The following is a 115343-nucleotide window of genomic DNA, read 5'->3' as shown; positions in this document are numbered from 1 at the left end:
AGCGGTATATGGTCTTAGTGAGGTAAACCGGGAAATGATTAAACATGCAAGATTACTGGCAAATCCGGGGTGTTATACAACCTGTTCCATTCTAACTGCGTATCCGCTGGCAAAAGAAGGAGTAATCGATATGAGTACATTGATTATCGATGCAAAATCAGGCACTTCTGGAGCTGGAAGAGGCGCAAAGCTTCCGAATCTCTACTGTGAGGTTAACGAAAATATTAAGGCATATGGAGTGGCATCTCACAGACATACGCCGGAGATTGAAGAACAGCTTGGGATTGCAGCAGGGGAGCCGGTGACGTTAAACTTTACGCCTCACTTAATCCCGATGAACAGAGGGATTCTGGCAACGGAATATGCGACGTTAAAAAAACAGGTCACTTACGAGGAAGTCAAAGCCATTTATGACCAGTATTATCAGAAGGAAACGTTCGTCAGGGTACTGGAAAAGGGTGTTTTCCCGGAGACCAAATGGGTAGAAGGAAGCAACTATGTAGATATTAATTTCCAGATTGATCCAAGAACCAATCGGATTATTATGATGGGAGCCATTGATAATCTAGTAAAGGGGGCAGCAGGTCAGGCGGTTCAGAATATGAATCTGATGTTTGGATTTTCAGAGAATGAGGGATTGAATATGGTTCCTATGTTCCCATAAAAGGAGGGGAGGACGCAGATGGTAAGACAAATGAAAATCGAAGATTATGACCAGGTGTATGCATTATGGAGGAAAATTCGTGGATTTGGAATCCGGAGTGTGGATGATTCCAAAGAGGGCGTAGCAAGATTCTTAAGAAGAAATCCAGATACCAGTGTGGTAGCTGTGGAGGAGGATCAGATTGTAGGAGCAATTCTATGCGGGCACGATGGGCGAAGAGGCTGTCTTTACCATGTATGCGTGGATCCTGACTGGAGGATGCGCGGCATTGGAAAGGCGATGGTGGTTTATGCAATGGAAGCGCTGAAGAAGGAAGAGATCAATAAGGTGTCTCTCATTGCATTTACACAGAATGATATTGGAAATGCATTCTGGAAGGAAATCGGCTGGACGAAGCGCGAGGATTTGAATTATTATGATTTTACTTTAAATGAAGAAAATATTACGGCATTTATTCAATAATCAAAGATTAGAAAAAAGGATGGGATGAATATGAAACAGATCGCAGGTGGCGTAACAGCAGCAAAAGGATATGAAGCGGCAAGTACCGCAGCAGGAATCAAATACCAGAACCGTACCGACATGGCAATGATTTACAGTCAGGTTCCATGTGTGGCAGCGGGAACCTTTACGACCAATGTAGTAAAGGCTGCTCCGGTTAAGTGGGATCAGCAGGTAGTAAAGAGCGGGGCAAAAGTTCAAGCTGTCATTGTAAACTCAGGAATTGCCAATGCATGTACTGGATCAGAAGGCTTTGGGTATTGTAAGGATACAGCGGATGCGGCAGCTGCGGCGCTTGGTATCTCGGCGGCTGGAGTACTGGTTGGATCTACGGGAGTCATCGGAAAGCAGATTCCGATTGAAAAGCTGACAGCAGGTGTTGCAGAACTGGCAAAGAAAAAGCAGGCTACGTTAGAAAGTGGACAGGAAGCAGCAAAGGCCATTATGACAACGGATACGAAAGAAAAGGAATTGGCCGTAGAAATTGAGGTTGCAGGAAAGACAGTGACCATCGGAGGGATGGCAAAAGGATCTGGTATGATCCATCCGAATATGTGCACCATGCTTGCTTTTATTACAACGGATGCGGTGATTTCTAAAGAGACACTTCAGAAGGCATTGAGCGAAGATGTGGATGATACATATAACATGATTTCTGTGGATGGAGATACTTCTACGAATGATACCGTGCTTCTTTTGGCAAATGGGATGGCAGAAAATGAGGAAATCATTTATGGAAGTGAAGCGTACGAAACGTTCAAAGAGGCGCTTCATGTGATCAACGAGTATCTGGCGAAAAAAATTGCAGGAGACGGAGAAGGTGCAACTGCGTTGTTTGAAGTAAAAGCAGTGGGATGTGAGAGTAAGGAACAGGCAAAAATTCTGGCTAAATCTATCGTATGTTCCAATTTGACCAAGACGGCGATTGCCGGACATGATGCCAACTGGGGACGGATCTTGTGCGCGATGGGATATTCTGGAGCGCAGTTTGATCCGGAGCAGGTAGATCTTTTCTTTGAAAGTGCAGCCGGTAAGATCCAAATTATTGAAAACGGAACAGCAGTCAACTATAGTGAGGCGGAAGCAACGAAAATATTATCCGAGCCGGAAGTGACGGCCATTGCCGATGTGAAGATGGGAGAGGAGACGGCAACAGCATGGGGATGTGATCTGACCCATGGATATATCGAGATTAATGCAGATTACAGAAGCTAGGTGAGAAAAGTTCAGGAAAGAAGGAGTGACAGGAAGATGGATCAGAATATGCAGAAATATCTGGATAAGGCAGAAGTGCTGATTGAAGCACTTCCTTATATCCAAAGGTTTAACCGGAAGATTATTGTAGTAAAGTACGGCGGAAGCGCTATGGTAGATGAGAATCTAAAAGAGCAGGTAATCAAGGATGTAACCCTTCTAAAGCTAGTAGGATTTAAACCGATTATTGTCCATGGCGGAGGGAAAGAAATCAGTCGCTGGGTTAGCAAGGTGGGTATGGAGCCGAACTTTGTCAATGGACTTCGTGTTACCGATGCAGAGACTATGGAACTGGCAGAAATGGTGCTTGGAAAGGTCAATAAGGAATTGGTTCAGCTGGTGGAAAGTCTAGGCGTTCGAGCGATTGGAATCAGCGGAAAAGACGGAAAGCTTTTGACGGTGGATAAAAAATATGCAGACGGAGAAGATATTGGATTTGTAGGAGAGATTAAGAAAGTAAATATCCAGATTCTATATGATCTGCTGGAGAAGGACTTTCTTCCAATTATTTGTCCGGTGGGTCTTGATGACGATTACAATACGTATAATATTAATGCAGACGATGCAGCATGCGCTATCGCAAGGGCGATGAGGGCGGAAAAGCTTGCGTTTCTGACGGATATCGAAGGGGTGTATAAAGATCCAAAAGATCCGGCTACCTTGATTTCTGAACTGACGGTATCGGATGCAAGAAAACTGATGGATGAGGGCTATATTGGCGGTGGAATGCTTCCGAAGCTTCACAACTGTATCGATGCGATTGAAAACGGGGTGTCCAGAGTTCATATTTTGGACGGTCGGATTCCGCATTGTCTGCTTCTTGAGATTTTTACCAATAAAGGAATTGGAACGGCGATCTTAAATGACGGGGCACAGCAATTTTATTATGGAGAGTAAGAACATGAATCAATATATGGAAGAAACGAATGGTGGGCTGGTTCACACTTATAACCGGTTTCCGGTAGTACTGGATCATGGAGAGGGGGTATATCTCTATGACACAGATGGGAAAAAGTATCTGGATTTTGCGGCAGGAATTGCAGTGTCCGGTCTTGGGTACAGCAATGAAGAGTGGAAAGAAGCTCTGAAAGAGCAGATTGATCATCTGGTTCATACCTCGAATCTGTATTACAATACTACCTGTGGAAAAGCAGCCGGACTTTTAAAGAAGGCCAGCCGGATGGATCGGGTATTTTTTACCAACAGTGGGACAGAAGCCATAGAAGGAGCGCTGAAAGCGGCGAGAAAATATGCATGGGCAAAAGGGACGGGAAGATATGAATTTATTGCTATGACAAATTCTTTTCACGGACGAAGCATGGGAGCATTGTCGGTGACGGAACATGAAGCGTATCGGACCCCTTTTGAGCCATTGATTCCGGGTGTGAAATTTGCTGTGTTTAATGATCTTGACAGCGTAAAAAAACTGGTGACAGAGAAGACTTGTGCGATCATTCTGGAGCCAATACAGGGCGAGGGAGGAATCAATTTAGCCACGCCTGAATTTATGGAAGGAATCCGTGCATTGTGCGATGCGGAAGGAATCTTAATGATCTGTGACGAGATTCAGTGTGGGATGGCAAGAACCGGCGCCATGTTTGCATGGCAGAAATATGGTGTAAAGCCGGATATTCTGGCGATGGCAAAAGCGATTGGAAGTGGTGTTCCGGTAGGAGCCTTTGCTATGACGGAAGAAGTGGCGGAGTATTCGCTAAAGCCGGGAGATCATGGAACGACTTATGGGGGGAACCCTTTGGTGTGTGCGTCTGTTGCCAAGACACTGGAAATCTATGAACGGGAGCAGATGACGGAGCATGTGAAAGAGGTAGGTGCGTATTTAACAGAAAAATTAGATGCGCTGGTGCAGGAATCTGACAGGGTTTTGGAACGCCGGGGAACAGGCCTGATTCAGGGAATCCGGCTGAATGGACCGGTAGGAGATGTGATTCAGGAAGCATTAAAAGAAGGATTACTGATTATTAGCGCGAGAAGCGATGTGATTCGGATGGTTCCGCCGCTTGTGATTAAGAACAGGCATATCGATGAAATGATTCGGATTTTACAAAAGGTACTGTAGACATAAAAGTCCAATCATTGGATATACTATCTACAAGAATGTAGGAGGTATGATCTGATGATTGGATTTTTGATTGCTTTGCTTTCCGGAGCTTTGATGAGTGTACAGGGAGTGTTTAATACACAGGTGACGAAGACGACGGGAATGTGGGTCAGTAATGGATGGGTACAGTTTAGCGCGTTTCTTTTGTGTCTGGCGGCGTGGCTGGTTGCCGGAAGAGATTCGATATTGACGCTTACGAAGGTGGAACCGAAATACGTGCTGCTGGGAGGCGTCATTGGCGCAGGTATTACCTGGACTGTGATTAAGAGTATGGAGCAGTTAGGACCTGCAAAAGCGGCGCTTCTTATTGTGATTTCTCAATTGATAGTGGCTTATTTGATTGAACTATTTGGGCTGTTTGGTGTGGATAAAGAGCCTTTGGAATGGCGGAAGGTGATCGGTATGGTGATTGCCCTGATTGGAGTTGCAATTTTTCAATGGAAATAGTACAATACTTTTACTAGGCATAAACAGGGTGTTTGCAGTTCCGACAGACTGTAAAGGAGTAAGATTATGCGTAGGAAAAGTAAGAAATATTATATGATAATGTCCGTGGCAGTATTGACCGTTTGTGGAATGTTTTTCTTTGGTTGTGCCGGAGAATCCGACAAGAGAGAAAGCATAACGCCGATTGAGGTTTCGGAGGAACAGAAAGATACGGAAGAAAAGAAGGCAGAAAAAGAGAAGGCAGAAGAAGAGATCGAAAATCAGGGAAAAGAAAGCGTTGTCTATGTACATGTATGTGGACAGGTCAATGTCCCTGGAGTCTATGAGCTGCCGGAAGGAAGCCGGATTTATGAAGCGGTTGCGGCAGCAGGAGGCATGACAAATCAGGCGGCAGGGGAGCGTTTAAATCAGGCGGCGGCAGTCGAAGATGGGCAGCAGATCTATGTGCTGTCAAAGGAAGAGGCTGCCAAGGATGCAGAGTCTGCAGGGGGAGAAGCTGGTGTTTTGGATGCGTCTATACCGGGAATGCCTCAGGCAGAAGACGGTAAGGTGAACTTAAATACAGCGACGGCAGAGGAACTAATGACGCTAAGTGGAATCGGAGAGGCAAAAGCGGAAGCCATTCTTCGCTATCGGGAAGAACACGGAGGATTTCAGAAAGTAGAAGAACTGATGGAAGTAGAAGGCATCAAAGAGGGCGTATTTCATAAGATTAAAGAACAGGTAAAGATATGATTGGTAAGGGAGATAGAAAATGAGCAGACGAGTATTGGTGGTCGATGATGAAAAGCTGATTGTGAAAGGAATCCGGTACAGCTTAGAGCAGGACGGCATGGATGTGGACTGTGCTTATGACGGCGAGGAAGCGCTGAAGCTTGCGAAAGAAAATGCATACGATATCATTCTTCTTGACATTATGCTTCCGAAGCACGATGGATTTGAAGTGTGCCAGATGATCCGGGAGTTCTCGGATGTGCCGATCATTATGCTGACGGCAAAGGGCGATGATATGGACAAGATTCTTGGTCTGGAGTACGGAGCAGATGACTACATAACCAAACCGTTTAACATTCTGGAAGTGAAGGCGCGGATCAAAGCGATTATGCGTCGAGTGACCAAACAGGCGCAGGGACAGACGGAGGATAAGATTCTAAATAAGGGAGAGATGAAGATCGATTGTGAGAGCCGCAGAGTCTTTATTGCAGATCGGGAAATCAATCTGACGGCGAAGGAATTTGATCTTTTGGAACTTTTGGCCATGAATCCCAACAAGGTTTACAGTCGTGAGAATCTGCTGAATATCGTCTGGGGATATGAGTATCCGGGGGACGCCAGAACGGTAGACGTTCATATCCGGCGTCTGCGCGAAAAAGTAGAGACAAATCCGAGCGATCCAAAGTATGTATACACAAAGTGGGGAGTTGGTTATTATTTCAGGGGTTAGAAAGTATTTTAAGCGGAGCGAATTTAAGAGCCTCCGCTTTCGGATTATATTTCTGGTAATTCTTGCGGGGATTATTCCGGGAGTGATTCTAAAAGCGGTGGTATTGAAAAGTTATGAGAACAGGGCAGTGGATGTACGAACTGCCGATATACAGAATCAATGTACAATTCTTTGCAACCAGCTGAGTCATTCCGGTTACTTGGCGGGAACTGCATCCGAGATGATACGGGCAGAGCTTGTCCAGTTATCCAATATCTATAATGGCAGAGTGATGCTGATCGATCAGAATTATCAGGTGATAGAAGATACCTATGATATGGACCTTGGGAAAACCATCGTGTCTGGCGATGTCATCCGTTGTTTTCAGGGGAAAGGAACCAGTCGGTATGACCGGGAGAATCGCTATATTGAAGTGATGGCGCCGATTTTAAATCCAGTACAAGAAGAGCCGGCAGGTGTGATGCTGGTTAGTATTTCTACAGATATTATAGAAGACAGTCTTGCAGTATTGGAGGACAAGGCGGATACAGTGTTGATCCTGATGGGGATTATGGTGTTGATTCTGGCTTGTGTGTCAGGGTTGGTGATGGTGAAGCCGTTTAAGCGTATCACTAGTTCCATTGCAGCGGTGACGGAAGGGTATGACGATAATTATCTGCATGAAAACGCATATACGGAAACCGTACTCTTATCAGATGCATTCAATAAAATGTTGGAAAGAATGAAAGCATTGGATGACTCAAGAAACGAATTTGTGTCGAATGTATCACATGAGTTAAAAACGCCACTAACATCTATGAAGGTTTTATCAGATTCTCTTTTGACACAGCCAGATGCTCCGGCAGAGCTTTATAAAGAATTCATGGGAGATCTTTCAGAAGAAATCGAAAGAGAAAATAAGATAATCAACGATCTTTTGTCATTGGTGAAGATGGACAAAACTGCCAATACGCCTAATGTTGCGATGGAAAACATGAACGAACTGGTAGAAAAGATTTTAAAGCGTCTTCGTCCGATTGCGTCTATGCAAAATATTGAGGTGGTATTTGAGAGCTTTCGCCCTGTGAATGCAGAGGTGGATGAAGTGAAAATATCGCTGGCAATTACGAATCTGGTGGAAAATGCAATCAAATATAATAAAGAAGGCGGCTGGGTACATGTATCGCTTAATGCGGATCATAAATACTGTTATATTGAAGTGGCTGATTCCGGAATGGGAATTCCGGAGGAGTCGGTGGAACATATCTTTGAGAGATTTTACCGGGTGGACAAGTCTCATTCCAGGGAAATTGGCGGAACGGGGCTTGGACTTGCCATTGCAAGAGGCGCGGTGGTGATGCACAGGGGAGCGATTAAGGTTTATAGTCAGTTGGGAGAAGGAACCACATTTACGATCCGGATTCCACTAACCTATGTAAGATGACGGGAGGCGATAGCGTGAGCAGAAAGACAGGCAGGATGGTGTTTTGTACGGTATTTATTATGCTGATGCTGGCAGCCTGTGGAAGAGGCAAGGAGCCAGGCGGAAGCGGAACCTATCTCTATTATGTCAGTGCAGATGGGACAACGCTGGTAGAAAAGCCATATGAACTTCGAGGTGATACACCCGAAGAAGAGATGGAAAATTATTTGAAGAAGATGAAAAAAGAGCCGGAGTCTATCGATTATAAGAGTGCAGTTCCAGCCGATTTGAAGATTCAGAAAGCAGAGTTTCAAAATGGACGGATTACTATAGATTTTGATGCAGATTACACCAAACTTGATTCTTCTCAGGAGCTGCTTCTTCGTGCAGCGCTTGTGCGGGGACTTGGGCAGATTGCAGGAGTGACAGGAGTGGAAATTCTGGTGGCGGGAGAGCCGCTTAAAGATCGTGGAGGAGAGCCAGTTGGCGCCATGCGTCCGGAAGACTTTATTCAGAATATCGGAAGCTCCCTTCACTCCTATCAGATGGGTGATCTAACGCTTTATTTTGCAAATGAAAAGGGAGATAAGCTGGTGAGAGAAGAGGTCAGTGTCCGCTATAACAGTAATATGTCGATTGAGAAGGTGATTGTGGAGCAGTTGATCAAAGGACCGGCATCCGAAGGGGCTTATCCACTTCTTTCGGAGGAGACGAATGTACTGGGAGTCTCTGTTAAAGATCACATTTGCTATGTCAATCTGGATGAAGATTTTCTGAACAATACTTGTCCGGTAGATCCCAGACTTACCATTTATGCAATTGTAAATTCGATTGTAGGTGCAGGAAATGTAAGTGAAGTGCAGATCTCTGTGAAAGGGGAGACGGATCTGAAGTATATGAGCAGCATTGATTTAAGCAAGCCTCTTTCTGGTGATCTGACACTGGTGGAGGGCAATGAATGAAAAACAGACCTCTTTGCAGCGTGTGTCTGATTCTTCTTCTTGCAGCAGTGATCCGGGTAGTCGTCGGAGGGGAGCGCCTAGTTTTAGAGCTTCGCCCCTCCGCTTTAGAATGTCTGGTGAGGGACAAAGAAGCGATTACCGTGAGGGGGCGGCTTATCCGGATCGAAGAAAAAAGCAATGGTCAGATGCTGACGCTGATAGATAATTCTATAAAATCTAAAAAAGCCTCTTTTCAGGAGAAGGCGATTCTTATTTATCTTGATTCTAAAAATTCAGAAGAGATTTCAATCAAACATAATTCATCAGAGGAAATTCCATCGAAAGAATTACATCTTGGCAATCAGCTAGAGGTGAAAGGAGAAGTATCTTTCTATCAAAATGCAAGAAATCCGGGTAATTTTGATCAAAAGCGATATTATCAAACGCAGAATATTCATGGTATGGTCTGGGGGAAATCCTGTTCTATTGTCTCCGATGACAGATGGAGACTTAGAGATTCCCTTTTTCATTTCAGGACTCTGTGGAAAAAGAAGATGGAAGTTATGATGGGGGAAAAGGATGGAGCGACGCTTGCGGCGATGATATTGGGGGAGAAGAGTGGAATGGATCCGGAGCAAAAAGAACTGTACCAGATAAATGGAATCGGTCATATTCTCGCTGTTTCTGGTCTCCATCTGTCCTTGATCGGGATTGGGATGTACCGGATTCTTCGCAGTCTGACAGGTTCTTATCAGATAGGAGGGGTAGCGGGAATTCTATTTTTGTTCGGTTACATTTTGATGATAGGTCCGACGGTGTCGGCGGTTCGGGCGCTTGTGATGTTTTTGTTTCGGGTAGGAGCGGATATCACCGGAAGGCATTATGACTCGGTCACTGCATTGGTGGTGTCGGCGGTGTGTGTTCTCTACTGGCGTCCGCTGTATCTGTATGATGGAGGATTCTGGCTGTCCTTTGGAGCCGTCTTTGCTGTGGTATTTGTGCTCCCGGTTTTGGAGAAATTTTTTCTCACTGACAGGAGAGTGTTTGTGAAAGGTTTTTTAGCAAGTGCTGGAATTCAGATCGTCCTTCTTCCGATTCAGCTTTCCTGTTTCTTTGAGCTTCCTGTCTATGCGGTTTTGCTGAACCTGTATGTGATCCCTCTGATGTCGGTTCTTTTGGTAGTTGGGATTTTTGGAAGTGTGTTTGCATTTTTGGGAACGGTGGTATTTCCGGCTGCAAAGCTGTGCTTTGGAATCAGCAGTGGCATTTTGGAGCTTTATGAAGAAAGCTGCAGACTGGCGCTTGGGTTTCCTGGAGCACGGGTGATAGCCGGGCAGCCACCCGGATGGAAAATTATAGCATACTATGTAGTTTTGTTTGCTGCTTTAGGGTGGATGAAAAGAAAGAATCTGCAAAGCGATAAGAGAAAACCACGAAAAAAAGAACGGAAACAAGAAGACTTTAAAGCGAAGAGCATAGGGTGTGTACGGAGGATGATTGGCGGGCTGTCTTTGTTTCTATTAGCTGCATTTTTATTGTTCCCAGAAAAAACTCAGGGTTTCTGTGTTACTTTTTTGGATGTGGGTCAGGGAGACGGTATTTTCCTTCGAGGACCGGATGGGACTACCTATCTGGCAGACGGCGGAAGCAGTGACGTGAAGCAGGTAGGAAAATACCGGATTGAGCCATTTTTAAAGGCGCAGGGATGCGGCAAGCTTGATTATGTGTTTGTATCCCATGGAGATCAGGATCATTTGAATGGCATTTCAGAATTAATTGAGAGGAGGCGGATTGGCGTGAAGATTGGCACGCTGGTTCTTCCCGTGCGGGAAGTGTGGGACGAAGCGCTTCTGAATCTGGCATGGCAGGCGCAAAAGGCGGGAATTACAGTTGCAGAGATGAAACCGGGACAAAAAGTTACAGAAGGCGAGCTGGAAATTGTCTGCATTCAGCCGGAGAAAGAGAGACGTCTGGAGCAGGGGAATGCTGCGTCGATGGTTCTTGCAGTTACATACGGAGAATTTGACCTTCTGCTTACAGGAGATGTGGAGAAAGAAGGAGAGGAACTTCTGACGGAGCAGATGAAAAGATTCTATGGGAATAAGACGCTGGATGTGTTGAAGGCAGCGCACCATGGATCCGGAAATTCTTCGGCGAAAGAATTCCTGGAAACAGTATCGCCCAAATATGCAGTGATCTCTGCCGGAGTAAAAAACCGTTATGGACATCCGCATAAGGAGGCGCTTCGAAGATTAAAGGAAAGCGGCAGTATTATTTACAGTACACAGACGGGCGGCGCTATCAGCGTTTGGTCAGACGGGAAAAGAATGTGTTTTTATTATCCGGGCAAAGGTGTTGAATTTACGTGAATTTTTCCGTATACTTTTAAGAAGAATTAGGATGTGGTGAAAAGTTTGGAAGAAGGAAGGTTGAAAGGAATGACTTATGAAGAAATGTTGAAGAATGCAAAAACTTGTATGGGGCCGTACTGCAAAGCCTGTCCGGTATGCAATGGAAAAGCCTGTACAAATCAGATGCCGGGACCGGGAGCTAAGGGAACTGGTACAGTGGCGGTTCGCAATTACGATAAATGGCAGGAAATACGCGTGAATATGGATACAATCTGCGAGAATCGTCCGGTGGATACGACACTGGAATTGTTCGGAAGAAGCTTTCGGTATCCGATTTTTGCGGCTCCGATCGGGGCGTTAAAGCTTCATTATGGAGATAAATATGACGATCAGGCCTACAATGATATTCTGGTGTCCGCCTGTGCGGATGCAGGGATTGCAGCCTTTACGGGAGATGGAACGAATCCGGATGTAATGATGGCAGCTACCAATGCGATCAAAGTAAAGGATGGGCAGGGAATTCCAACGGTGAAACCGTGGGATATAAACACGCTGAAAGAAAAACTGGCGCTGATACAAGCTTCCGGCTCCTTTGCGGTAGCTATGGATATTGATGCAGCAGGCCTTCCGTTTTTGCAGAATTTAACGCCGCCGGCTGGAAGCAAATCGGTAGAAGAGCTAACAGAGATTGTAAAGGCAGCAGGAGTGCCGTTCATTGTGAAGGGGATTATGACGCCAGCGGGAGCAAGAAAAGCAAAGAGTGCGGGAGCTTCTGCGATTGTAGTGTCTAATCACGGCGGCCGCGTATTGGATCAATGTCCGGCGACGGCAGAAGTATTGGAGGAGATTGTAAAGGCAGCAGGCCATGAAATGAAGATTCTGGTGGATGGTGGAATCCGTTCCGGTGTGGATATCTTTAAGGCACTGGCGCTTGGTGCAGACGGTGTATTGATTGGAAGACCTTATGTGACGGCTGTATATGGCGGTGGAGCAGAAGGCGTGGAAGTTTATACCAGGAAGCTGGCAGCAGAGCTTCGGGATACGATGGCGATGTGCGGAGCGCATTCGCTGGCAGAGATTTCTCACGATATGGTCAGAGTTTAAGGAAAAGAAGAAAAAACGGTAGGGATGACACAGATATGAAAAGTTTAAATGAAGATATTAAGACCGGACAGTGGAAGCCGGTCTATCTTCTCTGCGGAGAGGAAGCTTATCTGAAAAAACAGTATAAAGATCGGATTACCAAGGCGATTCTTCCAGAAGGAGATACGGTGAATTATGCGTATTATGAAGGAAAAGGGATCAATCCGGGTGAACTGATTGACCTGGCAGAAACCATGCCGTTTTTTGCAGAGCGGCGTCTGATTGTGGTGGAAAATTCCGGATTTTTTAAAAATGCTTCTCCGGAGCTTGCGGAGTATATCAAAACCATGCCGGAAACTGCTTGCTTTCTCTTTGTTGAGCAGGAAGTAGACAAGCGGGGAAAGATGTATAAAGCGGTAAAAAGTAAAGGCCGGATTACGGAGATGGGGCGTCAGGATGAGAAGACGCTTCTTTACTGGCTTGCCTCCCAGGTAAAACGGGAAGGAAGGCAGATCAAGGAGTCTACAGCCAAGTATCTGCTGGCTAAGACAGGAACAGATATGGAGAATCTTGAGAAAGAATTGGAGAAGCTGTTTTCCTATACTATGGGACAGACGGAGATTACCGTAGAGGATGTAGAGGAGATCTGTACCAGCCAGGTGACAAATCAGATTTTTGTCATGGTGGAAGCGGTTGCAGAGAAGAAGCAGAAGAAGGCATTGGAACTTTACTATGATCTGTTGTCGTTAAAGGAGCCGCCTATGCGGATCCTCTATTTGTTGACAAGGCAGTTTCGGCTGCTTCTTCAGGTGAAAGATTTGTTGGAAAAAGGTCAGACGAAGGCTCAGATTGCAAGTACGGCAGGAATTCATCCTTTCGTGGCGGGAAAATATATGCAGCAATGCAAGAGCTTTTCTAAAAAGGAGCTAAGAAGCATTATGGAAGAGGCGGCAGAGACAGAGCATATGGTGAAAACAGGCCGCCTAAGCGACCGGATGAGTGTGGAACTTTTCATTGTAAAATATAGTTCTGTGTGATATATTGTACGAGTAAAAGATTAAAATTATTAGCTAAGGGGAAGAAGTAAGTGGCAGGAATAGATCAGAGTAAAATTCGTAATTTTTGTATTATTGCACATATTGACCACGGCAAATCCACACTGGCGGACCGGATTATTGAGATGACGGGATTGTTAACCAGTCGGGAAATGCAGTCGCAGGTATTGGATAATATGGAACTGGAACGGGAGCGGGGAATTACCATTAAAGCGCAAACCGTTCGTATTGTATATCGGGCAAAAGATGGAGAAGAGTATATCTTCAATCTGATTGATACGCCTGGACATGTGGATTTTAATTATGAAGTGTCTCGAAGTCTTGCGGCCTGTGACGGAGCCATCCTGGTGGTGGATGCGGCGCAGGGAGTGGAAGCACAGACGCTGGCAAATGTTTATTTGGCTCTGGATCACGATTTGGATGTGATGCCGGTGATTAATAAAGTAGATCTTCCAAGTGCAGATCCGGACCGTGTAATTGAAGAAATTGAAGATGTGATTGGAATTGAGGCGGTGGATGCACCGCAGATTTCCGCAAAGACAGGGTTAAATGTCGATCAGGTGCTGGAGCAGATCGTGGAGAAGATCCCAGCTCCGACAGGAGACAAAGAGGCTCCGTTGAAAGCGTTGATTTTTGATTCACTTTATGATTCTTATAAAGGTGTCATTGTGTTTTGCCGAATTAAGGAAGGAACGGTGAAAAAGGGTACGCCAATCCTGATGATGGCAACAGGAGCAAAGGCGGAAGTTGTAGAAGTTGGTTATTTTGGAGCCGGTCAGTTTATTCCTTGTGAGGAGTTATCTGCAGGTATGGTTGGTTATATTACAGCGAGCCTTAAGAATGTTAAGGATACGCGGGTGGGTGATACCATTACCAATGCACAGCAGCCTTGTAAAGAACCGCTTCCGGGATACAAGAAAGTTAATCCGATGGTGTACTGCGGAATGTATCCGGCAGACGGGGCAAAGTATCCGGACTTAAGAGATGCATTGGAAAAACTGCAGTTAAACGATGCGTCACTTCAGTTTGAGCCGGAGACCTCCATTGCACTGGGATTCGGATTTAGATGTGGGTTCCTGGGGCTTCTTCATCTGGAAATTATTCAGGAACGTCTGGAGAGAGAATACAATCTGGATTTGGTGACAACAGCGCCGGGAGTTATTTATAAGGTGCATAAGACCAATGGAGAGGTCATAGAGCTGACCAATCCATCTAATCTTCCAGATCCGTCTGAGATTGAATACATGGAAGAACCGATGGTAAAGGCGGAGATTATGGTAACATCAGAATTTATCGGCGCCATTATGGATCTTTGTCAGGAGCGAAGAGGTGTCTATGAAGGAATGGAATATATTGAGGAGACCCGTGCGGTGCTTCGCTATCATCTTCCACTGAATGAAATTATCTATGATTTCTTTGATGCACTGAAATCTCGGTCCAGAGGATACGCTTCCTTTGATTATGAGATGGACGGTTATGTACAGTCAGAATTGGTGAAGCTTGATATCCTGATCAATAAAGAAGAGGTGGATGCGCTGTCCTTTATTGTGCATGAGGGAACAGCATACGAGCGCGGACGTAAGATGTGTGAGAAACTGAAAGAAGAGATTCCAAGACAGCTCTTTGAGATTCCGATTCAGGCAGCAATCGGAAGTAAGATTATCGCCAGAGAGACGGTAAAGGCAATGAGAAAGGATGTCCTTGCCAAGTGTTACGGCGGTGATATCAGCCGTAAGAGAAAGCTTTTAGAGAAGCAGAAAGAAGGAAAGAAGCGGATGAGACAGGTCGGCAATGTCGAGATTCCGCAGAAGGCATTTATGAGCGTTTTGAAGCTGGATGATAAATAATGAAACCATTAGAATTGTATTTGCATATACCATTTTGTATACAAAAGTGTAATTATTGCGATTTCCTTTCGGCTCCCTCCTGTGCGGGGGAGCGAAAGGTCTATGTAGAAAGCCTTTGTCAGAAGATCCGTTCCTATAAAGATCTGGCAAAGGCTTATCATGTTGTCAGTATTTTTGTAGGAGGCGGGACGCCGTCACTGCTTCTTTCCAAACAGATAGAGCAGATTTTTGAAGCGGTAAGAGAGACTTTTGTTATTGATTCAGATGCGGAAATCAGCCTGGAGGCAAATCCGGGGACGGTAACAGAAGAGAAATTACAGGCCTATCGAAACTGCGGTATTAACCGTTTAAGTATTGGATTACAGTCGGCAAAAGATCGAGAATTAAAGCGACTGGGGAGAATTCATACATATGAAGAGTTCCTTTGGACTTACGAATTAGCCAGGAAGGCAGGCTTTTTGAATATCAATGTGGATTTGATGTCTGGAATCCCGCTGCAGACGCTGGCAGATTGGGAGGAGACGCTTCATGAAGTGGCGCGTCTTAAACCGGAGCATATCTCGGCCTACAGTCTGATTGTGGAAGAGGGAACGCCATTCTATGAACGGTATGGAAATGGAAAGCATCTGGAGGAACTCCCAGATGAGGAGATGGAACGAAAGATGTATTATCGGACGCGGGAAATCCTGGAATCTTATGGTTATCACCGCTATGAGATCTCTAATTATGCCCGTCTGGGGTATGAGTGCCGGCATAACCTAGGTTATTGGAATCGGACAGAGTATCTGGGAATAGGAACTGGAGCAGCCTCTCTGATACGAGAGGAGCGCTGGAATGAGGGAGAGATTCCGGAAAAATTAGATAGAAAAGCGCAGATGGAAGAGACCATGTTTTTGGGGCTTCGGACGATGAAGGGGGTTTCCAAGGCAGAGTTTGCAAAGACATATCAGCGGACTATGGAGTCTGTGTACGGGAAGGTGTTGGAAGAAATGCAGAAAAAAGGTCTCCTTTTGGTAGGGGAAGACCAGGTTTGCCTGACCGATGCGGGCATCGATGTCAGCAACTATGTGATGAGCGAATTTCTCCTGTAAGCGAATGATTTCTAGCGCTTTTTAGTATAGAAAAGATTCTTATAATTTGAGGAGGATTCCTGCGACAGCTCCGGCAAGGATCCACACGATAGGATGAAGTTTTTGCAGCCGTTTCCACTGCAGAAGCAGAACGAACAGAATACAGAGCATAATACTGGTCAGATCTGGAAGGGTCTGGCCATTTTCTGTGGTGGTGACCATGGTGATTTGAAGCAGCTCCCAGACGGCGTATCCTATCAGGGCGGCGACTGTTGGGCGGATTCCGTAAAAAACAGCCTGTACCGTTTGGTTTTCACTGAAATTTTCCAGGAATTTTGCGATTAGTATAATAATGATCAGCGCCGGAGCGGTAAGTGCAAGAGTAGCAATCAGTGCACCGGGAATTCCGGCGGCATGGTATCCGGCGAAGGTGGCCATATTGACACCTAGAGGACCGGGGGTACTTTCGCTGATGGCTGCCATATCAGCTACCTGAGCAATAGTAAACCAGTCGTGTTTTCCAGCTAAATCCATCAGAAAGGGCAGAGTTGCCATTCCGCCGCCGATAGAAAAGAGTCCGATTTTAAAGAATTCGTATGCCAATGTGAAATAAATCATGGGGTATGCCTCCTTTTGAAGTGTTGTCCGATGATACCGCATCCTCCGGCAAGAAGGATAATAATGGCTGTGGGAAGGGGCGTAAAGCAGGCAAGAAGGAAAGAGCTTAGAAAGAGCACGCCGCCTAACTTATCAACGATTCCTTTTTTGGCCAGACGAAAGACGGTATTTAACATCAACGCACAGACGACAATCCGAATCCCGGAAAGAGCGTGAATGACAAGGGGGAGTTGTAAAAAATTCTGAAGAACAGATGCGATTAAGCAGATAATCAGAATGGAAGGAGAGATAACTCCAAGGGTTCCGGCAATGCTGCCGCCAATTCCTGCCTGCCGATAACCGACATAGGTGGCAGTGTTGACGGCGATTACGCCTGGGGTACATTGTCCGATGGCATACATGTCCATAATTTCTTCTTCTGTACACCATTTTCTCTGTTCGACCACTTCCTTCTGTAAAAGAGGAAGCATGGCGAGGCCTCCGCCAAAGAGCAGACTTCCGATTTTAAAAAAGCTGACATAGAGTTCAGAAAATTTTCTAAATTTCATAAGAGTTCTCCTGTTTACAAGAGTGTAGACATGACCAGTGCGTAAATTTCCTGGTTTTTCATTGTCCAATTGTTTACAATGGTTTCTGCCTCTGCTTCTGTAGGTACGGTGACGGTCAGATCAATCAGCGAGCTGTCCTGTTCAATGACCTGGCAGCGTACGGCATATTCGGTGTTTGGCGTACGGTAGTAATCGGCTTTCACAGCAACCTCATTTTTTAATTCGTAGCGTTTTTCCTTCAGAAAGGTATCGATATCCTGCTGAATTGCCGGAGAGATATCATTTTTGAAGAAATGGATGGTCTCTGCGCCTTCCTCCGTCAGATGATAGAAGGTTCGGCTGTGAGTTGCTTCTTCCCGGATAAATCCAGATTCCAGAAGCTCAGAGATTGCTTGCTGAAGTTTAAAATAAGTAGTGTATCCTTCATCCAGTATAAACTCTGAAATCTGGGAATTTGTCAGAGGGAAGTCCACTTTACTCAGCATATAGAGTATGATTAATTTATAAAGTTTAAATGAATTGGCCATTCTTACAAATCCTTTCCTTGCCAGATGTCATGGCGTTTGAAATAAGCCTGCATCTGGTTGAGTACCTGACGTTTGTTCCCGGTCCAAAGGGGAGCAATCAGGAGTTGTTTGGGGCCGTCACCGGTTAATCGGTGGACGACGATGTCAGGACGCAGATGCGTCAGTTGCTCCGCCAGTATAGAAAAATAAGTTTCCATATCTGGAAGAGGAAACGGGTGTCTCTCATAATAGTCTGCAAGATCAGTATCTTTCAGTATATGGAGAAGCTGAAACTTGATGCCCTGGATATCCTGGGTATTTAAATAATTGACTGTTTGAAGCATTTGCTTTCGGCTTTCTCCCGGCAGTCCGAGAATGGTATGAACGATGACTGTAATTCCGGCATTTCTAAGATCGTGGATAGCGCGTTCAAAAACAGGCAGATCGTAGCCTCTTCGGATAAAACGAGCGGTATCTTCGTGGATGGTCTGCAGTCCTAATTCAACCCAGATGGGTTTGAGTGCCGCAAGCTCCTTTAAAAGACTGATAACGTCAGGACTTAGACAGTCCGGGCGGGTAGCAATGGACAGAATCCGAATATTCGGATTCTGGATTGCTTCGGTGAAAATTTGTCTCAGGTACGCAGCAGGGGCGTAAGTATTCGTATACGCCTGAAAATAGGCAATATAGGAGTTGCCGGTATATTTGCGGGCTGCCTGCTGCTTTCCGGTTTCAATCTGCTCTGTGATGGAAAGCGTTTTGGAGGCGGCGAAGTCGCCGGAACCGCCCTTACTGCAAAAGATGCAGCCACGGGTACCAAGCGTACCATCGCGGTTGGGGCAGGTCATGCCGCCATCCAAAGAGATCTTATACAGTTTCTCTCCATAGGTTTTTCTTAGATGGTAGTTAAGAGAATGATATCTTTTTTCGTCCCAATAGACTGCCATATTAGATACGTTCCTTTACTGCCTGACTGACTACGTCAGCAACACGAGGGTCAAAGGCTTCCGGAAGAATATGTTCTTCATTTAAGTCGTCTTCCGGTACAAGGTCTGCGATGGCCTGCGCTGTTGCAAGCTTCATCTCTTCTGTGATCTGGGAAGCTCGTCCTTCCAGTGCACCTTTGAAGATGCCAGGGAAGGCAACGACATTATTGACCTGATTTGGAAAGTCGGAGCGTCCGGTTCCGACAATTCTGGCGCCTGCGGCCTTGGCAAGATCCGGCATGATTTCCGGAACCGGGTTTGCCATAGCAAAGAGGATGGCATCCTGATTCATGGAAGCAACCATCTCTGAAGTGACGATGCCGGGGGCAGATACACCGACGAAGATGTCGGCGCCTACGAGTGCATCGGCGAGCGTTCCTGTTCGTCCTTCCAGATTGGTGACCTCAGCCATTTTCTGCTGCATCCAATTCAGGTTCGGAGAAGCCTTGCTGATGATGCCATTGATATCACACATGGTGATTTCTTTAAAGCCGTAGGTTAAGAGCAGTTTTGTAATGGCAATTCCGGCGCTTCCAGCTCCGTTGACTACAACTTTGGAAGTCTCTTTTGATTTGCCGGTGACCTTCAATGCATTGATAATACCGGCAAGAACGACGATGGCTGTTCCGTGTTGGTCATCATGGAAGACAGGGATATTAAGGAGTTCTTTTAAGCGTTCTTCAATCTCAAAGCAGCGGGGCGCGCTGATATCTTCCAAATTAATACCGCCAAATGCCGGGGCGATATTAACCACTGTTTGGATAATTTCTTCGGTATCCTGTGTGTCAAGACAGATAGGAACCGCGTTGACCCCGCCGAATTCTTTGAATAGAACGGCCTTTCCTTCCATGACAGGCATTGCGGCAAGGGCGCCGATATTGCCAAGACCAAGAACTGCGCTTCCATCGGATATGACGGCCACGGTATTGGCTTTCATAGTGTAAGTGTAGGCTGCTTCTTTGTCCTTTGCAATGACTTTACATGGCTCGGCAACGCCTGGTGTATAGGCGATTGCAAGATCCTCGCGGGAGTGGACGTGTGATTTGGCTGTTGTTTCAATCTTTCCATTCCACTCTTCATGCATCTTGAGTGCTTTTTCATTTGTTGTCATAGGAATACCACCTTCTTTTATCAAATTTTGAATTGTTACCTTATTAAATGTGAAACGAATCACTGTTTATAATCATACCATTCATAGAGATGCAAATCAATAAAGTTTCGATTAAAAAAAGGACTGTTGCAAAAGAACAGCCCTTTTTATGGAAAATTAAATAGCATGCAATGTTTAATTTTTGGTTCAATGCCGTTAGGCGTGCATTGTGCGAACAACTGCAAAATGCTCTTTTTCATGGCGGCTCTTTTCTGTGCTTTCATTGCAGATCAGAGCTGTTCTGATTTCATGAATTCTTTCTCCAATGATATATGCAAGAAACCCTGCGAATGCAATAGATACAATAACTAATACGCTTGACATTTGTATTCCCTCCAAAACATGTTAAACTTTTAACTTTTATTTTTACGTTAAATATTGTATCATTAGAAGAAATTTGTGTAAATTGACAATTTGACAAAAAAATAACAAGAATTTCATTGGTCTTTCAAAAGATTGCATAATGTGATAGAATGGTGAAAGATGGATCTTGATATAATAAGGAGTGCGGAAAATGGGAAAGTTATATGATGTTACCGCTATGGGCGAAATGCTGATTGATTTTACACAAAATGGACAAAGCGGGCAGGGGAATCAGCTGTTTGAAGCATGTCCGGGAGGAGCGCCATGTAATGTGCTTGCAATGCTGAATAAATTAGGAAGAAAGACCGCTTTTATCGGCAAGGTTGGAGATGACCAGTTTGGGCGCCTTTTGAAAAGAACCATTGAGGATTTAGGCGTGGAGAGCAGAGGACTTATACTGGATCAGGATATTCATACTACGCTGGCATTCGTACATACACTTTCGGATGGAGACCGGGAATTTTCTTTTTATAGGAAGCCGGGAGCAGATATGATGCTGATGAAAGAAGAGGTGGATTATGATTTGATCCGCCAGTCCAAAATCTTTCATTTTGGAACGCTTTCCATGACGGACGAGCCGGCAAGAACAGCGACAGAGAAGGCGCTTGAGACGGCAAGGGAGGAAGGGTGCCTGATTACCTTTGATCCCAATCTTCGGCCTCCGCTTTGGTCTTCCATGGAGGATGCGAAAAAGCAGATGGAATTTGGATTTGGATATTGTGATATATTAAAAATTTCGGATAATGAGATCCAGTTTGTGTCGGGGATGGAAGACTATGACGATGGAATCCGCTATCTGCAGAAGAAGTATCAGATTCCTTTGATCTTCCTGACGATGGGAAAGGAAGGAAGCCGTGCCTATTATCGGAATCTGCGGGTTGAAAGACCGGGATTTTCCGTAAAGACTGTTGAGACGACGGGAGCCGGCGATACGTTCTTTGGGTGTGCTATCCATGGAGTTTTAGAATATGGTCTTGATAAGCTTGATGAGCAGAAATTGGGACAGATTCTGACTTACGCAAATGGTGGAGCAGCATTGATTACCACGAAAAAAGGAGCTATTCGCTCCATGCCGGAACCGGAAGATATTATGAAATTATTAGGGGAACAGTAGGATTATGAGATTACGCAGAATGCTGGCCGTATGGGCGGCAAAACTTACAGAAAAAATAAGCGTCCACATTTTTCACCGACAGGGAGTAACGTGGGCAGGAAAGATTGCACTTCAGATCTGTCCGTCTATTTTGAAAGAGTTGGCGGGACAGGTAAAAAAAGATATTTATATTGTGTGTGGAACGAATGGAAAGACGACGACAAACAATATGCTTTGCGCGGCGCTTCAAAAAGAAGGGTATCGGGTTGTCTGCAATCACACGGGCTCTAATATGTTAAATGGAGTCGTGGCAGCGTTTGTTCTTAGCGCAGGAATTGGAGGAAATTTAAAGGCGGATTATGCTTGTATTGAGGTTGATGAGGCGTCTACAAGAAGGGTGTTTCCGCACTTTAAGCCGGATTATATGGTGCTGACCAATCTCTTCCGTGACCAGCTTGACCGGTATGGAGAGATTGATATTACCATGAATATTTTAAAAGAAGTGATGCAGTCAGCGCCGAAGATGAAAGTGATTGTCAATGGCGATGATGCTCTGTCGGCATATCTTGCTATGGAGAGCGGCAATGAATTTATCACTTATGGAATCAGTGAGAAGGTGATTGATGATAAGGATTCACGCGAGATTCGGGAAGGAAGATTCTGCAAACAATGTGGAGAGCCGCTTATGTATCACTTTTATCATTACAGCCAGCTGGGAGACTATGAATGTACAGGATGTGACTTTAAAAGACCAAAGATTCAGTACGATGCCTCCGAAATTGAGGTGGGGGATCATCTTTCTTTTACAGTGGAAGGCCGGAGAATCCGTGCAAATTACAGAGGATTCTATAATGTATATAATATTCTTGCGGCTTATGCGGCTGCCAGAACAGGAGGGCTTGAGCTGACAGGATTTAATGAGATGCTTGCAGCTTTTAATCCGGAGAACGGACGGATGGAACAGTTCCAGATTCAGGATACGAAAATCATGCTGAATCTTGCCAAGAATCCGGCGGGATTTAATCAGAATATTTCTGCGGTGATGCAGGACGAAAAAGAGAAGGATATTATAATTGTGATCAATGATAATGCGCAGGACGGAATTGATGTGTCCTGGCTGTGGGATGTGGATTTTGATCGTTTTAAGGATGCGAATATCCATTCTGTTACCGTCAGCGGAATCCGCTGCTATGATATGGGACTTCGCTTGAAATATGTGGAAATTCCATCTAAAGTGGAAACGGATGTGGAAACGGCGATTCGTGAATGTGTGAAGAATGGATGCGGCAATTTGTATTTGCTGGTTAACTATACGGCATTGTTTTCAACCAGAAATGTATTGAAGAAGATGGAGGCAGAGAAGTAATGGGACGGACAGATAGGAAAATTACGATTGGGCATCTCTATCCGGATCTTTTGAACCTGTATGGAGACAGGGGGAATATTGCCTGCATGGAACAGCGCTGCAGATGGCGTGGAATTGATGCAGAGACGATCGAATTTAATACCGGAGATGTCATTGATTTCTCCAAGCTTGATATTGTGCTGCTTGGAGGAGGTTCTGACCGGGAGCAGGCTATCGTATGTAAGAATCTTCTGGAGATTAGAGAGGATTTTCAGCAGTATGTGGAAGACGGAGGCGTCGTGATTGCTGTGTGCGGCGGATATCAGCTGCTGGGGAAATATTATAAGACAGAAGAGGGTATGATTGAAGGGCTGAACCTTGTTGATATTTATACAGAACAGGGGAACGGACGCTTGATTGACAACATTATTTTAAAGAGTGATTTGGCCAAGATGCCGGTAGTGGGATTTGAGAATCACGGAGGACGAACCTTCTTAAATGGAAATCAGCCGTTTGGCAAGGTCCTTTATGGACATGGAAACGATGGAAAGAGCGGATACGAGGGAGTGGTTTACAAGAATGTAATCGGGACTTATCTGCATGGACCGCTGCTTCCGAAAAATCCGCAGATTTGTGATTATCTGATTCAGAAAGCGCTAGAGAGAAAGTATGGTCCGGTAACGCTAGAAGAACTTGACGACAGTCAGGAACAGGCGGCAAATGAAAGTATCTGCCGAAGATATTTGAAAGAATAAACAGTTAGTGTTTTTCGTTGTCGCGAAGCTGTAAAAGGTAGAGATATTCCTTGAGATCTTTTCTGGAGCGGGCGGACAGTTTGTGATAACTGTCGAGAAGGTTCTGATCTTCAAAAGGAAGAATGCAGGAGGGATGGAGCGTAACGTTGATTTCTTCACCTTCGTCCAAAAGGTAATCTACGGAAACCTGAAACAAAGAGGCAAGCGTTGTCAGTTTTTCGTGAGAGGGCTGACGGTTCTTTGTTTCATAACCTGCAATGGTGGAGCGCGCCACATTCATATACTTAGCCACAGATTCCTGTGTCATATCGTGTTCAAGTCGTAATGATTTCAATTTCTGTGCAAAAGACATGAATGTTACCTCCCTGAATTAGTATTTTGGTATATTTTACCAACTTAGATGATAAAGAACATAAAAAGTGTCGAATATCAACAAAATGTTGCGACTAGGTTCCTTGCCGGAACAAAATGGAACATTGTCGTGAAAACAAAAGGACTAGAAAAAGAAATGAGGGGGGGGAAAACAATGAGACAGGAACGGTTTAAGATGGAGAGGGAAGGGCTGGTCACAGAAGGGCAAGAAGTGGAAATCAGTGAGAGAAGTGCAGTGACCGGACAGTATACTTACCTGGTAGAACCATCTATTGCGATGTCTGGAATTTATCGGACCAGCGAGCGAATCAAGGCAAGAACGGGGATTATTCGTCGGATTGAAAAGACGGAGAAAGGGTTTTATCTGGTGGTTGAGGTGACGGAGTAAGAGACAGATAGTTTTTCGTTGACACTGTGTCAAAAAGCACCTATAATTTGGAATGAAACAAAACGAGCAGTTCAAGTATGAAGCGTTGAGAGGAATGACATAAATGATAGTAGCAAAAAATGATGAAGCAAAGAGAAGTAAGTTGTGGAGAATTACCTTTTTGGTATCTACAGCGTTGATTATTCTGATTGCTGTCTATATCCTGACTAAGATGTTTACCACGAACCCATTGGAGGGGAACTGGATCGGAGAAGACGGAAGATATAATCTGAAGGTAAAGAGTAAGGGGACTGTGGTGGTGACAATACCGGAGATCGCAGAGGAAACCAGTGTGGAGGTTGTACTTCCTTATTCTATCGATAAGGAAAACAAGACGGTGACGATCAAGATGGATGAGGAAGAACTTAATCGTCTGGCGGAAAAATCAGACGGTCAGTATACAACGGAAACACTTCAGAATGCACTTGCCCCGATTGTAACTTCTTTTGACTACAGTGTGGAGCAGGAACGGCTGACTCTGGTAGAACGAGAGTACGGGGAACAGTTGACATTTATACAAGAGTAATATAGGCAGACCCTCTATTGTCACACCAGGCTGTCCGGGCAGGGTGACGGATAGAGGGGCTTTTTTTAAGAGAAAGGATGTAAGGAAATGATGCGAAGAGACGAGACGAAACAGATACAGATTGGCAGTGTAACGATTGGTGGAGGAAATCCGGTGGCAATCCAGTCTATGACGAATACGAAGACGGAGGATGTGCAGGCGACAGTGGCGCAGATTTTGGCACTTGAAAAGGCTGGATGCGAGATCATCCGCTGTGCTGTCCCTACGATGGAGGCAGCGGAGGCGCTTCGTGAGATTAAGAAAGAAATTCATATTCCGCTGGTGGCCGATATTCATTTTGATTATCGGCTGGCAATTGCGGCGATTGAGAACGGGGCGGACAAGATTCGGATAAACCCCGGAAACATTGGAAGCAGAGACAGAATCCAGGCCGTAGTCGATAAGGCTAAGGAATATCAGGTTCCGATTCGTGTCGGTGTAAACAGTGGGTCTCTAGAGAAGGAATTAGTGGAAAAATATGGCAAAGTGACGGCGGAAGGGCTGGTAGAAAGTGCCCTTGATAAGGTACGCCTGATTGAAGAGATGGGCTATGATAAGCTGGTAGTCAGTATCAAGTCTTCCGATGTACTGATGTGTGTCAGGGCGCATGAGCTGATTGCAGATGTGTGTCCATATCCTCTGCATGTGGGAATCACCGAGTCCGGGACAGTGACGGCAGGAAATATTAAGTCTTCCATAGGTTTGGGGCTGATTTTGCATCAGGGAATCGGAGATACCATCCGGGTATCTTTAACGGGGGATCCGGTGGAGGAAATTCGTTCTGCGAAATTGATCTTAAAGACGCTGGGACTTCGGAAAGGTGGAATTGAAGTGGTATCCTGCCCGACTTGCGGACGAACGAAGATAGATCTTATCGGTTTGGCAAATCAGGTGGAACAGATGGTAGAGGATATTCCGCTGGATATTAAGGTGGCAGTAATGGGCTGTGTGGTGAACGGCCCGGGAGAGGCAAAGGAAGCCGATATTGGAATCGCCGGAGGAATCGGAGAAGGCCTTCTGATTAAGAAGGGTGAGATTGTGAAGAAGGTAAAAGAAGAAGAATTATTAGAAACACTTAGGCAGGAGTTGTTGCACTGGAATGAGTAAACCGTTTTTTGAAGTATTTCCAACATTAAAAATGAATGAAGAACTTAGGATGCTGTTGGAGAGCGTGGAGGTCTTAAAGGTTGCGACCAATTCATCCCGGGAGTTTATCCGGGTGCATTTGCGAAGCAGACACTTGATTCAGAAAAAAGAGATTTATGATCTAGAAAAAAGAATCAAGGATCAGATGTTTGCGAGAAGTCTGATTCGGATTGAAGTACAGGATCAGTATGAACTGTCGGAGCAGTATACGCCAGAGAACCTGATGGAACTTTATTGGGATAGTTTCCTTTTAGAGCTGGATGACCGCAGTGTCGTAGAGCGAAATATGCTGCAGAGCGGAACCTATGAGTTCGAGGAGGAAAATATTCTCTGCCTGACACTGACCGATACCATTGTGGCCAGAGGGAAGAAGGAGTCTTTGGTAGGGTATTTGACGGACGTGTTTCAAAACCGGTTCGGACGTCCTGTTGAAATTCGCGTCAAGTATCAGGAAGCGAAGGAGAGCAGTCTGAAGCATAATGAGGTAAGGCTTCAGCAAGAAATAGACGCTATTTGTGAACATGCAGCTTCTGTGCAGGAAGAAAAGGCTAGAAAGCAGGAAGAAAAAGAAGCAAAGCAGGAGAAAAAAGAGGCGGCAAAGGGAGGAGCGAAAGCGGCGGTATCCGGGGAAACAAACGGCAAAAAGGCATTTTATGGAAGAGGAAAACGAGACGGATATGGCTTTGGAAAACGAAGTTCTGATGATCCAAATCTGGTGTATGGACGAGACTTTGAAGAGGAAGCGATTGAACTTCGTCAGGTAGTGACAGAGATGGGCGAGATTACCATCCGTGGAAAGGTAATCAGTTTCGATACCCGTGAGATTCGAAATGAGAAGACAATCGTTATGTATGCAGTGACAGACTTTACGGATACCATCATGGTGAAAATGTTCGTGCGTAACGACCAGCTTGCGGATATCCTTGCGGATGTGAAGAAGGGGGCATTCCTTAAAATCAAAGGAGTGACTACCCTTGATAAATTTGACGGGGAGCTGACGATTGGTTCTGTCACGGGAATTAAAAAGATTAGTGATTTTACGGAATCCAGAAATGATACGTCGCCGGAGAAGAGAGTGGAGCTTCACTGTCATACAAAGATGAGTGATATGGACGGCGTTTCCGAGGTGCAGAATCTGGTGAGAAGAGCCCATGACTGGGGACATAAGGCGATTGCCATCACGGATCATGGAGTGGTTCAGTCCTTCCCGGATGCCAATCATTATATTGAAGGCCTTGATAAGGACGATCCGTTCAAGGTGATTTACGGAGTAGAAGGGTATCTGGTAGACGATCTGACTGACGTGGCAGTGAATGAGAAGGGGCAGATGCTGGATGATACCTATGTGGTTTTCGATTTAGAGACGACAGGTTTTAGTCCGATTAAAGATAAAATTATTGAAATCGGAGCGGTGAAAGTGGAGCGGGGCAAGATTACAGAGCGCTTTAGTACTTTTGTCAATCCGAAGGTTCCGATACCGTTCCAGATCACACAGCTGACCAGTATTACTGATCAGATGGTGATGGATGCGCCGGATATTGAGACGGTACTTCCTAAGTTTCTTGCCTTTGTAGGCGATGCGGTTTTGGTGGCTCATAATGCATCCTTCGATGTGGGATTTATTGAACAAAATTGTCGGTATCAGGATAGGATACCTGATTTCACATCGGTGGATACGGTTGCGATGGCACGGATTTTATTGCCGACACTTTCAAAGTTCAAACTGAACGTGGTGGCAAATGCGCTGCATATTTCTCTGGAGAATCATCATCGGGCGGTGGACGATGCAGGAGCAACAGCAGAGATTTTTGTGAAGTTTGTAGAGATGCTTCGTGATCGGAATGTGGACAGCCTGCGCAAGTTAAATCAGTTTGGAGCTCACAATGCAAATGCAGTGCGTAAGCTTCCGACTTATCATGTCATTATTCTTGCCTGCAATGAGGTAGGAAGGGTGAATCTCTATACGTTGATTTCCAAGTCCCATTTGGAATATTACGCGCGTCGTCCCAGGATTCCAAAGAGTGAATTGTCCAAATACCGGGAAGGGCTTTTAGTGGGAAGTGCCTGTGAGGCAGGAGAACTCTATCAGGCGCTGTTAAATGAAAAGTCGGATGAGCGGGTTGCCAAAATTGTAAACTTCTATGATTATCTGGAGATTCAGCCCGTGGGAAACAACCGGTTTATGATTGCCAGCGATCGTGTGGGAAATGTGAACAGTGAGGAAGATATTCGAAATCTGAATCGGAAGATTGTACAGCTGGGAGAAAAATTCGGAAAGCCGGTAGTGGGTACCTGTGACGTACATTTTATGGATCCGGAGGACGAAGTGTACCGTCGGATTATTATGGCAGGAAAAGGATTTGGAGACGCGGATGATCAGGCGCCTCTTTACTTCCGGACGACGGAGGAGATGCTGGAGGAATTTGAGTATTTGGGATCTGCAAAGGCGAGAGAGATTGTAATTGATAACCCCAATCGAATTGCAGATATGGTGGAAAAGATTACGCCGATTCGGCCGGATAAATGCCCGCCGGTGATTCCGGATTCGGACAAACAGTTAAGAGAGATCTGTTATAATAAGGCGCATTCCATGTATGGAGAGAATTTACCGGAGGTGGTAACAGAGCGGTTGGAGCGAGAGCTGAATTCGATTATTTCCAATGGGTTCGCCGTAATGTATATCATTGCCCAAAAGCTGGTGTGGAAGTCCAATGAGGATGGGTATCTGGTTGGTTCCCGAGGTTCTGTCGGATCTTCCTTTGTCGCGACTATGGCGGGAATTACAGAGGTAAATCCGCTGAGCCCGCATTATTATTGTAAAAAATGTCATTACAGTGATTTTGAATCGGATGAGGTAAGAGCTTATGCAGGCGGCTGCGGATGGGATATGCCGGATAAGGCATGTCCGGTCTGTGGGGAACCTTTGGTGAAAGACGGATTTGACATTCCGTTTGAGACATTCCTGGGATTTAAAGGAAATAAGGAGCCGGATATCGACTTGAATTTCTCTGGAGATTATCAGAGTAATGCACATAAATATACGGAGGTTATTTTTGGAGCCGGTCAGACTTACCGTGCCGGAACCATTGGAACACTGGCGGATAAGACGGCATTTGGATATGTAAAGAACTATTATGAGGAGCGCGGACAGGGAAAACGAAACTGTGAAATTGACCGGATTGTACAAGGATGTACTGGAATTAGAAGAAGTACCGGTCAGCATCCTGGAGGAATTATCGTACTTCCGCTGGGAGAAGAAATTAATTCGTTTACACCTGTGCAGCATCCGGCTAATGATACGCAGACGGACATTATTACAACTCACTTTGATTACCATTCCATTGATCATAACCTGCTGAAGCTGGATATTCTGGGGCATGATGATCCGACCATGATTAAGACGCTGGAAGAATACATTAGTTCTCCTGCTATGGATAATGAGTATAATGAGACGGATCATAAGTTCGTGGCAACGGATATTCCGCTGGATGATCAGGATGTAATGGCGTTGTTTCATGGGACGGAAGTCCTGGGAATCAAGCCGGACGATATTGGAGGATGTCCGGTAGGATGTCTGGGAATCCCGGAATTTGGTACGGATTTTGTTATTCAGATGGTTGTGGATACAAAACCGCAAACCTTGTCAGATCTAATACGTATTTCGGGTCTTTCTCATGGAACAGACGTATGGCTTAATAATGCCCAGGAACTGATCCGAAGCGGGAAGGCCACCATTTCTACAGCGATTTGTACGCGAGATGATATTATGACATATTTGATTAATAAAGGACTGGACAGTGAGGAATCCTTTACCATTATGGAGCGTGTCCGAAAGGGAACGGTGGCGAAGGGAAAATGTAAAGAGTGGCCGGAATTTAAGAAGGATATGGCAGAACATGATGTGCCGGACTGGTACATTTGGTCTTGCGAAAAGATCAAGTACATGTTCCCCAAAGCCCACGCAGCAGCTTATGTTATGATGGCGTATCGGATTGCTTACTGTAAAATTAATTATCCGCTTGCTTATTACGGAGCTTATTTTGGGATTCGTGCGGATGCATTTTCTTATGAAATTATGTGTCAGGGCAAGGAGAAGTTACAGTACTATATCGATGATTATAATCGAAGATCAGCGACCTTAAGTAAGAAGGAACAGGACACAATGAAGGATATGCATATTGTTCAGGAGATGTATGCCAGAGGATATGAATTCCTGCCGATTGATATCTACCGTGCAAAGGCAACCAAGTTCCAGATTATTGACGGAAAGTTGATGCCTCCTTTTTCCAGTATTGATGGTATGGGAGAAAAGGCGGCGGAAGCAGTGGAAGAGGCAGCCAAAGATGGTCCATATTTATCCCGAGATGATTTTAGGCAGCGAACGAAAGCAAGTAAGACGGTGATTGACTATATGGGGGATCTGGGACTTTTGGGAGATCTTCCGGAGTCCAATCAGTTATCGTTGTTTGATTTTTGATTATTACATATACGTTTGGCAGTTTGTGATACTGGATTATCCGCGTGATGCCGCTTTTCCTATCTTTTCAAAAAAGCATTTCAAAAAACTCAAGCATCTTTTTCAAAGCGGCTTGAGTTTTTTGAAATTTTATCTTATACTTAGCCTATCAAAGAATTCTATTTTGATGATTCTGATATCATTTATGACGATTCGGTCAGAGAATACCAAAGGATTAAAAGTTGTAAACAGAATATCGTGGGAAAGCAGTTGTATATTTGCAGGAGTATCCTTATAATAGGGGTATAAGTTTATCTTTGTGCAAGTAATTTATCTTTCCTACAAAGGAAGGAGTGCAAAGATGAAAAACAATGACAACACATTTATTATGTCACCTAAAGTGGATTTTTGTTTCAAGGAACTTCTAGCAGATGAAGATGTGAGACGAGGATTTGTAGCGGCGGTTTTGGATATAAAGCCGGATCGCATCAAGAGAACAGAGTTGTTGCCGACCTATTTACGAAAACAGCATAAGAAGGATAAGCTGGGGATCCTGGATGTAAGAGTCGTGCTAGAAGATGGTTCTCAGATAGATATCGAGATGCAGGTAATTGCCTATGATTATTGGGTAGAACGCTCTTTATTTTATCTCTGCAAGATGTTTGCTGATCAAATCCATGAGGGAGAAGATTATCATGAGTTGAAGAAGTGTATTCATATAGGGATATTAAATTTCACACTGTTTGATGACAGGGAATATTATTCTAGATTCCATATCTGGGAAGATAAGAGAAAAATATTGTATACCGATAAGATGGAAATTCATGTATTAGAGCTTCCAAAACTTAAAAAGTATCAATATTCGGAGACGGAACTTCTTAGATGGGCACGTTTCTTTAACGCAGAGAGCAGGGAGGAAATGAAAATGGCTGTTCAGGGAGATGAATATAGGGAAAAGGCATATAATCGATTGGTGAATTTAAGTGCAGATGAAGAAAAACGTCTGGAGTATGAGGAAAGACAGAAAGCGATTCGCGATTATAATCATATGATTAATAGCGGTTGGCGCATGGGACATGCAAAAGGGTTTGCGGAAGGACGAGAAGAAGGGCGAGAAAAAGGACGAGAGGAAGGACGAGAAGAAGGACGAGAAGAAGGACGAGAAGAAGGACGAGAAGAGGGAATTGCAGAGGGATGGAGAGAAGGTGGAATACAGGCATATATAGAAGCGTTGCAGGAAATAGAGATGATGAAAGAAGAGGTTCAAGATAAGGTTACACAGAAATTCAGGTTGTCTACAGAAGAGGTTCTGAGATATATGGATAAGTATTGGAAGGAATAGCTATGGGAAAAAAATCGCAGATTACATACTGGTGCCATGAGATTATCCGAGCGCAGGCGGCAAGAGGCGGTATTTATATTGATGCCACTATGGGCAAAGGAAATGATACGCTGCTGCTCTGTGAGCTTGCAGGAGATGCAGGGAAAGTCATAGCTTTTGATATACAAAAAATGGCACTGGAAGAAACAGAAAAATTACTAAAGAAAGAAAATAAAGTAGAACAGATGGGGGAGCGTGTTCGACTTATTCAAGCTAGCCATCAGTATATGGATCAGTATGTTAATCCGGAAAGTGTGGATGTGATTTGCTTTAATTTTGGTTATCTTCCGGGCGGCGATCATAGAATTTCCACAAAGGCAGATACCAGTATAGAGGCAATTGGAAAAGGTTTGGAACTTCTGAAGCCGGGAGGGATGATGAGCCTTTGTATTTACAGTGGAGGAGATACGGGGTTTGAGGAGAAGGAACGAATCCTTGCCTATTTGAAAACGCTTCATCCAAGGAAGTATACGGTGATTTGCAATTACTATTTCAACAGGGAGAATCATCCACCGATTCCGGTTTTTATTTTTAAGTCGTAGTTGACTTTTCTTAAAACTTTCGTTATACTCAATAAATCGTAACTTGTAGTCATTGATAATGGATGCAAAGGAGGTAAGACCATGGAAGGTAATTCGGCGCGAAGTTGGAATTACAAAGTGAGAAACGGATATGGTAACGACATGAGTCTGCCTTCGTTGGATCGATATGCAGGGAGTTTCTGCCCTGCTTAAGAAGTGACGCAAGAAGTGCAGAATATCAGCTGCCTGTCCGTGAGAGAAACAAGAGGATAGGCAGTATTTTTATGCCCTTTTTTAGATCTGAAAAGAGAATGGGAAGAGAAATGCTGCCGCCAAAAACAGGAGGGTATGCATATGAAAAGAAATTGTTTACTGAAATTATTGACGGAGAAAAGATATCTGGAACTGAAAGAATTGATGGCGGAATACAATTCTGTGGATTTGGCAGATTTATTAATGGAATTGGAAGATCAGGAACTCGCCATGGTATTTCGTATGATTGATAAGGATAAAGCGGCGGAAGTGTTTGCCTACATGGACGATGATCAGCAACAGGCTCTTCTTGGTTCCTTTACCAATCAGGAAGTAGGGCATATTCTAGATGCTATGTATACCGATGATGCCGTTGATCTTTTGGAAGATATGCCGGCCAATGTGGTGAATCGTCTCCTCGATCAGGTGAGTAAAGATACGCGCTCAGATATCAATCGGCTCTTAAAGTATCCAGAAGACAGTGCGGGAAGCATTATGACGGTGGAGTATATTGATGTTACACCACAAATGACGGTACAGCAAGTACTGGATAAGATTCGGCGGGTAGGGATTCACAGTGAGACCGTTTACACCTGCTATGTGGTGGAAAAAAGAAAATTAAAAGGAATCATTACTGCAGAAGCATTGATGACACATGATGGAGATTTGCTGGTAGAAGAGCTAATGGAAGAAAAATATGTCTTTATCCGGACAACAGACGATCGGGAAGAGGCAGCAAATCTGTTCCGCAAATATGGACTGATTGCAATTCCGGTTGTAGATCAGGAAGGATATATTGTTGGGATTGTAACCTTTGATGATGCGATGGATGTTTTGACGGAAGAGACGACGGAGGATATCCATAAGATGGCGGCGATTTCTTCCAGTGAAGACTCTTATTTGAAGACATCCGTTTTCGGCCATGCCAGACAGCGGATTATGTGGCTGTTGATTTTGATGTTCTCAGCAACGGTAACGGGAGCGATTATTACAAAGTATGAAAATGCATTTACGGCGATTCCGCTTTTGGTATCATTTATTCCAATGTTGATGGATACAGGAGGAAACTGTGGTTCCCAAAGTTCCACTCTGATTATCCGTGGTCTTGCGGTAGATGAACTTCATTTTTCGGATTTCTTTACTATTATATGGAAGGAATTCCGTGTGGCGCTTGTGGTAGGAGCAGCCCTTGCCATGGCAAATGGACTTAGAATTTATCTGGTTTATCGAAATTTCGCCATGGCAATGGTAATTGCTACGTCATTAGTTGTAACTATTGTGATTGCAAAACTGGTGGGCTGCATTCTGCCGATCCTAGCAAAGCAGTTGCACATGGATCCTGCAATTATGGCATCTCCGCTCATTACTACAATTGTAGATACTTGTTCCATTGTCATCTATTTTCAGATTGCAACGTTGGTATTTCATTTGTAGCAGGCACTGTTAAATAATTTTTAATGCCGGGAGACATACTTTGTCCGTTATCTATTTCGCCATTCGGTAGATGTTGGCAATATCTTCTGTGTCCAGTTTGCGGACGATACCGATGGTTCGAGTGCACCCGAAACTACATTTGTCGGCCAGTGTCATGATCTGCTCTTCGGAAAGATCAATTCCCAGATCATGGATGCTGGTCGGCATGCCGACACTGTGAAAATACGCTTCCATCGCTTCGATTCCGGCGAGGGCATTCTGCGTTGGATCATCAGTTGGAGTAAGCATCAGCACATTTGCGGCAAGTTTGGCGAAGCGGTCGATACGGTCGTGGAAGACGTATCTTGCCCAGCTTCCCCACACGGCCGCCAGTCCGGCTCCATGAGCGACGTCGAACATTCCGCCTAGTTCGTGCTCCAGCTGATGGGAAGCCCAGTCCCCTCCGTCAGTTCCGCAGCCGGTCAGTCCGTTGTGGGATAAACTTCCGGCCCACATTACTTCTGCGCGGGCTTCATAATTATTCGGATCTGTTTTTAAAATTTTTGCATTTTTCATAACGGTGCGAAGCAGCGTCTCGCTGATTCCATCCGTCATTTCCATATTTCCGCTTTGATTCAAATATCGTTCCAGTGTATGCATCATAATGTCGACACATCCACTTTGTGTCTGGTAGTCCGGCAGTGTATAAGTCAGTTCCGGATTCATAATGGCAAACTTGCAACGGGAAAGGTTGTTACTGTATCCGCGTTTCAGCCAGCCATTTTCATTTGTGATTACAGAGGAATTACTCATCTCACTTCCGGCAGCAGCAATTGTAAGGATGGCGCCGATCGGAAGACAGGCAGAAGCTGTTCTTTTTTTCTCATAAAAATCCCAGACGTCTCCATCGTTAGCAACTCCATAACCGATAGCCTTAGCGGAATCGATTACGCTGCCTCCGCCGACGGCCAGAATAAAGTCTGCCTGTTCCCGGCGGCAAAGGTTTATTCCTTCATGGACTTTGGAAAGACGGGGATTTGGAACGACGCCGCCAAGGGTGATGTAAGCAATTCCGGCTTCCGTAAGGGAAGCACATACCCGGTCAAGAAGTCCGCTTTTTGTGACACTTCCGCCGCCGTAGTGGATCAAAACCTTCTTTGCACCAAATGTTTTTATCAGTGTGCCGATCTCCTGCTCCGCATTTTTTCCAAAGATGACTTTGGTAGGAGTGAAATATTCAAAATTTTCAAAACTCTTCATATAAGAATCCTTCCTTTCTATCTGCAGTGTGTCAGTTCCTTCTGCTTGATAAGTGTATTTTAACCGATTTTGATTATTTTTTCAAATTAATGCTTTAAATCGCGAAAGTAATGTGCTATACTAGACGATAACAGAAAACGTCTCTGGAGTGAAGGAGGAAACGATATGATTTGGGCGAAGGAAGAAACCCTGTCAAGGGCTGAGATAGAAAGAATTCAGCTGGAACGATTGAAAGAAACGGTGCATTACATCTATGAGAGGGTGGAGCCTTATCGCCGAAAGATGGATGCGGTCGGGGTGACACCAGATGAAATTCAGAGTCTTGATGATTTGAAAAAACTTCCGTTTACATATAAAGCAGATTTTAGAGAGCATTATCCGATGGGATTATTTGCAGTAGATAAAAAAGAAATGGTTCGGTTTCATGCAAGTTCCGGAACGACAGGAAAGCCGACGGTGGTGGGATACACCAGGAAGGATTTGGATGTCTGGCTGAATAATGTGGCGAGAATTGCCTGCATGGGAGGAGCGACACCGGATGATGTGGCGCAGATTGCATTTGGATACGGAACATTTACCGGAGCGCTGGGACTCCACGGTGGACTGGAGAAACTGGGGGCAGCAGTCATCCCTATGTCATCAGGAAATACCAAAAAGCAGATTATGTTTATGCAAGATATGGAGACGACCCTTTTGGTGGCAACGCCGTCTTATGCGCTACATCTAGGAGAGGAGATTCGGGCCAGAGGACTTGACCCGGCGAAGGATCTACATGTACGTATCGGACTGTTTGGCGGAGAAGGGATGACAGAACCGATGCGAGAAGAGATGCATAAGGTATGGGGCGATGACTTTTTGTGTACGCAGAACTACGGAATGAGCGAGCTTTGCGGACCGGGAGTTGCCGGAGAGTGTGAAGAGTTATGTGGAATGCATATTAATGAAGACTGGTTTATACCAGAAGTTATTGATCCGAAGACGGGAGAAGTACTTCCGCCGGGAGAAAAAGGAGAGTTGGTTGTAACTTGTCTTGGGAAGGAAGCGCTTCCTTTGATCCGTTATCGGACGGGAGATTTGACGAGACTCTTTTATGAACCATGTAAGTGTGGAAGAACAACTGTACGGATGGAGAATCTTTCTGGCCGTGCAGACGATATGCTGGTCATCCGCGGGGTGAATGTATTCCCAACCCAGATTGAGGAAGTGCTGCTTCAGATTCCGGAGATTGGTCCGCATTATGAGATTTTAGTAGAACGCAAGAATCGGCTGGATGTGATGACAATCACTGTAGAGCTGGTAGACGACAGACTGCTGGACAGCTATGCGAAATTAAGTGAATTGGAACAGCGGATTAAGAAAGGATTGAAAGCACAGCTTGGACTTGCGACACAGCTGAAGCTGGTAGCGCCATATTCGCTGCAGCGTTTTGAAGGAAAAGCCAAAAGAGTGACAGATTTACGAAAGGATGGATTATAAAATGTCGGATGCAAAGAAAGTGATTATGCTGGGGAACGAAGCTATTGCCAGAGGAGCTTACGAAGCGGGGGTGAAAGTCTCTGCTGCTTATCCGGGAACCCCAAGTACAGAAATCAGTGAAAGTTTGGTGCAGTACAAAGAGGATGTGTACTGCGAGTGGTCGCCAAATGAAAAAGTCGCGACAGAAGTAGCCATTGGAGCATCTGTGGCAGGCGTACGTGCCATGTCTTGCATGAAGCACGTGGGATTTAATGTGGCGGCCGATCCGGCGTACACGGTATCTTACATGGGAGTAAATGGAGGGCTTGTCATTGTAGTGGCAGATGATCCGGGACTTTACAGCTCTCAGAATGAGCAGGATACCAGAATGGTGGCAAGGGCAGCGCAGCTGCCGGTGATCGAACCGTCAGACAGCGCAGAAGCAAAGGAATTTGTAAAAGCAGCATTTGAATTAAGCGAACAGTTTGACCGTCCTTTTGTATTTCGTACAACCACTCGTCTTTCCCATTCACAGGGATTGGTGGAATTGGGAGAACGGGTAAAAATAGAAGATAAACCTTATGAGAAAAATATACGCAAGACCGTGATGATGCCAGGCAATGCAAAGTTCCGCCATGTGGAAATTGAACAGAGAAACCTGGAACTTGCAGAGGCGGCAAATACCCTTCCAATCAATCGAGTGGAAATGAACGATACAAAAATTGGAGTTATTACGAGTGGAATTCCATACCAGTATGTGAAAGAAGCTCTTCCGAATGCATCTGTATTGAAGCTTGGATTGGTAAATCCGCTTCCGAGAAAACTGATCGAGGAATTTGCAGCAAAAGTAGAGAGCCTTTACATTGTAGAAGAACTGGATCCGGTGATTGAAGAACAGGTGAAATCCTGGGGAATTAAAGCGATTGGAAAAGAGATCTTTACCGTGCAGGGAGAGTACAGTGCGAACCTTCTTCGAGAAAGAATTCTAGGAGAAGAACTGGAAATTGACACGCCGGCACAGGTGTCTGTAAGACCGCCGATCTTATGTCCGGGATGTCCGCACAGAAGTGTATACCACGTAGTGAAAAAGTTGGGACTTCATGTGGCAGGAGATATCGGATGTTATACACTTGGTGCAGTAGCTCCGTTAAGTGTTGTGGATACGACTATTTGTATGGGGGCAAGTATTTCAAGCCTTCATGGAATGGAAAAGGCGAAGGGAAGAGATTATATCAAAAACTGGGTGGCAGCGATTGGTGATTCTACATTCCTGCATACTGGTGTGAATTCTCTGATGAATATGGTATACAATCATGCGACGGGAACGGTACTGATTTTGGATAACTCGACAACCGGAATGACCGGTCACCAGGATCATGCGGCAACCGGAAAGACCTTACAGGGCGATCCGACAAATGCAGTTGATATCCCGACGCTTTGTCGGGCAGTAGGCGTGAAGCATGTAGTAGAAGTCAATGCTTTTGATCTTGAAACATTGGAAAGAACGCTTCGGGAAGAGGTGGCAAGAGATGAGGTGTCCGTAATTATTACCAAGACACCATGTGTGCTTCTGACCAAAGGAAAGAAACCGCTCTACGTTGCGCATGAAGATAAATGTAAAAAATGCGGCATGTGTATGAAACCAGGATGTCCGGCTATGGCAAAAAATCCAGACGGAACCATTCGGATTGATGATACCATGTGTACAGGATGCGGCCTTTGTAAGGATTTGTGCAAATTTGATGCGATAGAATTGGTAAAGGAAGGTGACAGATAATGGCAGGGAAAAATATTATGATTGTAGGCGTAGGCGGCCAGGGAACTCTTCTGACCAGCAGAATCCTGGGCGGGCTTGCCATTGAAAATGGATACGATGTCAAACTTTCTGAAGTTCATGGAATGGCTCAGAGAGGTGGAAGTGTTGTCACTTTTGTCCGTTACGGTGAACATGTGGCGGAGCCGATTGTGGAAGAAGGTCAGGCGGATGTACTGATTGCATTTGAAAGACTAGAGGCTCTTCGGTATGCGCATTTCCTGAAAAAAGATGGCGCGCTTGTGATTAACGACTGGCGAATCGATCCGATGCCGGTAACCATTGGGGTTGCCGAGTATCCGGAGCAGATCATTGAGGAGCTGAGTAAAAATCACCAGGTTTATGCAATTAATGCAACGGAAGAGTCCAAGAAGCTTGGAAACCCGAAGGTATTTAACTTGATTGTGCTTGGAGTTGCAGCGCAGCATATGGACTTTACGAAGGAACAGTGGTATGAGGTGATTGAAAAAACGGTTCCGCCGAAGACGGTTGAGATCAATAAACGGGCATTTGACGCGGGATATCAGATGTTAGGAGGAGGAATATGATCAGGCAGTTATCTGTGTTTGTGGAAAATAAGCCGGGAAGCTTGATGGACGTAACATCCAGACTGACGGAAGCGCATGTAAATATTCGTGCAGTTGCATCATTTGATACACCGGAATTTGGCATTCTTCGTCTGGTGGTGGATCAGCCGGAGGTGGGGAAGGAGTATCTGACCCACCAGGGATTTGTGGTTCGGGTCCATGAAGTCATGGGCGTAGAGCTAGTGGATGAAAAAGGGAATCTGAATCATATGCTTCAGATTCTTGCAGAAGGCCAGGTAAACATTAATTATATTTATTCATTCGTAATCCGGGACGGAAGAGCACCGGTTATGGTGTTCAGTGCGGATGATTATGATAAAGCAGCAGATATACTGAATGCTGCCAGTGTAAAGATTGTAGAAGAAAAGGATTTGTAGAGGAGTTGAGTAGAGATGGCGAAAGTGGCGCGGGAAGACTGGAAGGAAAGAATTCGTGACCCGAAGATTGAATGTATGAGCAGAGATGAGATGAGTACGCTTCAGAGTGAGCGCCTTGTCAGACAGGTGAAAAATGTCTATGAGAATGTGGAGTTTTACCGAAAAAAAATGGACGTATTGGGGTTGGAACCAGGAGATATCAAAGGAATCGAGGATATCGGGAAACTTCCATTTACAACCAAAGAAGATTTAAGGGATCATTATCCGTTTGGACTGCTTGCAGTGCCGCAGGAAAAGATTGTGCGTGTTCAGGGAACGTCCGGAACGACAGGAAAACTGACCCTTGCATCCTATACACAAAAGGATGTAGATGTTTGGGGAGAATGTGTGGCAAGAGCATTGACCATGGCGGGGCTGACATCAGAAGATCGGATTCATGTGTGCTATGGTTACGGATTGTTTACCGGAGGAATGGGACTGGATCTTGGTGCCCGGGCATTGGGGGCTATGGCGATTCCAATGTCTGCCGGCAACACGAAGCGGCAGTTGATGTGTATGGAAGATTTTGGAGCAACCGCGTTTGCATGTACGCCGTCTTATGCGATGTATCTGGCAGAAGCTATCCAGGAGGAAGGAATTCTAGATCGCCTTCAAATTAAGGCAAGTATTAATGGGGCGGAACCGTGGACAGAAGAGATGCGTTTGAAACTGGAACGGATGTTGGATATTAATAGTTTTGATATCTATGGTCTCTGTGAGGTTACAGGTCCCGGCGTGGCAATGGATTGTATTCATCACAAGGGCTTGCACGTATATGAAGATTATTTCTATCCGGAGGTATTAAATCCGGCGGATCAATCTGCTTGCGCGGATGGTGAGACTGGAGAATTGGTATTTACGACGCTGGCGAAGGAAGGAATGCCGCTTCTTCGTTATAGAACCAAGGATTTGACCAGCATTGATCACAGCGTTTGTGAATGTGGAAGAACACTTCCAAGAATCCAGAAGTTTACGGGCCGCACGGATGATATGAAGGTGATTCGTGGTGTGAATGTATTCCCGACACAAGTAGAGTCTGCGCTTCTGTCTATGGGAGGAGGCGTGGCACCTCATTATCTGATGATCGTTGATCGTGAAAATAACCTGGACGTTCTGACTGTCATGGTGGAAGTAGATGAACGATATTTCTCTGATGAAATGCGTAAGCTGGATGAACTGAAGAACAGAGTCGGTGCCGTTCTTAAACAGGCGCTTGGTGTTGCTGTAAGAGTGAAACTGGTAGAGCCAAAGACGATTCAGAGAAGTGAAGGCAAAGCAAAACGTGTAATTGACAATCGGCAACTGTAGAAAAGGAGGAAGAAAGAATGGGTATGAGCAATACAATTTCACAGCTGTCTGTATTTCTGGAAAATCGAGAAGGGCGTTTAGATGAGGTGTTGAATGTTCTGGCAGAGAACGAGGTAAATATTGTAGCGCTGAGTCTTGCGGATACTTCGGATTACGGAATGCTCCGCATGATCGTATCAGAGCCGCATAAGGGGCGTGCAGCGCTGAAAGAGGCGGGAATTACTGCGATGTTGACCGATGTAGTTGCTCTTCGTGTTCCGCATGCGACGGGTTCGTTAAGCAAAGCGATGCACCTGATCGTGGAAGGAGAAGTGAATGTAGAATATATGTATGCATTTGCAAATGGAGCGGATGCTGCGGCGGTATTAAAGAGCGACGATCCGGCACGGGTGATCGATATTTTAAAGGGTAGCGGTTTTGACGTGTACAGTGCAGATGAAGCATATCGGGCAAACTGCTAAGTGAAAGCTACATAAGGAATATTTGGATATAAATACGAAAGCAGTATGGATGAAATGGATGTATGGCAGAGAAGCTGTGCATCCATTTTTCATAATGATTGAAATCTCTTTAGATTCCATGTAAAATAGAAACAGTTGTTTTTTAGGGGAAGAGCACGATGTGGAAAAAAGAATGCGGGCAGTTTTGCCGGGAAATACATTATAAACGAAAAGAAGAAGGAATCGAGATTACCGGATGTTTTGGTGAAGACGGTCAGATTGTGCTGCCAGATGAGATAGAGGGGCTTCCGGTAATTTCTATAGCACCCTATGCTTTTGCTGAGGCGAAGACAGATCAGGATGATTTGATTTGGAGAAATAAAGAGGTGCCGGACATTAAGGTGGACAGACATGCGCAAGAGAAGGCGGAAAGGATCTGTGCGGAACAGGTAGAATCTGTATGGCTTCCGAAAGGCGTGACGGAAATTGGCAGATATGCATTCTATCGATGCAGGAATTTAAAGACATTGATTCTTTCGGATAGCCTTTTGGAGATTGGCGGAGGAGCGTTTACCGGATGTCGTTTAGAAGCGGTGGAAATACACTTCTTTCAAGGGGAGAAAAGCTGTCTTCGATCGATTGTGGATGAGATTCGCTTTGCCGTCAGGGCGAGATTGTTCTATGAAGGTGAGGAAGCGCGTGTGTTGTTTCCGGAGCATTATGAAGAGGCAGTGGAAAATACGCCGGCAAGACTTCTGGTAACCCATCATCACGGTGCAGGTGGTTATTACCGCCAGTGTTTCTATGACCGGGAATTGGATTATAAAAAATACGATGAATTGCTGTATCGAACCAGAGCGGAAGAAGAACTTGAGACGGCGGTGGAACTGGTTATGAATCGGTTGTGCTATCCATATCGTTTGGAACCAGCCGCGAAAGACAGGTATAAGACCTTTTTGCAGGAGTGCCTAAAAGAGGCGGCCGGTATTTTGGCAGAGCAGGAAAATCAGGATGGGCTTATGTTTTTGGAGAGGGAGGGCCTGTGGACTTTAGAGGCGTTGGAGGTGGCGATGGAAAGAGCTGCGCAGTCAAAGAAGACGGAAGTCCTAAGTCTTCTGATGGATATGCGGTATCGCTGTTTCCCGAAAAAACAGAAAACATTTGAACTATAAATCTTGCGGAAACTTGGATGGAACCAGGAAAGAGACAGGAGTAAAGCCAGATGAATGAGGAACGAACGACTACAGAAAAATTGGATATGGTGAGCAGAAAGATTCTGTTATCTGCGAGAGGCGAGCTTTATATGAAGATGCGTTTCCTTGATGTAGCGTTATCCTCCCTTTGTCCTGTGCTGGATGAGGGAGCAGACGGGATGGGGACGGATGGAAGGTTTCTTTACTATCATCCGCAGTATTTGGGAGGACTGTATCGAGAAGACAGATATCTAGTGAATCGAATTTATCTGCATTTGGTACTGCATGGCATTTTTCGGCATATGGCGCGGCGAAATGGCAGAGATAAGAGGTTTTATGATCTTGCCTGTGATATGGCAGCAGAATCTATAGTAGACAGTATTCATCACCGCTGTGTGATGCGGGGATCTTCCCTTTTGCGGAGAGAGACCTATCGCAGACTTCGCAGAGAGATGAAGGTTTTAACTGCGGAAAAGATTTACGCGGTACTAAGCAGATGGGAGCTGTCCGAATCTCAGATTACTGCATTAGAGGCAGAATTTCGAGTGGATGACCACAATTATTGGCCGGAAGATGATGATCAGGAGAAGAAGCAGGAGATCGAAAATCAATGGCAGCATATCAGTGAGCAAATGGAAAGTGATATGGAAACATTTTCCAGCGAGATGTCTTCGGCATCGGGCGATCTGAAGGAACAGGTAAAGGTAGAAAACAGGGAGCGGTATGATTATCGGGAGTTTTTGAAGAAGTTTGCAGTGCTAAGAGAAGAGATGGAAGTGGATCCAGATTCGTTTGATTATACTTTTTATAGTTATGGGCTTTCTATTTACGGAAATATGCCGCTGATTGAGCCGCAGGAATGGAAGGAAGTCAAGAAGGTGGAAGAGTTTGTGATTGTGATTGACACCTCCATGTCCTGTTCGGGAATACTTGTAAAAAAGTTCCTGGAAGAAACTTATGGAATATTAAGTGAAACAAATAGTTTCTTCCGAAAGATTAATATTCATATTATTCAATGTGATGATCAAGTTCAGACGGATCAGAAGATTACCAGTGAAGAGGAATTGAGAACCTATATGGAACATTTGGAACTTAGGGGGGAGGGCGGAACCGATTTTCGGCCGGCGTTTGCATACGTGGAAGAATTGCGGATGCAGCACGCATTTGATAGCTTGCGGGGATTGATTTATTTTACGGATGGACGTGGAATTTATCCGGAGAAGATGCCGCCTTATGCGACAGCATTCGTATTTTTGGAAGAAGATTATGAAGATGTAGATGTTCCGGGATGGGCGATGAAGCTGATCCTGGAGAAGGAAACATTGGAAGAAGAGATTAAAGGAGAACATGCATGGATATAAAAAGAGCGAAACAGGAGATTCAAAATTCAATCGAAGCGTATCTTCAGAAGGATGAGACCGGAGAGTATCTGATTCCGGCAATCCGACAGAGGCCAATTCTATTAATGGGACCTCCGGGGATTGGAAAAACACAGATTATGGAACAGATTGCCAGAGAGTGCAAGATTGCACTGGTATCCTATACGATTACGCATCATACCAGACAGAGTGCGGTGGGACTTCCGTTCATCAAAGAGAAGGAATATGGAAATAAGACGTATTCGGTCACCGAATATACTATGAGTGAGATTATCTCATCGGTCTATGAGAAGATGGAACAGACAGGGCTGAAAGAAGGGGTTCTGTTTATTGATGAGATCAATTGTGTATCCGAAACATTGGCGCCAACCATGCTGCAGTTTTTGCAGTGTAAGACCTTTGGTAATCAGAAAGTGCCGGAAGGCTGGGTGATTGTGGCGGCTGGAAATCCGCCGGAGTACAATCGGTCGGTTCGGGAATTCGATGTGGTTACGCTGGATCGGATTAAAAAGATTGATGTGGAAGAGAATTATGAAGTTTGGAAAGAATATGCTAGGCAGGCCGAGATTTATCCGGCAATTCTTTCTTATCTGGAGATCAGAAGAGAACATTTCTATCGGATTGAGACAACCGTGGATGGGAAAGCATTCGTAACTGCCAGAGGCTGGGAGGATCTTTCAGAGCTTCTCTATGCCTATGAGCGCCTTGGCAAAAAGGCAGACCGGGAAGTGGTGCATCAGTATTTGCAGCACTGGAAGGTTGCAAAAGAATTTGCGAACTATCTGGAACTATATGCCAAGTATCAGAAAGATTATGGATTGGAAAAAATTGTTGCAGGTATCTATAGTAAGGAGACGTTGGAGCAGCTTCGTTATGCAGCATTTGATGAACGGTTGAGCGTAGTGAATATGCTGTTGGGAAGATTGATGAGCAGTTTTCGGGACTATGCATTGGAAGATCGGTATGTGACAATGGTATATGAACACCTCAAAGTTTATAAAGAAACAAAAGAGTTCGAATCAACGCTGCGTTCTGCTAGAGAGAATTATGAGAAGCTTCGACAGGCAGAGCAGCTGACACGGTTGGAGGATCGTCTTTACCGCCGGATGCTGGAGACGCTGGAAGGATATGGATTGAAAGTGGAGAAAGAGCATCTGGAAGGCGAGGAAGCATTTGACAGAGTGAAAGAATTGTTTGCAGAAGCAGTGGCTTGTCGGGAGCTTATTTACAACAGAACGAAAGAAGCGCTGGAACATGCCTTTGATTTTATGGAAGATGCATTTGGAGACAGCCAGGAGATGGTAGCTTTTGTGACAGAACTGAATACCAGTGTATACAGCGTTCGGTTCCTGAAAGATTACGATTGTGATAAATATTATAAATATAATAAAAGGCTTCTGTTTGATGAGCGTCAGCAGGAGATTTTAACGGAGCTTGATGAAGTGGAAGAAGACTTGAATACAGCTTTGAAATGTTAAGCTGACAGAGTGGAGAGACGAAGGAGGAAGGGACATGGGACTGATCGAATTGGTTTTGATTGCGGTGGGGCTTTCTATGGATGCTTTTGCAGTAGCTGTCTGTAAAGGTCTCTCCATGAAGCGCTGTACTTGGGGAAAGGCAGGGCTGGTGGGAGCTTATTTTGGAGGGTTTCAGGCGCTGATGCCGCTGATTGGCTATGTGTTGGGTGTTCAGTTTAAAGAAGTGATCACCTCTGTGGATCATTGGATTGCATTCATTTTGTTGGCCCTTATTGGAGGAAATATGATTCGGGAATCCGAAGGCGCCTGTGAAGATTACGAGGATGAGGATGAGTCGCTGGATGTGCGTACGATGTTGGGGTTGGCAGTGGCAACCAGTATCGATGCTCTTGCGGTAGGTGTTACCTTTGCGTTTCTTACCGTTGATATTGTACCGGCAGTGGTATTTATTGGGGGAATTACATTTACTTTATCTGTTGCAGGTGTTAAAATAGGCAATATATTCGGAGGGAAATATGAGAAAAAAGCGGAATTTGCCGGCGGTTTGATTTTAATTTTGATGGGCGGAAAAATTCTGCTGGAGCATTTGGGAATTCTCTGAAATGACAGAGGCAAAAAGGATACCGTGTTGAAAATAGTAAATAAAATAGAAACAGGAGGAAAGTCATATGAAATGGAATCAATATCGTCTGAAGACGACTACAGAGGCGGAGGATATCGTAAGCAGTATGTTGATGGATCTGGGCATTGAAGGGGTTCAGATTGAAGATAAGGTTCCGCTTACCAAGGAAGACAAGGAGCAGATGTTTGTGGATATTCTGCCGGAAATTGCAGAAGATGACGGAACTGCTTATCTGACTTTTTATCTGGAAGAGGAAGAAGATGCCGCGTCCATTTTGATGAATATAAGAAAAGAGCTGGAAGAAATGAGAAGCTATTTGGAGGTAGGTGAGTGTACCATCGAGGAATCCCAGACAGAAGATGTGGACTGGGTGAACAATTGGAAACAGTATTTCCACCAGTTCTATATCGATGACATTCTGGTAATTCCATCCTGGGAACAGGTAGAAGAAAAAGACAGCGATAAGCTGGTGATTCATATTGATCCGGGGACTGCGTTTGGAACGGGAATGCATGAGACGACGCAGCTCTGCATCCGACAGCTGAAGAAATATGTGAAACCGGATACGCAGATTTTGGATGTGGGATGCGGAAGTGGAATTTTGGGGATGCTGGCGCTTAAATTTGGTGCGGCTCATTCTGTAGGAACAGATCTTGATCCATGTGCGATCGATGCGACCCATGAGAATATGGAAGTCAATGGAATTGGCAGGGATCAGTATGAGGTGATGATTGGAAATATTATTGATGATCCGGCGGTGCAAGATGCGGTTGGATATGAGAAGTATGATATTGTAGCGGCGAATATTTTGGCGGATGTGCTGGTGCCTCTGACACCGGTGATTATCGGACAGCTGAAACACGGCGGAATCTATATCACCAGCGGAATTATTGATGATAAGGAACAGACGGTGGTTGATGCAGTAAAGGCGGCAGGGCTTGAAGTGTTAGAAGTCAACCATCAGGGAGAGTGGGTGTCGGTAACGGCAAGAAAAAATTAATGGAAAGATAAAGGAGCAGGCGAAGATGCAGCATTTTTTTGTGACACCGTCGCAGGTGGAAGGTGACTCTATTCGAATAGAGGGCGCTGATGTGAATCATATGAAGAATGTGCTTCGGATGAAGGTTGGAGAAGCTGTGATGATCAGTGATGGAAATAACCTGAAGTACCGTTGCAGGATTGCGGGTTATGAGGAAGAGTGTGCCGTTTTAAGGGTGGAAGAAGAGATGCTTGTTGATACGGAACTCCCTTCTAAAATTTACCTGTTTCAGGGACTTCCCAAGCAGGATAAGATGGAACTGATTGTGCAAAAAGCGGTGGAACTTGGTGTGTGTCAGGTGATTCCGGTTGCTATGAAGCGGTCAGTGGTAAAGCTGGACGAGAAAAAAGCTAAGAAAAAGGCGGAACGTTGGCAGCAGATTGCAGAAAGTGCGGCGAAGCAGGCTGGAAGAGGCTGTATTCCGGAAGTTCAGCCTGTAATCAGCTATCGGGAAGCTCTTTCTAAAGCGGCAGAACTTAATGTATTGCTTCTGCCTTATGAACTGGCGGAAGGAATGAAGACTACCAAAGAGGTGATTAGGAAGATCCTGCCAGGGCAGTCGATTGGGATTTTTATCGGTCCGGAGGGCGGATTTGAACGGGAAGAAGTGGAGCAGGCAATGGAGGCAGGCGCACAAGTAATTACCCTGGGCAAGAGGATTCTTCGGACGGAGACGGCAGGGCTTACTGTACTGTCGATCCTGATGTTCCATCTGGAAGCAGAGTAACATATTCTGATAATAAGAAGAAAATAAAACAGGAAGTGAAACGTATGAAAGAAGTATATCTGGATAACTCCGCTACTACACAGGCCTACGCCTGCGTAGGGGATATTGTACGAAAGGTTATGTGTGAAGACTACGGTAATCCGTCCTCTATGCACGCGAAGGGAGTAGCGGCAGAAAACTATGTAAAAGAAGCGAAGGAGACGTTGGCGAAGATTTGGAAGGTACAGGAAAAGGAGATCTTTTTCACCTCAGGAGGAACAGAAAGCGATAATTTGGCGTTGATTGGAGCGGCGAGAGCAAATCATCGTGCGGGAAAGCATCTGATTACTTCCTCTATTGAACATCCGGCTATTTTGAATACGATGCGATATCTGGAAGAAGAGGAAGGATTTCGGGTTACCTATTTGCCGGTAGATCCCTATGGACGGATTGAGCTGGAGGCTCTGAAAGAGGCGTTGTGTGAGGAAACGATCCTGGTTTCCATTATGTATGTAAACAACGAGGTGGGATCCGTGCAGCCAATCCAGGAAGCAGCCAGCATTGTAAAGGCTTATAATAAAAATATTCTGTTCCATGTGGATGCTGTGCAGGGATTTGGAAAATACCATATTTATCCAAAGCGGTTGAAGGTGGATATGTGTTCGATCAGTGGTCACAAGATTCATGGGCCGAAAGGAATTGGAGCGTTGTATATTGATGAACACGTGAAGATTAAGCCGATAGTCTTTGGTGGAGAGCAACAGAAGAATATTCGCTCCGGTACGGAGAATGTTCCCGGGATTGCCGGACTTGGGGTGGCGGCGAAGACGGTCTATGAAAATCTGGACGAAAAAGTAGCGCAGATGCGTCGGTTGAAAGAACGATTTATTGAAGGTATTACAAAGATTCCGGACACAGTGATCCATGGCCTTTTTGATGAGACGTCGGCACCGCACATCATCAGCGTGGGATTTGCAGACATAAGGAGTGAAGTGCTTCTGCATGCGCTGGAGGAAAAGGGAATCTATGTATCTTCCGGATCCGCATGTTCGTCCAATCATCCGCAGATCAGCGGGGTGCTGAAGGGGATCGGAGCGAAGCGGGAATTTTTGGATGCAACACTTCGATTCAGCATGTCGGAATTTACCACGCCGGAAGAGATTGACTATACCCTGGATACACTATATAATATAGTACCGATGCTACGGAAATATACCAGACATTAGGAGAAGATAGAGAATGAGATTTCATACATTTTTATTGAAGTACGGAGAGATAGGAATTAAGGGTAAAAATCGGTATCTGTTTGAAGATGCCCTCGTCAGACAGATCCGGTTTGCCCTTCGTGATGTGGATGGAGACTTCCATGTACACAAATCCCAGGCGAGAATCTATGTGGATTGTGAGGGAGAGTATGATTATGAGGATACCGTGGAACATTTGAAGCGAGTATTCGGAATTGTTGGTATCTGCCCGGTTGTCCGTATGGAAGATCGCGGGTTTGAAGAACTGAAAAAGGACGTAGTTGCTTATATGGATGAGATGTATCCAGATAAAAAATTGACCTTTAAAGTAGAAGCGAGACGAGCGAGAAAATCTTATCCAAAGACATCTATGGAGATTAATTGTGATTTGGGAGAGGTGATTTTAGAAGCGTTCCCTGAGACGAAGGTGGATGTACATCACCCGGAAGTTATGCTGAATGTGGAGATTCGTCACGAGATTTATGTATATTCGCAGATTATTCCAGGAGCGGGTGGAATGCCTGTAGGAACCAATGGATCTGCCATGCTTCTTTTGTCCGGCGGAATTGACAGCCCGGTGGCAGGATATATGATTTCTAAGCGTGGAGTTGGCCTGGAAGCTACCTATTTCCATGCTCCGCCGTATACCAGTGAACGAGCAAAGCAGAAAGTGGTAGATCTGGCGAAGCTGGTATCAAAGTATTCAGGTCCGATCAAACTGCATGTGGTGAACTTTACGGATATTCAGTTGTATATCTATGATCAGTGTCCGCATGATGAATTGACTATTATTATGCGGCGGTATATGATGCGGATTGCGGAGCATTTTGCTAAGAAAGACGGATGTCTGGGGCTGATTACAGGAGAGAGTATTGGACAGGTGGCAAGCCAGACCATGCAAAGCCTTGCGGCAACGAACGATGTGTGTACTATGCCGGTATATCGTCCGGTGATTGGATTTGACAAGCAGGACATTGTAGATATAGCGCAGAAGATCAATACCTTTGAGACGTCTATCCAGCCGTTTGAAGATTGTTGTACGATCTTTGTAGCCAAGCATCCGGTGACCAAACCAAATGTGGATGTGATCAGACGTTCAGAAGAAAAGTTGGAAGAAAAAATTGAGGAACTGATGAGAGAGGCAATTGATTCCGTTGAAATTATTGAAGTAAAATAAAAAGAGGGCTGTTGCAAAACATGACACGTTCCAGTGTTTTGTAACAGCCCTGATCGTTTTTATATGAGACAATCGATTTATTCACAGATATATGGTTTTAAAATCTCCAGAATGGAATCGATATCTGAATTGTCAACATGGATGTTCAGTTCAATCGGCTTAGAAAGATCCAGGCTGAAAATTCCCATAATGGATTTTGCGTCGATGACGTATCTTCCGGATACCAGATCAAAGTCATAGTCGAATTTGGTGATATCGTTTACAAAGGATTTTACCTTGTCGATAGAATTTAAAGAAATCTGTATTGTTTTCATTGGGTCGTACCTCCTTGATAATTCATGTGCTAACATTATCTTAAAAGTATGGCGGATAAAAGTCAAGGAATAAATTGTCAAAGAGGCATTAAGAAATACAAAAAAAGATGGAAAACTGTAGAGAAAGAAGAGGAATCAAGCGATGAAGAGAGCAGCGTTACATAATCTTGGATGTAAAGTAAATGCATATGAGACAGAGGCAATGCAGGAATTGCTGGAACAGGAGGGATATGAAATCGTTCCGTTTCACGAGGATGCAGATGTCTATATTATTAATACCTGTACAGTGACGAATATGGCGGATCGCAAATCCAGACAGATGCTGCACCGGGCAAAGAAGAAGAACCCAGATGCGGTAGTGGTTGCATGCGGTTGTTATGTCCAGGCAAAACAAGACGAGATAGATGAGAGCATTGATATTGTAGTTGGAAACAATCGGAAGAAGAATATCGTAGAGATCCTGGCAGAATATGAAGCTTCAAAAGAAAAACAGACGGTGCAGAAAGAAGTGATCGATATCAATCATACAGATGAGTATGAGGAACTCCATCTGACGAAGACCGCGGAACATACCAGGGCTTATATTAAAGTGCAGGATGGTTGTAATCAGTTTTGCTCTTATTGTATTATTCCGTTCGCAAGAGGACGCGTCAGAAGCAGAAGCTATGACAGTGTGATTGCGGAAGTGAAAAAACTTGCGGAAGGCGGATATAAGGAAGTGGTTTTGACTGGGATTCATTTAAGTTCCTACGGAGTGGACACCGGTGAAAACTTACTGTCTCTGATTCAGGGGGTTCACGAAGTGTCTGGTATTGAGAGAATCCGGCTGGGAAGTCTGGAGCCTCGAATTATCACGGAGGAATTTGTACAGGCGATTGCGAAGCTTCCGAAAATGTGCCCTCATTTTCATTTATCTTTGCAAAGTGGCTGCGATGAGACGCTAAGGAGGATGAACCGCCGCTATACAGCAGAGGAATACATGGATGGCTGCAAACTGCTTCGGAAATACTTTGACCATCCGGCATTGACGACGGATGTTATTGTGGGATTTCCTGGGGAAACGCAAGAAGAGTTTGCAGCGTCAAAGGCATTTGTAGATCAAGTGGATTTCTATGAGACGCATGTGTTTAAGTATTCCAGGCGGCAGGGGACGAAGGCGGCTGCGATGGAAAATCAGATACCGGAGACGGAGAAAACCAGAAGAAGCAACGAACTTCTTGAGCTTAACAAGAAGAAGCAGAAGGAATACGAGGAACGTCTGATTGGAACAACCCAGGAGGTGCTGATGGAAGAGGCTGTGCAGATTGACGGAGAAACCTGGCAGGTGGGACATACAAAGGAGTATGTCAAAATTGGACGAAAAACCGAAGAAAATCTCACGAATCAGTTGGTAAATGTAGAAATTGAGAGCCATTTGCAAATAATACATTGAATTTTGAATGCTAATCAGTTAAAATAGAAGAGAAATATGATTGGAGGACGTGAGTAAATGAAAGATTTAAGCAGCACTCAGTTTTTTCAGGTAGAAAGCGGTCCGCAGATTCAGGCAAAAGATATTCTGGAGATCGTGTACAAAGCGTTGAGTGAAAAGGGATACAATCCTGTAAATCAGATTGTCGGCTATATTATGTCGGGAGATCCGACGTATATTACAAGCCATAACGGAGCAAGAAGTCTGATTATGAAGATGGAGCGGGATGAATTGGTAGAAGAGATGCTCAAGACGTATATCGAGCATCATAACTGGGTATAATAATGATGAGGATTATGGGACTGGACTACGGTTCAAAGACGGTAGGCGTAGCAGTCAGTGATCCCCTCGGGATCACGGCTCAGGCAGTAGAGACCATCTGCAGGAAGGAAGAGAACAAGCTGCGCAAAACCTGTGCTCGGATCGAAGCGTTAATTGAAGAGTACCAGGTGGAGCGAATTGTCCTCGGCCTTCCCAAACATATGAATAATGATATTGGAAATCGGGCGGAACAATCTATAGAATTCGGGAAGATGCTTACCAGACGGACCGGCCTTGAGGTCGTGATGTGGGATGAGCGTCTGACTACGGTGGAAGCGGAACGGACGTTAATCGAGAATAAAGTAAGACGTGAGGATCGCAAAAAATATATAGATAAAATTGCGGCTGTTTTTATATTACAGGGATATCTGGATTCGATTTCGAGGTGATAAGTATGGAAAAAATTAAGTTTATGTCTGAGGAACTTCAGGAGGAAGTGGAGTTCTTTGTGCTGGAGCAGACGAGAGTAAGTGGAGTGTCTTACATTCTGGTAACAGATTCGGAAGACGATGACGCAGAATGTCTGATTCTGAAAGATACGTCCGGAGAAGGAGAGGCGGACAGCCTTTATGAGATTGTGGGAGATGATGTGGAGCTTGCAGCAGTCTCAAAAGTGTTTGAAGAACTTCTGGAAGATGTTGAGATTGAAAGGTAGAGTGGGATGTCTATCAGTAAAGAAGAATTTAAAGAGATGCTGAAAGAAAAAGGCTTAAAAGTGACCAACCAGCGGTTACTGGTATTAGAAGTACTCGCAGATCAGCGCGATAGGCACATGACTGCAGAGGATATCTATGAATTAGTGAAGGAAGACTACCCGGAAATCGGGCTGGCTACCATATATCGGACATTGCAGTTGTTGTTAGAAATGCAATTGGTGGATCGGATTAATCTGGATGATGGATGTATTCGTTATGAGATTGGGGAATTCTGTGACGGAGAGAATAAGCATCATCATCACCACTTAATATGCAGAACCTGTGGAAAGGTGCTTCCTTTCAAGGATGACCTTTTGGACGAGTTGGAGGCGCATATCGAGGAGGCAATGGGATTTCATGTGTTAGACCACGAATTAAAATTTTATGGACAATGCAAAGAATGCCGTGAAAAGAAAAAGTAGTACGGAAAAGAGACACATGGAGGTGTTAATTTGAAAAGAGAAAACAATGGAAAATTGCGTATCATTCCACTTGGAGGTTTGGAAAAGATTGGAATGAACATTACTGCCTTTGAATACGAAGACAGTATTATTGTGGTGGACTGTGGTCTGGCGTTCCCGGAAGATGATATGCTGGGAATTGACCTTGTGATTCCGGATGTTACCTATTTGAAGGATAATATTCAGAAAGTAAAGGGATTTGTCATTACCCACGGGCATGAGGATCACATCGGAGCGTTGTCTTATGTGTTGCGGGAGATGAATCTTCCGATTTATGCGACAAAGCTTACTATGGGAATTATTGAGCGAAAGCTGTCTGAGCATAATTTGCTTCGCAGCACCAGAAGAAAAGTAGTAAAGCACGGACAGTCTATCAATTTGGGACAGTTTAGAATCGAGTTTATTAAGACGAACCATAGTATCCAGGATGCGGCAGCGCTGGCAATCTATTCCCCGGCCGGTATTGTTGTTCATACGGGAGACTTTAAGGTCGATTATACGCCGGTGTTCGGTGATGCTATCGATCTGCAGAGATTTGCGGAGATCGGAAAGAAAGGGGTACTGGCGCTGATGTCTGACAGTACCAATGCAGAGCGCAAAGGATTTACACAATCGGAGCGTACGGTAGGAATTACCTTTGATCATATTTTTGCAGAGCATCAGAATACAAGAATTATTATTGCTACATTTGCGTCGAACGTAGACCGTGTGCAGCAGATTATCAACTCTGCATGCAAGTATGGCCGAAAGGTTGTGGTAGAAGGCCGCAGCATGGTAAATATTATTCAGGTTGCGCAGGAGTTGGGTTATCTGAATGTGCCGGATAAGACCTTGATTGAACTGGATCAGATGAAGAATTATCCGCCGGAGAAGATGGTTCTGATTACGACAGGAAGCCAGGGAGAATCCATGGCGGCATTGTCGAGAATGGCGGCGGACGTGCATAAGAAGATTACGATTATGCCGGGAGATACTGTTATTTTCAGTTCTAACCCGATTCCGGGAAATGAAAAATCGGTTTCCCGTGTGATTAATGAACTCTCATCTAAGGGAGCAAATGTGATCTTCCAGGATGCTCATGTCTCAGGACATGCCTGTCAGGAAGAGTTAAAACTGATCTATTCTCTTGTGAAACCGAAATATGCTGTTCCGGTGCACGGAGAATACCGTCACTTAAAGGCGAATGCAGGAATTGCAACCAGTCTTGGAATACCGAAGGATAATGTGTTCATCCTTCAGTCGGGAGACGTACTTGAGTTAAGTAATGAAGAGGCAAAGGTGGTAGACAAAGTACACACCGGAGCGATTTTGGTAGATGGACTTGGTGTTGGAGATGTTGGAAACATTGTGTTAAGAGATCGTCAGCATCTGGCAGAGGATGGAATTTTGATCGTGGTGCTTACCCTAGAAAAGGGAAGCAACCAGCTTTTGGCAGGACCAGACATTGTATCTCGTGGATTCGTGTATGTGCGGGAGTCTGAAGGTCTGATGGAAGAGGCGAGAAAGATCGTGACTGATGCAGTAGAGGATTGCCTGATGCACCAGAGAAATGCGGACTGGAGCAAGATTAAAATGGTCATCCGTGACACGATGAATGAATTTATTTGGAAACGGACGAAAAGACGTCCGATGATTTTACCGATTATTATGGATGTATAAGATGGGGACGTAACCCTTTCCTTAGGGGTTACGTCCTAACTTATTCATTGGTGGATGAAAAGAAAAAGGAAGTTGCTCAAATGATAGTTGATGAGAGAATGATCACCTATATCCATTCGTTGGAGACGGCGGAACGTTCGGTGATTGAGGAGATTGAACAGGAGGCACTTGAGACCTTTGTGCCGATTATCCGGAAAGAGACTCAGAGTTTTCTAAAGGTGCTTCTTGCAATGAAGCAGCCTATGCAGGTATTGGAAGTCGGAACAGCAATTGGCTTTTCGGCGATTCTGATGAGTGAATACCTGCCGCAGGGAAGTCATATTACGACAATTGAAAAATATGAAAAACGGATTCCTATTGCCCGGGAGAACTTTAAACGGGCAGGAAGGGAAGATCAGATCACCCTGGTGGAAGGAGATGCGTTGGAGGTAATGCGCTCCCTTACTGGTCCGTATGACTTTATTTTTATGGATGCAGCAAAAGGCCAGTATATCCATTATATGCCGGAAGCTATTCGGCTTCTTGCTCCGGGCGGAGTGCTGATGTCGGATAATGTGCTGCAGGATGGAGATATTATTGAGTCTCGATTTGCCGTAGAGCGGAGAAATCGGACGATTCACAGCCGTATGCGGGAGTATTTATACGAATTAAAGCATGATGAACGTCTGCAGACATCAATTCTTCCACTGGGAGACGGTGTGGCGCTAAGTGTCAGAAAATAGAAGAGAAAGAATACAGGAATCAAAAGAAGGAGAAAAAGAGATGGAACAGAAACGTCCGGAATTGCTGATCCCGGCAAGCAGCCTGGAAGTGTTGAAGACAGCAGTTGTTTTCGGTGCAGATGCCGTATATATTGGAGGCGAATCATTTGGGCTGCGCGCGAAGGCAAAGAATTTTTCGATGGAAGATATGAAGGAGGGAATCCGGTTCGCCCATGAGCATGGGGCGAAGGTTCATGTGACGGTCAATATTCTGGCTCATAACGAGGATCTTGATGGTGTGGAAACCTACTTAAAAGAATTAAAGGAAATTGGTCCGGATGCATTGATTATCGCAGATCCAGCCATCTTCCAGATGGCGAAGGAGATTTGTCCGGAGATTGAGAGACATGTGAGTACACAGGCCAATAACACAAACTACGGAACCTTCAATTTCTGGTGGAATCAAGGGGCAAAAAGAGTGGTGACAGCCAGAGAGCTGTCTTTAAAAGAGATTAAAGAAATTCGGGAGCGTATTCCGGCAGAGATGGAGATCGAAAGCTTTATTCATGGCGCTATGTGTATTTCCTACTCCGGAAGATGCCTGTTAAGTAACTTTTTCACGGGAAGAGATGCGAATCAGGGAGCCTGTACGCATCCTTGTCGCTGGAAATATGCGGTTGTTGAGGAGACGAGACCTGGCGAGTATATGCCGGTTTATGAAAATGAGCGCGGAACCTATATTTTCAATTCCAAGGATCTGTGTATGATTGAGCATATTCCAGAAATGATCGAGGCCGGAATTGATAGCTTTAAGATCGAAGGGCGAATGAAGACAGCGCTTTATGTAGCGACAGTAGCAAGAACCTATCGGAAAGCCATTGACGATTATCTGGAGGATCCGAAGAAGTATGAGGCAAATATGCCTTGGTATTTGGATCAGATTTCCAACTGTACTTATCGGCAGTTTACAACCGGATTCTACTTTGGAAAGCCGGGAGATGAAAGTCAGATCTATGACAGTAATACTTATGTCAAAGAGTACACATATTTGGGAATTGTCGGAGAGAAGAAGGACGGAATGTGCCGAATCGAGCAGAGAAATAAATTTTCTGTCGGAGAAGAAATTGAGATTATGAAGCCAGATGGAGGAAACGAAAAGACGATAGTCAGACGGATCGTAGACGAAGATGGCTGTGAGCAGGAAAGCGCTCCGCACCCCAAACAAGTTCTGTATGTAGAGCTTGATAAGGAGGCTGATGTTTACGATATTCTGCGTCGGGAAGAGAAGATGCCAGAATCTTAAGCTTTTGAGAAACTGGTTCCGAATCAGCTTTGATTTGCAAGAAAATTGTTTGGAAAAGCACACATATCGCAGCGGGAACATAGACTATACCAAATGCGATATGAGGTGCTTTTTTTGAAATCATTTCCCCAACCCCTCACTGCATCGGAAGAAAGAGCATATCTGCAAAAATATACGGAGGGTGATCTGGAAGCAAAACACATTCTGATTGAACGCAATCTGCGCCTTGTGGCTCATATCGTAAAGAAATACCAGTCTTGCGAGGAAGACAGTGAAGATCTGCTGTCTATAGGAACCATCGGGCTTATGAAGGCGGTGGTAACCTTTAATCCGGAGAAATGTGTTCGTCTTGGAACTTATGCTGCAAGGTGCATAGAGAATGAACTTTTGATGTATTTTCGGGCCAAAAAGAAGACATCGAAGGAAGTATCCCTATATGAACCTATCGGAACGGATCGGGAAGGGAACGAAATTCAGCTTTTCGATATTATTGAGGCGAAGGAGGACGATGTCTGTCGAAAGGTGGAGTTCAAAGATCAGGTAAAAATGCTGTATGAGAAGGTGGAGACAGAGCTGTCAGGAAGAGAACGACTGGTATTGAAAATGCGGTATGGACTGTATCATGGGGAAGAGTACACACAGCGGGAGATCGCCCGGCAGTTAGGGATCTCCCGCTCTTATGTGTCGAGAATTGAGAAGAGCGCAGTGGAGAAGCTGCGTAGATATTTCTAAGCCCTGTGCGGGTTTGCGCAATTTGGGACGGAGGTTTTTTCAAAAAACCTCCGTCCCAAATTGATTCTGGAAGTTTCGTTTGGTCTAAAAACTGTTGACAGGAAGATAAGATTGAGCTACGATAAAATTATCATTTTAAGAAATAGCCCGATCGGGTTCTTTTTAAATCAATTCTTATTTATTTTGGCTGATTCAGCCGATTATCACATTGGAAATGTAAGCGAAAAATGAACAGAGAAAGAGGTGTGTGTATGGCATTTGGTATGGTAATGTCTGCAGCTGTTCAGGGACTTCATGTTGAGATGATTCATGTGGAGGCGGATGTAAGCAATGGACTGCCGATGTTTCATATGGTGGGGTATCTGTCTTCGGAAGTGAAGGAAGCATCTGAACGAGTTCGGACGGCGATCCGTAATACAGGGATACAGATTCCAGCCAGAAAGGTGGTAGTGAATCTGGCTCCGGCTACGATGCGAAAGAAAGGATCTTCTTTTGATCTGCCCATTGCATTGGCGGTATTGGCAGCGCTTGATTTGATTCCTGGACAGGCATTGGAAGGAACAGCGGTTGTAGGAGAATTGGGTTTGGACGGACGTGTTCAGAAAGTTTCCGGAGTGCTGCCTGTTGCGGCTGCTGTAAAAGAGGCGGGGATCAGACGGTTGATTCTTCCGGTGGAAAATATGGCGGAGGGTGCGTTGACAGAAGGAATTGAGGTGTTGGGGGCAGAGACTCTAGAGCAGATTTGCGGCTATCTAAATGGGAAAGAACAGTTGTTTTTTTCGAGAAAAGAGGGAAAGCCAGAAGAAAAAGAACGGTTTCCTATTGATTTTCAGGAGATTCGAGGTCAAGAGATGGTTCGAAGGGCGGCGGAAGTAGCAGTGGCAGGAGGTCACAATCTTTTGATGGTGGGGCCGCCCGGGAGTGGAAAGTCTATGATTGCCAGACGAATTCCTACTATTTTGCCTCCGCTTAGCAGGGGAGAAAGTATGGAGATTACCAAGATTTACAGCGTTCTTGGGCTTGTGGATCAAGAGCATCCGCTGAAAACAGAGAGACCGTTTCGGGAAGTGCATCATACGGTGTCAAGAGCGGCATTAATTGGAGGCGGTATGATACCGGTACCAGGAGAAATCAGTTTGGCACACGGTGGGGTATTGTTCCTGGACGAATTGGCAGAATTCCCAAAACCAGTATTAGAGTCGCTTAGACAGCCGTTGGAAGAGAAAAGAATCCGCCTGTCACGAAGACATGGAAATTATGAGTTTCCAGCAGATTTTATGCTGGTTGCAGCCATGAATCCATGTGCCTGCGGGAACTACCCGGATCCGGAGAGATGCCGCTGTCTTCCGCATCAGATTCAGCAGTATCTAGGGAAGGTCAGTCAGCCATTTTTAGACCGGATGGATCTCTGCGTAGAGGTTTCCAGAGTTTCCTATGATTCACTGTGTATGAAGTCGGAATCATTTCAAATTCCAGAAAACTCAGAGACTATTCGAGAGCGGATCTGCAGAGCCAGGGAGATTCAAAGTTCCAGATATCAGGGCGAAACAGGAATTGGATCGGGAAATGGATTCCATCTTACGAATGCATCGATGGGGATTCGGCAGTTGGAGCATTTTTGCAGGCTTGGAAAGGAGGAAGAACGCCTGATGCAGCAGGCATATGCAACATTACACTTGACGGCCCGTACTTATCACAAGGTTTTGAAGGTTGCCAGGACCATTGCGGATCTAGAGGAAAGTGAGGTGGTGCGGGAACCACATCTAATGGAAGCGATTGGCTATCGCGGATTGGATAAGAAGTATTGGAGTCGATGATAGAAAGAGATAGAAAAGTTGTGAGGATGGAAAATGGATGAGAAAACAAGAATATATGAATATTGGCTGGCAGGGATTTCTTCGTTGTCGGATCGGAAAAAGATATGGCTTCAGACAGAATACAAGAGTGCAGAAGCGGTATATTATATAGAAGAAACAGAGCTGTGTCGTTTGGACATACTGACGGAAAAAGATAGGAAGGTACTTCGGGACAGGAGAAGAGAAACCAGGAAGAATATGAAAGAAACTGGGGAAAAGCTTGTACAAGAAGGAATTTGGTTTCTTACTTGTTTTGACGAAAGATACCCTAAAAGGCTGAAGAAGATAGAAGACCCTCCGTATGCGTTATATGGAAAGGGAAGGCTTCCTGATGAAGAAAGCTTATCGGCAGCGATTGTAGGTGCGAGAGGATGTACAGTGTACGGGGAGCGGTTGGCGCTGGAGTATGGGAAAATCCTGGCGCAAAATGGCGTGGCAGTGATCAGCGGGCTGGCACGGGGAATTGACGGAGCTGGTCAGAGAGGGGCCTTAAATGGCGGCGGATATACCTGTGGAGTATTAGGATGTGGCGTAGATATCTGTTATCCAAGGGAGCATATTGGACTGTATATGGATATTCAGAAAGCAGGAGGGCTTGTATCAGAATTTCCACCTGGGAGGAAGCCTTTTTCGTCAAATTTTCCAAGAAGAAATCGAATTATCAGTGGACTGGCAGATGTGGTGCTGGTGATGGAGGCTCGAAAAAAGAGCGGATCGCTGATTACTGCAGATCTTGCTTTGGAACAGGGAAAGGATGTGTATGCACTTCCGGGTCCAGTGAACAGTCCGTTAAGTGAGGGGTGTAATCTGTTGATTCGGCAGGGAGCAGGGATTCTTTTGAGTCCGGAAGACCTGCTGAAAGAACTGGGGATTCAAAATAAACGATTGGGAAAAAAATCTGACAAAAATGAAATAATGCTTGAAAGTCCCGAAAATATAGTGTATAGTTGTCTCGGCTTGTATCCAGAAGGAATGGATCAGCTGGCAGCAGAAACGGGTCTTGCGATCCCGGAGCTGTTAAGGACACTGGTATCACTTCAGATGAAGGGTCTTGTGACGGAAGTGTCCCGGAATTATTATGTGAAAACTTGCTGTGACTGATGGCGGTATTCACAAAAGAGTTACAGGTATTGGAGGAAATAATTATATGGCACGCTATCTCGTCATAGTGGAGTCACCTGCAAAGGTGAAGACAATTAAGAAATTCCTCGGAAGCAGCTATGTGGTGACTGCATCCAACGGTCACGTCAGGGATCTTCCGAAGAGTCAGCTTGGAATTGATGTAGAACATGATTTTGAACCGAAATATATTACCATTCGAGGAAAGGGAGAACTGCTTGCGGGACTTCGGAAAGAAGTAAAGAAGGCAGACAAGATCTATCTTGCAACTGACCCGGACCGAGAAGGAGAGGCGATTTCCTGGCATTTGTGTAAAGCGTTGAAACTGGAGGATAAAAAAGTTTATCGGATCAGTTTTAATGAGATTACTAAGAATGCAGTGAAGGCGTCTTTGAAGAATCCGCGTGAAATTGATATGGATCTGGTAGATGCGCAGCAGGCAAGACGTGTGCTGGATAGGATTGTGGGTTACAAGATTAGTCCTCTTCTGTGGGCAAAAGTAAAGAGAGGATTAAGTGCCGGTCGTGTGCAGTCGGTGGCACTTCGGATTATTGCAGACAGAGAAGAAGAAATCAATGCATTTATACCAGAAGAATATTGGTCTTTGGATGTGAATCTGAAAGTAGAAGGGGAGCGTAAGCTTTTAAATGCCAAATTTTATGGAACTGAAAAAGAAAAGGTGGTTATTAGTTCTAAAGAGCAGCTGGATCAGATTTTGAAGGAAGTAGAAAATGCAGAGTATTCAGTGGCAGACATCAAAAAAGGAGAGCGCGTGAAAAAGGCGCCACTTCCATTTACCACCAGTACTTTGCAGCAGGAGGCGTCTAAGGCGCTGAACTTTGCGACGGCAAAGACGATGCGGATTGCGCAACAGTTATATGAGGGTGTGGATATCAAAGGAAGCGGAACCGTCGGTTTGATCACGTATCTGCGTACCGATTCTACCCGTGTTTCTGATGAGGCAGAGATAAGTGTACGTGATTATATTGGAAAAGCATATGGAGAAGAATTTGTAGCGGCGGGCGAGAGTAGAAGTGGAAGCGGCAAGAAGATTATTCAAGATGCTCACGAGGCGATCCGTCCGACAGATGTGACGCGAACACCGGCATCGGTAAAGGATTCCCTTTCCAGAGATCAGTTCCGCCTGTATCAGCTGGTATGGAAGCGTTTTTTGGCAAGCCGGATGCAGCCGGCCAGATATGAGACGACATCCGTAAAGATTGCGGCTGGTTCCTACCGGTTTACAGTAGCAGCTTCCAAGATTATATTTGAAGGCTTCCGAACGGTTTATGTGGAGGCGGGAGAAGAGAAGGAATCTGGAAATGTTCTGTTAAAGGGATTGGATATGGATTCCAAACTCACCAAAGAAAGTTTTGATTCCAAGCAGCATTTTACACAACCGCCGGCGCATTATACGGAGGCGGCACTTGTCAAGACTTTGGAGGAACTGGGGATTGGACGTCCAAGTACGTATGCTCCGACGATTTCCACCATTATCGCAAGACGATATGTGGCAAAAGAAAATAAAAACCTTTATTTGACGGAAATCGGCGAAGTGGTAAACAATATTATGAAACAGTCCTTCCCGAGTATTGTAGATGTGAATTTTACCGCAAATATGGAAAGCCTTTTGGATGGTGTGGCCGAGGGTCAGGTAAAGTGGAAGACGATTATTGAGAACTTTTATCCAGATTTGATGCAGGCAGTAGAGATGGCGGAAAAAGAGCTGGAAGAAGTTAAGATTGAAGACGAGGTGACTGATGTCATCTGTGATCAATGTGGACGCAATATGGTGATCAAGTACGGACCCCATGGAAAGTTCCTGGCCTGTCCGGGATTTCCGGAGTGCAGAAATACCAAGCCATATCTGGAGAAGATCGGAGTGGCTTGTCCGGTATGTGGCAAAGACGTGGTGGTTCGCAAGACGAAGAAGGGTAGAAAGTACTATGGATGCGAAGATAATCCGGAATGTGAATTTATGTCCTGGCAGAAGCCATCTGTTAAGAAGTGTCCAAAATGTGGAAGTTACATGGTAGAAAAAGGAAATAAGCTGCTGTGTTCAGATGAACAGTGCGGTTATGTAGAAAATAAATAAAAGAGAAAGAATATTTTGAAAATTCATTGAATGTTGATGAATTATATGTTAATATAACATTCAAGAATGGAGGAATTTCAATGAGCGTGCAATTATTAGACAAAACAAGAAAAATCAACAAATTACTGCACAATAACAATTCCAGCAAGGTTGTGTTCAATGATATCTGCGAGGTGCTGACAGAGATTTTGAACTCTAATGTGCTGGTGGTTAGTAAGAAAGGAAAAGTGCTTGGCGGCAGCAAGTGCAGCGATGTGCCGTACATTACAGAGTTAATTGAGCGGGAAGTGGGAAAACATATTGATGAGATGCTGAATGAGCGTCTTCTTAGTATTCTCTCCACAAAAGAAAATGTCAATCTTGAAACACTCGGATTTTCAGCGGATGCAGTGCGGGGATATCAGGCCATTATTACGCCGATTGATATTGCGGGAGAACGTCTTGGAACCCTGTTCCTTTATAAATCCGGAGAGATGTATGAGATTGATGATATTATCTTAAGCGAGTACGGAACGACGGTTGTCGGTTTGGAAATGCTTCGCTCCGTTAATGAAGAAAGTGCAGAGGAGACAAGAAAAGAGCATATTGTTCAGTCTGCAATTAGTACTTTGTCCTATTCGGAATTGGAAGCAATCATCCATATTTTTGATGAGTTGGATGGAACAGAGGGAATTCTGGTGGCAAGTAAGATCGCAGACAGGGTAGGAATTACAAGGTCTGTGATTGTAAATGCACTGCGTAAATTTGAAAGTGCTGGCGTAATTGAGTCCCGTTCTTCTGGTATGAAGGGAACTTATATTAAGGTCGTAAACGATTACGTGTTTACCGAACTGGAGCATATTAAGGCAGAACGCATAAAGTAAAGAGCGCAGAGAAGGAAAGATGGCTATGTATGAAGAGTGCCAGGCAGAAGTCCGGATGCAGCGGATGATTCTGAAAGATGGCTATTATGATGAAACGACCTATTATTGTAGTGTAATCACGTATAATCCAGAGGAAGAAGACATATATTTATTGTCAGGGGAGGCAAAGCTTCCGGTATTTTCTCTGGACGGGATCTATGAATGCAGGATTCATACACAGGAAGGAGAGGTTTCCTGTGTGGGAGTTATTGAAGAACGGTATTGGAACAAATTGGGCAATGTCATAAGAGTTCATGTCAAAAATGGATTTTATAAAAATCTTGTAAACTAAATAGAAAGTCTGTTGACAAAATACAGAGAGAGTGCTATTTTATATCTAGAATCTTTTAGCACTCTCTTTTTGTGAGTGCTAATAATCCAGAGGTTATTATTTAAGGAGGAATAAATATGAAATTAGTACCATTGGGAGACAGAGTCGTATTGAAACAGTTAGTAGCAGAAGAGACTACAAAATCCGGAATTGTAATTCCTGGACAGTCCAAAGAAAAACCGCAGCAGGCAGAAGTAGTAGCTGTTGGCCCAGGTGGAACAGTTGATGGCAAAGAAGTAAAGATGAACGTGACAGAAGGCCAGACCGTTATTTATTCTAAATATGCAGGAACGACCGTTGAAATTGAAGACGAAGAATACATTATCGTAAAACAGGATGATATCTTGGCAGTATGCGAATAGAAGAAAGATTTCGGGAAAAGAGTAGCAGATTGGATAGAATATAGTTAGGAGGCAGATTATCATGGCAAAAGAAATTAAATATGGGGCAGAGGCAAGAAGTGCGTTGGAAGCTGGAGTCAATCAGCTTGCAGATACAGTAAGAGTAACGCTTGGACCAAAGGGACGTAATGTGGTTCTTGATAAATCTTTCGGAGCTCCTTTGATCACCAATGATGGTGTGACAATTGCAAAAGAAATTGAGTTGGAAGATGCATTTGAAAATATGGGTGCTCAGCTGATCAAAGAAGTGGCATCTAAGACCAACGATGTGGCAGGTGACGGAACAACAACCGCAACAGTTTTGGCACAGTCTATGGTACATGAAGGAATGAAGAACCTAGCAGCAGGAGCGAATCCGATCATTCTTCGCAAGGGTATGAGAAAGGCAACAGAAAAAGCAGTAGAGGCAATTGCGGGAATGTCCAGTAAAGTAAATGGAAAAGATCAGATCGCAAAGGTTGCTGCAATTTCAGCAGGAGACGTAGAAGTTGGAGAAATGGTTGCAGATGCAATGGAAAAAGTATCTAACGACGGTGTTATTACAATTGAAGAGTCCAAGACGATGAAGACGGAACTGGATCTGGTAGAAGGTATGCAGTTTGACCGCGGATATGTATCTGCATATATGGCTACTGACATGGATAAGATGGAAGCGGTTTTGGATGATCCATACATTTTGATTACAGATAAGAAAATTTCCAATATTCAGGAAATTCTGCCTCTGTTAGAGCAGGTAGTACAGTCAGGTGCAAAACTTCTGATCATTGCAGAGGATGTCGAGGGAGAGGCGCTGACTACTCTGATCGTGAATAAACTGCGCGGAACATTTAATGTAGTGGCTGTAAAAGCTCCTGGATACGGTGACAGAAGAAAAGAAATGCTGAAAGATATCGCAATTTTAACAGGTGGTCAGGTAGTATCTGATGAATTGGGAATGGATTTAAAAGAGACAACACTGGATCAGCTTGGACGTGCAAAATCTGTGAAGGTTCAGAAAGAAAATACGGTCATTGTAGACGGTATGGGAGACAAGAAAGAGATTTCTGACCGTGTAGCTCAGATTAAAGCACAGATTGAGGAGACAACATCTGATTTTGACAGAGAAAAATTACAGGAAAGACTTGCAAAATTAGCAGGTGGTGTTGCTGTGATTCGTGTAGGAGCAGCTACAGAGACTGAGATGAAAGAAGCAAAACTTCGTATGGAAGATGCGCTGAATGCGACAAGAGCAGCAGTAGAGGAAGGAATCATCGCCGGAGGCGGATCTGCTTATATTCATGTTGCAAAAGAGGTTGCAAAACTGGCAGAGACACTGGATGGAGATGAGAAGACAGGTGCGAAGGTTGTATTAAAAGCACTGGAAGCTCCGCTGTTCCACATTGCTGCAAATGCAGGACTGGAAGGCTCCGTTATTATTAACAAAGTAAAAGAATCTCCAGTGGGAACCGGATTTGATGCCTTGACGGAGAACTATGTAGACATGGTAGAATATGGTATCCTGGATCCTGCAAAGGTAACAAGAAGTGCATTGCAGAACGCAACAAGTGTAGCATCTACACTGTTGACAACAGAGTCTGTTGTTGCAAACATTAAAGAAGATGCACCGGCTATGCCGGCAGGTGGAGCAGGAATGGGAATGATGTAATAGAGCATTTGAGTTGATCCTGCAGATACAATTCTAAAGAATTTGAAAACTCCTCGAAAGAGGAGTTTTCTTTTAGTTGAAATGTGGTATAATGAGAATCACATTGGTATGAAAGAATTGCGGAGGAAAAGGAAATGAGCGACTATTATACAGAACAATTGGTGAAAAAGAAAGCAGATGCAAAGGATCGGATGATAAAGATCGGACTGATTCTTCTGACGCTTCTTTCAATTGTGATCGTATTCTTCTTCCCATTGGGGATTATTCTGCCGGTTCTGGTGATTATTTTGGATGTTTTTTTGTTCCGAAGAATGAATGTAGAATATGAATATCTCTATGTAAATGGAGAGTTGGATATCGATATTATTCTGAATAAAGCGAAAAGAAAGCGCAAGTTTTCGGCGGCCATCAATGATGTGGAATTGCTGGCGCCTGCAGGGGCATCGGAGCTTGGACAGTACCAGAATGTAAAGGTCAAAGACTTTAGCTCTGGAAATAAGCAGGCGAGACGCTATGTATTGGTGGTGACGAATAAAGGAGAAATGACGAAAGTAATTTTTGAACCGAATGATACCATTATAGAAGGATATTCTATGATGGCGCCGAGAAAGGTGATTCGTCGGTAAGAATGCAGATTTTGGAAAAGAGATTTTAGAAAAATCAATAAATTGGTTGACAAAACGTAGAGAGATTGGTTATTATAGCTCTTAAATCATTAACTAAAGAAACGAAAGAGAGGATTAGAATCATGGGAAAGATCATTGGAGAAGGAATTACATTTGATGATGTGCTGCTGATACCGGCATATTCAGAAGTGATCCCAAACCAAGTGGATTTATCAACACATTTGACGAAGAAGATTAGACTGAACATACCGATGATGAGTGCTGGTATGGATACGGTAACCGAGCATCGCATGGCGATTGCAATGGCACGCCAGGGAGGAATCGGTATCATTCATAAGAATATGTCGATTGAGCAGCAGGCAGAAGAGGTAGATAAGGTAAAGCGTTCGGAAAATGGTGTAATTACCGATCCATTTTATCTGTCACCGGAACATACACTGGCAGATGCCAATGACTTGATGGCAAAATACCGTATTTCAGGAGTCCCGATCACAGAGGGAAGAAAGTTAGTCGGTATTATTACCAACCGTGATTTGAAGTTTGAAGAAGATTTCTCTAAGAAGATAAAAGAATCCATGACGTCTGAAGGGCTGATTACGGCTCCGGAGGGAATTACACTGGAGGAAGCAAAGAAAATTCTTGCAAAGGCTAGAAAGGAAAAGCTTCCGATCGTAGATAAGGACTTTAATTTAACGGGTCTGATTACCATTAAAGATATTGAGAAACAGATCAAGTATCCACTGTCTGCCAAGGATAGTCAGGGTCGTCTTCTTTGTGGAGCTGCAATTGGAATTACAGCAAATTGCCTGGAAAGAGCACAGGAACTTGTGAATGCAAAGGTTGACGTTGTGGTTATGGATTCTGCACATGGACATTCTGCCAACGTTTTGAGAACCGTAGAGATGGTGAAGAATAAATTCCCGGATCTTCAGGTCATTGCAGGAAATGTGGCAACTGGAGAGGCGGCAGAGGCATTGATTAAAGCCGGTGTTGACGCTGTGAAAGTAGGTATCGGCCCAGGATCTATCTGTACGACCCGTGTAGTTGCAGGAATCGGTGTTCCACAGGTTACGGCTGTTATGAACTGTTATGAAGTAGCTGACAAGTATGGAATTCCGATTATTGCAGATGGAGGAATCAAATACTCAGGAGATATGACGAAGGCAATTGCAGCCGGTGCTAACGTATGTATGATGGGAAGCATTTTTGCTGGCTGTGATGAGAGCCCGGGAACTTTTGAACTGTACCAGGGAAGAAAGTATAAAGTTTACCGTGGTATGGGATCTATTGCAGCAATGGAGAACGGAAGCAAAGACCGTTACTTCCAGTCCGATGCGAAGAAACTGGTTCCGGAAGGTGTAGAAGGACGTGTTGCATATAAAGGAACGGTAGAGGATACGGTATTCCAGCTGATGGGAGGACTTCGTTCCGGTATGGGTTACTGTGGTACTCCAACCATCGAGGATCTGAAGAAGAGTGGACAGTTTGTGAAGATCTCGGCAGCATCTTTGAAGGAGAGTCATCCGCATGATATTCATATTACCAAAGAGGCTCCGAACTATAGTGTAGACGAATAAGAGATTTGTGATATGTCATCTGTTTGGCGGCAGTTTGTGCCGCTGAGCCGATGGCATATTTTTCCCCTTCTTTTTCTATGGACATTCAGAGAAAAGAACGGTATCATAAGGGAAGATATGAGGAAACTGGTGAGAGGAGAAAAGGGAAATGCAGAAATTTGGAATTTTAAAAAATGGGGAAGAGGCACATCTTTATTCCTTAAAAAATCAGAATGGGATGGAAATCAAAGTGTCGGATTTCGGAGCGACTTTGGTGCAAGTGTTGATTCCTGCGAGTGGCGGTCGGATGATAGACGTAGTGGCAGGGTATGATGATGTAACCGGATATGAGAAGGGGGAAGCATCGATCGGAGCGACTGTAGGCCGCGTGGCCAATCGGATTGGCGGCGCCTCCTTTGATATTGAGGGAAAGACATATTTACTGACAGCAAATGACGGAAAGAATACTCTGCATGGGGGCAGAGATTTCTATCCGAAGCGGTTGTGGAAAATGGTGGAGGCAGATGAAAGTCATGTGACATTTGAGCTGTTCAGTCCCGACGGAGATCAGGGATTCCCTGGCAACTTTACCGTGTCAGTGACCTATACCTTGACAGAGGAAAATGGTGTGAAGATTCATTACCATGGAGTCTCAGATCAGGATACTTTGGTGAATATGATTAATCATAGTTACTTTAACCTGGCAGGACATGAATCAGGAAGCGTTCTGTCTCAGGAAGCTTGGGTGGATGCAAAGACTTATACTAGAGCGGATGAAGAGTCAATTCCTACGGGTGAGTTTGTATCCGTAGAAGGGACTCCGATGGATTTCAGAACCCGCAAAGTTATTGGACGGGATATTGAAGCGGATTATGAAGCTTTGATTCTGGGAAAAGGATATGATCATAACTATGTATTGAATGGAAGCGGTTTTCGTAAAGTGGCAGGAATGTACGCGAAAGAGACAGGGATCGGAATGGAGGTTTATACAGATCTTCCGGGCGTTCATCTGTATACAGCAAATTATTTGGAAAATGAGCCGGGAAAAGGAGGAGTAGTGTATCAGATCCGGGATTTCCTATGCTTTGAGACGCAGTATTTCCCGGATGCTGTTCATAAAGAGCAGTTTGAAGGGCCGATTGTGAAAGCAAATGAGGCATACGATACAACGACCGAATATCGTTTCTATACAGAGTAGATTACTTAGGAAAAATTTGTAAGATAACATACAGAATTTAGAAAATCATAAGGAACTATTCATAAAAACCTTCGTCCGGCATGCTAAGATAGAAAGGAAGAAATGCCGAAGGGCTGTGGATAGGAGATAAGTACGAATGAAAAAGAAATACAGGCGGAAGCTAAGCACAGCGCAGAAGAAGAGAAAGATGCAGCGGAATATCCGAATGGGAATGCTTCTTCTCCTGTTGATATTGGTTGTTTTGGGAGTGGGAAAACTGGCGAAGAAGATCTGGTTTTCAGATCAGTATCAAGAGCGAAGCGGAGATGCGGTGGATGCGGTACGTCCGGATATTGATGTAGAGCTTTTGACGGTGAATCCCTATTCCAGACCTGGGACGAAGGTAAATAAGATTACAGGAATTGTTGTGCATTATACTGCGAATCCAGGAGCTACAGCTATGGATAACCGTAATTATTTTGAAGGGCTCAAAGACAGTCATACGACGAGTGTAAGCAGCAATTTTATTGTTGGATTGGAAGGGGAAATTATTCAATGCGTACCTACCTGGGAGATGGCATATGCGTCCAACAGCCGGAACATGGATACGGTATCCATTGAGTGCTGTCATCCGGATGAGGCTGGGAAATTTAATGAAGAGACCTATGAATCTGTGGTAGATCTATGTGCATGGCTCTGCCTGAAGTTTGACTTAGATCAGGAGGATGTAATTCGTCATTATGATGTAACAGGAAAGAATTGTCCGAAGTATTTTGTAGAGGACGAAGAGGCATGGAAGACGTTTAAAGAAAAGATAGGGGCGCGGCTGGAAGAGTACCGAAGGAAGATGTAGGCTTCTGGAATAAAGAGTAAAATAAGAGCCACAGTTCTTGTGTTTACAAGTACTGTGGCTCTTTAAGATATATTTTACAGATATCCCAAACGCTCCAAAGTATTCAATACCAAATGGCGTCCGGCATCTGTGCCGTCGATGATGCGTCTTGCACGAACAGAGTCGCCGATGTTGATCACTTCGGTGTTCTCGCCTTCAAATCCTTGTTCGATGGCTTCCCAAATAGGTGTGTGTGCTTTCATGCCCAGGCATACAAAACCATAATCAAATGGAAGTTCCTCTTCCTTTCCATCGTATTTAACTAGGAAGGAATGTGGATTTACTTTCATAAGAGCTGTATTTACCATCTGGGTTACGTGATGCTTGCTCATACATTCTTTCATGCTGGCGGTAGATGAAGCATCCAGTCCGTTTCCGATGATTGGCATCATTTCAATGATGGTAGTTTCAGCTCCGCGTGGTGCAAAGAATTCGACTACGTCAAGACCTACGGCACCTCCGCCGACAACAACAACCTTTTTACCGGTGAGATCTTCCGGATAGTTATCAAGATTGTCAATCATATCCATAATGGAGTATACAGATGCATCTGCGCTAGCAAGATTCTCGTGAAGTCCTTCAATTGGAGGAAGGAGAGGAACGGAACCTGTGGCATTGACAACGAGATCCGGCTGGTAAGCCTTAATGTCTTCTACTGTTGCGTCTACACCTGTTTTAATCGTCAAGTTAGAAAGCTTAGATGCACGATGTTTTAAGTAGGTAGGAAAGTCTGCCAGTCTCTTCTTTGCAGGAATCTTGGAAATCTCAACGGAAAGTCCGCCGATTTCGTCTTTTTTCTCCAAAAGGGTTACCTGACATCCAACTTCAGCAGCAGTACATGCAGCTTCAAGACCGGCAGTTCCGGCTCCGACGACAACCACGCTGCAAGGGTTTGCAACCTGCTTCTTCTTGTAAGATTCGCCTTCTGTCAGATCCGGGTTGATGGTACAGCGAAGCGGTTTGTTTCCGCCGATTCGGTTGCCGACACATCCTATGTTGCAGGAGATACATTTGCGGATATCGCAGACGTCTCCGTATTTTGCTTTGTTGCACCAGTCAGGATCTGCGATAAGACCACGTCCAAGACCGATAAGATCGGCATCTCCCCGTGCAATAATATCGTCGGCAATCTTTGGATCACGGATGTTTCCGATTGCAATGGTTGGTTTATTGAATTTGTCACGAACTGCTTTTGCCATATAGGATCTCCAGCCGTCTTCCAGGTAGTTGGCGTCAATCTGATACTGAATGGTTGGATTTAATCCGGCAGAGGTATCGAATAAATCAACTTCATCATTTAAATATTCCAAATATTCCAGACAGTCCTCTACGGTATTTCCGCCTTCTACCAGTTCGTCAACGCTAAGACGCAGAGAAATAGGAACTCTTGGACCAATTGCTTTTCTTACTTCATCAATGATCATGCGGCAGAATCGTGCACGGTTTTTAGCACATCCGCCAAATTCGTCGGTGCGGTCGTTCATGGTTGGGGACAGGAACTGGCTGATCAGATAAGAGTGTCCGGCATGAATTTCGATTAAATCAAATCCGGCATTTACAGCACGTCTGGCAGCGGCAGCATAGTCCTTTGCAATGCTTTCCAGTTCTTCTTTAGAAAGAGGGCGAGGAGTCTCTCCGCCTGGCTTGGATGGAAGGGTAGAAGCAGATACCGGCTGCATTCCGATTCTGGAACTCATGGCAGAGGCTCCGGCGTGGTTGATCTGTACACCGATGCATGCGCCCTGTCTGTGACAGGCTTCTGTCAGGTTGAACATGCGCGGAATGTAGCAGTCTTTGTCCAGACGAAGCTGCGTTGTTCCATTGGAACCCTCTGGATATTTTACACAGATATTTTCAACAATGATTAATCCTGTGCCGCCGCGTGCACGCAGTTCATAATACTTAATATGTTCGTCACTTAATTCTCCGTTATGTCCTGCAAAATCGCTTCCCATAGGCATCATTGCCACACGGTTTCTCATGGTCATTCCTCTCAGCGTCAGTGGCTGAAAGATATGTGGATAATTGTTTTTCATTTTGATTTCCTCCATACGATTTCCTAATGGTTACTTGAAGTATACGTTTATTATAAAATATTGTTAAATATAAAACAAATGCATGTTTTTGGTCGAGACAATAGAATTTGTCTATGGATTGTGGTATACTTGGTAAAAATATACAAGGAGGATGAAACATGAACCTGAATCAGCTGCAATACTTTGTAACACTTGCACATATTGAACATTACACCAGGGCGGCGGAAAAACTGACGATTACACAGCCAAGCTTAAGTCATGCAATTTCATCACTGGAGCAGGAGTTGGGAACCCGGCTTTTTGAACGGCAGGGACGCAATGTTGTACTGACTAAGTATGGCAGAATGTTTATGCAGTATGCAGAAGAAGCTCTTGCTATTCTGGATACTGGCGTGCGGAAGACGAAGGCCATGACGAGTCTGAGCGGGGGAAGGATTGATATCGGTTATATTTATACTCAAGGAGCAGAATTTGTGCCGGGGTTGGTTGCGAATTTTTTGAAGGATTATCCACAGATGGAGGTGGAATTCGGTTTTTACAATGGCGTGACCCAGGAGGTAATAAAGGGACTTCGGGAAGAAAAATACGATTTGGTATTCTGTTCTATGGTGGAAGGGCAGAAAGATCTTGATTTTCTTCCGGTATCGAAGGAAACTTTGGTAGCGATTACTCCGTTAGATCATCCTCTGGCTCAAAAGGATTCCGTAACGATTGCGGAACTGGCAGAGTATCCGCAGATCTTTTTCAACAAGGGAAGCGGGTTAAGATCTATGGTGGATCGACTTTTTAAGGTGGCTAGGAAGAAACCGCGGATCAGCTATATGGTAGATGAAGACAGTGCGCTTGCCGGAATGGTGGCGCAGGGTCTGGGAGTCGGGATTGTGCCGGATGTGCCGGCAATACGTAGTATGCCGGTGGTGCGTCTTACGCTTAAGGATCTTCAGTTTAGCAGGCTGGTTTACATGGTAACGCAGAAGGATAAGTATCTTTCGCCGGTTGCCAGAACCTTCATTGATTATGTGAAAGAGCGATATGAAATTCTTGCGGAGGACCTGGAATCTTGATATAATAATCAGTAATTGTAAATTGACATAACAAGGCAGACAGGAGAGACAAGGATGAATGATCTAGAGATGTACAGGGAGCAGCTTGCATTGTGTGATGATAAGATTATCGATGCGCTGGTGGAAAGAAACGCGATTGTAGAGAAGATTATGGCGTATAAGGAAGAATATGGTATGCCGATTCTCCAGCCGCAGCAGGAAGCCAAGCAGAAGATGAGACTGGAAGAGAAGCTTGAAGACAACAAGTATAAAGAAGAGATTTACGATGTGTTCCGCAGAATCCTTCGTAACAGTAAAAAAATCCAGGCGAGAAAGCTGTTTGATTATAATATTGTGCTGATTGGTTTTATGGGAGCCGGAAAAACGACAATTTCCGATTACTTAAGCACCATGTTTGCCATGAAGGTGGTTGAGATGGATCAGTTGATTGCAGAACGGGAAGAAATGAGTATCCCGGATATTTTTGCAACCTACGGAGAAGAATATTTTCGTGATCTGGAGACCGGACTTCTGGTGGAAATGCAGTCTAACAAGAATACGGTGATCTCCTGTGGCGGAGGAGCGGCCCTTCGCGAGCGAAACGTAGAAGAAATGAAGAAAAACGGACGAGTTGTTCTGCTGACGGCGAGTCCTCAGACAATCTACGAGCGAGTGAAAGACAGTGATGACAGACCGGTTTTGAATGGGCGCAAGAATGTAAAAGGCATTTCTGAACTGATGGAGCAGCGCAGGGAGAAATACGAAGCTGCCGCAGATATTGTCATCAATACAGATAACAAGACGGTGCTGCAGATATGTGAGGAACTGGTGCAGCGGATTATAGAGATGGAAGAGTAGAGAGATGTTTGATAAGTTTTTTCCTGATAAATATGTAGCATCTACATATGTGATTGATTTTGAAGAGTTATATAAGAAAGGATACCGAGGGGTGATTTTTGATATCGACAACACTTTGGTGCCCCATGGCGCTCCGGCGGACGAGCGTGCAAAGAAGCTGTTTGCAAAGCTTAAGAGTCTGGGATTTCACTGTTGCTTGATTTCCAACAATCAAGAACCGAGAGTGAAAATGTTCAATCAGGACATTCAGGTGGATTATGTGTACAATGCCCATAAGCCGTCTACAAAGAATTATAAGAAAGCAATGGAAATGATGGGAACAAACCAGAAGAATACATTGTTTATCGGAGATCAGCTGTTCACGGATGTATGGGGAGCAAAACGAACCGGAATTGCCAATATTCTGGTAAAGCCGATTCATCCTAAGGAAGAGATCCAGATTGTACTGAAACGGTATCTGGAAAAAATTGTGCTATACTTTTATAAGAGAAGCCTGAAACAGTAAAAAAGGGTTGAAAAAAGGCATAATTTATTATAAAATGATAAAAGCGAACGTAAACGTAGAAGTGTCCTGTGGGGCATGATTAAGGAGGATAATAGAATGGCAACAAAATCAGCAGGTGAATTTAGAAATGGCATGACGCTTGAGATTGATGGCAAAGTATGCCAGGTTATGGAATTCATGCATGTAAAACCGGGAAAAGGAGCAGCTTTTGTCCGCGTGAAATTAAAAGATATCATCAACGGTGGTGTGGTAGAGACAACCTTCCGTCCGACAGAGTCTTTCCAGGAAGCGTTTATTGAGAGAAAGAAGATGCAGTATCTTTACAACGATGGAGATCTGTTCTACTTCATGGACAACGAGACTTTTGATCAGATCGCTGTCAGCAAGGAAGATGTGGGCGATTCCCTGAAGTTTGTAAAAGAGAATCAGGAAGTCAGCGTAAGCTTGTATCAGGAGAAACCATTTGCGATTGAGCCACCGCTTACTGTAGAGCTTCTCGTTACAGAAACAGAGCCTGGATTTAAGGGCAATACCGCTCAGGGAGCAACAAAGCCGGCAATCGTAGAGACTGGCGCTCAGGTAGCAGTTCCTCTGTTCGTTGAGCAGGATGAGATGATCAAGATCGATACTCGTACAGGAGAGTATTTATCCAGAGTATAGGATGCTAATTTTAAGAAAAAGGCCTTGCAATTTCTGCAGGGCTTTTTTATAATTGAAATACCATAATTCATTGTTCATATCAATTGATTCAATGGCAGTTTCTGCCGCTATTTTCAGAAGTGTAACAAGGACATATTTTCCACGATGCTGCTTTGGGGAAAGGAGTATTATGACATATTACCAGTTTATCCGTGCAGTAGAGGGAAAAGTAAAGGAAGGAGTGAAGGAGAACATTACCGTACAGTTGTATACGGCGGTGAAAAATAATGGGATTAAGAAGTATGGTCTTACCATTATGGAGAAGGGGATCAATATTTCCCCGACCATCTATCTAGAGGAGTATTATCAGCAGTTTTGTGATGGGGACAGTGTAGAGGAGATCACAGAGGAAATTCTGAGTCTGTATCAAAGGATTCGTTTTCGTCATTCCTGGGATGGGAGTTTAGTTGAAGAGTATGCAAAAGTAAAAGAAAAGATAGTTTATCGTTTGATTAACCGACAGGCGAACCGGGAGCTTTTGGAGGGAGTGCCGCATCAGAATTTTTTAGATTTGGCAGTGATTTATCAGGTTCTGTTAGAAGTCAGTTTTTATGGAACGGCATCTATGCTGATCAGCGATGAGCATTTGAAGATGTGGAACGTGAAGGAAGCTGAGATTTTTGCACGGGCTACTTGGAACACCAGGAGAATTCTGCCGGAAGATTGTCAGCCATTAAGTGAGATGGCAGGCGGATGGGGGATGGAGATTCCAAGAGGGGAGGATATCTTCTATGTACTGACGAATCGGTATCGGAATTTCGGAGCAGCTTGCCTTTTATACGAGGGCTGCCTGGAAAGAATCGGGGAAAAGCTGGGAGAGAATTATTATGTACTCCCAAGCAGTGTGCATGAAGTGATTATTCTGCCGGAGAGTAAGTCGGTTTCAAAAAGGGATTTAACAGCGCTTGTTCGGGAAGTGAATGATACGCAGCTGGAGGAAGAGGAAATTCTATCGGATCGTGTTTATTATTATGATCGGGAGTATAAGCTGCTGCGGATTTAGAGAGTCCTTATAGAATCCGTTTTGAGTATTTTTCAGGTATGATGGTATAAAAAGTAAGGGAAATGATGAAATGTGAAAAAATGTCGAAATCATTTCCTTTACTTTATGAGAAAAATGTGTTAGTATAACAAAGGTAATTTCATATTGTTATTGATTATGCACCCGTAGCTCAGGGGATAGAGCACCGCCCTCCGGAGGCGGGAGCGGCGGTTCGAATCCGCCCGGGTGTGTACTTTTTTAACTTTTTTTCGTTGCAGAAGGGAGTCTTTATGGAAGGAGAACGTAAGGACTGCATATCTCCCGTAAAGAAGTATCTGTTTATAAAAGTGGTCGTGATAGCGCTGCTTTTGGTACTGACGGCGGAGATGGGCAGACAAGCTCTGACCAAAGAAGAGACGAAAAAGGTACAGAAGACGAATTCTCAACAGATGAAGGTGGAGAATCTGGGATATCAGACGATGGAGGAGAATCCCCTTTCCATGGGAAAATATCCGGAGGTTTCCGGCGCAGTAGAAGAATATTTTGAAAAAGCAGCCGGAGAAAGCAAGTTTGTGGAGGCTTATGAAGGAATAGAAAGCCATATCAAGCTTGGAAGATACAAGGATACGTATGTCGTGTTTGTGAGATACGATATGAAGATTAAAGATATATATACAAAGGTTCCGGGACTTGGTACACTGTATGTGGACAAGAAAAAAGACGGCAGTTACCGGGTCGGCACAGAGGTAAAGGAAGCAGAGATTAGAACCTGTATTGAGGAACTTGCACAGCACACGGATGTGCAGCAGCTCTTTGCCGATACACAAAGTGCTTATCATGCGGCGGTGCAGTCGGATGCGCTGCTACAGGAAGCTCTTGTGGATTTGAAAAATGCTTATGAAGATTCAACTGGAAGCTAGGTAGCGGTTTCCCGGAAAAAACAGACCTTGTATATGAGGTCTGTTCTTTTTTAGCCTGGCAACTTAGCTGGGTAACGTAATAAAGTAAAGGAGGAGAGAAGGATGGCAGGGTATAAACAGGCCTTTCGAAAGGCGTTCCCTTATACCATTCCGGTATTGACCGGATATTTATTTATTGGAATTGCATTTGGAGTTATGTTTGCGGAAAAAGGATATTCATTTTTGTGGGCAATGCTGATGAGCCTGATGGTTTATGCAGGGTCAGGGCAGTATTTGGCAGTGAATTTTTTTGTGCCGGGAGTTTCTTTTCTAAATGTGATTGCTATGACACTGATGGTGAATATCCGACATATTTTTTATGGGATTTCTCTGTTGGAGCGGTTCCATCAGATGGGAAAAAAGCGTTGGTATATGATCTTTGGGCTGACAGATGAGACGTATTCCTTGCTATGTACAACGAAGGTTCCAAAAGGAGTAGAGGAAGAAAAGTTTTTGTTCGCGATCTCACTTATGAATCAGTCCTACTGGATTATAGGTTCTGCCATCGGTGGGATTGCAGGGGCACTTATTCCGTTTAATTCGGAAGGAATTGAATTTGCGATGACTGCGCTGTTCGTCGTTATTTTTGTGGAACAGTGGATGGAGGAAAAGAATCGGATTCCAGAACTTCTTGGAGTGGCTGCAGCGTTTGTATGCCTGCAAATTTTCGGAGTAGATGGATTTGTGCTGCCGTCTATGATTTTAATTACCTTGGTATTGCTTCTTGGAAGAAAGAAATTAGAGACAGGAATGGAGGGAGAGTTATGCCGTTAAGTGCAGGAATATCGTTTTTCATTATTCTGCTGGTTGCCCTTGCAACTTTTGGAACTCGCGTGATTCCATTTCTGGTTTTCCCACGAGGGAAAGAAATTCCGCCGGTAGTTCAGTATCTGGGAAAAGTACTGACACCTGCGGTGATCGGAATGCTGGTGGTCTATTGCCTAAAGGAGACACCCGTGCTTTCTGGCTCCCATGGGCTTCCGGAGCTGATTGCTGTGGTGGTTACGGCAGGGCTTCATGTATGGAAGCGGAATAATCTCCTTAGTATCGGAGTGGGAACGGTGCTGTATATGGTGTTGGTGCAGACCATTTTTTGAAAAAGAAGAAAAAGAAAAATACCGTCGGCCGGTATGGTTTACCAGTTTGGTTTACCTCGGCAGACGGTATTTTTAGATGTTGAGAATATGCGGATATCGTTTTAAGCAAGGTCAATTTTTTTGTTCATCAGAACATAGGTCAGAATATATAGAATGATTCCGACGATCAGTGCAAGCAGTGTAGAAAGACCTAGTACGCCAGCCATGTAAGCTACAAAGTTGAAAGGTTCCCCTGCGGCCGATCTCATGTAAATGAGATCTTTAGAAGTGGACAGGCCGAGCACTGCCAGACTGATAAAGCTTAAAATAGATACGATGGTCGAGATCGCAAAATAGGATACAACAGCTCCCAGTATCCGATGCCCGCTAAATAACTGTCCCAGTACAACAGAAGCATAGATGGTAATACAGCTGCTGAAGGCGCATATGATGCTAAATATAAGAAGAAACAACAGAATCTTCGGAAATGTTAAATCGGCATAGCGTCCGATAAATCCAAATTCTGTGAGAATCTCGGCTCTATGTGCATGATAGACATCCATGACAAATGGCGTAGCCACTACGATATAGATGGACAGCCCCATCAGAATCATATCGAGTGTGCCCCAGATGGTTCCAGAAATCGTCTTGGACAACAGGTGTGCACCTTTTGTTGCCGGAAGGGTATGGGTTAAATATCCTTCGTCCGAATACAGGTTTTTGTAGAAACGAACAGCAATGACGATAAAGGTTCCAAAGTTTGCAGCTGTAATAACCAGAATGTAAAGCAGAAAAGAGAGTCCCAAAATAGTTCCTTCTGCTGTATTGTCTGCAAAGATTCTTCCGGTCAGGAAGATGCGGATTCCAAGTGCTGATAACAGCAGAAATGTGTGCAGCACAATCAGGAATCGGTTCAATGATTTCATGTCGTATTTCAATAATTTGCCTAACATCTGAACACCTCCCGGAATAAACTATCTACAGATTTACCATGCTGGGTACGGATTTCATCCACAGTCTGGTTGAGAACGACCTGCCCCTGACGGATGAATACGACTCGGTCCAGAATATTCTCAATATCCTGAATCAGGTGGGTGGACAGCAGGATAGTTGCTTCTTCATTATAATTATTCAAAATGGTATGAAGGATGTAGTCGCGTGCTGCCGGATCAACTCCGCCGATTGGTTCGTCTAAGATATAAAGTTTTGCATCTCGGCTCATAATCAGGATGAGCTGAACCTTTTCTTTGGTTCCTTTGGATAAGGATTTCAGCCTCGCATTGGGATTGATTTCCAAATCCTGAAGCATCTGGTATGCCCGTTCTGTTACAAAGTTTTCATAGAAATCTGCATAGTATGCAATGACATCCTTTACCTTCATAGAGAGATCCAGACAAGTGCGCTCGGGCAGATAGGAAATCAGTTTTTTGGTTGCTACGCCTGGCTCCATGCCATCGATCAGGATGGTTCCCTGGGTTGGGTGGAGGCAGTCGTTAATCAGTTTAATCAGAGTTGTCTTTCCGCTTCCGTTTGGTCCAAGAAGACCGACAATCTGTCCTTTTTCCAATGCAAGGTTCAGATTATTCAGGGCATAAAAACTGGAAGAATAGCGTTTGGAAAGCCCCTGACACTCTAAAATCGGCTTCATGTTAGTGTTCCCCCTTTATTGCATTTTGGATCAGTTCTAAGGTCTCTTCTTCAGGGAAGCCCAGCTGTTTCATCTTTTCAATAAATTCCCGTATGTGACTGGCTGCGAGATCACTTTTTAGCTGTTTCAGCATTTCTTTGTCCTCCGTAATATAACGCCCGCTGGTTCGCTGTGAATGAAGAAGGCCGTTTCGCTCCAGCTCAGAGAGCGCTTTTTGCATCGTGTTGGGATTTACAGCAGCTTCCATTGCAAGGTCTCTGACGGATGGAAGTTTATCACCGGCCTGGTAGACGCCAGCTACGATATCCTGCTGGATCCGCTCCATCAGTTGAAGATAGATTGGGCGGTCATTATCAAGATCCCATGGCATACGATCACCTCGTTTCCTGACTAAATTTGTATTATTTATATAGTACAATAAAACATGAGGGGGGGATTGTCAAGAGGAATTAGAAAAAAAGAACATCCACTGTAAAAAATATACAGTGGATGCAAAAGTCAGGCACTTATTGCTTCACAAATTTGGATTTTGGCTGTTTGCAGATTGGGCAGGTATAACTGTCAGGAAGCTCTTCGAAAGGCGCCTCTTCATCGTATACGTAGCCGCAGATGCTGCACACCCAGGAGGTTTTAGAAGGGATAGTATTTTCTGATTCTTCTTCCGGCAGATAGGTCGGTGCATTTTTCGGACTCTTTCCTTTGATGACCCTGTGGTAGTAAGCGTAGGTCATGGAAGGAGAGGCACTTTGGATATCTCCGTCTATGACTTCTCCTAAGAATACCGTGTGTGTAGAGGTTTCCATTTTGTCGATGACTTTACAGATGATATAGCCGCAGGAGTCTGTAAGGACAGGAAGTCCTTCTTTCGTCTCAAAAAGAATGTTCTCAAATTTATTTACGTCTCTTCCGGACTGGAAACCGAATTGTCCAATCAGAGAAGGATCTGACGTCTCAGACAGAATGGAAATGGCAAATTTCCCGGTTTTTTCAATGCAGGAATTGGTAAAGTTGTCGTGGTTCATGCTAAGCGCAAGAGTTGCCGGAGAGGAAGTGATCTGCATCACACTGTTGGCTGTGCAGCCGGTAGGGCGTTCCCCGTCGAGGGAAGAGATAATGTAGACGCCGTAGGATAAATTGTGAAAAACTTTTGTGTTCATAGGAGCCCTCCTTACTTTATTTTCGTAAATTTTTCAAAAGCCTTTATCGTCACGGTACCATGAACCGGAAAAAATTGCAAGGAGAGTTTGAATATTAGGTTGTTGCGTACAAGGCATTATGGTAAAATACTTAATTAAGGATTCTGAACTTAAAGTAAGGAACTGGAGTGCAAGGAGGATATAAAAGATGAAAAAAATAATAGATTTCATTACAGAGGAGTTAAGAAATGCCTTTGAAGAAGCGGGATATGATCCGGCTTATGCAAAGGTGACCTTATCGAATCGTCCTGATTTGTGTGAGTATCAGTGTAATGGAGCAATGGCAGGGGCAAAGGTTTATAAGAAGGCTCCGATTATGATCGCGAATGATGTGGTGGAGAAGCTTCAGAACTCAGAGCGTTTGGACGAGGTGACGGCTGTCAATCCTGGATTTATCAACATTCGGGTGAAGAAAACATTTGCAGCCGACTATTTGAATCAGATGGGGGCAGATGGAGAACTTGGAGTAACCAAAACAGAAGATCCGAAGATGATCGTTGTTGATTATGGCGGACCAAATGTGGCAAAGCCGCTTCATGTTGGTCATTTGCGTTCTGCAATTATTGGAGAGAGTATTAAGAGAATTGCCAGAAAAATGGGACATACTGTTCTGGGAGATATTCATTTGGGAGACTGGGGATATCAGATGGGACTGATCATTACCGAACTTGGAAAGCGCAAACCAGAACTGCCTTATTATGACGAAACGTTTGAAGGAGAATATCCAAAGGAGGCTCCATTTACCATTGGAGAATTAGAGGAAATTTATCCAACTGCCAGCGGTAAGGCCAAGGAGGATGAAGCTTACCGTGAGGAAGCACTTCATGCTACCTATCTGCTGCAGAATGGTCATCGCGGATATACGGCAATTTGGAATCACATTATGAATGTTTCTGTAGCCGACTTAAAGAAGAATTATCAGAATTTGAATGTGGAATTCGATCTGTGGAAGGGAGAAGCAGATGCGCAGGCCTACATTCCGGATATGATTGAGCGTCTGAAAAAAGAGGGGTATGCGCATGTGGATGACGGTGCGCTTGTGATTGATGTGCAGGAGGAGACGGACACGAAAGAGATTCCGCCGTGCATGATTCAGAAGTCTGACGGAGCTTCCCTCTATGGAACTACCGATTTGGCGACTCTGGTACAGCGAGTAGGAGATTATCATCCGGATCAGGTGATCTATGTGGTAGACAAAAGACAGGAACTTCATTTTGTTCAGGTATTCCGTGCGGCGAAGAAGACGAAGATTGTGCCGGAGGATACAGAGCTTAAGTTTTTGGGCTTTGGAACGATGAACGGAAAGGATGGAAAGCCGTTTAAGACCAGAGAGGGCGGCGTGATGCGTCTGGAGAATCTGATCGCAGAGATTGTGGAAGAGATGAAGAAGAAAATTTCTGAAAACCGTACAGTAGAGGAATCAGAAGCGCAGCAGACGGCGAAGATTGTGGGAATGTCTGCGATCAAGTACGGAGATCTTTCCAACCAGGCGTCTAAGGATTATATCTTTGACGTGGATCGTTTCACCTCCTTTGAGGGAAATACAGGTCCGTATATTCTGTATACGATCGTGCGGATCAAGTCTATCTTAAATAAATATATGGCAGAAGGTCAGAAGACGGACGGTCTTGTGATCAGAGAGGCCGCAGGAGACAGCGAGAAGGCGTTAATGCTGGAGGCGGCAAAATATAACGAAGTGATTGAAAATGCATATGCAGAGCTGGCGCCGCATAAAATTTGTGCATACATCTATGATTTGGCAAATGCATTCAATCGTTTTTATCATGAGACGAAGATTTTGTCAGAAGAGGATGAAAACAGAAAGAAGAGTTATATTGCGCTGCTGGTGCTGACACGTAAGATTCTGGAATCCTGTATTGATATGTTGGGATTTGAAGCTCCGGAGAGGATGTAGGAATGACGGAAAAAGTATTTTATCAGGATAGTCATAAGGTTTCCTGTGAGGCGGAGGTTTTAGCCTGTGAACCCAAAGGAACACAGTATTTGATTGCTCTTGACCGGACGGTGTTCTTCCCGGAAGGCGGCGGCCAGTATGCAGATACCGGCTGGATCGGAGAGGTGAGAGTCACGGATGCCCATGAGAAGGAGGGCGTGATTTGGCATACGGCAGAGGCGGCTGTTCCGGTAGGAACAAAGGTGACAGCAAGAATTGACTGGGAAGAGCGGTTCGAGAAAATGCAGCAGCATACAGGAGAACATATTGTATCCGGTCTGGTACATGAAAGATTTGGATATCATAATGTGGGATTCCATCTAGGAAGCGATTACTGTACCATGGATTTTGACGGTCCGATCTCAAGGGAAGCATTAAAAGAGATTGAGTGGGAGGCTAACTGTGCAGTGTGGCAGAACATTCCGGTGGAGACGTCCTACCCGTCGAAAGAAGAACTGGAGACACTTCATTATCGCAGCAAGATTGAGATTGAAGGTCAGGTACGAATTATTACGGTGCCGGGATATGATGTATGTGCGTGCTGTGCGCCTCACGTAAATACTACCGGAGAGATCGGAATGGTGAAGCTGGTTCAGATGATTCATTATAAGGGCGGAGAGCGGATTACGATGCTCTGCGGCGCCAGAGCACTTCGGGACTACGACCGTAAAGATGAGAATATTAAGAAGATTTCCTCTCTTTTGTGCGTCAAGGAGTACGAGGTGGCAGAAGGAACGAAGAAGCTGAAAGAAGAGCAGACACAGTGGAAAGGGAAAGTGTCACAGCTGAGCCAGAAATTAGTGGCATATCAGGCGCAGGAGATTCCGGTAGAAGAGGGAATTACTGCCGTATTTGATTCAGAGCTTACGGGAAACTCACCGCGGGAACTGATGAACGTTCTGCTTCAGAAAGGCGCGGAGGCGGCGGCTGTATTTGCAGGAAACGATGTGGACGGTTACCGATATGTGATCGGAAGTAAGACGAAGGATGTACGCGCGCTGTGCAGACGTCTGAATGAAGTGTTTTCCGGAAGAGGCGGAGGAAAGCCAGAGATGGTGCAGGGCTCCCTTTTGGGAACACAAGAGAAGATACGGATAGAACTGGAAAAAGGAATTTAAGAGAAATTTAGGAAAAGATTTAAGGAGAGACTTTGTGTCTGTGATTTCTTGAAATAGACAATATTTCATCACACTTTTAACACATTTTCAGGGTAGACTACCATACATAGAGTGAAGAAAAAGAAGGAGACGCAGAGAAAGGAGTCTTTCATATGGAAAATCAATATACCTACTATGAATATCAACAGAATCAAAATGGGGAGCAGCCAGGCGGAGAGAATTTACATACACCTCCGAAGAAGCCTAAGAAAACTACGCCGAAATGGATGAAGACGGTGGGGCTTGCAGTAGTATTTGGTGTGGTTGCAAGCTTTGTGTTCCAGGCGGGAAATATACTTGGAGATCATTTCCTTGGGGATCTGACAGGAAGGAATCAGACGGCAAAAGCAACGGCAACGGTGAACGAAGCACAGCTGACTAAATCTTCCGACAGCACGGTGACATCAGATGTGGCGGAGATTACGAAAAATGTAATGCCGTCCGTTGTGTCCATTACCAATATGAGTGTGCAGCAGGTGCAGAACTTCTTTGGAGGCGTGCAGGAGCAGCAAAGTGAAAGTGCTGGATCTGGAATTATTATCGGACAGAATGATAAGGAGCTTTTGATTGCGACGAACAATCATGTGGTGGAAGGAAATGATACGCTGACGGTTTCTTTTATTGATGAAAAAAGTGTGGAGGCCAATATTAAAGGAACGGATGCAAACCGGGATCTGGCAGTGGTTGCTGTATCACTTGATCATATCAGCAAGGCAACTATGGATGAGATCGCGGTAGCGACGCTGGGGGACTCCAGTCAGCTTCAGGTAGGAGAACCGGCCATTGCAATCGGCAATGCACTGGGATATGGACAGTCTGTGACAACGGGAATCATTTCTGCAACTAACCGGACACTGGATGGGATTGACGGAAAGTTGATTCAGACGGATGCAGCCATTAATCCGGGAAACAGCGGCGGAGCGCTTTTAAATGCCAAAGGAGAAGTGATCGGAATCAATACCGCTAAAGTGGCAACAGATGCGGTAGAGGGAATGGGATATGCGATCCCGATTTCTGACGCAGGAGATATTATCAACAATCTGATGAACCAGGAGACAAAGACGAAAGTAGCCGAAAAAGATCGAGGATACATCGGAATTTCCGGTGTAGATGTGACGCCAGACAGTGCGAAAATGTACAATATGCCGACAGGTGTTTATATTTCAGAGGTTCAGAAGAATGGAGGGGCTGATGAAGCAGGATTGACCAAGGGAATGGTGATTACTGGAATTAACGGTTCTTCTGTGGATGGAATGACTGCACTTCAGGAACAGCTACAGTACTATGAAAAGGGAGAAACGGTGACACTGACAGTTCAGACTCCGACCAAAGAGGGTGAATATGAGGAAAGTCAGGTAGAAGTCACACTTGGAAGCAGAGCTAAGTAGTGCTATAATACAAGTTAAGAGGGAACCATGAAAAACAGACCATCCGGGGATGCCGTCAGATATGCAGTACCCAGAAGGTCTGTTTTTGGATTTATGGAAGATTAACGGAGGTGGTAAGAATGTTTTCATTTGAAGAATTGATGAAAGAAGATCCTCAGATTGCAGAAGCGATTGAGGCGGAGGTGAAGCGGCAGAATTCCCATATTGAGCTGATTGCGTCTGAGAACTGGGTAAGTCATGCGGTTATGGCTGCTATGGGAAGCCCACTGACGAACAAGTATGCGGAAGGATACCCGGGAAAACGATATTACGGTGGATGTCAGTGTGTAGATGTGGTGGAAGATCTGGCAAGAGAGCGGGCAAAAAAGCTGTTTGGCTGTGATTACGTCAATGTTCAGCCGCATTCTGGAGCACAGGCAAATATGGCTGCATTTTTCGCAATGCTTCAGCCGGGGGATAAGATATTGGGAATGAATCTGGATCATGGCGGTCATTTGACCCATGGATCTCCGGTCAATTTGTCCGGAACGTATTTCCGTACTTCGTTCTATGGAGTGAATGAGGCCGGTGTGATTGATTATGATCATGTCAGGGAGATTGCGATTCAGGAGAAACCTAAGCTGATTATTGCGGGAGCAAGCGCATATGCTAGAACCATTGACTTTTCAAAATTCAGGGAGATTGCCGATGAGGTGGGCGCTTACCTGATGGTTGATATGGCGCATATTGCAGGTCTGGTGGCGGCTGGACTTCATCCAAGTCCGATTCCGTATGCAGATGTTACAACGACCACGACGCACAAGACATTGCGTGGTCCAAGAGGAGGCATGATTTTGTGGAATCAGGCGGCTGCGGAGAAATTTAATTTTGATAAAGCGATTTTCCCGGGAACGCAAGGTGGACCTCTAGAGCACGTGATTGCGGCGAAAGCGGTCTGCTTTGGAGAGGCGTTAAAACCAGAGTTCAAGGAATATCAGCAGAAGATTCTAGATAATGCACAGGCTCTGTGTAAGGGACTTTTAAATCGTGGAGTAAAGATTGTCTCCGGAGGAACGGATAACCATCTGATGCTGGTAGATTTAAGCGGAGAAGCCGTGACGGGAAAAGAGCTGGAGAAGCGGCTGGACGAAGCGCATATTACCTGCAATAAGAATACGATTCCAAATGATCCGAGATCTCCATTTGTCACCAGCGGCGTGCGTCTGGGAACCCCGGCAGTAACGACCAGGGGGATGAATGAAGCGGACATGGATCAGATTGCAGAGGCAATTGCGCTTGCAATTCAAGGGGAAGAGAATGTACCAAAGGTAAGGCAGATGGTAGAAGCTTTGACATCGAGGTATCCGCTTTCATAGCATTTATTTTATTTGAAGAAGAAAAAGATGACATCAAAATGTGGTGTCATCTTTTTTGTGGTATTGACAGGCGATAAAACTATTGATACTATATACCCATAAGGGGTATATTGGTGGAAGGAGGACAAGAATGGTTACAAGACAATATCAGATATCGGGTATGAGTTGTGCAGCCTGCTCCAGTGCGGTGGAACGAGTGACGCGGAAGCTGGAAAGTGTGACGCAGAGCAGTGTCAATCTGACAACCGGGCTTTTAACGATTACCTTTGACGAAAAGATTCTAACAGACGAAGCGATTATCAAAAAGGTGGAACGAGCCGGATTCGGGGCGGAACTCCATGTGGATAAGACGAAGCAGGAACAAAAAGAGGAGCAGGAACTGTTAGATCAGGAGGTGCAAAAAACCAAGCACCATATGATTGCCAACGTTATTCTGGCGATTCCACTTCTCTATATTTCCATGGGGCATATGGTCCCGTGGCCGATGCCTCTGCCGAGGTTTTTGGATATGCACTACAATCCGCTTCATTTTGCATTGGCCCAGATGGTGTTGACGCTGGTGATTCTGATCAATGGAAGAAAGTTCTATCTGGTAGGGTTTAAGAGTCTGCTGAAGGGACATCCCAATATGGATTCTCTGGTGGCAGTGGGAACGGGAAGTGCACTGATCTACAGTTTGGTTATGACCGTTGGAATTCCGAATCATCCAGATCATGTACATCAGCTCTATTATGAGTCGGCTGCCATTGTGGTAACTCTGGTTATGGTGGGAAAATATCTAGAGGGACGCAGTAAAAACAAGACTTCTGAGGCGATTAGAAAGCTGATGGAACTGGCGCCGGACACGGCAGTTCTTTTGGTTGACGGAGAACAAAGAGAGGTGCCGGTTGGAAGCGTCAAAATCGGAGATTGGCTGCTGGTGAAACCGGGTAGCAAGGTACCTTTAGACGGTGTCGTTGTGGAAGGGCACACCAGTGTAGATGAGTCTATGCTGACAGGTGAGAGTATTCCGGTGGAAAAAGAGCCTGGAGCACAGGTGATTGGAGGAAGTGTCAATTATCAGGGAGCGGTTACAGTTCAGGTGAGTCATGTAGGTTCTGATACAACTCTTGCAAAGATCGTAAAGATGATGGAGGACGCGCAAGGGAAGAAAGCGCCAATCTCCAAATTGGCAGATACGGTGGCGGGGTACTTTGTGCCGGCGGTGATGTGCATTGCCGTAGCGGCAGCAATTATATGGGCGCTTTTGGGACATGATTTGGCCTTTGTATTGACGATTTTTGTATCGGTATTGGTGATTGCGTGTCCTTGTGCCCTAGGGCTTGCTACACCGACAGCGATTATGGTAGGAACCGGACTGGGTGCAGGCAACGGAATTCTGATTAAGAGTGGGGAAGCGCTGGAAATTGCCCATAAAGTGGATGCGGTTGTGCTGGATAAGACGGGGACGATTACGACAGGAAAACCAGCGGTGATGGAGCGGATTTCCCATATAATGGATGTGGATGAAATGCTTCAAATTGCAGCATCCTGTGAACAAGTGTCGGAGCATCCGCTGGGACAGGCCATTGTGGAAGCAGCAAAAGAAAAGGGAATGGAACTTTATAAAGTTGAAGATTTCCAGAGCCTGACCGGAAAAGGAATTCGGGCGAAGATTGCCGGGAAGCAGTATGATATCGGCAATCGACGTCTGCTTGAGGAAATGGGGATTGTGCTTGGCGAATACGAAGAAGAAGCCAAAGCGATTGCCGGGAAAGGACAGACGCCGATGTATCTGGCGGAAGAGCAGAAGATACTGGGAATCATTAGTGTGGCAGATCCGATTAAAGATACAAGCAAAGAAGCAGTTCAGAAGATCCGAGATCTTGGGATTCAGGTATATATGCTCACAGGAGATAACCGTCTGACAGCAGAATATATTGGAGGCCAGGTGGGAGTAGATAAAGTGATTTCGGAAGTCCTTCCAAAGGATAAGGCATCTGTTGTGGAATGCTTGCAAAAGGAAGGTCGAAGGGTTATGATGGTAGGCGATGGCATCAATGATGCCCCGGCATTGGTTCAGGCAGATGTGGGAGCTGCCATTGGAAGCGGCAGTGATATTGCAATTGATTCCGGAGATCTGGTACTGATGAAATCCGATCTGAATGATGTTTATAAAGCGATTGCATTAAGCCATGCGACCATACGGAATATCAAACAAAATTTATTCTGGGCATTTTTCTATAACAGCCTTGGGATTCCATTGGCAGCAGGCGCATTGTATGCGATAAACGGAACACTTCTAAATCCAATCTTTGCGGGGCTTGCTATGTCTCTTAGCTCTGTGACGGTAGTTGGCAATGCACTTCGGCTTCGGAAGCTTAAGCTATAGAGAAATGATTTTGGTTTTCAGGATAGGAAAATGCCGGGAAAGAAGGAGGTCTCTTGATGGAAGAGCAGAAATGTCATGCCGATGAAGCAGGCACAAAGGGGTGTTGTACTGACAGGATCAAACATCGGGACGGCAAAGAGTATAAGGATCTGATCAATCGTCTGAACCGGATTGAGGGTCAGGTTCGCGGGGTGAAGAAGATGGTGGAAGAAGAACGTTACTGTGTGGATATCTTAACGCAGGTGACGGCAGTACAGGCGGCGCTTAATGCATTTAATAAAAAACTTCTTGCCAATCATATTCATACCTGTGTTGTGGATGATATCAAAGAAGGAAATCTTCAGGCAGTAGAGGAACTGTGTGACACGATTCAAAAATTAATGAAATAGGAGGAAATGAAAATGACAGTAATTAAAGTACCTGATATGCATTGTGAGAAATGTGTGGAAAGAATTCAGAATCTTTTACAGGAAGAAGGATTGAATTTTCAGGTGAGCCTGGAACAGAAAACGGTTACAATTGACGGCTGTGAAACCTGCGTTAAAACGGCGTTGGAAGCACTGGATGATCTTGGGTTTACACCAGAAATCGGCTAGGCGGAAGATGGAGAGAAATGACGGGTGCCCGAAGGTCTATCAGAAGGCACGAAAGACGAGAAAGAAGATCGGGGCAGCGCTGGTAGAGATGCTGGAATACAAACCGCTGGATAAGATTACCGTACAGGAACTTTGTGATCAGGCAGAAATTCACAGGAGTACGTTTTATAAACATTTCAGCAGTATTTTCGATGTGGTGGCATACATTACAAAGGAAATTACAGAAGCATTGATGTACCAGGCGGAGTCGGCTGCAGATGGAGATATCTACTTTGACTTTATTACGGACTTCTATCTGCGGTACCGGAAAGCGCTTCGCAATCTTTACCGAACACGTTACAGAGAAATGATGGTCAGCCAGATGAGTGAGATTATGGAGAGGTATTATCAGAAGCTTCTAAAAGAGTTAAGACGAGAGATAGAAGAAGATGTTCCGCTGGAATGGCTGGCAAAATATCATGCCGGAGGGATGATTACTGTGGGAAGCATTCTGTTGGATGAGAAGTACGATGATGAGGAATGCCGAAAGAAGTTAGCTGCTTTTTACCGCTATATTCTGATAAGAAAATAAAAATAGACAATTATACAATAAATGCATAAAAATACCCATATATTATATGTTTGTTGATTTCAATCTGATTACAACCTGATTTAAAATAGATGAAATAGAGATGAGGGAGAGGCAGATCTTAAGAAGAAATAACAAAGAACAAAAAGAGGTAGCGGTATGGGGAAAATCAGAATTATTACAGACACAGCGTCAGATATGACGACGGTACAGGCAGAGGAACTTGGAGTTATCAGAGTTCCGTTGTCAATCCGGTTTGGAGACGATGAGATGCCGATGGATACAGAGGAAGATTTCTCGGAATTTTTCCAGAGGATGGAAGAAGAGAAGGAACTGCCAACAACTGGACAGCCGTCGCCAGAGCTGTATATAGAAGAGTATGAAAAAGCGAAGGAAGCACAGGAAGATGTTTTGGTGCTTGCGTTGTCCGGCGGTTTAAGCGGTACGGTAAATGCAGCACGTCTTGCAAAAGATATTTGTGGTTATGAGAACGTATGGGTGGTGGATACCAGACAGGCGATTATTACACAGAGGATGCTGGTGGAGCATGCAGTTTCCTTACGAAAGAAAGGAATGTCTGCAGCAGAGATTGCGGCAGATATCGAATCGGTGAAAGATCGGCTGGTAGTCTGTGGAGTATTGGATACACTGACCAATTTAAGAAAAGGAGGACGGATTCCGCCAACCTTTGATGTGATTGGAAATGCCCTGAAGATTAAGCCGGTGATTGAGCTAAAAGACGGTGAGCTGGTGAAGATTGGAATCGCACGGGGAGCGCGTAAGGCGAAGGAGTTCCTGTGGAAAGAGTATGATGCCTGCGAGATCGATACGGATTGGCCGGTTTATACCGGATATACGTATGATAAAGAGAATGGAGAGATGTTCCGAAAAGAGACGCAGGAGAGGTATCATCTAAAAGAGTGTAAGATGGTAGCCGTAGGCGGGGTTATCGGGACCCATGTGGGAAAGAACTGTCTGGCGCTTGCATTTGTAAGAAAATAAGAAATAGCAAAGACCATGGAGAAAGGATTTTCCGAAACTCCATGGTCTTTTTCTGCTTGATAGACAGGAACGAAATAGTGTAAGATGGTGTCAGACATCATGTAACATGGACTGACGAAGGAAGGATCTGTATAGTATTATGAAATTTTTTCATTTGTCTGATTTGCATATCGGCAAGCAGCTTCATCATTACAATTTAAAAGAGGATCAAGAAGCAATTCTGCGTGAGGTGGTCTCATACGCGGAAAAAGAGCGTCCGGACGCCATTCTGATTGCCGGGGACATTTATGATAAGCCTGTGCCTTCTGCAGAGGCGGTAGCAGTCTTTGATGCATTTTTAACTCAGCTGTCAGAACTTCGTCCGGTGATCCCGGTACTTTTGATCAGCGGAAACCACGATTCTGCGCAGCGTCTTGACTATGCGTCTGGAATTTTAAGCCGTTATCAGATTCATGTGGCGGGGACGCTTCCGAAAAGAGAAGAAGAAATGTTGAAAAAGGTTACATTTTCGGACTCATATGGAGAGGTGGATGTCTATCTGCTTCCATTTTTGAAACCGTCTTATGTGCGGCAGCTGTTTTTGGAGAATCCCCCGGAATCTTACAAAGAGGCAGTAGAAAGAATGCTAAAGAGAGAGAAGATTTATGATCAGAATCGAAGAAATGTATTGGTTTCCCATCAATTTTACACGGGTGCAGGAGCATCCCCGGAAGGCTGTGACTCCGAAACGGTTACGGTAGGGGGCCTTGACAATGTGGATACTCGTGTGGTGGAGCAGTTTGACTATGTGGCTCTTGGACATCTTCACAGTCCGCAAAATGTAGGTAACGAAAGGATTCGTTACTGTGGAACCTTGTTGAAGTATTCGGTCAGTGAGGCGGAACACCAAAAGAGTATCACCGTTGTGACTTTGGGAGAGAAGGGAACGCTTCCGCAGGTGGAGTATCTTCCCCTTCATCCCCTCCGGGATGTGAAGAAGAAGCGCGGGACGCTGGAGGAAATTTTAAGAGAAGCAAAAGAGGAAGAACGAGGGGACTATATCAGTATCACATTAACCGATGAACAGGAACCTTATCAGCCAAAGGAACAGCTGCGGCAGGCATATGAGCGGATTTTGGAAGTGAAGATCGATAATACCCGGACTAGAAACCAGTTGTCCGAGGAGGAAGAGCTTCCCATTCAGACAGATCCGTTGTCGGTGTTTGCTGATTTTTATCAGGAGATGCAGGGACGTCCAATGAACGAAGAGGAATGGGAGATTATGAAGGGGATCTATGACCTGGCATCAGGAGAAGATGAGACGAAGGAGAGTGGAAGATGAGACCGGTAAGGCTTGAAATGTCGGCATTTGGATCTTATGCCGGGAAAGTGGAAATTGATTTTACACAGGTGAAGCAAGGTCTCTTTTTAGTGACAGGAGATACTGGCGCCGGAAAGACGACGATCTTTGATGCCATTACCTATGCGCTTTATGATCAGACCAGTGGCGGACGGCGGGATGGTAATATGATGCGAAGCCAATATGCACAAAAGGAGACGGACACATACGTGAAATATACCTTTTCCAGCAGCGGAAAATGCTATACCATACGCAGGAATCCGGAATATTTACGCCTGGGAAAACGGCGCGGTAAAGACGGATCCTTGCGTTATGTAAAGGAGGCGCCAGGGGTAGAGCTGATGCTTCCGGACGGCAGTGTTTATCAGGGAAAGAAGCGGGAGACAGATGCCAAAATTGCAGAGATTATGGGAATGGATGTGGATCAGTTTACACAGATTGCCATGATTGCCCAGGGAGATTTCCTGAAGCTTCTGCATGCGGAATCAAAAGAACGAAAAGCTATTTTTTCCAGAATTTTTCAGACCCGCCTGTATGCGGATGTGCAGGAGAATCTGAAGCGTTCGGCATCGGAGCTTTACAGCAGACTGGAGAACAACTTAAAAAGTGCGGGCGCACAGCTAAACCGTGTGGAGTATCTTGAATTATTGGAAGAAGAGGAAGAAAAGCGAAAGCGGTGGGAGGAATTACGAGAGTTGGAGGTGCTTCCCTATGAAGAGGTGCTGGAGAACTTAGAGTGGATGATTCAGCGCGGCAGACAGTGGGAGCTGAAGAAAGAGGAAGAGCAAAAAAGCCTGCAGGAGCAGTTGTATACATTGAATGGAACCAAAAAGGAGGCAGAGTCGATTCAGAAGCTTTGGGATTCTCTGAACAAGGTAAGAGAAAAACAGCAGGCGTTGGAAGAAGAAAGAGAAGCGGTTCAAAAAATAGAGAAGCGGTTATTGCTTGGAAAACAGGCGGAGCCGGTTCAAAGGCAAGAACTTTTGTATCGGCAGACAGAGAAAAGAGTGAAGGAACAAGAACAGCTGATTCGGAAGACAAAAGAGCAGTTAGAAGAAGAACGGCGGCTTCTTAAGGAGCGGATGCTTCAAAAAGAACAGGCTCGCATTTTCCGGGAAGAGGCGGAAGAAAGATGGATAGCTAACGGACCGAAACTTATGGATGCGATGGAGCGATATAGCCATATCGAAGAACTGGAAGCGGAGCTTAAGAAGAGGAAAAGCCAGAAAGAAACGCTTTGGAATCGACAGCGAGGATGGAAAGAAGAGGTACAAAGGGACAGAAAAGTGCAGCAGGAATGCCGGGAGAAGATGGATCTTTGTGCAGGCAGTAAGGAACGGCTTTTCAGTCTAAAGACACAGAAGAAAACGCTGGAAGAAGAGGAACGAAAGCTGGCAGAGCTGACAGAAAGAAAGAGCCAATTGGAGCGTCAGGAAGGAGAGATTCGTAAGGTTCAGGAGAAGGCGGTACATGACCGTCAGGCATACTTAAGTGCGCATGAGCGGTATGAGTTTTTTGCGCAGAATTTTTTGAAAGCGCAGGCAGGAATTCTTGCAAGGCAATTGGTGGAAGGAGAGGCTTGCCCTGTCTGTGGATCCAAAGTGCATCCGAACCCGTGTCAGATGGAAGGAGATACCCTTTCGCAGGAAGAAGTAAATCAGGCACGGAAGAGGAGGGATGAACTGGAACAGTTAAGAGACCAGTCGGAAGAGGCGTTTCGGACGAAAGCGGCGGATTACCGGGCAAGGTGGGAGGCGTTTGCGAAGGAGTGCGGGAAGCTTGGAATTGTCTGGGAGGAAGAAAAACGCACGGCAGAAAATAGCTGGGAACGGATCGGGCAGGCAGTTTTTCTAGCAGTGGATGGATGTGAACAGAGACTGAAGAAGTGTCAGCTGGAAATTGGACAGGCAGAAGAACAGCAAAGGCAGTATGAGAAAGCAAAAATGGCGGAACAGGAGCTTTCTGAGAGAATTCAAAAACTGGAACAGCATCTTTTGGAGGAAGAAGAGCCTTACCGGGAAGCAGAACGTAAGGTACAGATCTTAGAGGGAACGCTGCAGGCGGGAAGAGAAGCCCTTCCTTATGCGGCGAAGCAGGAGGCAGCCCGGCGTCTTCAGGAATTGAAGACTGAAAAAGCAGATGCCAGGCGTCGAATGCAGGAAGCGGAGGAACAGGAGCAGAAAAAAGCGTCTTTGGTACAGGAGCTGGAAGGTCGGATACAGGAGGCGGATCGGATGATAAAGAAGTGGTCTGCTGAGTGGGAGGAAGAGAAGAGAGCTTATGTCTTAAGTCTTGCCAGTCAGGGATTTGCGACGGAGGAAGCATACCAGAAAGCGCTTCTCTCAGAAGCAAAACAAGGAGAATTAGAAGAAAAGATAAAGGCCTATCGGGCAAGGGTTCATGAAGCTTCCGGGATGGAGCAGACACTCACCGCTGAGCTTGCCGGGCGGGCTCCTATGGATTTAAATGCCCTGGAGGTGCGTATATCTGAGACGGCTCAAAATCTTGAAACGGTACGAGAGCATCAGATGAAACTCCATGGAATGAATGCGAAGAATCAGGAAGTCTTGACCTATCTGATGGAGGCGTCGCAGAAGCAGGGGCAGCTTGAAAAACAGTATGCCGTAATCGGTAATCTGAGCCGGACGGCAAATGGTACTTTAAGCGGCAGTGTGAAGCTGGATCTGGAGACTTATGTACAGCGGCAGCATTTTCGGCAGATTATTCATGCAGCCAATCGGCGTCTGACAGAGATGAACGGCGGCGAATTCCTGCTGCGGTGCAGAAGTGTGGAGGATCTTAGCGGCAGAGGACAGACGGGACTTGATCTGGATATCTACCATGTGGCAAGTGACACGACCAGAGATGTCAAGACCCTGTCAGGAGGCGAGTCCTTTATGGCGTCCTTGTCTATGGCACTTGGATTGGCGGATATTGTACAGCGGACGGCGGGAGCTATTCATTTGGAAACCATGTTCGTGGACGAAGGCTTTGGATCGCTGGATGATCAGGCAAGAGAACAAGCCATTCGCGTGTTAAACAACCTTGCCGGTGGAAATCGATTGGTGGGGATTATTTCTCATGTCAATGAATTGAAGGAGCAGATTGACTGTAAGTTAGTTGTAACCAGGTCGGATCAGGGAAGTTTGGTTCACTGGGAAGAAGTGTAGAATGAATAGAGTAGTAGAAAGGAAACGATTATGAAATATGATTATCTGATCGTTGGTGCAGGGCTGTTTGGAGCGGTGTTCGCCCAACAGGCAAAACAGGCGGGAAAAACAGTTCTTGTGATCGATAAACGAAGCCACCTTGGCGGAAATGTGTATACAGAAGAGGTAGAAGGAATTCAGGTGCACCGATATGGCGCGCACATTTTCCATACCTCCGACCGGAAGATCTGGGAATATGTGCAGCAGTTTGCAGTGTTTAACCGCTACACCAACAGTCCGGTGGCAAGATACAAGGATGAGGTTTATAACCTTCCATTTAACATGAATACTTTTTATCAGATGTGGGGGGTTAAGACCCCTGAGGAAGCCAAAGAGAAGCTTAAGAGTCAGATCCGGGAAGCAGCCGTGTGCGAGCCTAAGAACCTGGAGGAGCAGGCTCTTTCACTGGTGGGAAAAGATATTTATGAAAAGTTGATTCGGGGATATACAGAGAAGCAGTGGGGGAAACGGGCGAAGGAACTTCCAAGCTTTATTATTCGGAGGCTTCCGGTTCGATACACCTATGATAATAATTATTTTAATGACAGCTATCAGGGAATCCCGGTGGGGGGATATACCCGGATGGTGGAACGGATGCTAGACGGAGTGGAGATCCGGTTGAATACGGATTATTTTCAGGCGAGAGAAGAGCTTGACAGACTGGCAGACCGGGTGGTATTTACCGGAATGATTGATGCATATTACGGAGAGTGTTATGGGAAGTTGGACTATAGAAGTCTTCGCTTTGAGACAGAAGTGATGGATACCCCTAACTATCAGGGAAATGCAGTGGTGAATTATACGGAGTATGAGGTTCCCTATACGCGGATCATTGAGCATAAGCATTTTGAATTTGGAACACAGCCAAAGACGGTGATCACCAGAGAGTATCCGGCGGACTGGACGGGGAAAGAGGAACCTTATTATCCGATCAATGACGAGAGGAATAATCGCTTATATGAGAAATATAAAGCACTTGCAGATCAGGAAGATCGGGTGATTTTTGGCGGGCGTCTGGGAATGTATCGTTATTATGATATGCACCAGGTGATTGCGGAAGCGCTGGAAAGTGCCAGAAAGGAGTTTTCCTGATTTCTAATATAGTTTCTAATATACAAGAGAAAAAAGACAGCAGGGGGATGAAGACGAAAATGAAGGAAGAAAAAAAGGAAGAACAACAGATACGAAAAGAGCAGCCAGGTAGAAGGATAAAGGGGCAGAGAATCCGGGATCGTCTGGCGATCCCGGTTCACGAAACGTTCCGTGTGGCGGCGCTTCTTGCTTTGGTGGGCGGATTCTTAGATGCCTATACATATTTGATGCGAGGAGGGGTATTTGCAAATGCCCAGACGGGAAATATGGTACTGCTTGGTCTGAAAATTGCAGAGGGGAATATAGAGAAGGCGGTCTATTATCTGATCCCGATTGCAGCATTTGCGCTGGGCGTATTTGTGACAGAGGTGATAAAAAAGTATGGAGCTATGCGGGAAATGGGGAGGCTGGAGCACTGGATTATCGCGATTGAGATGATTTTGATTCTGATTGTTGGATTCGTTCCACAAAGTGTACCTGACGCAGCGGTAAACATTACCATTTCATTTGTGTGCTCACTGCAGGTGAACAGTTTCCGAACGATGAAAAGTCTGCCCTATGCAACAACCATGTGCACAGGAAACTTGCGTTCCGGAACGGAAAAATTATTCCGTTTTTTGATTAATAAAGAAGACAAAGCAGGGATCCAAGCGGCTCACTACTTTGGAATCATAGGGATTTTTATCGTAGGAGCTATTCTTGGAGCCCTGCTTTGTGGAATCTTTGGAGTATATAGTGTCTGGATTTGCTGCCTGTTACTGCTGATCGTCTTTCTGACAATACGAAAGGCATAAAGCAGTATTAAAGGGCAGCATCCTTCTCATATTTGGCTTCAAAGGTTGCCTGTATGGATAACTTTTTGAATTGTTTCATATCTACGGATCCGACCATCACGGAGGTGTGTGCCTGACAGCCCTTCAGCTTTGGCAGCTGATTCAGCGCAAGCTGAGCGGTTTCATTAGTAGCGGCGCTGACAGAGAGGGCAATCAAGACCTCATCGGTGTGAAGGCGCGGGTTCTTGCTTCCCAGATACTGGGTCTTTAATTTCTGAATTGGCTCGATTGCTTCCGGGGAGATGACATGGCATTCGTGCGGGATTTCTGCCAGTTCCTTCAATGCGTTCAGAAGGAGAGCGGCAGATGCGCCCAGCAGATTGCTGGTCTTTCCGGTGACAATCCGACCATCGTGAAGCTGAAGTGCAGCGGCTGGCGCTCCAGTTTCTTTTTCTCTGTTTAATGCGGCGTCTACAACCGGGCGGTCGTGAACGGTAACGCCAACTTGATTCATCAGCATCTCAATCTTATCCACTTCAGCATCCGAACATGCGCCGATTAAGAGTCTGCGAAGAGAATCGTAATAGCGGCGGATAATCTCTTGACAGGATGCTTCTATACATGCATCATTGTCGCAGATGCAGTTGCCGGCCATATTTACCCCCATATCTGTTGGTGACTTGTAGGGACTCTCACCGTAAATGCGCTGGAACATTGCGTTTAATACAGGGAAGATTTCTACGTCGCGGTTATAGTTGACGGTTGTCTTTCCGTAAGCTTCCAAGTGGAACGGATCGATCATGTTGACGTCGTTTAAGTCGGCAGTTGCCGCTTCATAAGCTAAGTTGACCGGGTGCTTCAATGGGATATTCCAGATTGGGAAAGTCTCGAATTTGGCATATCCAGCGCTGATTCCGCGCTTGTGCTCATGGTAGAGCTGGGAAAGGCATACGGCCATTTTTCCGCTTCCCGGACCAGGTGCGGTTATTACAACCAGAGGGCGGGAGGTTTCGATATAGTCATTTTTTCCATAACCGTCTTCGCTGACAATCAGCGGAACATTGGATGGATATCCAGGGATCACATAGTGGCGGTATACCCGGATTCCGAGTTTTTCCAGACGGTTTTTAAACAGTGTTGCGGACTCCTGTCCGCTGTATTTGGTAATTACGACACTGCCTACATACAGGCCGTGTTCGCGGTAAACATCCATCAGGCGGAGGACATCAGAATCATACGTGATGCCAAGGTCGCCGCGGATCTTATTCTTTTCAATATCTTCGGCGCTGATTACAATGATAATCTCAGCTTGGTCTGCCAGTTGCTTAAGCATCCGAAGCTTGCTGTCCGGCTGGAATCCAGGAAGGACACGGGATGCATGATAGTCGTCAAATAGCTTTCCGCCAAATTCCAGGTACAGTTTGTTATCAAACTGATTGATACGCTCCCGGATGTGGGAAGATTGCATTTGAAGATATTTTTCGTTGTCAAATCCTTTTTTCATATGTACTCCTCTTGTTTGAATTAGGTTAATCGTCTTTATGGTAGTATAAACACTATCCTCTCAAGTATACTACAGGATATAGGTTGTTTACAATCTTTTCATAATGTTTTTATTGATTTCCAGAAAAGGGGTTCGTATAATGATAAGGTATCCTCTATATATAAGAAGATATAAGAGGAGGTACAGGAGGAGTAAGATGGACAATCAAAATAATAAGAACAAGCCGAATCCAAATAATAAAAATAATAAGCAGGGCTTTTCATTTGTGATTCTGGTTGCTGTAATTACCAGTATTCTGGTGTTAGCACTGTATCAATTCCAGGGCAGCGGAGCAGAAAAGGAAATCAGTTATGATAAATTCCTGCGTTTGGTAAAGACAGGACATGTAGAAGAAGTTGAAATTGAAAATGATAAAATCCTGATTAAGACAAAAGAAATGAAGGATAAAGATGGAAAGGAACAGCCATCCAGGAAATATTATACCGGTGTAGTGAATGATGAGAAGCTGCCGGAGACTCTGAACAGAGCTGGAGTAAAATACAGCCAGGAGATTCCTGATACAACATCGGCTGTGATCTGGCAGTTAGTTGCCACCTTCCTTCCGATTGCGCTTTTGGTGGGAATGATCGTATGGATGACGAGAAAGATGTCCAAAGGCGGAGGCATGATGGGCGTTGGAAAGAGTAATGCCAAGATGTATGTGGAAAAATCGACAGGCGTAACATTTAAGGACGTAGCAGGTCAGGACGAGGCAAAAGAATCGCTGCAGGAAGTAGTGGATTTCCTGCATAATCCGGGCAAATATACGAGCGTTGGAGCGAAACTTCCAAAAGGTGCGCTTTTGGTGGGGCCTCCGGGAACTGGTAAGACGCTTCTTGCCAAGGCGGTTGCAGGAGAGGCGAAGGTGCCGTTCTTCTCTTTAAGTGGTTCGGCATTCGTAGAGATGTATGTTGGAGTCGGAGCATCCAGAGTGCGTGATCTGTTCAAGCAGGCACAGCAGATGGCTCCATGTATTATCTTTATTGACGAGATCGATGCCATTGGAAAAAGCAGGGACAATCAGATGGGAAGCAATGATGAGAGGGAACAGACTTTGAATCAGCTTCTGGCAGAGATGGATGGATTTGAAAGCAATAAGGGACTGGTTCTTCTGGCAGCGACCAACCGTCCGGAAATTCTGGATCCTGCGCTTTTGCGTCCGGGACGATTTGACCGAAGAATTGTAGTGGAAAAGCCGGATCTGAAGGGAAGAGTTGATGTCTTAAAGGTGCACTCAAAAGACGTGCGTATGGATGAGACGGTTGATCTGGAGGCGATCGCACTGGCAACTTCCGGAGCGGTAGGATCTGATCTTGCCAATATGATCAATGAAGCTGCTATTAATGCGGTAAAACACGGAAGAAAGGCAGTTTCACAGGCCGATCTTTTTGAAGCCGTGGAAGTGGTTCTGGTTGGAAAAGAGAAGAAGGACCGTATTATGAGTCAGGAGGAGAGAAGAATCGTCTCCTACCATGAAGTGGGACATGCGCTGGTGAGCGCTCTTCAGAAGGATGCAGAGCCGGTACAGAAGATTACGATTGTTCCAAGAACCATGGGGGCTCTTGGTTATGTAATGCAGACACCGGAGGAAGAAAAGTTCCTGAATACCAAGAAGGAGCTGCAGGCAATGCTGGTTGGTATGCTGGCAGGACGTGCGGCAGAAGAAGTTGTATTTGATACGGTGACGACCGGGGCGGCCAATGACATTGAGAAGGCGACCAGTGTTGCCCGTGCAATGATTACACAGTACGGTATGAGTGAGAAGTTTGGCTTGATTGGCCTGGAATCAATTCAGAACCGATACCTGGACGGAAGACCGGTCAGCAACTGTGGACAGGAGACTGCTTCAGAGATCGATCAGGAAGTTATGGTAATGCTAAAAGCCGCATATGAAGAAGCAAAACGGATGTTGAGGGAACACCGGACATCATTGGATAAAATTGCGGCATTTCTGATTGAGAAAGAAACCATTACCGGAAAGGAATTTATGGAAATCTTCCATGAGGTGGAAGGAATTACACCAGATACGGAAGCAAAGCAGGAAGAGCGGATTGCGATGAATCCAGTAGAGCCAGAAGAGCTGGAGGGATAATAAGAAAGAGAGACACAAGGAGAGAAGATCGGAATGATTGGAAATCCAGTTGTCTCTCTTTTTATTGTTTTGTATCTGGACTTTCTTCTTTTCATTTTTTCTAAGTATGTGGTAAAATAATCGAACAAGATGCGACAGGGGAAAACCAGTCTGCTGTGAACATAAGAAGGAGAGCGTATGTTTGATATACAGGAGGAATTAAAAAAACTTCCGGGAAAACCGGGAGTCTATCTGATGCATGGTGAGAAGGATGAAATTATTTACGTTGGGAAAGCCATCAGTCTGAAAAACCGGGTAAGGCAGTACTTTCAGAGCAGCCGAAATAAAGGGGTTAAGATTGAACAGATGGTGACACATATCACGCGGTTTGAGTATATTGTGACGGACTCAGAACTGGAAGCTCTGGTATTGGAATGTAATCTGATTAAAGAACACCGGCCCAAATACAATACGATGTTGATGGATGACAAATCCTATCCATTTATCAAGGTGACGGTGGATGAACCTTATCCACGGGTATTGATGGCAAGGAAAATGGTGAAGGACAAAGCAAAGTACTTCGGGCCTTATACCAGTGCAGGAGCAGTGAAGGATACCATCGATCTGATTCACAAGCTGTATCATATTAGAACCTGCAGCCGCAGGCTTCCACGGGATATTGGGAAAGAGAGGCCTTGCCTGAATTATCATATTCACCAGTGTGAGGCTCCGTGTCAGGGATATGTTTCAGAGGAAGCATATCGAGAATCCGTCCGGGAAGTGCTTAGTTTCCTGGGGGGGAATTATGATGGAATCCTGAAAAGTTTAGAGGAGAAGATGCAGGCGGCATCCGAGGCGTTAGAATTTGAGAAAGCAATTGAATATCGGGAGTTGTTGTCCAGTGTTCAAAAGATTGCACAGAAGCAGAAGATTACCGATACGGCAGGAGAAGACAGGGATATACTGGCGGTTGCAACAGAAGAGGAAGATGCTGTGGTACAGGTATTCTTTATCCGCGGGGGAAGACTGATCGGACGAGATCATTTTTATTTAAAAATAGCAAAGGGAGATCTTCCGGGAGAGATTCTTTCCAGCTTTATTAAACAGTTCTATGCGGGTACCCCGTACATTCCTTCCGAACTGATGCTGCCGGAGAAGGTAGAAGATCAGGAAGTGCTGGAAGCCTGGCTCTCAGAACGCAGAGGTCATAAGGTTCACTTTCGGATTCCCCAAAAAGGAAGCAAGGAAAAATTGGTAGAATTGGCGGCGAAGAATGCGGCACTTGTGCTTAGTACAGACAAAGAGCGCCTGAAACGAGAAGAAGGTAGAACCATTGGTGCAGTAAAAGAACTGGAGAAGCTTTTGGGGCTTTCGGGACTGGTACGGATGGAAGCGTTTGATATTTCCAACACCAGCGGATTTGCATCAGTCGGTTCTATGGTGGTCTACGAGAAAGGAAAACCGAAACGCAACGATTACCGGAAATTTAAGATTAAAAGTGTGCAGGGACCGGATGACTATGCAAGTATGAATGAAGTCCTGACCAGGAGGTTTGAACATGGCCTTAGGGAAAGGGAGGAAGGAAAAGAGAAGGATGGATTTACCGCCTTCCCGGATTTGATCCTGATGGATGGAGGAAAAGGACAGGTTAACATTGCACTGTCAGTGCTGGAAAGGCTTCGCCTTCCGATTCCGGTCTGCGGAATGGTAAAGGATGATAATCATCGTACAAGGGGGCTGTATTTCCAAAATCAGGAAATTCCCATCCGAAGGGATTCCGAAGCATTTAAGCTGATTACCAGGATTCAGGATGAGGCGCACAGATTTGCGATTACTTTCCATAGGAATTTAAGAAGTCAGGTACAGGTTCATTCGATATTGGATGATATTCCGGGTGTCGGTCCGGCCAGACGAAAAGACCTGATGCGCCACTTTGAAAACCTGGATCAGATTCGCAGTGCGACGGTAGAAGAGCTGAAAAAGCTGCCATCCATGAATGAAAAATCAGCGAGGGATGTCTATAACTTTTTTCACTGATGTGGTATAATGATTGCATTATATGCAATCCACGGCTTGAAAAGTAAATACCTTTGCGGGTGCTTCCTTTTCTGCGCTCGTGGTATAATGAAAAACAGTGATCAGAAACAGGGAAAAAGCGGCTTAGAGGAGAGGAAATGATATGGCAAATGATGTAAAATTAAAAGAAATGGTAGAGAGAATGAACTTGAAGAACCTTACGCCGGACGTGGATATGGCAAAGAAACGAATTGAGGTACCGGATGTCAATCGTCCGGCTTTGCAGCTGTCGGGTTATTTTGAGCATTTTGACTGCGAACGGGTTCAGATTATTGGATATGTAGAGTATACCTTTTTAGAGAAGATGGCAGACGATAAGAAAGAGGAGATTTACAGTACGCTTTTGTCTTATCAGATCCCATGTATTATTTTCTGCCGGAATCTTCCGCCGGAGGAGTTGTTCTTAAAGATGGCGGAAAAAGCAGGAGTTCCGGTGTTTATTACAGAGAAAAAGACGTCAGAATTTACATCTGAATTAATCCGCTGGTTGAATGTCCAGCTTGCACCGTGCATTTCCATTCACGGTGTGTTGGTAGATGTATATGGTGTCGGCGTGCTGATCATGGGAGAGAGTGGCATCGGAAAGAGCGAGGCTGCGTTGGAGCTGATCAAAAGAGGTCACCGTCTTGTCAGCGACGATGTGGTGGAAATCCGCAAAGTCAGCGATGAGACACTGGTGGGAACAGCGCCGGATATTACTCGTCACTTCATTGAACTTCGAGGCATTGGAATTGTGGATGTAAAGACTCTGTTCGGTGTGCAGAGTGTGCGGGAAACGCAGAATATTGATCTGGTAATCACACTGGAAGACTGGAACAAAGAGAAAGAATATGACCGGTTGGGACTGGAAGAAGAGTATACGGAATTTTTGGGAAATAAGGTGGTATGCCATCAGCTCCCGATTCGTCCGGGACGAAATCTTGCAATTATTGTAGAGACGGCTGCGATCAATCACAGACAGAAGAAGATGGGATATAATGCGGCACAGGAATTATACAAACGTGTACAGCAGAATCTGGCAAGAAAATAAAAGGAGAAGAAAAAGATGAAATATTGTTTTGGTGTTGATATTGGAGGAACAACGGTAAAGATGGGGCTGTTTACAACAGAAGGGGATCTGTTGGATAAATGGGAAATAAAAACCCGTACCGAAAATGGCGGCGAGGCAATTCTGCCTGACATTGCCAGATCTTTGCAGGAGAAGATGGAAGAAAAGAAGATCAAGGAGCTGCAGATGTCCGGAATCGGAGTGGGGGTGCCGGCACCGGTAGGAAGTGACGGAATTGTAAAAAACACAGCAAATCTTGGCTGGGGATATAAAGAAGTGAAAAAAGAACTGGAAGAACTGACCGGCCAAAGGGTGAAGGTTGGCAATGATGCCAATGTAGCTGCGCTTGGTGAGATGTGGCTGGGAGCTGGAAAGGGTCAGAAGAATATGGTGATGGTAACGCTGGGAACCGGTGTTGGCGGCGGCGTTATCATTAATGGCAAACCAGTTGTAGGAGCACATGGTGCAGGAGGCGAGATCGGTCATATCTGTGTAAATGAGAAGGAGACGATTTCCTGCGGCTGTGGGAAAAAGGGCTGTCTGGAGCAGTATGCATCAGCTACGGGTATCGTAAGACTTGCCAAGGAACGTCTTGCAAAAGATGAAGCGCCGTCTTTTTTAAGAGAAGGTGAAGTAAGCGCCAAAGCGGTTTTTGATGCGTTGAAAGAAGGAGACGTTGTTGCAGAAGAGATCGTGAAAGAATTCGGACAGTACTTAGGTCACGCGATGGCTAATGTGGCCGTGATTGTAGATCCGTCTGTGATTGTAATTGGCGGCGGCGTATCAAAAGCGGGAGAGATTCTTCTGAAATATGTAGAAAAAGCTTTTAAAGAAAGAGAATTTTTCGCCAATGCAGGAACGAAATTCGTATTAGCTACGCTGGGAAATGATGCGGGAATCTGTGGGGCTGCAAAGCTGATTTTATAAAAAGCAGAAAGGTTCTCATCATAAAAAATACTTTCAAAATTGGAAGGACTATAGTATAATATAGAATAATATAGTTCAATTCAGGCTGAATCAGGCTGAAATTCCCGTTAATGATGATAATATAATATGAAAGGTCACAAAAATATGATGAGAGAAAAGTATGAATCCCTTCCTTTGGCAACCTTAAAAGAGTTGGGGAAGGCAAGAGGTTTGAAAGGAATATCCACCATGAAAAAGGCGGAGTTGGTTGAACTTATGCTTGCAGAAGACGAGAAGGAAAAGCAGTCGGCAAGGGACAAGGTAAAAGAATTATCAGCCAATACCGGTGACAAAGAACTTCACGATATTGATAAATTGGACAGCGGAATTGTAGTAGAAGGAATTCTGGAGGTTCTGCCGGATGGATATGGATTTATCCGAAGCGCGAACTATCTTCCGGGAGATAATGATGTCTATGTATCACCGTCGCAGATTCGCAAATTCAATCTGAAGACTGGAGATATTCTGAAAGGAAATACCAGAATCAAGACACAGCAGGAGAAGTTCAGCGCATTGTTATACCTGACAAAGATCAACGATGAAGATCCGATGAAAGTGATGCATCGGAAGAACTTTGAAGATATGACACCAATTTTCCCGGATGAGAGACTTCGGATGGAATGCGGCAGGACAAGTACCGCTATGCGGATTGTAGATCTGCTGTCTCCGATAGGAAAGGGACAGAGAGGTATGATCGTATCTCCGCCGAAGGCAGGTAAGACGACGCTGTTAAAACAGATTGCACTGTCGGTAAGAAAGAACAATCCGGAGATTCACCTGTTGATTCTGCTGATTGATGAGCGACCGGAAGAGGTGACAGATATAAAAGAGACCATTGAAGGAGAGAATGTAGAAGTAATCTATTCTACCTTTGATGAATTGCCGGAACATCATAAAAGAGTATCGGAGATGGTGATTGAGCGTGCAAAACGCCTAGTGGAACATAAGAAAGATGTAATGATTCTGCTCGATAGCATTACCAGACTGGCAAGAGCTTATAACCTGACCGTTCCGCCGTCAGGAAGAACGCTCTCCGGTGGTCTTGATCCGGCAGCGCTTCATATGCCGAAGCGATTCTTTGGTGCAGCGAGAAATATGCGCGGAGGCGGAAGCCTGACCATCCTTGCATCTGCGTTGGTAGATACCGGAAGCAAGATGGATGATGTGATTTATGAGGAGTTTAAGGGAACCGGTAATATGGAGCTTGTACTGGATCGGAAGCTGTCAGAGAAACGGGTATTTCCGGCTATTGATATTCCGAAGTCAGGAACAAGAAGAGAAGATCTTCTGCTTACAAAAGATGAGCAGGAGGCCGTGGATCATATGCGGCGTGCACTCAATGGAATGCGTTCGGAAGAAGCGGTGGACAACATTCTGAATATGTTCAGCAGAACCAAGAACAATACAGAACTGATTCAGTTAGTAAAAAAGACAAAATGCATCTAGACAAGGTACGTTTTTTGTGTTACAATAACAAAGCTGTTTAGAAAACGAAAAATTTATTGCGCTCCATGCGTGCGACTAAATAAAGAAGAGGTGAAAATCATGAAAGAAGGAATACATCCAAATTACTATCAGGCAACTGTAACATGCAACTGTGGGAACACATTCGTAACAGGTTCTACAAACGAGGATATCCACGTGGAAATCTGTTCTAAGTGTCATCCATTCTACACAGGACAGCAGAAAGCAGCTCAGGCTCGTGGTCGTGTTGATAAGTTCAATAAGAAATACGGAATGGGTAAATAAGTTTTGCAAGTACCGGGGGTTGAGGTTGTATAATCTCAACCCTCTTTGTATTCACAAGGAGTAGGATATGAAATCATCAAATATAGGCGGTCAGGCGGTACTGGAAGGAATTATGATGAAGCATGGAAATGAATATTCCGTGGCAGTCAGAAAACCGGACGGAGAGATCTGTGTAACGAAGAATACTTATCGAAGTATTACCGGGAAACTGGAGGGGCTTACCAAAATTCCTTTTGTCCGGGGAATGTTTAATTTTGTGGATTCGATGGTGCTCGGAATTAAGACGCTGACGTACTCTGCCAGTTTCTATGATGAGGAAGAAGAGGAAAAGGAACTGACAGAAGAAGAGACGGCAAAAAAGGAAAAGAAGGAAAAATGGATGATGGGAGGTGCTGTGGCATTTTCCATTGTGGCTGCTGTGGCGATTTTTATGGTTTTGCCTTACATTTTGTCATCCCTGCTGAAGCCACTGATCCCATCTTATCAGACAAGAACAGTGATAGAAGGGTTTGTTCGGATTACAATTTTTATTTTGTATGTATTGTTGATTTCCAGAATGGAAGATATTCAGCGGACATTTATGTATCACGGAGCCGAGCATAAATGTATCAATTGTATTGAGCATGGCCTCTCGCTTACGGTAGAAAATGTCCGGATCAGTTCCAGACAGCACAAGCGCTGCGGAACGAGCTTCCTGTTTTTCGTATTGGCGATCAGTATCCTTTTGTTGATGATCGTTCAGGTGGAATCCCCTCTTATGAGGGTTGTTGTAAGGATTGCGCTTCTCCCGGTGATTGCGGGAATTTCTTATGAAGTTCTGAAGCTGGCAGGCAGAAGTGATAATGCAGTGATTAATTTTTTTAGCAAACCAGGTCTTGCGATCCAGAAGATAACGACCAAAGAACCGGATGATAGTATGATTGAGGTTGCGATTCAGGCAGTAGAAGCAGTATTTGATTGGAGAACTTATGAGGCAGAAAATTTTCACGTTGGAGAAGAGCTATAGAGAAGGTGCCAGGAAGCTTCAGGAAGCAGGAGTTCCAGACGCGAAGCTGGATGCATGGTACCTGTTGGAACATGTGACTGGTGTAAGCAGAGCTTATTATCTGGGACATCCGGATCAGGAAATGGATGAAGATCAGGAAGAAAAGTATCAGGAGTTGATTGCCCGCAGGCAGCAGAGAATTCCGCTTCAACATTTGACTGGGGAACAGTACTTTATGGGATATCCCTTTTTCGTCAACGAGCATGTGCTGATCCCAAGGCAGGATACGGAAATTCTAGTAGAAGAAGCATCCAAATATCTGAAGCCGGGGATGAGACTTCTCGATGTATGTACCGGATCTGGCTGCATCCTTTTAAGCCTTCTAAAGTTGTTCCCGGAAGTGGCGGGGACAGGGTGTGATATTTCGGATCAGGCGTTAAAAGTGGCAAAGGAGAATGCAAAGCGCTTGGATGTACCGGGGGTATGCCTTGTACACAGTGATTTGTTTTCCGAGATTACGGGGAATTATGATATGATTGTTTCCAATCCCCCGTATATTCCAACGGAGGAAATTGAGAAGCTGCAGGCGGAAGTGCGTCTTTTCGATCCTATGATTGCGCTGGATGGAAAGGCGGACGGTCTTTACTTTTATCGAAAAATAATCAAGGAAAGTACCAGATATTTAAGGCTGGGAGGAAGACTGCTGTTCGAGATCGGACATGATCAGGGCAAAGCAGTGGCAGGACTTATGGAAGAGGCCGGATATAGCCAGATAATGGTAAAAAAGGATCTGGCAGGACTTGACCGAGTGGTCATGGGCATGTACAATAAAGAATAGTGCTTGAAAGAGTATATGATTGAGGAGGAAATAAGATGTTTGACAAATTAGAGGATCTGCTCGTTCGACTGGAAGAAATCTTAAGTGAGCTGCAGGAACCGGACGTTGCAAATGACCAGAACCGGTTTCGCAAACTGATGAAAGAGCAGAATGAACTGACCCCTATTGTAGAAGCATATAAAGAATACAAAGAATGTAAGCAGGCAATCGAGGACAGCCTTCAGATGCTGGACGAAGAGTCAGATGAAGAGATGCGGGAGCTTGCAAAGGAAGAATTGAATACATCCAAAGCAAGAGTAGAAGAATTAGAACATGAACTGAAGATTCTGCTTCTTCCAAAGGATCCGAACGATGATAAGAACGTCGTGGTTGAGATCCGTGCCGGAGCCGGCGGGGATGAGGCGGCTTTGTTTGCAGCAGAAATATACAGAATGTATCTGCACTACGCAGAAAGCAGACGCTGGAAGGTAGAGTTGGTAGAGTGTGAAGAGATCGGAATCGGCGGAATGAAAAACGTGACGTTTATGATCAATGGTCAGGGGGCATACTCTGTAATGAAATATGAGTCTGGTGTTCATCGTGTGCAGCGTGTGCCTGAGACAGAATCTGGAGGACGAATTCATACGTCTACGATTACGGTTGCAGTAATGCCGGAAGCAGAGGATGTGGATGTTCAGATTGATGAAAAAGACATTCGTATCGATGTCATGCGTGCGTCCGGTAACGGAGGACAGTGCGTCAATACAACAGATTCTGCAGTGCGTCTGACACACTATCCGACGGGCATTGTCATTTACAGCCAGACAGAGAAGTCACAGCTTCAGAATAAAGAAAAAGCATTTGCGCTTTTGCGGGCAAAACTGTATGACCTAGAGTGTCAGAAGCGCCATGATGCAGAAGCAGAGGCCAGAAAGAGTCAGATCGGTACAGGAGACCGTTCTGAAAAAATCCGTACCTACAATTTCCCGCAGGGACGTGTAACGGATCACCGGATTGGACTGACCTTATACAAATTAGATAAGATTATGAATGGCGATATTCAGGAGATCATTGACGCTTGTATCGCTGCCGACCAGGCAGCCAAGCTGGCAAATATGAACGAATAGCACGAACGCGCCAGTGTAAACAGTGTCAGGACGAGGCAAATTCATTTGCAATCGTCCTGACACTGTTTACACTGGCATGTGAGTCAAACGAACATCACATCAGATGGCTCTTTTGAGCCATCTGATGTGATGGCGTTCGTGCTATAGCTTTCGAGCCATCTGATGTGATGGCGTTCGTGCTATAGTTTCAGAGTCATCTGATGTGATGGCGTTCGTGAAAAATGGGGAGAACAACGATGAATTTTAGAAAAAGAATGATGGCCGCCATGCTGGTTGTTATGATGCAGTGTTCCTTGTGCGTAGCATCTGCAGTGGCGGACGAAGGAAGTAAGGGAAAACAGGAAGAAGGAAAAGAAGTGCAGATTCTGTTTACACATGATATGCATTCCCATTTGGATGCATATAAGGCAAAAAAAGAGGAACAGACTGTTCGAATCGGTGGATTTGCAAAATTAAAAACCATGCTTGATAAGAAGCGTGCAGAGCATCCGGCTACTTTTCTGGTGGATGGAGGGGATTTCGCTATGGGAACACTCTACCAGACCATCTATGAGACGGAAGCCCCGGAATTAACCATGATGGGGAGACTGGGGTACGATGCCGTAACCTTGGGAAATCATGAATTTGATTACCGCAGTGAAGGTGTGGCAAATATGCTGCATTCAGCAGTAGAAAATGCATCGGAAGATGAGAAGCTTCATCTTCCAGCGCTGGTCAGTGCAAATATTGATTGGGAAAAAAACAATTCAGAAGATAACAAGAAAGTTAAAGCTGCATTGGATGAGTACGGAAGCACACCTTATACTGTAATTGAGCGGGATGGAATTCGAGTGGGTGTCTATGGAATTCTGGGTCAGGATGCAGAAGAATGTGCGCCGGAAAGCGGTTTAGAATTTGAAGATATTGTAGAGATATCAAAGGAGATGACAGAGAAGCTAAGGAAAGAAAAGGCAGATCTGATCGTTTGTTTATCTCACAGTGGAACCAGTGAAAAGAAAGAAAAATCAGAAGATGAGATTCTTGCCAAAGAGGTTCCTGAGATTGACGTGATTATCAGCGGACATACCCATACAAAGCTTGATGAGGTGATACGTCATGGAGATACTTATATTGTATCAGCAGGGTCTTACTGCGAGAACTTAGGAGAGCTTCAACTGACGCAGAAAGAAGATGGCAGATGGGAGCTTGAGAAGTACCACTTGAATCCATTAGATGAAAAAGTGGAAGAAGATACGGAAGTAACTGCTCAGCTTGAGAAGTATAAGCAGGAGGTGAATGAAGAGTATCTGAAACAGTTTGGGTATACCTTTGATCAGGTGCTGGCAGAAAATCCGGTGTCCTTTACGCAGATGGATGAATTTGCACTGGAACATGAAGAAGATCCGCTGGGAAGTCTGATTGCAGATTCGTATGTTTATGCAGTGCAGCAGGCAGAGGGAGAGGATTACGAGAAGGTGGATGTTACCGTATCGCCTTCCGGTGTGATCAGAGATACCTTCCAGAAAGGGGAGGTGACGGTGGCAGATGCATTCAACGTCAGTTCTCTGGGAATCGGAGCAGACCGGATCCCAGGATATCCTCTGGTAAGCGTATATCTGACAGGAGAAGAACTGAAGACGGCCGCTGAGATTGACGTGTCCATCTCGCCGATTATGACGACGGCTCAGCTGTATCCAAGTGGACTGCGCTGGACTTATAATCCGAATCGGATGCTGTTAAACCGCGTAACGGATGTAGAATTGGTGACGAATGTACCATATACGGAAGAAAAGAAAACGGAAGAGGTCAAAGATGATCAGCTATACCGTGTAGTGGCAGGCCTTTACTCTGCACAGATGCTGGGGGCAGTAGAGGATAGTTCCATGGGACTTCTTAAGATTACGCCAAAGGATAAAAATGGAGAAGTGATTACTGATTTTGAGGATCACATTATCCATGATCAGAATGGGGCAGAAGTCAAGGAATGGTATGCACTGGCGTCTTACCTGGAATCCTTCCAGCCAAATGAAGAAGGAATTTCAGAAGTTCCTTCTTATTATGAGAAAGCAGAAGGAAGAAAAGAAATGGATGACAGCCGCAATATTATAGATCTTTTGAAGCATCCAAATAAATTTGCATGGATCCTTTATGGAGTGATCCTGGCGCTGATTCTCCTGGTTGTGGGAATTGTGCGCCTGGTGATGAGAAGAAGAAAACGAAAACACGGAAATCAAAAATCAAAGAAGGGATAATATGGAAAAAATACAGTTTAAACGCGCAGAATTAGAAGATAAAGAAATGATATCAGAATATCTGAATCATCATACCAGTCGAAGCTGTGAGCGGACGTTCGTTAATGTTTATCTCTGGTCCAGACAGTACCCGGTGAAATGGGCAGTGATCGAAGACGTTCTGGTTTTTAAAAGCGAGAATGAAGAACATCTTTCATTTGCTTATCCGGCAGGAGAACCGGATAAGGTTAAAAAAGTTCTGGAAATACTGATGGAATACAGCAAAGAGCATGGGTGTCCATTTTCTATGTACAATGTAACGCCGGATCAGTTTGCGCAGTTGGAAGAATGGTATCCGGGGCGCTTCCAGATTGAATATAACAGAGATCTGGCAGATTACGTCTATGAAGCCGAGAAGCTTGCTACGTTGTCTGGGAAAAAGCTTCATGGAAAGCGAAATCATATCAACAAGTTCAAGGCTAATTATGAGGGGCGTTGGGTTTATGAAAGCATGACAAAGGATAATCTGGAAGACTGTTTCCAAATGGCACTTCGCTGGAGAAATGAGAATGGATGTGAAGAGGATCCGGAAAAACGTGGTGAAATCTGTGTAACCTTAAATGCTCTGCGCTTATTTGAAGAGCTGGAGCTAAAAGGCGGAGTTCTTAGAGTAGACGGAGAAGTCGTGGCCTTTACGCTGGGAGAACCGGTCTGCTCTGATACCTTTGTAGTTCATATTGAGAAGGCATATGCAGATATTCAGGGGGCCTACCCAATGATCAATCAGCAGTTCGTGGAACATGAGTGCCAGAATTACCAGTACGTGAACCGGGAGGAGGATACCGGGGCAGAAGGACTTCGGAAGGCAAAGCTTTCCTATCGTCCGGTATTCTTAGTGGAAAAAGGCGCTGTTACAGAGCGTAAGTAGAACATAAAGAAGCATTTTGATAATCGATACAGAGAAAAAGAAGGAGGAAATACGCATATGATAGCAAAGAAAATGAAACATATGGTAGCAAATAGTTCTGCAATCCGAGCGATGTTTGAAGAAGGAAACCGTCTTGCGGGAATTTACGGGGCAGAAAATGTTTTTGATTTCAGCCTGGGGAATCCGAATGTACCGGCGCCGGAGGCAGTAAAAAAAGCAATCTTTGAATTACTGGAGGGAAGCGATCCGGTTGTGCTTCATGGATATACCAATAGTAACAGTGGATATGCAGATGTCAGAGAAGCCGTTGCAACGTCCTTAAATGATCGTTTTGGGACATCATTTGAAGGGAAGAATATTGTAATGACGGTAGGTGCGGCAGGCGGCTTAAATGTGATTTTAAAGAGTCTGATCAATCCGGGTGATGAAGTCATTGTATTTGCTCCTTATTTCGGCGAATACCGCTCTTACACCAGCAACTACGATGGTGTGCTGGTGGAGATTTCACCGGATACAGATACTTTCCAGCCGAAGCTTAATGAATTTGAGCAGAAGATTACGCCAAAGACCAAGGCGGTGATCGTAAATACACCAAATAATCCAACAGGCGTAGTGTATTCAGAAGAGACCATTCAGAAGATGGCGGCAATTATGGAAGCAAAGCAGAAGGAATATGGAACAGAAATCTATCTGATTTCTGATGAGCCGTATCGGGAGCTGGTATATGATGGTGTGGAAGTTCCGTATCTGACTAAGTATTATGCGAACACAGTCGTAGGATATTCTTACAGTAAATCATTGTCCCTTCCGGGAGAACGAATCGGCTATCTGGTAATTCCAGATGAGGTGGCAGACAGTGAAGACCTTCGGTCGGCGGCAAATGTGGCAACTAGGATCTTAGGCTTTGTCAATGCGCCAACGCTGCAGCAGAAGGTGGTTGCAAAATGTCTGAATGAAAAGACAGATATTTCTTATTATGACCGTAACAGAGAGACTCTTTACGCTGGACTTCGGGACTGCGGATTTGAATGTATCAAACCAGAAGGTGCATTCTACCTGTTTGTAAAATCCCCGGTAGAAGATGAAAAGGCATTCTGTGAGGCAGGCAAAAAGTACAATATTTTGATGGTACCAGGAAGCTCTTTTGCGTGTCCGGGATATGTAAGACTTGCATACTGTGTATCCTATGAGACGATTGTCAATGCCCTTCCAAAGTTTAAGGAATTGGCGAAAGAGTATTTCTAACATACATAGAAGAGGATGGATTATGAAAGCATTTGAAAAAAATATTCGGAAAGTAGAACCTTATGTGCCAGGGGAGCAGCCGCAGCGCAAAGTAATGAAGCTGAATACGAATGAGAATCCCTATCCTCCGGCGCCTAATGTTGCCAAAGTACTGCGTGGGATGGATACTGACGCATTCCGCAGATATCCGGATCCTGCTTGTTCAGGACTGGTCAAAGAATTGGCAGAGTTTTATGGTGTGGCGGAGGATCAGGTATTTGTAGGGGTTGGTTCGGATGATGTTCTGGCTATGTGCTTTCTGACATTTTTTAATTCAGAAAAGC

Annotated in this window: 108 protein-coding genes and 1 tRNA gene (2 of these 109 running past the window's edge); 94 read left to right on the top strand and 15 right to left on the bottom strand. The window is 44.9% G+C overall.

Features of this window, described 5'->3' with window-relative positions; translation table 11 throughout:
* From argC to hemW, 15 genes are all read left to right on the top strand, one after another.
* Positions 1–664: the 3' portion of an N-acetyl-gamma-glutamyl-phosphate reductase gene (gene argC, locus WKT00_RS05120; protein WP_173814488.1), read on the top strand. 377 nt of this gene lie to the left of the window's left edge; only the last 664 of its 1041 coding nucleotides appear in the window; its start codon lies off the left edge, out of view; its stop codon occupies positions 662–664.
* Between the two features lie 18 nt (positions 665–682).
* Positions 683–1126 (top strand): GNAT family N-acetyltransferase, encoded by a 444-nt coding sequence (locus tag WKT00_RS05115; RefSeq protein WP_101695630.1) that lies wholly within the window; start codon positions 683–685, stop codon positions 1124–1126.
* Positions 1127–1156: 30 nt separating this feature from the next.
* Positions 1157–2380 (top strand): bifunctional glutamate N-acetyltransferase/amino-acid acetyltransferase ArgJ, encoded by a 1224-nt coding sequence (gene argJ, locus WKT00_RS05110; protein ID WP_101695629.1) that lies wholly within the window; start codon positions 1157–1159, stop codon positions 2378–2380.
* A gap of 36 nt (positions 2381–2416) precedes the next feature.
* The gene (argB, locus tag WKT00_RS05105) at positions 2417–3316 is read left to right on the top strand and encodes an acetylglutamate kinase (RefSeq protein WP_101695628.1); all 900 of its coding nucleotides are present in this window, start codon (positions 2417–2419) and stop codon (positions 3314–3316) included.
* A gap of 4 nt (positions 3317–3320) precedes the next feature.
* On the top strand, positions 3321–4496 hold the full coding sequence (locus tag WKT00_RS05100) for an aspartate aminotransferase family protein (RefSeq protein ID WP_101695627.1): 1176 nt from the start codon (positions 3321–3323) through the stop codon (positions 4494–4496).
* A 57-nt stretch (positions 4497–4553) separates the two neighbouring features.
* Positions 4554–4985 carry a DMT family transporter gene (locus tag WKT00_RS05095; protein ID WP_101695626.1) on the top strand — a complete coding sequence of 144 codons (432 nt, stop codon included), beginning with the start codon at positions 4554–4556 and terminating at the stop codon, positions 4983–4985.
* Between the two features lie 66 nt (positions 4986–5051).
* Positions 5052–5720, top strand: a complete 669-nt coding sequence (locus WKT00_RS05090) for a helix-hairpin-helix domain-containing protein (protein WP_101695625.1) — start codon at positions 5052–5054, stop codon at positions 5718–5720.
* A 19-nt stretch (positions 5721–5739) separates the two neighbouring features.
* Entirely contained in the window at positions 5740–6429 is a 690-nt protein-coding gene (locus WKT00_RS05085; RefSeq protein WP_101695624.1) for a response regulator transcription factor, read from the top strand.
* Positions 6386–7852 carry an ATP-binding protein gene (locus WKT00_RS05080; protein WP_340261425.1) on the top strand — a complete coding sequence of 489 codons (1467 nt, stop codon included), beginning with the start codon at positions 6386–6388 and terminating at the stop codon, positions 7850–7852. The genes WKT00_RS05085 and WKT00_RS05080 overlap by 44 nt, the downstream gene beginning before the upstream one ends.
* Before the next feature lie 14 nt (positions 7853–7866).
* Complete coding sequence (locus tag WKT00_RS05075) at positions 7867–8793, top strand: GerMN domain-containing protein (RefSeq protein WP_242962677.1); 927 nt, start codon at positions 7867–7869, stop codon at positions 8791–8793.
* A complete protein-coding gene (locus tag WKT00_RS05070) occupies positions 8790–11141 on the top strand; it encodes a DNA internalization-related competence protein ComEC/Rec2 (RefSeq protein ID WP_101695622.1) in 2352 nt (783 codons plus the stop codon). Before WKT00_RS05075 ends, WKT00_RS05070 begins: the two co-directional genes overlap by 4 nt.
* A gap of 69 nt (positions 11142–11210) precedes the next feature.
* Positions 11211–12227: an alpha-hydroxy-acid oxidizing protein gene (locus tag WKT00_RS05065; RefSeq protein WP_101695686.1), complete on the top strand. Its 1017-nt coding sequence runs from the start codon at positions 11211–11213 to the stop codon at positions 12225–12227.
* Positions 12228–12262: 35 nt separating this feature from the next.
* Positions 12263–13243 carry a DNA polymerase III subunit delta gene (holA, locus tag WKT00_RS05060; protein WP_101695621.1) on the top strand — a complete coding sequence of 327 codons (981 nt, stop codon included), beginning with the start codon at positions 12263–12265 and terminating at the stop codon, positions 13241–13243.
* A 50-nt stretch (positions 13244–13293) separates the two neighbouring features.
* Positions 13294–15108: a translation elongation factor 4 gene (gene lepA, locus WKT00_RS05055; RefSeq protein ID WP_101695620.1), complete on the top strand. Its 1815-nt coding sequence runs from the start codon at positions 13294–13296 to the stop codon at positions 15106–15108.
* On the top strand, positions 15108–16199 hold the full coding sequence (gene hemW / locus WKT00_RS05050; RefSeq protein WP_340261416.1) for a radical SAM family heme chaperone HemW: 1092 nt from the start codon (positions 15108–15110) through the stop codon (positions 16197–16199). Before lepA ends, hemW begins: the two co-directional genes overlap by 1 nt.
* 39 nt (positions 16200–16238) lie before the next feature.
* Here the strand turns inward: hemW and WKT00_RS05045 are convergent, their stop codons facing one another.
* From WKT00_RS05045 to WKT00_RS05020, 6 genes are all read right to left on the bottom strand, one after another.
* Complete coding sequence (locus WKT00_RS05045) at positions 16239–16796, bottom strand: chromate transporter (RefSeq protein WP_101695618.1); 558 nt, start codon at positions 16794–16796, stop codon at positions 16239–16241.
* Positions 16793–17344, bottom strand: a complete 552-nt coding sequence (locus WKT00_RS05040) for a chromate transporter (protein ID WP_101695617.1) — start codon at positions 17342–17344, stop codon at positions 16793–16795. The genes WKT00_RS05045 and WKT00_RS05040 overlap by 4 nt, the downstream gene beginning before the upstream one ends.
* 14 nt (positions 17345–17358) lie before the next feature.
* Positions 17359–17871 (bottom strand): DUF4364 family protein, encoded by a 513-nt coding sequence (locus tag WKT00_RS05035; protein ID WP_101695616.1) that lies wholly within the window; start codon positions 17869–17871, stop codon positions 17359–17361.
* A 2-nt stretch (positions 17872–17873) separates the two neighbouring features.
* Complete coding sequence (locus tag WKT00_RS05030) at positions 17874–18797, bottom strand: TIGR01212 family radical SAM protein (protein WP_101695615.1); 924 nt, start codon at positions 18795–18797, stop codon at positions 17874–17876.
* Position 18798: 1 nt separating this feature from the next.
* Positions 18799–19947 (bottom strand): NAD(P)-dependent malic enzyme, encoded by a 1149-nt coding sequence (locus tag WKT00_RS05025; RefSeq protein ID WP_101695614.1) that lies wholly within the window; start codon positions 19945–19947, stop codon positions 18799–18801.
* A 195-nt stretch (positions 19948–20142) separates the two neighbouring features.
* Positions 20143–20310 (bottom strand): hypothetical protein, encoded by a 168-nt coding sequence (locus tag WKT00_RS05020; protein ID WP_159459870.1) that lies wholly within the window; start codon positions 20308–20310, stop codon positions 20143–20145.
* A gap of 190 nt (positions 20311–20500) precedes the next feature.
* Here WKT00_RS05020 and WKT00_RS05015 point away from each other — a divergent pair, with 190 nt between their 5' ends.
* From WKT00_RS05015 to WKT00_RS05005, 3 genes are read left to right on the top strand one after another with little or no spacing between them, the layout of a single operon-like run.
* Complete coding sequence (locus WKT00_RS05015) at positions 20501–21463, top strand: carbohydrate kinase family protein (RefSeq protein ID WP_101695613.1); 963 nt, start codon at positions 20501–20503, stop codon at positions 21461–21463.
* Positions 21464–21467: 4 nt separating this feature from the next.
* Positions 21468–22808, top strand: a complete 1341-nt coding sequence (locus WKT00_RS05010) for a MurT ligase domain-containing protein (protein WP_101695612.1) — start codon at positions 21468–21470, stop codon at positions 22806–22808.
* Entirely contained in the window at positions 22808–23542 is a 735-nt protein-coding gene (locus tag WKT00_RS05005) for a type 1 glutamine amidotransferase (protein WP_101695611.1), read from the top strand. Before WKT00_RS05010 ends, WKT00_RS05005 begins: the two co-directional genes overlap by 1 nt.
* Before the next feature lie 4 nt (positions 23543–23546).
* On the opposite strand, the gene WKT00_RS05000 is transcribed toward WKT00_RS05005, so the two are convergent.
* Positions 23547–23894 carry a helix-turn-helix domain-containing protein gene (locus WKT00_RS05000; RefSeq protein WP_101695610.1) on the bottom strand — a complete coding sequence of 116 codons (348 nt, stop codon included), beginning with the start codon at positions 23892–23894 and terminating at the stop codon, positions 23547–23549.
* 174 nt (positions 23895–24068) lie between these two features.
* On the opposite strand from WKT00_RS05000, the gene WKT00_RS04995 reads away from it, so the two are divergent.
* From WKT00_RS04995 to mgtE, 7 genes are all read left to right on the top strand, one after another.
* Positions 24069–24302 (top strand): hypothetical protein, encoded by a 234-nt coding sequence (locus WKT00_RS04995; protein WP_101695609.1) that lies wholly within the window; start codon positions 24069–24071, stop codon positions 24300–24302.
* A 103-nt stretch (positions 24303–24405) separates the two neighbouring features.
* Positions 24406–24867 (top strand): hypothetical protein, encoded by a 462-nt coding sequence (locus tag WKT00_RS04990; protein ID WP_101695608.1) that lies wholly within the window; start codon positions 24406–24408, stop codon positions 24865–24867.
* Positions 24868–24957: 90 nt separating this feature from the next.
* Positions 24958–26013 carry a flavodoxin-dependent (E)-4-hydroxy-3-methylbut-2-enyl-diphosphate synthase gene (gene ispG / locus WKT00_RS04985; RefSeq protein WP_101695685.1) on the top strand — a complete coding sequence of 352 codons (1056 nt, stop codon included), beginning with the start codon at positions 24958–24960 and terminating at the stop codon, positions 26011–26013.
* Positions 26006–30529 carry a PolC-type DNA polymerase III gene (locus WKT00_RS04980; RefSeq protein WP_173814481.1) on the top strand — a complete coding sequence of 1508 codons (4524 nt, stop codon included), beginning with the start codon at positions 26006–26008 and terminating at the stop codon, positions 30527–30529. The genes ispG and WKT00_RS04980 overlap by 8 nt, the downstream gene beginning before the upstream one ends.
* Positions 30530–30869: 340 nt before the next feature.
* Complete coding sequence (locus WKT00_RS04975) at positions 30870–31850, top strand: Rpn family recombination-promoting nuclease/putative transposase (RefSeq protein WP_101695606.1); 981 nt, start codon at positions 30870–30872, stop codon at positions 31848–31850.
* 2 nt (positions 31851–31852) lie between these two features.
* Positions 31853–32431 (top strand): tRNA (mnm(5)s(2)U34)-methyltransferase, encoded by a 579-nt coding sequence (locus WKT00_RS04970; protein WP_101695605.1) that lies wholly within the window; start codon positions 31853–31855, stop codon positions 32429–32431.
* 333 nt (positions 32432–32764) lie between these two features.
* Positions 32765–34096 (top strand): magnesium transporter, encoded by a 1332-nt coding sequence (mgtE, locus tag WKT00_RS04965; RefSeq protein ID WP_101695604.1) that lies wholly within the window; start codon positions 32765–32767, stop codon positions 34094–34096.
* A 51-nt stretch (positions 34097–34147) separates the two neighbouring features.
* Here the strand turns inward: mgtE and WKT00_RS04960 are convergent, their stop codons facing one another.
* The gene (locus WKT00_RS04960) at positions 34148–35335 is read right to left on the bottom strand and encodes an iron-containing alcohol dehydrogenase (RefSeq protein ID WP_101695603.1); all 1188 of its coding nucleotides are present in this window, start codon (positions 35333–35335) and stop codon (positions 34148–34150) included.
* A 165-nt stretch (positions 35336–35500) separates the two neighbouring features.
* On the opposite strand from WKT00_RS04960, the gene WKT00_RS04955 reads away from it, so the two are divergent.
* The 14 genes from WKT00_RS04955 (at position 35501) to thiI (ending at position 50192) form a co-directional block, all read left to right on the top strand.
* Positions 35501–36811: a phenylacetate--CoA ligase family protein gene (locus WKT00_RS04955; RefSeq protein ID WP_101695602.1), complete on the top strand. Its 1311-nt coding sequence runs from the start codon at positions 35501–35503 to the stop codon at positions 36809–36811.
* A gap of 1 nt (position 36812) precedes the next feature.
* Positions 36813–38567 (top strand): indolepyruvate ferredoxin oxidoreductase subunit alpha, encoded by a 1755-nt coding sequence (iorA, locus tag WKT00_RS04950; protein ID WP_101695684.1) that lies wholly within the window; start codon positions 36813–36815, stop codon positions 38565–38567.
* Complete coding sequence (locus WKT00_RS04945; protein WP_101695601.1) at positions 38567–39151, top strand: indolepyruvate oxidoreductase subunit beta; 585 nt, start codon at positions 38567–38569, stop codon at positions 39149–39151. Before iorA ends, WKT00_RS04945 begins: the two co-directional genes overlap by 1 nt.
* Positions 39148–39567, top strand: coding sequence for an ACT domain-containing protein (locus tag WKT00_RS04940; RefSeq protein ID WP_101695600.1), 420 nt, complete (start codon positions 39148–39150; stop codon positions 39565–39567). The genes WKT00_RS04945 and WKT00_RS04940 overlap by 4 nt, the downstream gene beginning before the upstream one ends.
* Positions 39568–39582: 15 nt before the next feature.
* Positions 39583–40914 (top strand): phenylacetate--CoA ligase family protein, encoded by a 1332-nt coding sequence (locus WKT00_RS04935; protein ID WP_101695599.1) that lies wholly within the window; start codon positions 39583–39585, stop codon positions 40912–40914.
* A gap of 17 nt (positions 40915–40931) precedes the next feature.
* On the top strand, positions 40932–41375 hold the full coding sequence (locus tag WKT00_RS04930; RefSeq protein ID WP_101695598.1) for an amino acid-binding protein: 444 nt from the start codon (positions 40932–40934) through the stop codon (positions 41373–41375).
* Positions 41376–41533: 158 nt separating this feature from the next.
* Complete coding sequence (locus WKT00_RS04925; protein ID WP_340261381.1) at positions 41534–42526, top strand: leucine-rich repeat domain-containing protein; 993 nt, start codon at positions 41534–41536, stop codon at positions 42524–42526.
* Positions 42527–42576: 50 nt separating this feature from the next.
* Positions 42577–43908, top strand: a complete 1332-nt coding sequence (locus tag WKT00_RS04920) for a vWA domain-containing protein (RefSeq protein WP_101695596.1) — start codon at positions 42577–42579, stop codon at positions 43906–43908.
* A complete protein-coding gene (locus tag WKT00_RS04915; RefSeq protein WP_101695595.1) occupies positions 43899–45404 on the top strand; it encodes an ATP-binding protein in 1506 nt (501 codons plus the stop codon). Before WKT00_RS04920 ends, WKT00_RS04915 begins: the two co-directional genes overlap by 10 nt.
* A gap of 34 nt (positions 45405–45438) precedes the next feature.
* Positions 45439–46005, top strand: coding sequence for a manganese efflux pump MntP (locus WKT00_RS04910; protein ID WP_340261373.1), 567 nt, complete (start codon positions 45439–45441; stop codon positions 46003–46005).
* A 67-nt stretch (positions 46006–46072) separates the two neighbouring features.
* Positions 46073–47026 carry a 50S ribosomal protein L11 methyltransferase gene (gene prmA, locus WKT00_RS04905; protein WP_101695593.1) on the top strand — a complete coding sequence of 318 codons (954 nt, stop codon included), beginning with the start codon at positions 46073–46075 and terminating at the stop codon, positions 47024–47026.
* A gap of 25 nt (positions 47027–47051) precedes the next feature.
* Positions 47052–47792 (top strand): 16S rRNA (uracil(1498)-N(3))-methyltransferase, encoded by a 741-nt coding sequence (locus WKT00_RS04900; protein ID WP_101695592.1) that lies wholly within the window; start codon positions 47052–47054, stop codon positions 47790–47792.
* A gap of 44 nt (positions 47793–47836) precedes the next feature.
* The gene (locus tag WKT00_RS04895) at positions 47837–48997 is read left to right on the top strand and encodes a cysteine desulfurase family protein (RefSeq protein ID WP_101695591.1); all 1161 of its coding nucleotides are present in this window, start codon (positions 47837–47839) and stop codon (positions 48995–48997) included.
* Positions 48998–49010: 13 nt separating this feature from the next.
* Positions 49011–50192: a tRNA uracil 4-sulfurtransferase ThiI gene (gene thiI / locus WKT00_RS04890; protein WP_101695590.1), complete on the top strand. Its 1182-nt coding sequence runs from the start codon at positions 49011–49013 to the stop codon at positions 50190–50192.
* 77 nt (positions 50193–50269) lie between these two features.
* On the opposite strand, the gene WKT00_RS04885 is transcribed toward thiI, so the two are convergent.
* Complete coding sequence (locus WKT00_RS04885; protein ID WP_101695589.1) at positions 50270–50506, bottom strand: HPr family phosphocarrier protein; 237 nt, start codon at positions 50504–50506, stop codon at positions 50270–50272.
* A gap of 142 nt (positions 50507–50648) precedes the next feature.
* Between WKT00_RS04885 and mtaB the strand changes: the two genes are divergently transcribed.
* The 20 genes from mtaB to WKT00_RS04785 all read left to right on the top strand — a co-directional run bounded on the left by mtaB (position 50649) and on the right by WKT00_RS04785 (position 70410).
* Complete coding sequence (gene mtaB, locus WKT00_RS04880) at positions 50649–51938, top strand: tRNA (N(6)-L-threonylcarbamoyladenosine(37)-C(2))-methylthiotransferase MtaB (protein WP_101695588.1); 1290 nt, start codon at positions 50649–50651, stop codon at positions 51936–51938.
* Between the two features lie 57 nt (positions 51939–51995).
* The gene (locus WKT00_RS04875) at positions 51996–52259 is read left to right on the top strand and encodes an IreB family regulatory phosphoprotein (protein ID WP_101695587.1); all 264 of its coding nucleotides are present in this window, start codon (positions 51996–51998) and stop codon (positions 52257–52259) included.
* Between the two features lie 5 nt (positions 52260–52264).
* Entirely contained in the window at positions 52265–52687 is a 423-nt protein-coding gene (gene ruvX, locus WKT00_RS04870; RefSeq protein WP_101695683.1) for a Holliday junction resolvase RuvX, read from the top strand.
* Positions 52688–52692: 5 nt separating this feature from the next.
* Positions 52693–52953, top strand: a complete 261-nt coding sequence (locus WKT00_RS04865; protein ID WP_101695586.1) for a DUF1292 domain-containing protein — start codon at positions 52693–52695, stop codon at positions 52951–52953.
* A 6-nt stretch (positions 52954–52959) separates the two neighbouring features.
* Complete coding sequence (locus WKT00_RS04860) at positions 52960–53415, top strand: Fur family transcriptional regulator (RefSeq protein WP_101695585.1); 456 nt, start codon at positions 52960–52962, stop codon at positions 53413–53415.
* A 30-nt stretch (positions 53416–53445) separates the two neighbouring features.
* Positions 53446–55113 (top strand): ribonuclease J, encoded by a 1668-nt coding sequence (locus WKT00_RS04855; protein ID WP_101695584.1) that lies wholly within the window; start codon positions 53446–53448, stop codon positions 55111–55113.
* An 80-nt stretch (positions 55114–55193) separates the two neighbouring features.
* Entirely contained in the window at positions 55194–55835 is a 642-nt protein-coding gene (locus WKT00_RS04850; RefSeq protein ID WP_101695583.1) for an O-methyltransferase, read from the top strand.
* Between the two features lie 40 nt (positions 55836–55875).
* Complete coding sequence (locus tag WKT00_RS04845; RefSeq protein ID WP_101695682.1) at positions 55876–57117, top strand: peptidase U32 family protein; 1242 nt, start codon at positions 55876–55878, stop codon at positions 57115–57117.
* 114 nt (positions 57118–57231) lie between these two features.
* Positions 57232–57849, top strand: a complete 618-nt coding sequence (gene sigK / locus WKT00_RS04840) for an RNA polymerase sporulation sigma factor SigK (RefSeq protein ID WP_101695582.1) — start codon at positions 57232–57234, stop codon at positions 57847–57849.
* Between the two features lie 251 nt (positions 57850–58100).
* A complete protein-coding gene (locus WKT00_RS04835; RefSeq protein ID WP_340261348.1) occupies positions 58101–59666 on the top strand; it encodes a YifB family Mg chelatase-like AAA ATPase in 1566 nt (521 codons plus the stop codon).
* Positions 59667–59699: 33 nt separating this feature from the next.
* Positions 59700–60806: a DNA-processing protein DprA gene (gene dprA / locus WKT00_RS04830; RefSeq protein ID WP_101695580.1), complete on the top strand. Its 1107-nt coding sequence runs from the start codon at positions 59700–59702 to the stop codon at positions 60804–60806.
* Between the two features lie 46 nt (positions 60807–60852).
* Positions 60853–62919, top strand: a complete 2067-nt coding sequence (gene topA, locus WKT00_RS04825; RefSeq protein WP_101695579.1) for a type I DNA topoisomerase — start codon at positions 60853–60855, stop codon at positions 62917–62919.
* A gap of 80 nt (positions 62920–62999) precedes the next feature.
* The gene (gene codY, locus WKT00_RS04820) at positions 63000–63782 is read left to right on the top strand and encodes a GTP-sensing pleiotropic transcriptional regulator CodY (protein WP_101695578.1); all 783 of its coding nucleotides are present in this window, start codon (positions 63000–63002) and stop codon (positions 63780–63782) included.
* 19 nt (positions 63783–63801) lie between these two features.
* The gene (locus WKT00_RS04815; RefSeq protein WP_242962676.1) at positions 63802–64113 is read left to right on the top strand and encodes a hypothetical protein; all 312 of its coding nucleotides are present in this window, start codon (positions 63802–63804) and stop codon (positions 64111–64113) included.
* A gap of 116 nt (positions 64114–64229) precedes the next feature.
* A complete protein-coding gene (locus WKT00_RS04810) occupies positions 64230–64514 on the top strand; it encodes a co-chaperone GroES (RefSeq protein WP_101695576.1) in 285 nt (94 codons plus the stop codon).
* Positions 64515–64575: 61 nt separating this feature from the next.
* Complete coding sequence (gene groL, locus WKT00_RS04805) at positions 64576–66198, top strand: chaperonin GroEL (RefSeq protein ID WP_101695575.1); 1623 nt, start codon at positions 64576–64578, stop codon at positions 66196–66198.
* 134 nt (positions 66199–66332) lie between these two features.
* Complete coding sequence (locus WKT00_RS04800; RefSeq protein ID WP_101695574.1) at positions 66333–66824, top strand: DUF6106 family protein; 492 nt, start codon at positions 66333–66335, stop codon at positions 66822–66824.
* 122 nt (positions 66825–66946) lie between these two features.
* On the top strand, positions 66947–68401 hold the full coding sequence (gene guaB / locus WKT00_RS04795) for an IMP dehydrogenase (protein WP_101695573.1): 1455 nt from the start codon (positions 66947–66949) through the stop codon (positions 68399–68401).
* A gap of 148 nt (positions 68402–68549) precedes the next feature.
* Positions 68550–69578 (top strand): aldose epimerase family protein, encoded by a 1029-nt coding sequence (locus WKT00_RS04790; protein ID WP_340261333.1) that lies wholly within the window; start codon positions 68550–68552, stop codon positions 69576–69578.
* Between the two features lie 136 nt (positions 69579–69714).
* Positions 69715–70410: a peptidoglycan recognition protein family protein gene (locus WKT00_RS04785; RefSeq protein WP_101695571.1), complete on the top strand. Its 696-nt coding sequence runs from the start codon at positions 69715–69717 to the stop codon at positions 70408–70410.
* A 74-nt stretch (positions 70411–70484) separates the two neighbouring features.
* Here WKT00_RS04785 and WKT00_RS04780 read toward each other — a convergent pair whose 3' ends face one another.
* Positions 70485–72485: an oxidoreductase gene (locus tag WKT00_RS04780; protein WP_101695570.1), complete on the bottom strand. Its 2001-nt coding sequence runs from the start codon at positions 72483–72485 to the stop codon at positions 70485–70487.
* Positions 72486–72643: 158 nt separating this feature from the next.
* Between WKT00_RS04780 and WKT00_RS04775 the strand changes: the two genes are divergently transcribed.
* The 9 genes from WKT00_RS04775 (at position 72644) to WKT00_RS04735 (ending at position 78628) form a co-directional block, all read left to right on the top strand.
* The gene (locus tag WKT00_RS04775; RefSeq protein ID WP_173814466.1) at positions 72644–73549 is read left to right on the top strand and encodes a LysR family transcriptional regulator; all 906 of its coding nucleotides are present in this window, start codon (positions 72644–72646) and stop codon (positions 73547–73549) included.
* 54 nt (positions 73550–73603) lie between these two features.
* A complete protein-coding gene (locus tag WKT00_RS04770) occupies positions 73604–74386 on the top strand; it encodes a shikimate kinase (protein WP_101695568.1) in 783 nt (260 codons plus the stop codon).
* Positions 74387–74390: 4 nt separating this feature from the next.
* On the top strand, positions 74391–74891 hold the full coding sequence (locus tag WKT00_RS04765; protein WP_101695567.1) for a YqeG family HAD IIIA-type phosphatase: 501 nt from the start codon (positions 74391–74393) through the stop codon (positions 74889–74891).
* Positions 74892–74987: 96 nt separating this feature from the next.
* Complete coding sequence (gene efp / locus WKT00_RS04760; protein WP_101695566.1) at positions 74988–75551, top strand: elongation factor P; 564 nt, start codon at positions 74988–74990, stop codon at positions 75549–75551.
* 169 nt (positions 75552–75720) lie between these two features.
* Positions 75721–76593 (top strand): DUF5688 family protein, encoded by an 873-nt coding sequence (locus tag WKT00_RS04755; protein ID WP_101695565.1) that lies wholly within the window; start codon positions 75721–75723, stop codon positions 76591–76593.
* A gap of 158 nt (positions 76594–76751) precedes the next feature.
* Positions 76752–76823, top strand: a tRNA-Arg gene (locus WKT00_RS04750).
* 39 nt (positions 76824–76862) lie between these two features.
* Positions 76863–77492, top strand: coding sequence for a hypothetical protein (locus WKT00_RS04745; RefSeq protein WP_101695564.1), 630 nt, complete (start codon positions 76863–76865; stop codon positions 77490–77492).
* A gap of 102 nt (positions 77493–77594) precedes the next feature.
* Positions 77595–78305, top strand: a complete 711-nt coding sequence (locus WKT00_RS04740; RefSeq protein WP_101695563.1) for an AzlC family ABC transporter permease — start codon at positions 77595–77597, stop codon at positions 78303–78305.
* Complete coding sequence (locus WKT00_RS04735; protein WP_101695562.1) at positions 78296–78628, top strand: branched-chain amino acid transporter permease; 333 nt, start codon at positions 78296–78298, stop codon at positions 78626–78628. Before WKT00_RS04740 ends, WKT00_RS04735 begins: the two co-directional genes overlap by 10 nt.
* Positions 78629–78729: 101 nt before the next feature.
* Here WKT00_RS04735 and WKT00_RS04730 read toward each other — a convergent pair whose 3' ends face one another.
* The 4 genes from WKT00_RS04730 to WKT00_RS04715 all read right to left on the bottom strand — a co-directional run bounded on the left by WKT00_RS04730 (position 78730) and on the right by WKT00_RS04715 (position 81412).
* Positions 78730–79560 (bottom strand): hypothetical protein, encoded by an 831-nt coding sequence (locus WKT00_RS04730; protein ID WP_340261316.1) that lies wholly within the window; start codon positions 79558–79560, stop codon positions 78730–78732.
* Entirely contained in the window at positions 79554–80255 is a 702-nt protein-coding gene (locus WKT00_RS04725; RefSeq protein WP_101695560.1) for an ABC transporter ATP-binding protein, read from the bottom strand. Before WKT00_RS04725 ends, WKT00_RS04730 begins: the two co-directional genes overlap by 7 nt.
* A 1-nt stretch (position 80256) precedes the next feature.
* On the bottom strand, positions 80257–80625 hold the full coding sequence (locus tag WKT00_RS04720; protein ID WP_101695559.1) for a GntR family transcriptional regulator: 369 nt from the start codon (positions 80623–80625) through the stop codon (positions 80257–80259).
* Positions 80626–80761: 136 nt separating this feature from the next.
* Entirely contained in the window at positions 80762–81412 is a 651-nt protein-coding gene (locus WKT00_RS04715) for a flavin reductase (RefSeq protein ID WP_340261311.1), read from the bottom strand.
* Between the two features lie 187 nt (positions 81413–81599).
* Here WKT00_RS04715 and argS point away from each other — a divergent pair, with 187 nt between their 5' ends.
* The 13 genes from argS (at position 81600) to WKT00_RS04650 (ending at position 98276) form a co-directional block, all read left to right on the top strand.
* Positions 81600–83366 (top strand): arginine--tRNA ligase, encoded by a 1767-nt coding sequence (gene argS / locus WKT00_RS04710; protein WP_101695557.1) that lies wholly within the window; start codon positions 81600–81602, stop codon positions 83364–83366.
* 2 nt (positions 83367–83368) lie between these two features.
* Positions 83369–84523, top strand: a complete 1155-nt coding sequence (locus WKT00_RS04705) for an alanyl-tRNA editing protein (RefSeq protein WP_101695556.1) — start codon at positions 83369–83371, stop codon at positions 84521–84523.
* Positions 84524–84675: 152 nt separating this feature from the next.
* Positions 84676–85950 carry a S1C family serine protease gene (locus WKT00_RS04700; RefSeq protein ID WP_101695555.1) on the top strand — a complete coding sequence of 425 codons (1275 nt, stop codon included), beginning with the start codon at positions 84676–84678 and terminating at the stop codon, positions 85948–85950.
* A 119-nt stretch (positions 85951–86069) separates the two neighbouring features.
* Positions 86070–87305: a serine hydroxymethyltransferase gene (gene glyA / locus WKT00_RS04695; protein WP_101695554.1), complete on the top strand. Its 1236-nt coding sequence runs from the start codon at positions 86070–86072 to the stop codon at positions 87303–87305.
* 130 nt (positions 87306–87435) lie between these two features.
* Positions 87436–89676, top strand: coding sequence for a heavy metal translocating P-type ATPase (locus WKT00_RS04690; protein ID WP_101695553.1), 2241 nt, complete (start codon positions 87436–87438; stop codon positions 89674–89676).
* A 56-nt stretch (positions 89677–89732) separates the two neighbouring features.
* Positions 89733–90065 (top strand): metal-sensing transcriptional repressor, encoded by a 333-nt coding sequence (locus WKT00_RS04685; protein ID WP_101695552.1) that lies wholly within the window; start codon positions 89733–89735, stop codon positions 90063–90065.
* 12 nt (positions 90066–90077) lie between these two features.
* The gene (locus WKT00_RS04680) at positions 90078–90272 is read left to right on the top strand and encodes a heavy-metal-associated domain-containing protein (RefSeq protein WP_101695551.1); all 195 of its coding nucleotides are present in this window, start codon (positions 90078–90080) and stop codon (positions 90270–90272) included.
* A 7-nt stretch (positions 90273–90279) separates the two neighbouring features.
* Entirely contained in the window at positions 90280–90843 is a 564-nt protein-coding gene (locus tag WKT00_RS04675) for a TetR/AcrR family transcriptional regulator (RefSeq protein WP_101695550.1), read from the top strand.
* A 156-nt stretch (positions 90844–90999) separates the two neighbouring features.
* On the top strand, positions 91000–91842 hold the full coding sequence (locus WKT00_RS04670) for a DegV family protein (protein ID WP_242962675.1): 843 nt from the start codon (positions 91000–91002) through the stop codon (positions 91840–91842).
* 139 nt (positions 91843–91981) lie between these two features.
* Positions 91982–93163, top strand: coding sequence for an exonuclease SbcCD subunit D (locus WKT00_RS04665; protein ID WP_340261284.1), 1182 nt, complete (start codon positions 91982–91984; stop codon positions 93161–93163).
* On the top strand, positions 93160–96351 hold the full coding sequence (locus WKT00_RS04660) for an SbcC/MukB-like Walker B domain-containing protein (protein WP_101695548.1): 3192 nt from the start codon (positions 93160–93162) through the stop codon (positions 96349–96351). Before WKT00_RS04665 ends, WKT00_RS04660 begins: the two co-directional genes overlap by 4 nt.
* A gap of 30 nt (positions 96352–96381) precedes the next feature.
* Positions 96382–97482, top strand: a complete 1101-nt coding sequence (glf, locus tag WKT00_RS04655; protein ID WP_173814457.1) for a UDP-galactopyranose mutase — start codon at positions 96382–96384, stop codon at positions 97480–97482.
* Positions 97483–97541: 59 nt separating this feature from the next.
* Entirely contained in the window at positions 97542–98276 is a 735-nt protein-coding gene (locus WKT00_RS04650) for a YoaK family protein (protein WP_340261279.1), read from the top strand.
* Between the two features lie 7 nt (positions 98277–98283).
* Here WKT00_RS04650 and WKT00_RS04645 read toward each other — a convergent pair whose 3' ends face one another.
* Positions 98284–99759 carry a DUF1846 domain-containing protein gene (locus WKT00_RS04645; protein ID WP_101695545.1) on the bottom strand — a complete coding sequence of 492 codons (1476 nt, stop codon included), beginning with the start codon at positions 99757–99759 and terminating at the stop codon, positions 98284–98286.
* A gap of 196 nt (positions 99760–99955) precedes the next feature.
* Here WKT00_RS04645 and ftsH point away from each other — a divergent pair, with 196 nt between their 5' ends.
* The 13 genes from ftsH to hisC form a co-directional block, all read left to right on the top strand.
* The gene (ftsH, locus tag WKT00_RS04640; RefSeq protein WP_101695544.1) at positions 99956–101890 is read left to right on the top strand and encodes an ATP-dependent zinc metalloprotease FtsH; all 1935 of its coding nucleotides are present in this window, start codon (positions 99956–99958) and stop codon (positions 101888–101890) included.
* A 177-nt stretch (positions 101891–102067) separates the two neighbouring features.
* Positions 102068–103906 carry an excinuclease ABC subunit UvrC gene (uvrC, locus tag WKT00_RS04635; protein WP_340261275.1) on the top strand — a complete coding sequence of 613 codons (1839 nt, stop codon included), beginning with the start codon at positions 102068–102070 and terminating at the stop codon, positions 103904–103906.
* Between the two features lie 142 nt (positions 103907–104048).
* Positions 104049–104975, top strand: coding sequence for an HPr(Ser) kinase/phosphatase (hprK, locus tag WKT00_RS04630; RefSeq protein ID WP_101695542.1), 927 nt, complete (start codon positions 104049–104051; stop codon positions 104973–104975).
* A gap of 15 nt (positions 104976–104990) precedes the next feature.
* Positions 104991–105920 (top strand): ROK family glucokinase, encoded by a 930-nt coding sequence (locus tag WKT00_RS04625; RefSeq protein WP_173814453.1) that lies wholly within the window; start codon positions 104991–104993, stop codon positions 105918–105920.
* 147 nt (positions 105921–106067) lie between these two features.
* Positions 106068–107405: a transcription termination factor Rho gene (gene rho / locus WKT00_RS04620; RefSeq protein WP_173814509.1), complete on the top strand. Its 1338-nt coding sequence runs from the start codon at positions 106068–106070 to the stop codon at positions 107403–107405.
* Between the two features lie 99 nt (positions 107406–107504).
* Positions 107505–107708: a 50S ribosomal protein L31 gene (gene rpmE, locus WKT00_RS04615; protein ID WP_101695540.1), complete on the top strand. Its 204-nt coding sequence runs from the start codon at positions 107505–107507 to the stop codon at positions 107706–107708.
* A 67-nt stretch (positions 107709–107775) separates the two neighbouring features.
* Complete coding sequence (locus tag WKT00_RS04610) at positions 107776–108714, top strand: DUF1385 domain-containing protein (protein ID WP_340261271.1); 939 nt, start codon at positions 107776–107778, stop codon at positions 108712–108714.
* Entirely contained in the window at positions 108677–109531 is an 855-nt protein-coding gene (prmC, locus tag WKT00_RS04605; protein ID WP_173814452.1) for a peptide chain release factor N(5)-glutamine methyltransferase, read from the top strand. The genes WKT00_RS04610 and prmC overlap by 38 nt, the downstream gene beginning before the upstream one ends.
* Before the next feature lie 35 nt (positions 109532–109566).
* The gene (prfA, locus tag WKT00_RS04600) at positions 109567–110637 is read left to right on the top strand and encodes a peptide chain release factor 1 (protein WP_101695537.1); all 1071 of its coding nucleotides are present in this window, start codon (positions 109567–109569) and stop codon (positions 110635–110637) included.
* Positions 110638–110873: 236 nt separating this feature from the next.
* Positions 110874–112868, top strand: coding sequence for a bifunctional metallophosphatase/5'-nucleotidase (locus WKT00_RS04595; protein WP_101695536.1), 1995 nt, complete (start codon positions 110874–110876; stop codon positions 112866–112868).
* Position 112869: 1 nt separating this feature from the next.
* Positions 112870–113775 carry a DUF2156 domain-containing protein gene (locus tag WKT00_RS04590; protein ID WP_101695535.1) on the top strand — a complete coding sequence of 302 codons (906 nt, stop codon included), beginning with the start codon at positions 112870–112872 and terminating at the stop codon, positions 113773–113775.
* Between the two features lie 57 nt (positions 113776–113832).
* A complete protein-coding gene (locus WKT00_RS04585; RefSeq protein WP_173814451.1) occupies positions 113833–115020 on the top strand; it encodes a pyridoxal phosphate-dependent aminotransferase in 1188 nt (395 codons plus the stop codon).
* 22 nt (positions 115021–115042) lie between these two features.
* Positions 115043–115343 carry the 5' portion of a histidinol-phosphate transaminase gene (gene hisC, locus WKT00_RS04580; protein ID WP_101695533.1) on the top strand. It continues 755 nt past the right edge of the window, so the window shows 301 of its 1056 coding nt (coding positions 1–301); the start codon lies at positions 115043–115045; its stop codon lies off the right edge, out of view.

The sequence above is a fragment of the Dorea sp. ICN-14282 genome, from assembly GCF_037890115.1.
Taxonomy (GTDB): Bacteria; Bacillota; Clostridia; order Lachnospirales; family Lachnospiraceae; genus Dorea_B; species Dorea_B phocaeensis.
The sequence above is the reverse complement of the archived record's forward strand: the minus strand, read 5'-3'. Positions and strand labels throughout refer to the sequence as shown.

What these genes read in the sequence shown, in the direction of transcription:
- WKT00_RS05115 (WP_101695630.1), top strand. Translation starts at nt 683, where the DNA reads ATGGTAAGACAAATGAAAATCGAAGATTATGACCAGGTGTATGCATTA.
- argJ (WP_101695629.1), top strand. Translation starts at nt 1,157, where the DNA reads ATGAAACAGATCGCAGGTGGCGTAACAGCAGCAAAAGGATATGAAGCG.
- argB (WP_101695628.1), top strand. Translation starts at nt 2,417, where the DNA reads ATGGATCAGAATATGCAGAAATATCTGGATAAGGCAGAAGTGCTGATT.
- WKT00_RS05100 (WP_101695627.1), top strand. Translation starts at nt 3,321, where the DNA reads ATGAATCAATATATGGAAGAAACGAATGGTGGGCTGGTTCACACTTAT.
- WKT00_RS05095 (WP_101695626.1), top strand. Translation starts at nt 4,554, where the DNA reads ATGATTGGATTTTTGATTGCTTTGCTTTCCGGAGCTTTGATGAGTGTA.
- WKT00_RS05090 (WP_101695625.1), top strand. Translation starts at nt 5,052, where the DNA reads ATGCGTAGGAAAAGTAAGAAATATTATATGATAATGTCCGTGGCAGTA.
- WKT00_RS05085 (WP_101695624.1), top strand. Translation starts at nt 5,740, where the DNA reads ATGAGCAGACGAGTATTGGTGGTCGATGATGAAAAGCTGATTGTGAAA.
- WKT00_RS05080 (WP_340261425.1), top strand. Translation starts at nt 6,386, where the DNA reads ATGTATACACAAAGTGGGGAGTTGGTTATTATTTCAGGGGTTAGAAAG.
- WKT00_RS05070 (WP_101695622.1), top strand. Translation starts at nt 8,790, where the DNA reads ATGAAAAACAGACCTCTTTGCAGCGTGTGTCTGATTCTTCTTCTTGCA.
- WKT00_RS05065 (WP_101695686.1), top strand. Translation starts at nt 11,211, where the DNA reads ATGACTTATGAAGAAATGTTGAAGAATGCAAAAACTTGTATGGGGCCG.
- holA (WP_101695621.1), top strand. Translation starts at nt 12,263, where the DNA reads ATGAAAAGTTTAAATGAAGATATTAAGACCGGACAGTGGAAGCCGGTC.
- hemW (WP_340261416.1), top strand. Translation starts at nt 15,108, where the DNA reads ATGAAACCATTAGAATTGTATTTGCATATACCATTTTGTATACAAAAG.
- WKT00_RS05045 (WP_101695618.1), bottom strand. Translation starts at nt 16,796, where the DNA reads ATGATTTATTTCACATTGGCATACGAATTCTTTAAAATCGGACTCTTT.
- WKT00_RS05040 (WP_101695617.1), bottom strand. Translation starts at nt 17,344, where the DNA reads ATGAAATTTAGAAAATTTTCTGAACTCTATGTCAGCTTTTTTAAAATC.
- WKT00_RS05035 (WP_101695616.1), bottom strand. Translation starts at nt 17,871, where the DNA reads ATGGCCAATTCATTTAAACTTTATAAATTAATCATACTCTATATGCTG.
- WKT00_RS05030 (WP_101695615.1), bottom strand. Translation starts at nt 18,797, where the DNA reads ATGGCAGTCTATTGGGACGAAAAAAGATATCATTCTCTTAACTACCAT.
- WKT00_RS05025 (WP_101695614.1), bottom strand. Translation starts at nt 19,947, where the DNA reads ATGACAACAAATGAAAAAGCACTCAAGATGCATGAAGAGTGGAATGGA.
- WKT00_RS05020 (WP_159459870.1), bottom strand. Translation starts at nt 20,310, where the DNA reads ATGTCAAGCGTATTAGTTATTGTATCTATTGCATTCGCAGGGTTTCTT.
- WKT00_RS05015 (WP_101695613.1), top strand. Translation starts at nt 20,501, where the DNA reads ATGGGAAAGTTATATGATGTTACCGCTATGGGCGAAATGCTGATTGAT.
- WKT00_RS05010 (WP_101695612.1), top strand. Translation starts at nt 21,468, where the DNA reads ATGAGATTACGCAGAATGCTGGCCGTATGGGCGGCAAAACTTACAGAA.
- WKT00_RS05005 (WP_101695611.1), top strand. Translation starts at nt 22,808, where the DNA reads ATGGGACGGACAGATAGGAAAATTACGATTGGGCATCTCTATCCGGAT.
- WKT00_RS05000 (WP_101695610.1), bottom strand. Translation starts at nt 23,894, where the DNA reads ATGTCTTTTGCACAGAAATTGAAATCATTACGACTTGAACACGATATG.
- WKT00_RS04995 (WP_101695609.1), top strand. Translation starts at nt 24,069, where the DNA reads ATGAGACAGGAACGGTTTAAGATGGAGAGGGAAGGGCTGGTCACAGAA.
- WKT00_RS04990 (WP_101695608.1), top strand. Translation starts at nt 24,406, where the DNA reads ATGATAGTAGCAAAAAATGATGAAGCAAAGAGAAGTAAGTTGTGGAGA.
- ispG (WP_101695685.1), top strand. Translation starts at nt 24,958, where the DNA reads ATGCGAAGAGACGAGACGAAACAGATACAGATTGGCAGTGTAACGATT.
- WKT00_RS04980 (WP_173814481.1), top strand. Translation starts at nt 26,006, where the DNA reads ATGAGTAAACCGTTTTTTGAAGTATTTCCAACATTAAAAATGAATGAA.
- WKT00_RS04975 (WP_101695606.1), top strand. Translation starts at nt 30,870, where the DNA reads ATGAAAAACAATGACAACACATTTATTATGTCACCTAAAGTGGATTTT.
- WKT00_RS04970 (WP_101695605.1), top strand. Translation starts at nt 31,853, where the DNA reads ATGGGAAAAAAATCGCAGATTACATACTGGTGCCATGAGATTATCCGA.
- mgtE (WP_101695604.1), top strand. Translation starts at nt 32,765, where the DNA reads ATGAAAAGAAATTGTTTACTGAAATTATTGACGGAGAAAAGATATCTG.
- WKT00_RS04960 (WP_101695603.1), bottom strand. Translation starts at nt 35,335, where the DNA reads ATGAAGAGTTTTGAAAATTTTGAATATTTCACTCCTACCAAAGTCATC.
- WKT00_RS04955 (WP_101695602.1), top strand. Translation starts at nt 35,501, where the DNA reads ATGATTTGGGCGAAGGAAGAAACCCTGTCAAGGGCTGAGATAGAAAGA.
- iorA (WP_101695684.1), top strand. Translation starts at nt 36,813, where the DNA reads ATGTCGGATGCAAAGAAAGTGATTATGCTGGGGAACGAAGCTATTGCC.
- WKT00_RS04945 (WP_101695601.1), top strand. Translation starts at nt 38,567, where the DNA reads ATGGCAGGGAAAAATATTATGATTGTAGGCGTAGGCGGCCAGGGAACT.
- WKT00_RS04940 (WP_101695600.1), top strand. Translation starts at nt 39,148, where the DNA reads ATGATCAGGCAGTTATCTGTGTTTGTGGAAAATAAGCCGGGAAGCTTG.
- WKT00_RS04935 (WP_101695599.1), top strand. Translation starts at nt 39,583, where the DNA reads ATGGCGAAAGTGGCGCGGGAAGACTGGAAGGAAAGAATTCGTGACCCG.
- WKT00_RS04930 (WP_101695598.1), top strand. Translation starts at nt 40,932, where the DNA reads ATGGGTATGAGCAATACAATTTCACAGCTGTCTGTATTTCTGGAAAAT.
- WKT00_RS04925 (WP_340261381.1), top strand. Translation starts at nt 41,534, where the DNA reads ATGTGGAAAAAAGAATGCGGGCAGTTTTGCCGGGAAATACATTATAAA.
- WKT00_RS04920 (WP_101695596.1), top strand. Translation starts at nt 42,577, where the DNA reads ATGAATGAGGAACGAACGACTACAGAAAAATTGGATATGGTGAGCAGA.
- WKT00_RS04915 (WP_101695595.1), top strand. Translation starts at nt 43,899, where the DNA reads ATGGATATAAAAAGAGCGAAACAGGAGATTCAAAATTCAATCGAAGCG.
- WKT00_RS04910 (WP_340261373.1), top strand. Translation starts at nt 45,439, where the DNA reads ATGGGACTGATCGAATTGGTTTTGATTGCGGTGGGGCTTTCTATGGAT.
- prmA (WP_101695593.1), top strand. Translation starts at nt 46,073, where the DNA reads ATGAAATGGAATCAATATCGTCTGAAGACGACTACAGAGGCGGAGGAT.
- WKT00_RS04900 (WP_101695592.1), top strand. Translation starts at nt 47,052, where the DNA reads ATGCAGCATTTTTTTGTGACACCGTCGCAGGTGGAAGGTGACTCTATT.
- WKT00_RS04895 (WP_101695591.1), top strand. Translation starts at nt 47,837, where the DNA reads ATGAAAGAAGTATATCTGGATAACTCCGCTACTACACAGGCCTACGCC.
- thiI (WP_101695590.1), top strand. Translation starts at nt 49,011, where the DNA reads ATGAGATTTCATACATTTTTATTGAAGTACGGAGAGATAGGAATTAAG.
- WKT00_RS04885 (WP_101695589.1), bottom strand. Translation starts at nt 50,506, where the DNA reads ATGAAAACAATACAGATTTCTTTAAATTCTATCGACAAGGTAAAATCC.
- mtaB (WP_101695588.1), top strand. Translation starts at nt 50,649, where the DNA reads ATGAAGAGAGCAGCGTTACATAATCTTGGATGTAAAGTAAATGCATAT.
- WKT00_RS04875 (WP_101695587.1), top strand. Translation starts at nt 51,996, where the DNA reads ATGAAAGATTTAAGCAGCACTCAGTTTTTTCAGGTAGAAAGCGGTCCG.
- ruvX (WP_101695683.1), top strand. Translation starts at nt 52,265, where the DNA reads ATGAGGATTATGGGACTGGACTACGGTTCAAAGACGGTAGGCGTAGCA.
- WKT00_RS04865 (WP_101695586.1), top strand. Translation starts at nt 52,693, where the DNA reads ATGGAAAAAATTAAGTTTATGTCTGAGGAACTTCAGGAGGAAGTGGAG.
- WKT00_RS04860 (WP_101695585.1), top strand. Translation starts at nt 52,960, where the DNA reads ATGTCTATCAGTAAAGAAGAATTTAAAGAGATGCTGAAAGAAAAAGGC.
- WKT00_RS04850 (WP_101695583.1), top strand. Translation starts at nt 55,194, where the DNA reads ATGATAGTTGATGAGAGAATGATCACCTATATCCATTCGTTGGAGACG.
- WKT00_RS04845 (WP_101695682.1), top strand. Translation starts at nt 55,876, where the DNA reads ATGGAACAGAAACGTCCGGAATTGCTGATCCCGGCAAGCAGCCTGGAA.
- WKT00_RS04835 (WP_340261348.1), top strand. Translation starts at nt 58,101, where the DNA reads ATGGCATTTGGTATGGTAATGTCTGCAGCTGTTCAGGGACTTCATGTT.
- dprA (WP_101695580.1), top strand. Translation starts at nt 59,700, where the DNA reads ATGGATGAGAAAACAAGAATATATGAATATTGGCTGGCAGGGATTTCT.
- topA (WP_101695579.1), top strand. Translation starts at nt 60,853, where the DNA reads ATGGCACGCTATCTCGTCATAGTGGAGTCACCTGCAAAGGTGAAGACA.
- codY (WP_101695578.1), top strand. Translation starts at nt 63,000, where the DNA reads ATGAGCGTGCAATTATTAGACAAAACAAGAAAAATCAACAAATTACTG.
- WKT00_RS04815 (WP_242962676.1), top strand. Translation starts at nt 63,802, where the DNA reads ATGGCTATGTATGAAGAGTGCCAGGCAGAAGTCCGGATGCAGCGGATG.
- WKT00_RS04810 (WP_101695576.1), top strand. Translation starts at nt 64,230, where the DNA reads ATGAAATTAGTACCATTGGGAGACAGAGTCGTATTGAAACAGTTAGTA.
- groL (WP_101695575.1), top strand. Translation starts at nt 64,576, where the DNA reads ATGGCAAAAGAAATTAAATATGGGGCAGAGGCAAGAAGTGCGTTGGAA.
- WKT00_RS04800 (WP_101695574.1), top strand. Translation starts at nt 66,333, where the DNA reads ATGAGCGACTATTATACAGAACAATTGGTGAAAAAGAAAGCAGATGCA.
- guaB (WP_101695573.1), top strand. Translation starts at nt 66,947, where the DNA reads ATGGGAAAGATCATTGGAGAAGGAATTACATTTGATGATGTGCTGCTG.
- WKT00_RS04790 (WP_340261333.1), top strand. Translation starts at nt 68,550, where the DNA reads ATGCAGAAATTTGGAATTTTAAAAAATGGGGAAGAGGCACATCTTTAT.
- WKT00_RS04785 (WP_101695571.1), top strand. Translation starts at nt 69,715, where the DNA reads ATGAAAAAGAAATACAGGCGGAAGCTAAGCACAGCGCAGAAGAAGAGA.
- WKT00_RS04780 (WP_101695570.1), bottom strand. Translation starts at nt 72,485, where the DNA reads ATGAAAAACAATTATCCACATATCTTTCAGCCACTGACGCTGAGAGGA.
- WKT00_RS04775 (WP_173814466.1), top strand. Translation starts at nt 72,644, where the DNA reads ATGAACCTGAATCAGCTGCAATACTTTGTAACACTTGCACATATTGAA.
- WKT00_RS04770 (WP_101695568.1), top strand. Translation starts at nt 73,604, where the DNA reads ATGAATGATCTAGAGATGTACAGGGAGCAGCTTGCATTGTGTGATGAT.
- WKT00_RS04765 (WP_101695567.1), top strand. Translation starts at nt 74,391, where the DNA reads ATGTTTGATAAGTTTTTTCCTGATAAATATGTAGCATCTACATATGTG.
- efp (WP_101695566.1), top strand. Translation starts at nt 74,988, where the DNA reads ATGGCAACAAAATCAGCAGGTGAATTTAGAAATGGCATGACGCTTGAG.
- WKT00_RS04755 (WP_101695565.1), top strand. Translation starts at nt 75,721, where the DNA reads ATGACATATTACCAGTTTATCCGTGCAGTAGAGGGAAAAGTAAAGGAA.
- WKT00_RS04745 (WP_101695564.1), top strand. Translation starts at nt 76,863, where the DNA reads ATGGAAGGAGAACGTAAGGACTGCATATCTCCCGTAAAGAAGTATCTG.
- WKT00_RS04740 (WP_101695563.1), top strand. Translation starts at nt 77,595, where the DNA reads ATGGCAGGGTATAAACAGGCCTTTCGAAAGGCGTTCCCTTATACCATT.
- WKT00_RS04735 (WP_101695562.1), top strand. Translation starts at nt 78,296, where the DNA reads ATGCCGTTAAGTGCAGGAATATCGTTTTTCATTATTCTGCTGGTTGCC.
- WKT00_RS04730 (WP_340261316.1), bottom strand. Translation starts at nt 79,560, where the DNA reads ATGTTAGGCAAATTATTGAAATACGACATGAAATCATTGAACCGATTC.
- WKT00_RS04725 (WP_101695560.1), bottom strand. Translation starts at nt 80,255, where the DNA reads ATGAAGCCGATTTTAGAGTGTCAGGGGCTTTCCAAACGCTATTCTTCC.
- WKT00_RS04720 (WP_101695559.1), bottom strand. Translation starts at nt 80,625, where the DNA reads ATGCCATGGGATCTTGATAATGACCGCCCAATCTATCTTCAACTGATG.
- WKT00_RS04715 (WP_340261311.1), bottom strand. Translation starts at nt 81,412, where the DNA reads ATGAACACAAAAGTTTTTCACAATTTATCCTACGGCGTCTACATTATC.
- argS (WP_101695557.1), top strand. Translation starts at nt 81,600, where the DNA reads ATGAAAAAAATAATAGATTTCATTACAGAGGAGTTAAGAAATGCCTTT.
- WKT00_RS04705 (WP_101695556.1), top strand. Translation starts at nt 83,369, where the DNA reads ATGACGGAAAAAGTATTTTATCAGGATAGTCATAAGGTTTCCTGTGAG.
- WKT00_RS04700 (WP_101695555.1), top strand. Translation starts at nt 84,676, where the DNA reads ATGGAAAATCAATATACCTACTATGAATATCAACAGAATCAAAATGGG.
- glyA (WP_101695554.1), top strand. Translation starts at nt 86,070, where the DNA reads ATGTTTTCATTTGAAGAATTGATGAAAGAAGATCCTCAGATTGCAGAA.
- WKT00_RS04690 (WP_101695553.1), top strand. Translation starts at nt 87,436, where the DNA reads ATGGTTACAAGACAATATCAGATATCGGGTATGAGTTGTGCAGCCTGC.
- WKT00_RS04685 (WP_101695552.1), top strand. Translation starts at nt 89,733, where the DNA reads ATGGAAGAGCAGAAATGTCATGCCGATGAAGCAGGCACAAAGGGGTGT.
- WKT00_RS04680 (WP_101695551.1), top strand. Translation starts at nt 90,078, where the DNA reads ATGACAGTAATTAAAGTACCTGATATGCATTGTGAGAAATGTGTGGAA.
- WKT00_RS04675 (WP_101695550.1), top strand. Translation starts at nt 90,280, where the DNA reads ATGGAGAGAAATGACGGGTGCCCGAAGGTCTATCAGAAGGCACGAAAG.
- WKT00_RS04670 (WP_242962675.1), top strand. Translation starts at nt 91,000, where the DNA reads ATGGGGAAAATCAGAATTATTACAGACACAGCGTCAGATATGACGACG.
- WKT00_RS04665 (WP_340261284.1), top strand. Translation starts at nt 91,982, where the DNA reads ATGAAATTTTTTCATTTGTCTGATTTGCATATCGGCAAGCAGCTTCAT.
- WKT00_RS04660 (WP_101695548.1), top strand. Translation starts at nt 93,160, where the DNA reads ATGAGACCGGTAAGGCTTGAAATGTCGGCATTTGGATCTTATGCCGGG.
- glf (WP_173814457.1), top strand. Translation starts at nt 96,382, where the DNA reads ATGAAATATGATTATCTGATCGTTGGTGCAGGGCTGTTTGGAGCGGTG.
- WKT00_RS04650 (WP_340261279.1), top strand. Translation starts at nt 97,542, where the DNA reads ATGAAGGAAGAAAAAAAGGAAGAACAACAGATACGAAAAGAGCAGCCA.
- WKT00_RS04645 (WP_101695545.1), bottom strand. Translation starts at nt 99,759, where the DNA reads ATGAAAAAAGGATTTGACAACGAAAAATATCTTCAAATGCAATCTTCC.
- ftsH (WP_101695544.1), top strand. Translation starts at nt 99,956, where the DNA reads ATGGACAATCAAAATAATAAGAACAAGCCGAATCCAAATAATAAAAAT.
- uvrC (WP_340261275.1), top strand. Translation starts at nt 102,068, where the DNA reads ATGTTTGATATACAGGAGGAATTAAAAAAACTTCCGGGAAAACCGGGA.
- hprK (WP_101695542.1), top strand. Translation starts at nt 104,049, where the DNA reads ATGGCAAATGATGTAAAATTAAAAGAAATGGTAGAGAGAATGAACTTG.
- WKT00_RS04625 (WP_173814453.1), top strand. Translation starts at nt 104,991, where the DNA reads ATGAAATATTGTTTTGGTGTTGATATTGGAGGAACAACGGTAAAGATG.
- rho (WP_173814509.1), top strand. Translation starts at nt 106,068, where the DNA reads ATGAGAGAAAAGTATGAATCCCTTCCTTTGGCAACCTTAAAAGAGTTG.
- rpmE (WP_101695540.1), top strand. Translation starts at nt 107,505, where the DNA reads ATGAAAGAAGGAATACATCCAAATTACTATCAGGCAACTGTAACATGC.
- WKT00_RS04610 (WP_340261271.1), top strand. Translation starts at nt 107,776, where the DNA reads ATGAAATCATCAAATATAGGCGGTCAGGCGGTACTGGAAGGAATTATG.
- prmC (WP_173814452.1), top strand. Translation starts at nt 108,677, where the DNA reads ATGAGGCAGAAAATTTTCACGTTGGAGAAGAGCTATAGAGAAGGTGCC.
- prfA (WP_101695537.1), top strand. Translation starts at nt 109,567, where the DNA reads ATGTTTGACAAATTAGAGGATCTGCTCGTTCGACTGGAAGAAATCTTA.
- WKT00_RS04595 (WP_101695536.1), top strand. Translation starts at nt 110,874, where the DNA reads ATGAATTTTAGAAAAAGAATGATGGCCGCCATGCTGGTTGTTATGATG.
- WKT00_RS04590 (WP_101695535.1), top strand. Translation starts at nt 112,870, where the DNA reads ATGGAAAAAATACAGTTTAAACGCGCAGAATTAGAAGATAAAGAAATG.
- WKT00_RS04585 (WP_173814451.1), top strand. Translation starts at nt 113,833, where the DNA reads ATGATAGCAAAGAAAATGAAACATATGGTAGCAAATAGTTCTGCAATC.